The organism is Candidatus Tectomicrobia bacterium, from assembly GCA_016192135.1.
In the GTDB taxonomy this organism is placed as follows: Bacteria; UBA8248; UBA8248; order UBA8248; family UBA8248; genus 2-12-FULL-69-37.
This window is the reverse complement of sequence record JACPUR010000035.1, coordinates 112,838-224,707: the sequence shown is the minus strand read 5'-3', so window position 1 is coordinate 224,707 and position 111,870 is coordinate 112,838. Positions and strand designations below refer to the sequence as shown.

Here is a 111,870-nt window from a genome sequence, read left to right as displayed (position 1 = left end):
GCGCCCCCTGGTCCCGACCGCCGCCCATCAATCGGACGGCCTGGCGGAACTCGTCTGCTCCAATTCGCTGCGCTCCAACTCGCTGGAGAACGCCTCGGGGCTGCTGAAGGAGGAGATGCGGCGGCTCGACTCCCTCATCCTCCAGGCCGCGGACGCCACCCGGGTCCCGGCGGGCACCGCCCTGGCCGTGGACCGCGCCCAGTTCAGCAAGAAGGTGACCGAGGCGATCCAGGGAGAGCCCCGCATCCGCGTACACCGGGAGGAAGTGACCTCCCTCGATGGGGAGGCGCCGACCATCCTCGCCACCGGCCCCCTCACCAGCCCTGCGCTCGCGGCAGAGGTGGCGCGGCTGACCCAGGGAAAGTACCTCTACTTCTACGACGCCATCTCCCCTATTCTCTACGGCGAGAGCATCGACATGTCGGTGGCCTTCCAGGCCTCCCGCTACGGAAAGGACATGGCGGAGGAGAGCGAGGGGGATTACCTGAACATCGGCCTGAGCGAGGCGGACTACAACCGCTTCATCGACGCCGTCGTCGGAGGCGAGAAGATTCCGCTGAGGGACTTCGAGAAGGCCGTCTACTTCGAGGGCTGCCTGCCCATCGAGGAGATGGCGAGCCGGGGGCGCGACACCCTGGCCTTCGGACCGATGAAGCCGGTGGGGCTGGAGCATCCTGAGACGGGGCAGACCTACCACGCCGTGGTCCAGCTCCGGCGCGAGGACCTGACCGGGGAGTTCTTCTCCATGGTGGGGTTCCAGACCCGCCTCCGCTACCCGGAGCAGAAGCGCATCTTCTCCCAGCTCCCGGGGCTCGGGAACGCGCGCTTCCTCCGCTTCGGAAGCCTGCACCGAAACACCTACATCAACGCCCCCAAGCTCATGCGGGTCACCCTCCAGCTCAAGCGCCACCCTCACTTGTTCGTGGCGGGCCAGATCACCGGGGTCGAGGGCTATCTCGAATCCTCCGCCATCGGCCTCCTCGCGGGCCTGAACGCGGCGGCGCTCCTGCGGGGGGAGCCCATCGTCCCGCCTCCCCCCACCACGGCCCTGGGGGCGCTCAACCACTACATCGTGGAGGCGGACCCCAAGAACTTCCAGCCGATGAACGTCAACTTCGGACTCTTCCCGCCCCTGGAGAAGCGGGTCCCGCGCAAGGAGCGCAAGCGGCACGTCATCGAGCGCGCCTTGAGGGACCTCAAGCCATGGATCGAGCGGATGATGCCCCAGGTCGCCTGACCGGCGGCCTGGCCGGAGCCCGCCGCCGCTTCGAGGCTCACCTCCGCGAGGAGCGCAACGCCTCGGAGCACACGCTGCGGGCCTATGCCTCGGATCTGGCCGACTTCGACCGCTTCCTGCGGGAATGGGCGGGAGGGCCGGTTACCCCCGAGGAAGTGAACGCCCTGGCGGTGCGGGCCTACCTGGGCCACATGCACCGGCGCCGGGTGGACGCCTCCACGGTCAACCGCCACCTGTCGAGCCTGCGGACCTTCTTCCGCTTCCTCCGGCGCGAGGGGCTCGCGGCGGAGAACCCGGCCGAGGGAATCCCTTCCCCGAAGCAGTCCCGCAAGCTGCCGGCCTTCCTCCCGGTGGACGACGCCGACCGGCTCCTGAAGCTGCCCGACCCCGCCACCCCCGAGGGGCGGCGGGACCTGGCCATGCTGGAGATCCTTTACGGCTCCGGTCTCCGGGTGGGGGAGCTGGCGGCCCTGAACAATGAGGACGTGGACACGAAGGAGCGCCTCCTCCGGGTGCGCGGCAAGGGCCGGAAGGAGCGCATCGTCCCCATGACGAAGAAGGCGGCCCAGGCCGTCGAGCGCTTCCGGCCGGAGCGCCCTCCCCTGCCGGCCGGGGAAGCCGAGTGCGGGGCGTCGCCCTTCTTCCGCAGCGCGCGCGGCGGGCGGCTCACGACGGACCGGGCCCGAGACATCCTGCGGGGCTATGAACTCAAGGGTGGGTTCGGCTATCATTTCACTCCGCACGCGCTGCGCCACAGCGCGGCGACCCATCTCCTGGAGGACGGGGCGGACCTGCGGTCCATCCAGGAGCTGCTGGGCCACGCGAGCCTTTCCACCACCCAGCGCTACACCCAGGTGAATTTCGATCATCTCCGGGCCGTGTACGACGCCGCGCACCCCCGGGCCAAGGAGCGCGGCGCTCCAGGAAGGAAACGGGAAAAACGCCAATGACCGAACCCAATGCCAGGATCCGCTCCACCACCATCCTCGCCGTCCGCTACCGCGGCCAGACGGCCATGGGCGGGGACGGCCAGGTCACGATGGGCCAGACGGCCGTCAAGCTCGGCGCGGTCAAGATCCGCCGCCTGAGCGGGGGGAAGGTCCTCGCCGGCTTCGCGGGCTCCGCCTCGGACGCCATCGCCCTCTTCGAGCGCTTCGAGGGAAAGCTCGAGGAGTACCGCGGCAACCTCGCCCGGGCCGCCGTCGAGATGGGAAAAGACTGGCGCACGGACCGGGTGCTCCGGCGGCTGGAGGCCCTGCTCGCCGTCGCGAACCAGGAAACCTCCCTCATCCTCTCGGGCACCGGGGACATCATCGAGCCCGACGACGGAATCCTGGGCATCGGAAGCGGCGGTCCCATCGCCACGGCGGCGGCACGCGGGATCCTCAGCCTGGAGCCTGAACTGGCCGCCGCCGACGTCGTCCGCCGCGCCTTGGACATCACGGCGGATATCTGCATCTACACCAACCACAAGATCACGATCGAAAGCCTCTGATGGAACAGCTCATCCCCGCCCGCATCGTCGAAGAACTCGACCGCTATGTCATCGGCCAGGCGGAGGCGAAGCGCGCCGTCGCCATCGCGCTGCGCAACCGCTGGCGGCGCCAGCAGCTCCCCCCCGAGATCGGGGAGGACATCGCCCCCAAGAACATCATCATGATCGGCCCGACCGGTGTGGGGAAAACGGAGATCGCCCGCCGCCTCGCCCGCCTGGCCAAGAGCCCCTTCATCAAGGTGGAGGCGAGCAAGTTCACCGAGGTGGGCTACGTGGGCAGGGACGTGGAGAGCATCATCCGCGATCTCGTCGAGCTGGCCCGGAACATGGTCCGCGAGGAGATGCGCGAGGTCAACCGGGTGCGCGCGGAGAATCTGGCCGAGGAGCGCCTGCTGGACCTCCTCCTGCCCCGCCCCCCGGGCTTCGCCGCCATCGACGAGCGGGGCCAGCCGCGCGATCCCCTGGGCGAGGAAAGCTACAAGCGGACCCGGGAGAAGTTCCGCTCCCTCCTGGAGGAGGGCAGGCTGGACGACCGCGAGGTCGAGATGCAAGTGAGCGACAAGGGGCCGGAGATCCAGTTCCTGGGCGGGCCTGACCTCGAGCAGATGGGGCTGAACATCAAGGAGATCATGGGCGGCCTCTTTCCTCCGCGGAACCGCACCCGCCGCATGCGGGTGCCGGAGGCCTTCAAGCTCCTCTGCCAGGAGGAGGCCGACAAGCTCATCGATCCGGACAAGGCGAACTCCGAGGCCATTCACCGCACCGAGCAGTCGGGCATCGTGTTCCTCGACGAGATCGACAAGATCGCCACCAGCGGGGGCGGCCGCCACGGCCCCGACGTCTCACGGGAGGGGGTGCAGCGCGACCTCCTGCCCATCGTCGAGGGCTCGACCGTCCAGACAAAGCACGGGCCGGTCAAGACGGACCACATCCTCTTCATCGCGGCGGGCGCCTTCCACATGGCCAAGCCCTCGGACCTCCTGCCCGAGCTCCAGGGGCGCTTCCCCATCCGGGTGGAGCTCAAGCCCCTGGGCCGGGAGGACTTCGTGCGCATCCTCAAGGAGCCGGAGAACGCCCTCGTGCGGCAGTACCCGGCTCTCCTGGCCACCGAGGGCGTGAAGATCTCCTTCACCGACGACGCCATCCAGGAGGTGGCGGGCTTCGCCGCCCGGATCAACGAGCAGACGGAGAACATCGGCGCGCGCCGGCTCCACACCATCATGGAGCGCCTGCTGGAGGACATCTCCTTCTCCGCCCCGGACATGGCCGGACAGGAGATCTCCATCGACGCCGCCTACGTCCGCGATAAGCTCCAGGACATCGTCGAAAACCTCGACTTGAGCCGCTACATCCTCTGATTCCGCCCCGGGACCGGCCTTTCCTCCTCCCCTTGGCCCCGCCCTCCCCCCGGTGTATATTTCCCGCCCTGTTGGTAGCCCTTCCGGCACAGTGAGGAGCACCATGGACGCGAGAGAACGGGCGGCCACCCTGGTCGAGGCGCTTCCCTACATCCAGCGCTTCTCGGGGAAGACCGTGGTGATCAAGTACGGCGGGGCCGCTCAGGTGGAGAAGGGCCTGCAGTCGCCCTTCGCCCAGGACGTGGTGCTGCTCAAGTACGTGGGCATCAACGTCGTGGTCGTCCACGGGGGCGGGCCCCAGATCGGGGATCTCCTCAAGAAGATCGGCAAGGCGACCGAGTTCATCGAGGGCCTCCGGGTCACGGACGAAGAAACCGTCGGGGTGGTGGAGATGGTGCTCTCGGGCTCGACCAATAAGGGCATCGTCCGGCTCATCAACCGCCACGGAGGGGCCGCGGTGGGCCTCTCCGGATCGGACGCCGGGCTGACGCGCGCGCGGAAGCTCACCTTGAGCCGCAAGACCGCCGAGGGCGCGGACGAGATCGTCGACCTCGGCCATGTGGGCGAGGTGGTGAGGGTCGAGCCCGGCATCATCCACCACCTCACCCGGGCGCACTACATCCCGGTGATCGCCCCGCTGGGGGTGGACGACGACGGGAACGTCTACAACATCAACGCCGACTCCGCCGCCGGGGCCATCGCCGGCGCCCTGGCCGCGGAGAAGTTCATTCTCCTGACCGACGTCCCCGGAATTCAGGACAAGAAGGGAAACCTCATCAGCACCCTGAAGGCTCCCGACGCGCAGCGGCTGCGGGAAGAGGGCGTCATCCAGGGCGGCATGATCCCCAAGGTGGAGGCCTGCCTGGAAGCCCTGGCCTCCGGCGTGAAGAAGGCCCATATCGTGGACGGCCGAGTCCCCCACGCCGTCCTCCTGGAAGTGTTCACCGACGAAGGGGTGGGCACCCAGATCGTTCGCTGAGCCCCGGTTCAGAGAAAGGAACACCGCGATGTCCAACGCCGCGCTCGTCTCGCTCGCCGCCCAGCACGTGGCCCCCACCTACGGCCGCTACCCGGTGGCGCTGGTACGCGGGCAGGGCTGCCGCGTGTGGGATGCGGACGGGAAGGAGTACCTCGACTTCGTCTCGGGGCTGGCGGTGTGCAACCTGGGCCATTGCCATCCGGCGGTGGTGGCGGCGCTTCGGGAGCAGGCGGGCAGGCTCCTCCACGTGTCGAACCTCTACCACATCGAGCCGCAGATCCGCCTGGCCGAGCGCCTCACCCAGAACTCCTTCGGCCACAAGGTCTTTTTCTGCAACAGCGGCACCGAGGCCGTCGAGGCCGCGATCAAGCTGGCGCGCAAGTACTCCCACAAGAAGCACGGGGAGGGGCGGCACGAGATCCTGAGCTTCCAGGCGAGCTTCCACGGCCGGACCTTCGCCTCCATGACGGCGACGGGCCAGGAAAAGTTCCACAAGGGCTACCATCCTCTCGTGCCCGGCTTCCGCTATCTCCCCTTCGGGGATATCGAATCGGTGGCGGCCGCGGTGAGCGAGAAGACCTGCGCCATCCTGGTCGAGCCCATCCAAGGCGAGGGAGGGGTCAACGTCCCCCCCGAGGGCTTCCTCCAGGGGCTCCGGGACATCTGCGACGCCAACGACCTCCTGCTTCTCTTCGACGAGGTCCAGGTGGGGATGGGCCGCACCGGGAAGCTCTGGGCGCACGAGCACTACGGCGTGGCGCCCGACGCCATGAGCCTGGCCAAGGGCCTGGCCGGCGGCACCGCCATCGGCGCCCTGGTGGCGAGCGACAAGGCCATGGCCTTCGAGCCGGGGGACCACGCGGCCACCTTCGGGGGCAACCCGCTGGCCACGGCGGCGGGCTGCGCGGCCATGGATGCCACCCTGGCCCCGGGCTTCCTCGGGCGGGTGGAGGAGGTGTCGAATCACGCCCTGAAGCGCCTCCGGGAGCTGGCCTCGCGCCATCCCATCGTGAAGGACGTTCGCGGGAAGGGACTCCTCCTGGGAATGGAGGTGGACCGGGACGCGGCATCCATCGTGACGAAGGGCCTGGCGGCCGGCTTCCTCCTGAACGTGGCGGTGGGAAAAGTGATCCGGCTCATCCCGCCCCTGGTGGTGGAGCCCGCGATGATCGACAGGCTGGCGGACTTCCTGGACGGCGCGCTGAAGGACCTTGCGGCGTGATGAAGGACTACCTGGACGGCACCGAGCTCTCGGCCGAGAAGACGCGCGAGCTCCTGCGGGAGGCCCTCGACCGCAAGCGCCGGGGACGCTCCGCCCGGTCCGCTTCCCTGGCGGGGAAGACCCTGGCCCTGCTGTTCGAGAAGCATTCGACGCGCACGCGCGTCTCCTTCGAGGCGGGCGTGGCCCAGCTCGGCGGGAGGACCATCTTCCTCTCCCCGCAGGACACTCAGCTCGCCCGGGGCGAGACGCCCGCGGACAGCGCCCGCGTGCTAAGCGAGTACGTGGACGGGATCGTCGTCCGCACCTTCGGCCACGAGCGGGTGGAGGAGATCGCCCGCCACGCCTCGGTTCCGGTCATCAACGGATTGACGGACCTGCACCATCCCTGCCAGGCGCTGGCGGACTTCCTCACCCTCCTCGAGCGCTTCGGGCGCCTGGAGGGCCTCAAGCTCGCCTACCTGGGGGACGGGAACAATGTGGCCCACTCCCTCCTCCTCGTGGGCGCGTTGATTGGGGTGAGGGTGAGCGTCGCCTGCCCGCCCGAGCTTCAGCCCGATGCGGGGGTCGTGGCCCGGGCGCGGGAACTTGCGGCGGCCTCGGGCGCCATCATCCAGATAACGAACGAGATCCAGGCGGCGTGCGGGGGCGCTCACGCTCTTTACACCGACGTCTGGACCTCCATGGGCCAGGAGGGCGAGGAAGCCCTCCGCCACGAGCTGCTCACGCCCTACCGCGTGCACGGCGAGACTTTCCATTGGGCGGACAAGGACGCCGTCTTCATGCATTGCCTCCCGGCCCACCGGGGGGAAGAAGTCTCGGCCGAGGTCATCGACGGGCCGCGCAGCGTGGTGTTCCAGCAGGCGGGGAACCGCCTCCACGCGCAGAAGATCCTTCTGGAAGTCCTTCTCGGGGGAAATGATGGCCGCTAAGCCGCAAAAGGTGGTGCTCGCCTACTCCGGCGGGCTCGACACCTCGGTCATGCTGAAGTGGATCAAGGAGACCTACCGCTGCCCGGTCGTGGCCTACGCGGCGGACGTGGGCCAGGGAACGGGGGAGCTTGAGGGCCTCGAGAAGAAGGCGCTGGCGACGGGGGCGGACGAATGCCACGTCCTGGACCTCCGCGAAGAGTTCGCCCGGGACTTCGTCTTCCCCATGCTCCGGGCGGGGGCCGTGTACGAAGGCTCCTATCTCCTGGGTACCTCGATCGCCCGGCCCATCATCGCCAAGGGGCAGATGGAGGTGGTGCGCAAGACGGGGGCCGACGCCGTGGCCCACGGCGCGACGGGCAAGGGCAACGACCAGGTGCGCTTCGAGATGGGCTACGCGGCCTTCGACCCCTCGATCACCGTCATCGCCCCCTGGCGCACGTGGGACTTCGGCGGACGCTCCGAGCTCGTCGCCTATGCCCAGCGGCACGGCATTCCGGTGCCCGTCACGGCGGCGAAGCCCTACTCGATGGATCGCAACCTCCTCCACATCAGCTTCGAGGGAGGCATCCTGGAGGATCCCTGGGCCGAGCCTCCGGCGGACATGTTCGTCCTCACCGTCTCCCCCGAGAAGGCGCCGGACAAGCCCGCCTACGTGGAAGTCGGCTTCGAGAACGGCGACGCGGTTTCGCTGGACGGCGAGCGGCTCGCTCCGGTGGCCCTCATGGAGCGCCTGAATGCCTTGGCCGGGAGCCACGGCGTGGGCCGGGTGGACTTGGTCGAGAACCGTTTCGTCGGGATGAAGAGCCGGGGGGTGTACGAAACCCCGGCCGGCACCGTCCTCCACGCCGCCCGGCGCGGGGTCGAGTCCCTGACCCTCGACCGCGAGGTGCTCCACCTGCGGGACTCGCTCATTCCCCAGTATGCGCGGCTCGTCTACAACGGTTTCTGGTTCTCGCCCGAGCGGGAGTTCATCCAGGCGGCCGTGGACGAGGCGGCCCGCTCGGTCTGGGGCACCGCCCGGGTGAAGCTCTTCAAGGGGACCTGCCAAGTGGTGGGGAGGAGAGCCCCCAAGGAGAAGAACCTCTACCGGCCCGACCTCGCCACCTTCGAGGCCGACTCGGTCTACGCGCAAAAGGACGCCGATGGCTTCATCCGCCTGAACGCCCTCCGGCTCAAGGTCCGGGCCCAGCGGGGGAACTAATCCCGCGCGCATAAAAGGGCCGCCTTCGGGGCTTTTTCACGCCTAAACGCAAGATGACGCGGCGGAAACTTACGCCCGGGCGGCGGCCTTCTTGCTGCGCCTGGGCGCTGCGGCGCCCCCCGAGTAGCCGGGGAAGGCCACGAGGATGGGGCTGGCGACGTAGATGGAGGAATAGGTCCCAATGATGATTCCCACAATCAGGATAAAGGAGAAGTCCGCGATCACCTCCCCGCCTAGAAAGAAAAAGGCCAGAAGCGTGAGCAGCGTGGTGCCGCCGGTGAGAATGGTGCGGGAGAGAGTCTGGTTGATGGATGAGTTGATTACCTCGCCCAGTTCCGAGCGCCGCGAGAGGCGCGTGTTCTCCCGGATGCGGTCGAAGATGACGATGGTGTCGTTGATGGAGTAGCCGATGATGGTGAGCACGGCGGCCACAATGGGGAGGTTGAATTCCTTGCCGGTCAGGGACAGGATCCCCATCGTGATGATAACGTCATGGAGAAGGGCGACGATGGAGGCCGCCGCCGGCACGAACCGGAAGCGCAGCCCCACATAAATCAGAATGCCGATACAGGCGAAAATAAGGCTGCTCATCGCCTTCCGCTTCAGGTCCTCCCCCACCTGGGGCCCCACCGACTCCGTGCGCCGAATCTCCAAGGAACCTTTTCCGAAGGATTTTTCCAACGCTCCCGCGATCCGCTTGTCCACGCCCTCCACGTCGCTGCGGAACTCCTTCACCCGGATCAGGAATTCGCGATCCGAGCCGAACTCCTGGATGAGGGCGTCGCCCAGGTTCAGGGCCGAAACCGCCCCACGGATGTCGCCGATGGGCTTCTTCTCCTTGAAGGCCACCTGGACGATGGTCCCTCCCACGAAGTCGATGCCGTAGTTCAGCCCCCGCGTCGCGAGGAGAACGAAGGAGAGAAGGATCGCGGCGGCGGAGACACCCATGAACATCTTCCGCTTGCCTACGAAGTCGAAATTCAAGCCGGGCCGGAAGAATTCCATCAGATGCTCAGGCTCCTCACGTCGTGCCGGGAAAGCACGAAGTCATAGATCAAGCGAGTCACGAAGATGGCGGTGAACATGCTGACGATGATACCCACGCTCAAGGTAATGGCGAAACCCTTGATGGGGCCCGTCCCGAACTGGAGCAGCACCAGGGCGGCCACCAGGGTGGTTACGTTCGAGTCCAGGATGGTGAGGAAGGCCTTGTTGTAGCCGGCGTCCAGGGCGGAGCGGACCGTCTTCCCGAGGCGGAGTTCCTCTCGGATGCGCTCGAAGATGAGAACGTTCGCGTCAACGGCCATGCCGACCGTCAGGATGATTCCCGCGATTCCGGGCAGGGTCAGGGTGGCCTCGAAGAAGCCGAGGGCGCCCATCATAATCAGGAGGTTCAGCACCAGGGCCAGCACCGCGACGGAGCCGCTCAGCCTGTAGTAGAAACACATGAAAACCGCGGTGAGAAGAAAGCCCACGACGATACTGATGATGCCCTGGCGGATGGAGTCCGACCCAAGGGAAGGCCCCACCGTCCGCTCCTCCAGCACCTGGACCGGCGCCGGCAGCGCCCCCGCCCGCAGGGCGATGGCCAGGTCTCGCGCTTCCTCGATGGTGAAGCTGCCGGTGATCTGCGCCCTCCCCCCGCTGATCCGCTCCTGGATGACCGGAGCGCTGTACACCACCCCGTCCAGCACGATGGCCAGCCGCTTGCCCACGTTGGCCGCCGTGACGCGGTCGAAGGTCTGCGCGCCCAGGGAGTCGAAAGCCACGCTGACGTAGGGCTGATTGAAGCGGTCGCCGATCTCCACCCGGGCGTCCGTCAGGTTGTCGCCCGTCAGGAGGGCCTCCCGCTTCACGATCAGGGGCGTCTGGCGGACCGTCTGCCCCGTCGCCGGATCGCGCCTCGTCTCGAAGAGGAGCTGCGTCCCCTCGGGCGGCCCCGTCTGCTGGGCCTGGGCCGCGTTCGCGGAATCGTCCACCAGCTTGAACTCGAGCTGGGCCGTCTTGCCGATGAGGGCCTTGGCGCGTGCGGGGTCCTGCACGCCGGGGAGCTGGACGATGATCCGGCGCTCCCCCTGGCGTTGCAGCAAGGGCTCGCGCACGCCGAACTGGTCCACTCGGTTGCGAAGCGTCTCGATGGCCTGGGCCGCCGCCTGATCCATGATGCGGTTGGCCTGCTGGGCCGGCATCGCGTAGGCGAAGGTGGGGGGAGCGCCCTCGGTGCCCTGGAGGACGAGGTCCGGATAGCCCGCCATCAGGGAGAGGAGCTTGCCCCGGTCGCTTTCCCTGACCAAGCCGATGGTGACGCGGTTTCCCTCTCGCCGGAGGGTCTGGGTGCGGATGTCATCCTGGGTGAGACGGCTCTGGATCTCGGCGAAATAACGGTCGACCTTCGCCTCCACCGCCTTCTCGGCCTGGACTTCCAGCACGAGATGGATCCCGCCCTGCAGGTCCAGCCCGAGGTGGAGGCGCTCCTTCGGGGGAATCAGGAAAAAGACCGCGGCGCCGATCACGACGGCGACCACCGCGGCCCGCCATCCCATGCCTTTCATGTTTTCCTCTCACACTCCGGCCGAAGGGGGACCGCTCGGGCGGGCTTCCCTCCGTCGGATGCCGGAAGTCTCAGGAAGCGCCTTGCGGCTTATCGGCTTCCGCCGCCGTCTTGGAGGAGATGGCCGAACGATGGACGCGGATGCGCACGTTCTCGGCGATCTTCAGGGTGACCACGTCGTCCTTGATTTTCGCGATCTCGCCGAAGATGCCGCCGGCGATCACATTGTCGCCCGGCTTGAGGGCTTCAAGCATCGCCCGGTGCTCCTGCGACTTCTTCTGCTGGGGCCGGATCATCAGGAAGTAGATGATGACGAAGACCAGGAAAAACGGCGCCAACTGGATCAGGAAGCTCGGCTCTCCCCCGCCCCCGCCCGTCGCAGCGGCCGCCGCTTCGGGAACCAGCCCATCTATGAGCCGCTGCCACAGACCCGCGTGCATGTCCCCTCCCGTGAATTGGCAAAACCCGTTCTTGGTAGCAAAGGCCTGCCGCCTTGTCAATCGAAGGCTTTGAGAATCAGACCTTTATTCTTCGTCAGGAGAAACCGGGCCGAGGGGCTTCCCGGCCGGGCTCCGGCGAAGGCCCCGGCCCCTCGACGGGCCCTCGGGGTCCTGGCCGAGGGGGCCGCCCAACACCTTCTCCGCCCAGGCGGAGAAACGGCCGGAGCGGATCTCCTCCTGCATCCTCCCGACCAACTCCTGATAAAAGAACACGTTGTGGAGCGTCATGAGCCGCTGGCCGAGCGACTCCTCGGCCTGAAAGAGATGGCGCAGGTAGGCCCGGCTGAAGCCCCCCCGGCAGGCTGGGCAGCCGCACGCGGGATCGATGGGCGAGGCGTCCTCGGCGAATTCGTTCCGCTTGATGGAGAGCCGCCCTTCCCAGGTGAAGAGGTTGCCCCGCCGGGCGTGGCGCGTGGGCATGACGCAGTCGAACAGATCCGCCCCCAGCCGGACCGCCCGCACGAGATCTCCCGGGGTGCCCATCCCCATCACGTAGCGGGGCTTCTCCCGGGGGAGGACCTCCGCCGCCGCGGCCAGGAGGGCATCCGTCTCGCGCTTCCGCTCGCCCAGGCTGAGCCCGCCGATGGCGTAGCCGGGGAAATCGAGCGGCACGAGTTGCTCGGCGCTCCGGCGCCTCAGGTCCTCGAACGCGCCCCCCTGCACGATTCCGAACAACCCCTGATCCGGCCGCCTGTGGGCATCGAGCGCGCGCCGGGCCCACGCCGTCGTCCGGACGAGCGCCGCCTCGGCCTCCTCCCGCGTGTGCGGGAACCCGAGCGGCTCGTCCAGCACCATGGCGATGTCCGGCCCCAGCGCCTCCTGGATCTCCACCGCCCGCTCGGGGGTGAGCATGTGCCGGGCGCCGTCCAGGTGGCTCTGGAAGTCGATTCCCTCGTCCGTCACCCGGGCCAGGGGGGCCAGGCTGAAGAGCTGGTAGCCTCCGCTGTCGGTGAGGATGGGCCCGTCCCAGCCCATGAACCGATGGAGGCCTCCCAGGCGGGCGATGCGGTCCGCCCCGGGCCGCAGGGAAAGGTGGTAGGCGTTCGCGAGGAGAATCCGGCACCCGGCCTCGCGCAGGTCGCGCGGATCGAGGGTCTTAACGGTGGCCTGGGTCCCGACCGCCATGAAGGCGGGGGTTTCGAAGGCTCCGTGGGGAGTTTCGAGGAGGCCGCGCCTGGCCGCCTCTCCGGGTTCGCCGGCCGTGACTCGAAAACGGATGGGCGCGCTCACAGGACCTTGATCGGCCCCTCGGCGCTTCCGGAGAGGAACTGCCGCACCAGGGGGTCATCCATCGCCCGGAGCTCCTCCGGCGTCCCCTCGGCGGCGATGCATCCTTGGTGGAGCATGGCCACCCGATCCGCGAACTCGAGCGCCTTTTCCACATCGTGGCTGATCATGACGGAGGTGACGCCCAGCGTCTTCTGGGTGTGGACGATCAGGCGGTTGATCGAATCGGTCAGGATGGGGTCGAGGCCGGTGGTGGGCTCGTCGTAGAGGATAATCTCCGGCTCCCGCACGAGCGCCCGGGCGAGGCCCACCCGCTTCTTCATCCCGCCCGACAACTCGGAGGGCATGCGGTCCTCCACCCCCTCCAGGCCCACCAGGCGGAGCCTGTCCGTCACCCGCGCCATGATCTCCTCCGGAGACAGGCGCGAGTGCTCCCGCAGGGGAAACGCCACGTTCTCCGCCACGTTCATCGAGTCGAACAGGGCCGCCCCCTGGAAGAGCATGCCGAACTTTCCGCGGACGCGGTTGAGATCCCGGTCCCTCAGGCCGGTGATGTCCTCCCCGTCCACGAGGACCTGGCCCTTGTCGGGCCGGACCAGCCCGATCATGTGCTTCAGGAGGACGCTCTTCCCCTCCCCGCTCCGCCCGATGATGACGGTGATCTTGCCGGCGGGAATCCGGAAGCTCAGGCCGCGCAGGACGCGGTTCGCCCCGAAGGATTTCTCGAGACCGCGCAACTCGATCTTGGTCGCGCCGCTCACCGCTCCCCTTCCTCTCCGGCGGCCCCTCCGGCCATCCGGCCCCCCAGCACCCGAAACCCGACGCACCGCCCCTCGCGCATGTAGACGCGGGGGACGCGGGGGGAGATGCCGCATAAAATCTCGTACGGGATGGTTTCGGCCCGGGAGGCCAAGTCATCCATGGAGACGGCCTCCCCATCCCCGCCACCGAGGAGGACCGCCTCGTCCCCCATCCTTACTCCCTCGAGGCCGGTGACGTCCAGGGTCAGCATGTCCATCGAGACCCTTCCCGCGACGGGGACGCGCTTGCCGCGAAGGACGGCCTCCCCCCGGTTGGAGAGAAGGCGGGGGTAGCCGTCCGCGTAGCCGGCCGCCAGGACGGCGATGGCGCCCGCCGCCTTCCTCCGGTAGATGCCTCCGTACCCCACGGGCGCGCCGGCCGCAATGGGCTTGACCTGAATGATGGCCGCCTTCCACGTCACCGCGAGCCGGACCGGCGCCTTGCGCGCCGGCCCCAGGGGGCAGCCGTAAAGCGCGATCCCCGCCCGGACCAGCCCGCCCGGCGCCTCGGGAAAGAGAATCCCGCCGGCGCTGTTCGCGCAGTGAAGTATCGGCGGGAGCAGGCTCTCGGCCCGGAGCGCCTCCGCCACCGAGCGCACCACGGCGAACTGCCGCCGGGTTTCGTCCCCCCCCCATTCCTCGTCCGCGCGGGAGAGATGGCTCATCAGGCCCGCGGCCTCCACCCCGCGCAGGGCGGACACCCGGCGCAGGAAATCCGCCGCTTCGCCGGGGGCGATCCCCAGCCTCCCCATCCCCGCATCCACCTTGAGGTGGATCGCCGCCCGCCGCCCCAGGGCCTCGGAGGCCGCCGAGAGGGCCTCCGCCTGCGCCATGTCCCACACGGCCGCGTCGAGGCCCAGCGCGGCGATGCGGGGGGCACATCCGGGCAGGACGCCGCTCATCAGGAGAATACGGGCGCCCCGGGTGCCCCCCTCCCCCTCCTCCGCCCCGGGAGAGCGGAGCGCCTCCGCCTCCTCCACCGACGCCACGCACAGCCAGCGCGCCCCCGCCCGGCGGAACGCCCGGGCGGCCTCCACGCTCCCGTGCCCATACGCCTCGGCCTTGACCACGGCCATGACCTCGCGCCCGGCGGCCTCCGTCACTGTCCGGTAGTTCTGGGAGAGGACGTCGAGGTCCACGAAAAGGGCCGTGCGCATTCCCGGCCGCAGAGAGGCGCCCGCCGCCGGACCCCCGGCGAGGAAGGGCGCGCCCACGCCGCTCATGGCTCGAAAGCCTCACGGCTCCGCTGAGCCCGCCGACGTCCATGATCCCGAGCCCGCCCTTCGGCATGGCTCAGGCCGGTGAGCTTGCCGAACCGCCGAAGGGTCAAAACGGCGTCTCCTCCTCGCCGTAGGCGTCGGCCCCGGCCGGCGCGGGGGCCGCCGCAGAGGGGCTTTCATGGAAGGTGTCGAGGTTCGTGAATCGGGCGTAATCGGGGAAGAACCTGAGCTCCAGGTCTCCTATGGGGCCATTGCGCTGCTTGGCGACGATGATGGTGGCCACGCCCTTGTTCTCGGGGGTGGAACTATAATACTCCTCGCGGAAGAGAAGAGCCACGAGATCGGCGTCCTGCTCGATGGCCCCCGACTCGCGGAGGTCGGCGAGGGTGGGGCGCTTGCCCTCGCGCTGCTCGGCCTGGCGCGAGAGCTGGCTCAGCGCGACCACCGGGAGGTTGAGTTCCTTGGCTAGGCCCTTGAGGCCCCGCGAGATCTCGGAGATCTCCACCTGGCGGCTCTCACTGGAGCGCCCCCGGTGGGAGAGGAGCTGGAGGTAGTCCACCACAACGAGCCCCAATCCCTTGTCCGCCTGGAGGCGGCGGCATTTCGCACGGATATCGAAGACAGAGAGGTCGGTGGCGTCGTCGATGAAAATCGGCGCCTCGGAAAGCTCCCCCGCCGCGCGGATGAGGTCCGGCCACTTGCTGGAGGGCATGTAGCCGCTCTGGAGCTGGCGGGCGTTCACCATGGCCCGGCCGCACATCATGCGGATGGCCAGGGAGCGGGCGCTCATCTCGAGGCTGAAGATGGCGGCCGGGACCTTGGCGGCCACCGCCGCATACTCGGCGACGCAGAGCGCGAAAGCGCTCTTGCCCATGCTGGGCCGCCCGGCGATGATGCACAGTTCCCCGGGCTGAAGGCCGGCCGTGAGGCGGTCGAAGTCGGTGTAGCCGGTCGGGACACCGGTCACGAGCTCCTTGCGGTCGTAGAGCTCCTCCAGGTGCGGGAAGGTGATCTTGATGACATCCCGCATGCTCCCCATGCTCTGCTGGTAGCGGTCGGAGGAGACTTCGAGGATGGCGCGCTCGGCGTCGTCCACGATTCCGTCCACCTCTTCCTCGGCCGTGATGGCGCGCTCGGCGATGGCGTTGGACGCCTGGATCAGGCTGCGGAGGATGGCCGCATTGCGGATGAGCTTGGCGTGGGTCACCGCCCGGCGGGCGCTCGAGACGTCGTCCGCCAGGCGGGCGACGCTCTCGGAGCCCCCGGCCGTCTCGAGCTGGCCTTCCTTCTTGAGGGCGTCCACGACGGTCAGGATGTCGATGGGGTCGGAACGCTCGAACAGGCGGACCATCGCCTCGAAGATGACCCGGTGATTCCTCCGGTAGAAGTGCTCGGGGCGCAGCACCTCCATCACGGGCGCCACCATGCCGGGATCGAGAAGAAGGGCGCCCAGGACGCGCTCCTCGGCCTCGATGTTCTGGGGGGGCAGGCGGTCCCTGCCCTCGGACCTTTGGGCTTCGGGAGGGGTCAAGGAACGGCTCCGAGGATACGTGAAGCGACGAGCGAAACCGGGCGTGGACGACAGCCTACCGCAGTTCAGGCGTAAGCGGAAGCCCCGGCAATCCATTGAAAAAGGCCGCCTTGGGGCGGCCTTTTTCAAGCACTTGCTTCTACTGCGGCGGAAAAAAGCTCCCTACCCGGCGCTCTCCTCCGCCTTCTCGGGAGAGCCTTCCCCGCCTTCTCCGGACGCCGCCTCGGGCGCCCCCTCACCGGGAGCCTCCTCGGCGACGACGCGGACGCGCACCGTCGTCTTCACCTCGGGATGGAGCCGGATGGCGACATCATGATCCCCCACCCGGCGGATGGGTTCCTCGAGGAGGATGCGGCGGCGGTTCACCTCGAGCCCCTGGGCCGCCAGGGCCTCCTCGATCTGCCGGTTGGTGACCGCGCCGAAGAGGCGGCCGTCCTCGCCGGCCTTCATGGTAAGCTCCACCTCGATGCCCTTGAACTTGCCGGCGAAGTCCTCGGCGGAGCGCCGCGCCGACTGGATCTGCGCCTCCCGCACGCGCTGCTCGTGCTGGGTGGCGCGGACGGTGCTGGCCGTGGCGTGGAGAGCCAGCCCGCGGGGGATGAGATAGTTCAGGGCGTAGCCGTCCTTCACCTCGACGATGTCGCCGACCTCGCCAAGGTTCTCGACTTCCTTCCGCAGGATCACGCGAGCCATCTTCTCGTCTCCTCGTCCTAGCCGTGATCCACGGTATAGGGCATCAAGGCCATGTAGCGGGCCCGCTTGATGGCGACGGTGAGCTGCCGCTGGAAGCGGGCCGAGGTGCCGGTGACGCGGCGGGGAATGATCTTTCCGCGCTCGCTCACCATGTTCCGGAGGGTCTTCACGTCCTTGTAATCGATATACGCGATCCCCTCCGCCGTGAACCGGCAGATCTTCTTGCGCACATACCGCTTCTTCTTTTTCTTCTTCTTGTCGCCCGCCGGGCGAGGCATCATGATCATCTGCTTCCTCCAGGCCCTTCTCTCAAGCCTATGCGGCTAGAATGGAATGTCGTCGTCGGTCATGGGAGGCTCGTCCCCTCCCCGGGAGGCCCCGCCGCCCTGGTAGGCGCGGGAGCCCCCGCCCTCGCCGCCGTCTTCCCGGCGGGCGAGGATGTGGACCGTGTTGGCCACCACCTCGTGCTTGCTCCGCTTCTGGCCGTCCTGGCCCTCCCAGCTCCGGAAGCTGAGGCGGCCCTCCACGAGGATTGGGCTTCCCTTGCGGCACTGCTCGATGATCCAGTCCCCCTGCTTCCCGTAGACGACGATGTCGACGAAGCAGGTGTCCTCCTTCCACTCCTCGCCGCTGCGGTAGCGGCGGTTGACAGCCAGCCCGAAGTTCACGACCGACGACCCGGAGGGGAGGAAGCGCTTCTCGGGATCGCGCGTCATGTTCCCCCGCAGAAAAACGGCGTTCATCTGGGCCATGGCAGCCTCCCGCCCGGAACCGGGCTAGTCCTCATCCCTCCGGCCCCGGTCGCCGCGATCTCCCCGATCCCTATCGCCGCGATCCCTGTCGCCCCGGTCGCCGCGATCCCGTTCTCCCCGGTCGCGATCGCCGCGGTCGCGATCGCCCCGGTCGCGATCGCCCCGGTCGTCGTCGCCGCGCCGGCCCTCCTGCGCCATGGCGGCCTGCCGCTTCGCGTTCTGCTCGTTTCTCTCGAGCTTGCGGAGCAGGGCGGCGTCCATGCGGATCGTCATGTAGCGGTAGGTGTCCTCGTTGAGTCGCATGCCGCGCTCAATCTCCTGGACGACCGCCGGTTCGGACTTGTAGGTGACGATGTAGTAGAAGCCGTGCCGCTGGCGCTGGACGGGATAGGCGAGGCGCTTCTTGCCCCACCGATCCACCTTGAGGACTTCCCCGCCCCCCGCCGTCACTTGATTGCTGAAGTTCTGGACGCTTTCCTCGACCGCTTCATCGGTGAGGTTCGGGGACAGCAGGACCATCGTTTCATATTGAGGCATTCGAATCTCCCCATGGACTGAGCGGCCCCGGCCCTTTTGGCCGGAGCGAGGAGGAACATCAAGGGCTGGAGCCTAGCACAGATCCGGCCCCCCGGGCCACCCCGGCCCGGGCGCCCCCTGGAGGCGCGCTGCGGGCCGGGGGAAGCGTGAGATGGATTCAGGCTTCTTGTTTTTTCTTCTCCTAGAACAGCGGAGCTATCACCAGGGCCACGATGGACATGAGCTTGATGAGGATGTTCATCGAGGGCCCGGCCGTGTCCTTCATCGGATCGCCCACCGTGTCCCCGACGACGGCCGCCTTGTGGGCCTCCGAGCCCTTGCCGCCCAGCTTGCCGTCCTCGATCTCTTTCTTCGCGTTGTCCCAGGCGCCGCCGGCATTGGCCATGAGGAGTGCCAGGAGGACACCCGAAAGAAGGGCCCCGGCCAGCATTCCGCCCAGCGCCTCCTTGCCCATCAAGAAGCCAACAATGATGGGCATGAGGACGGCCAGGATGCCGGGAGCGACCATTTCCTTGAGGGCCGCCTGGGTGCTGATGTCGATGCATCGGGCGCTGTCTGGATCGGCCTTCCCCTCCATGATGCCCGGGATCTCGCGGAACTGGCGGCGGATCTCCTGGATCATCACGAAGGCGGCCCGGCCCACGGAGTTCATCGTGAGGGCGCCGATGACGAAGGGCACGGCGCCTCCGATGAGCATCCCGGCCACCACTTTGGCGTCCGTCAGGTCGATGGTCTGGAGCTTGGCCGCCTGGCTGTAGGCCGCGTAGAAGGCGAGGGCCGTGAGGGCCGCCGAGCCGATGGCGAAGCCCTTGCCGATGGCGGCGGTGGTGTTGCCCAGGGAGTCGAGGCTGTCGGTGATCTTGCGGGTCGCGGGCCCCAGGTGGCTCATCTGGGAGATGCCCCCGGCGTTGTCCGCGATGGGGCCGTAGGCGTCCACCGACATGGTGATGCCGATGGTGGCCAGCATCCCCACCGCGGCGATCGAGATGCCGTAGAGGCCGGCCATATTGCTGGACAACAGGGTCACCATCGCCAGCACCACCAGCGGAGCGGCCACGCTCTCGAGGCCCACGGAGAAGCCGCTGATGATGTTGGTGGCCACGCCGGTCTGGGAGGCCTCCACGATGCGGCCCACGGGCTTGCCGCCCGAGCCGGTGTAGAACTCGGTGAGCATGCCGATGGCGATTCCGCCGACGGCGCCCAGAAGGACGGAGCCGAAGACGCCCCCCTTGAAGCCCATGCCCGAGGTGAGGAAGAAGGAGAGGACGATGAAGGCGCCCGTGGCGATGATCGTCGCGCTTCGCAGGGCCAGGGCGGGGCTCTTGGAGGCGAGCACCTGCATCGAGGCGATGCCCACCACCGAGGACACGAGGCCGATCATCGCGAGAATCATCGGAAGGGACATGGCGGCCGCGGCGGTCGCGCCGAGGGCGGTACCGACGGTGGAGCCGATGAAAATCGTGGAGACGATGGCTCCGGCGTAGGACTCGAAGAGGTCCGCGCCCATCCCCGCGACGTCGCCCACGCAGTCGCCCACGTTGTCGGCGATGACGGCGGGGTTCCGGGCGTCATCCTCGGGGATGTTGGCCTCGACCTTCCCCACCAGGTCGGCGCCCACGTCGGCGGTCTTCGTGTAGATGCCCCCTCCCACGCGGGCGAACAGGGCGATGGAACTGGCCCCCATCGAGAAGCCGTTGATGATGGACGCATTGGCTGACATCTTGAGGACGTCGAAGTACCAGAACAGGAAGCCGATCCCCAGGAGCCCCAGGCTGGCCACGGAAAGTCCCATGACCGTCCCGCCGTAGAAGGCCATGGAGAGCGCGCCCGCCTGACCTCCCTCCCCGCTGGCGGCGGCGGCCGTCCGGACGTTGGCCTTGGTGGCGGCGTTCATCCCGAAGAAGCCCGCGAAGATGGAGCAGGCGGCGCCCACGACGAAGGCGAAGCCGGTGGAGAGGGAGATGGCCGCGGCAAGCAAGAGGAACACCACGACGACGAAAATGGCCAGGATCTTGTACTCGCGCTTGAGGAACACCATCGCGCCCTGGTGAATCTGGGCCGCCAACTTCCGCATGAGGTCGTTGCCGTCGGGCTGGCGCGAGATCCACTGATAAATGAAGCCGGCCAATGCCAAGCCGGCGAGTCCGAATACCGCCGCCCAATTGGAGAATGCGATCATCAGCTTCCTTTCCTCCTCCCTTTCCCGCTCCCGCGGCACGGGCGCGCCGGAGAAACCGGAGACTCCCTAGGAAAGGAGGCGCCAGCCCTAGGCGCCCCCTCTTGCCTCCTCCCTCACGAGCGCCACCGCGCGCTCGGCTGCCAGCGTCACCGATTCCTCGACTGCCTCGAGCTCGGATGCCCCGAACGGCGAGAGCAGCCAGTCCGACCGATCCCCCATGGCCACCGGCGGGCGCCCGAGGCCGATGCGCAGGCGCCGGAACTCCCGGCTGCCGAGCGCCTCGATGATGCTCCGAATCCCGTTATGGCCCCCATCCCCGCCGGTCGTGTTGAACTTCACCCGGCCCAGGAAGATGTCCATGTCATCGTGGAGAACGATGAGGCTCTCGGGCCCCAATCCTTCCGCCCGGAGGAGAGCCCGGACGGCCTTGCCGCTCAGGTTCATGTATGTCTGCGGCTTGGCGAGAACCACCCGCTGTCCGCCGATCGAGCCGGCGCCCATGAGCGAGTGGTGGCGCGGCGTGCGGATCGGAATCCGGTGCGCCTCGGAGATCCGGTCCAGCGCCCAGAAACCGACATTGTGGCGGGTGAGGGCGTATTCCGGCCCCGGATTCCCCAAACCCACCAGAACCAAAGGCGAGGCCATCGGTCCGGCCGAGACGCGCGGCCCTCCCCCCTACTTCTTCTCTTCCTTGCCAGACTCGGCCTTGGCCGCTTCGCCCGCGGGGGCCGCGGCAGCGCCCTCCGCCGGAAGAGCGCCCTCGGCCGCGACGGCGGCGGCCTCCTCGGCCGGCTTCTCTTCTTCCGGAGCCACCACCGTCAGGATGGGCTCCTCCGGATCGGTCATGAGGTCCACGCCCTCCGGGAGCGATATCTCGCGCACGTGGACGACGCCGTTCAGGTTGACGCCGGAAACGTCCACGACGATTTCCTCGGGGATGGCGATCGGGAGGCACTCCACCTCCAGCTCGCGGAGGAGTTGGGACAGCACGCCCCCCTGCTTGATGCCGGGGGCGTCACCCTTGAGGATGATGGGCACCTCGACCTTGATCTTGCGGTCCATGCGGATTTCGAGAAAATCCGCATGCAGGATTCTGCCCTTCATGGGGTCGCGCTGGAGGTCCTTGATCAGGACGGGACGCTCGCCCTGGGCATCGCCCGTAACGTTCAATTGAACGATGACGTTGACGCCCGCCCGGGTGCCGAGCACCCGGTCGAGCTCCTTGGGGCTGACCGCCACCGAGGCCGGGTCATGGATCCCGTACACCACCGCGGGGACCTTTCCCTCCCGGCGGAGGTGGCGCGCGGCGCTCTTGCCCTTCCCTGTGCGGCGCTCTACTTCCAGATTGACTCTGTCCATCTCGGTTTACTCCAACGGTTGGCCCGCCGGGCGGGCCTTCTCAGACGAAGAGGCTGCTGACCGACGCGCCCTCGTGGATGCGGCGGATCGCCTCGGCCAGGAGATGACCCACGCTCAGCACCGTGATCTTGCCGGAGCGCGTCCCCTCCTCGGACAACGGTATGGTGTCGGTGATCGCAACCTCCGCCAGGCACGAGCCATTGATTCGCTTGATGGCGGGGCCGGAGAGGACGGCGTGGGTGCAGCTCGCGAAGACCCGCCGGGCGCCCGCATCCATGAGCGCCTGAGCCCCCTGGGTCAGGGTGCCCGCCGTGTCCACGATGTCATCCACCATGAGAACGTCGCGGTCCTTCACGTCTCCGATGATGCGGACCACCTCCGCCACGTTCGCCCGCTCCCGGCGCTTGTCGATGATGCCGAGGCCGGCGTTCAGCCGCTTGGCGTAGGCCCGTGCCCGCTCCACCCCGCCGGCGTCGGGAGAAACCACGACGAGGTCCTGCAAGTTCTTTTGGCAGAAATAGTCGATCATGATGGGCGCGGCATATAGGTGATCCACGGGAATGTCGAAAAACCCTTGGATCTGGCCCGCATGCAGGTCCATCGTGATGACCCGGTCCGCGCCCGCCGCGGCGAGCAGATTCGCCACCAGCTTGGCCGTGATGGGCACGCGCGGCTGGACCTTCCGGTCCTGGCGGGCATAGCCGTAGTACGGGATGACCGCCGTGATCCGTTCGGCCGACGATCGCCGGAAGGCGTCCATCATGATGAGCATCTCCATCAGGTTGGCGTTTCCCGGATGGCAGATGCTCTGGATGGCGAAGACGTCGGCTCCCCGGATGTTCTCCTCGATCCGGACGAAGGTTTCCCCGTCGCTGAAGTCCTCGATTTCGATCATCCCCGGCTGGACGCCGAGCGCCTTCACAATCTCGGTGAACAGGTCGGGGTTCGACCGGCCCCCGAAGACCTTGAGCTCGTAGTCCCTCACTTCGTCCGTCTCCATGCGCGGGGGCCGAAGTCAAAGAGCGGTTCTAAGTACTCAAATTTCCTAATGGGGTCAAGTCGCGCCGCCAGTCGGGCGGAAATGCAAAAAAGATATAATTTCGCTATTCGTTCGTGTTTCTTCACGCGCGGCCGGGCATGTCGCCTCTCATTCTTTCCGGACGAGCCAAGCGGAAGCCGTCAGCGGCCGGGCGAGCCAGACCCTCCACCCCCGGCCCGGCCGGAATCCAGCCAGAGCCTTGAGCGCCTCTTCCTGGCTGGAGAATAAACCCCACAGCGCGGCCCCGCTGCCGCTCAGCATCGCCCGGGAGGCGCCCAGGCAGAGCATGCGATCGCGGGCCTTTTTCAGGCCAGGGTGGCGGGCGAACACCACTTTTTCCAGATCATTCCGATAGATGGGCGTTCTGTCGTTCGTCACAGGCTCTGCTGCCTCCTGACCGCTCCGGGCCCCCCGGATCCAGCCGTAAACCTCGGCTGTCGAGAGAGAGTAGCCAGGTTTGGCCAAGACGAACCACCCCCGCCGCAGGGGCGGCCGGGGCGTCACGCGCTCCCCCCTGCCTCGGCAGAGGGAGGCCGGTCCCGCCAGGAAGGAAGGCACGTCCGAGCCGAGAGAGGTCCCGACGCGGCGAAGGGCTGTCGGCGACAAGCCGAGGCGCCAGAGCCGGTTGAGGCCCCACAGCACTGCCGCGGCGTTTCCGCTCCCCCCGCCCAGGCCGGCGCCGGCGGGAATGTGCTTCTCAAGATGGATGCGGGCTCCCAGCGTCCGGTCCCCGGCCTCCCCCCTGAGGGCAGCGGCGGCCTGGTAGGCGAGATTTCCCCGCCCAGCGGGGACGCATTCTCCGGCCACCGTCAGATGAATGGAGGAGCATCGTTTTCCCAGCCAAATGCGGTCGGATAGGGACACTTGCTGGATCCAGGTGACAATCTCGTGATAGCCGTCGGGACGGCTCCCCAGCACGCGCAGCCCTAGATTCACCTTGGCGGGACTCGCCAGCCAGAAACCTTCAGGGGTGGTCACCGGAAGGCGCTTTCGTCGAGGGGGAGCACCCGGACGCCGGGCGGGGCGGCCAGGTCGAAAACGCCCTCCGGAAATTCCGCCGGGGAAGCGGAGGGCGGCAGTGTAACTTCCACCCGAAGCCGGCTGGCGCCCTTCGGGGCGGTCATCTCCACCCATTCCGGAAGATGCCCCCCGCCCCATTCGCGGAAGGGCCCGAAATGCACTTCCATCTCCGCACCGGGCTCGCCCAGCAGGGCCCGGCGGGGCCTCCAGGAATCCCGCTCCAGCCACACCACCTGCCGGCGATCCAGGCCCCCGCCCGGCGGAAGTTCCAGGCGGAAAGCGCTCGCTTCTTCATCCCAGCCGATCCGGCCTTGCTCCGCCTCCGCTCCCTCCGCCACCGGCAGCGCCCCCTGAAGTAGGCGGACGAGCAATCCGGTGCCGATCGGCACCCCGAACAGCCGAGCCATGGAAGAAGCATCCGCCCGCCCCTCGAAGAATCTCGCCCGCCCGGGCAGGTAAGCGCGCAGGGACTTCTCCCGGGCCACCACGACGGCGACAGGTGTCCCCAGCGGAGTCAGGGGCTCCAGCCGCAGGGAAGCCGGCGCGCGCCACAAGAGAATCGCCTTCCCTGCATAGGTACCCCCGAGGCCCAGTTCCCGGGCGAGGAGCCCTCCCGGCTCCTCGGCGCTGAACCGGAGCTGAAAATTGGCGAGCGTCCGCAGGGAGCGCGGGCGGGGGCGGTTGCGAATACGCGCAAGGACTTCGGAGACGGCCGGCGGAACGGGGGGCGGAGCGGTTTCCCTCGCGGCGCAACCGGAGAGGAACAGCGCCAGGATGCCTAGGACGAGACGCCGCATGCGCAATGGTTTGATGGCCGCCTACCGGGCTTTCCGCCCCGCCTCCTCATGGCGGCGAATCTTCTCCTGCACCTCGGAATTCTTCGGATCCGCCTTCAAGGACTTTCGCCACGCGTCCAGCGCCTTGGGAACATCGCCCAGCGAGAAATGAATGTCGCCGAGATGATCGAGCATGACGGCGTCGTCGGGCGTCTGGTTCAGGGCATGGATGATCTTCTCCAGGGCCTCCTTGTACCTACCCTGCCGGTAGTAAACCCAGGCCATGCTGTCGAGAAAAGCCGGGTTCGCCGGTTCGATGGCGAGCGCGCGGGTAAGGAGCTGCTCCGCCTCCGGGATGTTCTTGTTCTGCTCGGCGAACATGTAGCCCAGAAGGTTCAGGGCATTGGCGTGCTTCGGGTTGAGCCGGATGATTTCACGCGTCGCGGCCTCCACATCGCCCCAGCGCTTGAGCTCGTAAAAGGCCGACGCCAAGTTGAAACGGTACAGGGTGGATTTCGGATCGAGATTGACGGCGACCTGGAGGAACTCCACCGACTCGGCGTATTTCTTCTGCCGCATCAGGATGCCGCCCCGCGCGAAGGGGATGCGGGCATCCTTCGGATTGACGGCCGCGGCCTCGTCCAAGACGGAGGATGCCTTGTCCCATGCGTTGGTCTTGGCATAGAGGCGGGCGAGCTGGACCCGGCCCTCCACCGTCTGGGGAACGAGCCGGATCAGGTCCTTGAGCTCCTTCTCGGCCAGGCTGGCCTGATCGAGCTCCTCATAGATGGCGGCGACGAAGCGGCGGACGGGCTCGTCCTTGGGGTTTTTCGCCAGCACGAAGCGAAATTCCCGCAGCGCCTCCTGGAAGTTCCGGCGCTCGAAGCGCAGGAAGCCGAGGGTGCGGTGGACATCGAGGTTGCCGGGCTCATCCTGGACGAGCCGCTCGTACTCCTTGAGCGCCCCTTCCAGGTTCTCCTTGCGGATGTAAACCTGGCCCAGCCGGGCGCGGGCCTGCCGATTGTCCGGCTCATACACGAGGATCTTCTTGTAGACTTCCTCGGCCTTGCCGAACTCGCCGCGGGTCTCATGCAGGCCGCCCAGCATCAGGAGGCCGCGCGTGAACTGAGGCTGATGCTCGGTGAGGAACTTGAGCTCGCGCTCCGCCTCGTCGTACTTCTTCAGGCGGATGTAGCCCTGGGCCAGGTAGAACCGGGACAGTACGTCGCCTTGCTGGTCCTTGGCCAAGTTCTCCAGGATGTCGACCGCCTCTTGGTTCCGGCCGAGCTCCAGATAAGAGGTCGCCAGGAGAAGCCGCACCTCGTTCTCGTTGGGCTTGATCTTGAGCAGCTTCTCATAAATCGCGACGGCATCGGCCAGCTTGCCGCGCGCCGTATAGACCCCCCCGAGGATAAGATAGGCCTGCGTCTCCTTCCCGTTCAGGGCGACGGCTCTCCGCGCCAGCTCCTCGGCGCGGTCCATGTTCCCCTGGCGCACCATGAGGGACGCGAGCCGGGTCAGAAGGAAGGAAGATTTTGGGTCTCCCTGTACCGCCTGCGAGAGTTTCTCCCGCGCATCGTCCAGGCGGCTGTTCAATTCGTCCCGGTAGCCCAGGATAAAGTGGTAATAGGACTCCGCCGTGCCCGGAAGGCCGGTTTCGTCGGCCACATTGACTTCCACCTGCCCTTCCATGGACGACGCGCATCCCGCTCCCAGCCCGGCGAGCAGGCAAGCCCCCGCCAGCCAGAGCGTCTCTTTCCTCATTCCCCTTTCCCCCCATGCACGGCTTGCAACGGCCCGCCCGGCGGATTGCCGCGGCTCCGGGCCCGGTGAAGAAGGTGTTCGGCGCGTTCCCGAAGCTCGGGGTCGCCCAAGCCCTTGAGCGCAGCCTCGATCGCAGGCTCATCCTCCGCGGAGATGGAGGCGGGCGTGGGCCCGGGCGCCTCCGCCCGGGCCGCAAGCGCATCCGGCTCCCACTCCCCCAGCCGGAACGTCAGCGCCTTGAACTCCTCCGTCCCGAGCGCCGCATTGAGGCCGGCCAGCAAATCCTTCTCGCGGAGTTTCAGCTCCTGAAGCCACGCCGAATCGCTCACTTCCACGAAGAGCCGCGCGCCCCGCACGGCCGCCGGCCGGGCGACCCGGGCGAGCGACTTCCCCACGGCCCCCTCCCACACCTGGAAAACACGGTGGCGGAAGAGCTTCCGGCCCCAGGGCTCCTGGCGGCGCATGTCCCCCAGGAGACGGGCGAAATCGGCCGGCAGGGCGCGGGAAGCCATCACCCGGCCCCGCCTATGGACGCGGCCCGGGAGCGCGCTTTATCCTCGCCGAGAAGGTGCCCGATTGCGGCCATCACCTTGTCTACGATGGCCTGGCTCGATTCCTTCGCGTTCCCGATGGCCATTTCCTCCCCGAGCGGCACCGGCGGGCCGAACATCACCTCGACCGTGGCCCCCGGGCGGGGCAGCGTCTTCCCGAGAGGGACCACTTTCTCGGTCCCCCGGATAGCCACGGGGACCACCATGGGGCGGGCGTCGCGGATGATCCGCCCCACCATCCGGTTGCCTTGTCCGAGCGAACCGTCGCGGCTCCGCGTCCCTTCCGGATAGAGGACCACCTTGTCCCGCCGGACATATTCCTCCAGTCGGCGGAGCGAAGACAAATCGGCCGCCCCGCGCTTCACCGGGAATGCCCGCCACTGGGTGATGACCCACCCCACGACGGGAATCCGGAAGAGATCATCCTTCGAAACCTGGCGAATCACCTCTTGCGGAAATTTCTTGTAGATGCACCAGGGGATTACGAGGACATCCAGCGCCGAGCGGTGATTGCTGAGGAAAAGGACACCGCCGCCGGCGGGAATGTTCTCCCAGCCCGAAACTTTCAGCCGGAGGAACAGGCGGAAGAAAATCCCGAGCAGGACAACACCCGCCCAGATCATCCACCGTTCTTTCCAAGGACCCGGACCGCCCATCTGTTTTCCTGGATACTCCCTCGAAATCGGGCAGGGGACACGGCGGCCAAAGGATGAACCGAAACATTTCTCCCGTCGATGGATTATAGCGCTCCTTTTCAAGGATGGCATTCGCCATTCCGGCCCAAATGCCTCTGTCCCCCTTTCCAGGGAAACACCCTATTCCTTTTGTTCTTGCCGGGTCACTCGGCCAATGCAATAATTTGGCCCGCTGAACGGCCCAAATCGGCGCCCGCTTCTCACGGGAAGATGAAAACCATGGAAATGAATCCCCGCATTTTTCGCGAATATGACATCCGGGGGGTGGTAGGCCGCGATCTGACGCCGCCGGTGGTCCGGACCATCGGGCAGGCCATCGGGACCCACATGGGCGGAGCCAACGGGGCGCACGTGGCCCTGGGGCGGGACAACCGCCTCTCCTCCCCCGAGTTTTACCAGTACCTCCGGGAGGGCCTCTGCGCGGCCGGCTGCGCCGTCACCGGCGTGGGCATGGTCCCGACGCCTTGCCTTTCCTTTGCCACGCACCGGCTGGACGTCCGGGGGGGCGTTCAGATCACCGGAAGCCATAATCCGCCCGAATTCAACGGCTTCAAGATTACCAAGGACAAAGAGGCCATCCACGGGGAAGAAATCCAGGCGCTCTATCACCTCATCCGGGACAAGAAGCTCCACCAGGCGGCCCAGCCGGGTGATTTCCGGGAAATCGACCTCCAGCCCGACTACGTGGCGCGCGCGAGCCAGGGGCTCGAGCTCGAGCGTCCCGTGAAGGTGGTCATCGACGCCGGAAACGGCATCGCCGGCCCCCTGGCCACCCGGACCCTGAAGGCCATCGGAGCCGACGTGACGGGTATTTTCACCGAGCCCGACGGCACCTATCCCAACCACCATCCCGACCCCACCATCCCCCAAAACCTGCAGAGCCTCATCGCGAAGGTGAAGGAGACGGGCGCCGAGGTGGGCATCGGCTTTGACGGCGACGGCGACCGCCTGGGGGTGGTGGATTCCACCGGGCGGATCATCTGGGGGGATGAGCTTCTCATCCTCTACGCCGAACCCATCCTGGCCCGGCGGCCGGGCGAGGCCATCGTCTTCGACGTCAAGTGCTCCTCCCGGCTGGCCGAGGCCGTCCAAAAGATGAAGGGCCGCCCCGTCATGTCCGCGACGGGCCATTCCCTCATCCGGGCCCGCCTGGTGGCCGAAAAGGCCCCCCTTGGGGGAGAGCTTTCGGGCCACATCTTCTTCGTGGACGGCTACCTGGGCTACGACGACGCCATCTATGCCGCGGCCCGCCTCCTGCACCTGCTGGGCAGCGGCGGAAAGACGCTGGCCGAGCGGATGCGGGAAATCCCTCCGGCCATCGCCACCCCCGAGATGCGGGTCGACTGCACCGACGAGGACAAGTTCGCCATCGTGGAGGAGATCAAGGCCCATTTCCGCGGGAAATACGAAGTCATCGAGGTGGACGGGGCGCGAATCAATTTCGCCAAGGGCTGGGGCCTCGTGCGGGCCTCCAACACCCAGCCCGTGCTCGTCCTCCGCTTCGAGGCCCTGGATGAAAGCTCGCTCCGGGCCTACCAGCGGGAGGTGTTCGACCAGCTCAAGAAGTTCCCCTCCGTCCAGCTCCCGAATGCGTAGCGTCCGGCGCCTGTACGATTGGGTCCTGAGCTGGGCCCATTCCCACTATGGGACCACGGCCCTGGCCGGCCTCTCCTTCTCGGAATCCATCTTCTTCCCCGTCCCTCCCGACCCGCTTCTCATGGCCCTGTCGCTCTCCCGGCCCACGCGCGCCTTCTTCTACGCGGCCGTCTGCTCGGCGGCCTCCGTGGCCGGGGGCGTGGCAGGGTACCTCGTCGGGCTCTTCCTCTTCGAGACCGTCGGCAGGCCCATCCTCAGCGCCTACGGCGGGATGGAAAAGTACGCCCTGATCCAATCCTACTACGTCGCCTACGACGCCTGGGCGGTGGGCATCGCCGGCTTCACGCCCATCCCCTATAAGCTCTTCACCGTGACCGCGGGCGCATTCCACATCAGCTTCCTGGTCTTCCTGATCGCCTCCACCCTGAGCCGGAGCGCCCGGTTCTTTCTCGTGGCCTGGCTGATCCACCGGTTCGGCCACCCGATCCGCATCTTCATCGACCGCTACTTCAACACGCTCACGTTCGTTTTCTTTTTCCTGCTGGCCGGCGGCTTCGTCCTTCTCAAGTGGATCCTCTGATGGCTTCCAAGCAGACCCTGTGGGCAGTCGTGATGGCGGGCGGGAGCGGCACCCGCTTCTGGCCCGTGAGCCGATCCCGCCGCCCCAAGCAATTCCTTCCCCCGGGCGGCGGCAGCCCCTCCCGGGAGAGCCAGGCGCGCGATTCGCTGCTCGCCCTGACGGTCGGCCGCCTGAAGGGCCTCGTCCCGGCCGAGCGCACCCTGGTCGTGGGCTCCGCCGCCCACCGGCGCCTCATCCGCGAGGCCCTGCCGGACGTGCCGCCGAGCCGCGTCATCCTGGAGCCCGAGGGCCGGAACACCGCCCCCTGCCTCGGCCTGGCGGCCCATCTCATCGAGAGCTGGGAGCCCGGCTCCGTCATGGCCGCCTTTCCGGCGGATCATTACATCGGCCGGCCCGCCGTTCTCAGGCGGTTGGTCCGCGCCGGAGCGGAGATGGCCCGGGAGCGGGACGCCATCGTGACCCTGGGCATCCCGCCGCAGTGGCCAGCGACCGGCTACGGCTACATCGAGGCAGGGCGGAGGTTCCGGAGCCCGGGCGGGACGGAGGCCCGGGCCGTGCAGCGCTTCATCGAGAAGCCCCCGCTCGCCCAGGCGGAGCAGTACCTCGCGGCGGGCGGCTACTACTGGAACGCCGGCATCTTCATCTGCCGCCCCGAGCGCCTCATCGGCGAGATCAATCTCCACATCCCCGCGACCGGGCGGAGCCTGCGCCGCGCCGCCACCGCCCTCCGCCAGCGGCAGCGGGAGGCCTTCGAGCGCGCCTTCCGGAGCTGCGAGTCCATCAGCGTCGACTACGCCGTCATGGAGCGCGCGAACGGGGTGGTCGTCCTGCCGGCCGACATGGACTGGAACGACCTCGGGAGCTGGAGCGTGCTCCGGCGCGTGCTCCCGCTGGACGAGGCGGGCAACCTCTGGCTCATCCCCCGGAAGTCCCGGGCGGCGGCCGTGAACTCCCGCAATCTCATCGTGCGCTCCTCGAAGCCTCTCGTCGCGGCCCTGGGCGTGGAGAACCTGGTGCTGATCGAAACCGACGACGCCATCCTCGTCTGCGCGGGCGACCGCGACCAGACGGTGGGCGAACTGGTCAAGAAGCTCCTCGCCGAAGGGCAGGCTCGCTTCCTCTGACCAGGGGGATTTTCTAGGCGAGGCCATAACTTTCGGCCGTTTTGACCGATACGGCTTGGCGATTCGGCGAGTTACTTTTTCGAGGGATCATCCAGGAAATGGCGGAGATCAACGTTTTTTCATCGATTGTCCTGGGAATCATCGAGGGCTTTACGGAATTTCTCCCCATCTCATCCACGGCCCATCTCATTCTCACCGCCGAGCTGCTGGGCATCTCCCAATCGGAATTCACCAAGACCTTTGAGATATCCATTCAGAGCGGCGCGATTCTGGCCGTGGTCGTCCTTTACCGGCAAAGGTTCCTCCACTGGGAATCCCTCAAGAAAATTATCGTGGCGTTCATCCCGACGGGCATCCTGGGACTGGCGTTTTACAAGATCATCAAGACCATCCTGTTCCAGAGCATGCCGGTTGTGCTGGCCTCTCTCGCCGTTGGAGGCTTGATCCTCGTGATTTTCGAGTATGTCTTTACGGAGAGGGACGAGGCGCCCACCATCGAGGAAATCAGCTACACCAAGGCGCTGGGCATCGGGATTGCGCAATCCGTCGCCATGATACCGGGGGTCTCGCGCTCCGCCGCCACCATCGTCGGGGGGATGATCTTGGGCATCCGGCGGGAATTGATCGTGGAATTCTCGTTTCTCCTCGCCGTTCCCACCATGTTCGCCGCGACGGGCCTTGATCTGCTGAAGAATCTTCATGCCTTTTCGATCGCGGAGTTCCACCTCCTCGCGATCGGCTTCGCCGTTTCCTTTGTCATGGCGATCCTCAGCATCAAATTCTTCCTCAGTTATATCCAGCGGCACACATTCAGCGCTTTCGGCGTCTACCGGATTCTCTTGGTCGCGGTATTTCTGCTGATCATGCGGTGAGAGCGTCGCAACCTGCACATCTGCCGCTTCAGCCGTCCCCTGCCTGCTACCAAGCCGAAAAAAAGGCGCTCCCTCGCGAGGGAGCGCCCTTTTCGCTTTCCGGCCTAGTGCAGCGGCGAGAAAGAGGCCGGCATCCATATCTCCGTGTTCTGGGACATCAGGAACGGCCGCGAGCCCGGGGGCCAGTTGGGCAGCTTCTGGGAGGCCGTTCGGGTCTCGTTGCGGTGGTTGAGGTCCTTGTAGGGCCAGACGTGGATGAACTCGTTGAGGGGCCCCATGTCGGTCGTGAAGCAGGCGGCGAGGGGCGAGAGCGCCTCGCGGGCGGGCAGGTGCTGGGTCCAGCGGCTGAGGATCTCGCCCATCTTTCCGGGGATGACCGTGTAGGTGCGGAATTCGTAGACGCCGCCCAGCGCGCCCGAGCGCGGCTCGGGCCGGAAGGCAGGGCATGTCGCGATCTTGGAAATCTGCTTCTGGATGATCGATTCGTTGCCCTTCGGGGGCCACCAGGGCTGCTTCATGGTCTCGGCCCGCACCCGGGCCCGGTGCGCGAGGTCCTCGTACTCCCATATGTGCATGACGCGGTTGAGGTCGCCGATGTCGGAGTGGAAGAAGCCCACCAGCTTGGACATCTTCATCCGGTTCTCGACCACCGCGCCGAAGTTCTTCTCGAACTCGGCCACCCCGCCCACCGTTAGGGTGTATATCCGAATCTCATAGATCATCCGGCAGCCCCTCCTCGCAAGAAATGTACGGGAAACGCGCGGCAAGTGTAGGCCCGGAAGGGGAAACGGGCAAGACGCTACTCCCCCAGGTAGGCCTCCCGCACGGCCGCCGAGCGGCGCAACTCCTCCGGCGGGCCGTCCATCACGATCCGCCCCGTCTCCATGACGTAGGCCCAGTCCGCGAAGGCCAGCGCGGCGTGGGCGTTCTGCTCCACCAGGAAGATTCCCGTCCCCTGCCCGCGGATGCGCTCCAGGGCGCCGAAGATGACCTCCACCATCCGGGGAGCGAGTCCCAGCGAGGGCTCATCCAGCAGGAGGAGGCGCGGCCGCGCCATCAGGGCCCGGCCGATGGCCAGCATCTGTTGCTCCCCGCCGGAGAGAGTGCCTCCCCGCTGGCGGCGCCGCTCGTGGAGCACCGGGAAAAGCGAGAAGACGTAGTCCAGGTCGCGGCTCACCTCCTCCGCGTCCCGGCGCAGGTAGGCGCCCATCTCCAGGTTCTCCAGCACGGTCAGGAGGGAGAAGATGCGCCTGCCCTCGGGCGCCTGGCTGATTCCCAGGCGCACGATCCGCTCGGGCGGAAGCGCGTGGATGTCCTGGCCCTCGAAGCGGATGGCCCCGCGCGCGATGCGGTTCACCCCGCTGACGGCCATCAGGGCGGTGGACTTGCCCGCGCCGTTGCTCCCGATTAGGCACACCACCTTGCCGGAGGGAACCTGGAAGGAGACGCCCTGTAGGGCGTGGATGCGCCCGTAGTAGAAGTGGATGTCCGCGATCTCAAGCATGCGCGCTGCCCAGGTAGGCTTCCAGGACTTTCGGGTCCCGCCGCACCGCCTCGGGCGTCCCCTCGCAGATCTTGACGCCGTGGTCGAGGACGACGACGCGATCCGAGATGCCCATCACCACCCGCATGTCGTGCTCGATGAGAAGCACCGTCACCCCCCGATCGCGGATGGCCAGGATGAACTCGTTCAGCACTGTCTTCTCCCGGGGGTTCATGCCGGCGGCCGGCTCGTCGAGGAGGATGAGCCTCGGCTCGCTCGCCAGGGCGCGGGCGATCTCCACCCGGCGCTGATCCCCATAGGAGAGGCTGTCGGCCCGGGCCAGGGCGTGGCGATCGATGCCCGCGAAGCGGAGAAGCTCCATCGCGAAGTCCACCGCCGCCCGCTCCTCCTCCACCACCCGGCCGGAGCGGAGGATGGCCCCGAGCGGGCCCGTGCGCAGCCGCGCGTGGCGGCCCACGAGGACGTTCTCAAGGGAGCTCATCCCCCGGAAAAGGCGGATGCTCTGGAAGGTGCGCGCGATCCCCCGCCGGAGGACGGCGCTCGGCCGCAGGCCCACGACGCTTCGCCCCTCGAAGAGCACAAGCCCGGCCGTGGGCCGGTGGATTCCGGTAATGACGTTAAAGGCGGTGGTCTTCCCGGCCCCGTTCGGGCCGATGAGCCCGACCACCTCCCCCGGCCGCACCTCGAGGTGGAGCGAATCCAGCGCCGTCAGGCCGCCGAACCGCCGGGTGAGCCCACGGCACACCAGCAGGGAGGCGGTCACCGGCCCGTCCTCTCGGCCTTCTCGCGCATCTCGGGCGGAAGCGCCCCCTCGGCCAGGCGCAGCCCCCGCGCCTCGAGGAAGCCCTGCGGGCGGAGCGCCATCATCAGCACCAAGGCCCCGCCGAGCAGCATGGGCCGGAAAAAGGTGATCTCCCGGAGCATCTCGGGGAGGATGATGAGGATGAGCGCGCCCAGGATCACGCCCGGGACGCTCCCCATGCCCCCCAGGACCACCATGCAGAGGATGATGACGGACTCGAAGAAGGAGAAGCTCTCGGGCGAGACAAAGGTCTGCTTCGCCGCGAAGACGACCCCGGCGAGGCCCGCCCACGACGCGCCGAAGGCGAAGGCCGTCAGCTTCGCGTGGACGAGGTCCACCCCCATGCACTCGGCCGCGGATTCGTCCTCCCGCATCGCGGCCCAGGCGCGCCCGATGCGGCTGCGGTTCAGCCGGTTCACGATGAAGATCGTGAAAAGGCACAGGGCCAGGACGAGGTAGAAGAAGTGCATCGGCTGGGAGAGCCTGAACTCGCCGAGGAGGGGCCTCCCGATGCCCAGGATGCCGTTCGGGCCCCGGGTCACGTCGTCCCAGTTGTTGAGGACGATCCGGATGATCTCGCCGAAGCCGAGGGTCACGATGGCGAGATAGTCCCCCCTCAGGCGGAGCACGGGGATGCCGAGGAGAATTCCGAAGGCGGCGGAGAGCGCGGCACCTCCCAGCAAGGCGGGCCAGAAGGGAAGCCCCAGCCAGGTGTTCAAGAGGGCGTAGGAGTAGGCCCCCACGGCATAGAAGGCCACGTAGCCCAAGTCCAGCAGCCCGGCGAAGCCCACCACGACGTTCAAGCCGAGGGCGAGCATCACGTAGATGCCCGCGACGACCAGGACGTCCGTCTCGTAGCGCCCGAGCCACCAGGGCAGGGCCATGATGCCCAGCAGGACAAAGGGGGCCACCCGCTTGTCCCGCATCCCCCGCAGGAAGGACTCCCAGAGCTCCGCGACCGTCTCCCGCCCCTTCGCCACCCGCGGGGCGACCGCCTCGGCGCGCAGCGCCACCCCGGCGAGCCGCGCCGCCCCCACCACAAGGGCGCAGGCGAGGCCGATCCGGAGGCTCCCCTCCAGGCCCGAGAATGGGAGCGCCAGGAAGGCGAACCACAGTCCCCAGAGGGGCGCGGCGGCCAGGCTCCTCATGAGCGGTCGGTCTCCGCCGCCGAGCCGCCCAGGATGCCCTCGGGCCGGAAGATGAGGACGACGATGAGCACGGCGAAGGCGAAGACGTCCTTGTACACGGCGGAAACGTAGCCCGCCCAGAAGCTCTCCAGCAGGGCGAGCAGGAAGCCGCCCAGGAGCGCGCCCGTCACGTTGCCGATGCCGCCCAGGACGGCCGCGGTGAAAGCCTTGATGCCGGCCACGAAACCGATGTAGTGGTTCACCACCCCGTAGTACATCCCCACCATCACCCCCGCCACCGCGGCCAGGATCGACCCGATGGCGAACGTCATCGCGATGACGCGGTTCACGTCCACCCCGACCAGGGAGGCCATGGTCCGGTCCAGCGCGGTCGCCCGCATGGCGCGGCCGAGGCGGGTCTTGTGGATGAAAACCTGGAGCCCCGCCATCATGGCGAGGGCGGCCGCGAGGATGAAGACCTGGAGCCCGCTCACGTGGGCGCCCATCAGCTCGAAGCTGCCGAGGTGGAGGAGGTTCGGGAAAGCCCTCTCCCGGGCGCCCTGCGCCACCTGGACATAGTTCTGCAGAAAGATGCTCATCCCGATGGCGCTGATGAGGGGGGACAGGCGCGGGGCCCTGCGGAGGGGCCGGTAGGCCACGCGCTCGAGCGTCACCCCGTAGGCCGCGCAGTAGACCATCGGGACGAGGAAGACCAGGAGGATGGAGATGGCGAGGCTCTGCTCCGTCACCCCCATGGCGCCCAGGACGGCGAGGACGGCGATCCCCACGTAGGCGCCCATCATGTAGATCTCGCCGTGGGCGAAGTTGATGAGCTGGAGGATGCCGTACACCAGGGTGTAGCCCAGCGCGATCAGCGCGTACACCGAGCCGACGACGATCCCGTTCACGATCTGCTGGGTGAGCATCCCGCGCTCCCGGCCGCTTCCGGAAACCGCCTAAAAAAAGAGGGGAGGCAACGGCCTCCCCTCTCGTCCGCCTCCATTCATCCGAGCCGCATCAATTCACCTGGACGAACTTCCCCCCCTTCACCTGCCAGACCACGTAGGGGCTCTCGAGGACGTCGCCCTTGGCGTTGAACTGGATCTTGCCCAGGGCCGTGCTCCACGCCTTGCTCCGCAGATGGTTCGCGAGCCTCTGCCCCGCGGTGGTGTTCGTCTCCTGGATGGAGTTCAGGATGAGGTTCGCGGCCACGTAGGCATAGATGGTGTAGGCCCCCACTTCCTTGCCGAAGCGCTCCCGGTGCTTGGTGATGACTCCCTGGGCGGCCTGGATCTTCGCCTGGTCCGGCGTGAAAGTGACGTAGCTCCCCTCGGCCGCCTTGCCGGCGATCTTGAAGAACTCGTCCACGTACACGCCGTCCCCGGTCACGAAGGCCGCCTCCATCCCCAGCCGCTCGCGCATCTGCTTCACGAGGAGGATGGCCTCGGGATGGATACCCCCGAAGAAGACGACCTCCGGGTTCTTCTGCTTGGCCGCGGTGAGGACGGGGGTGAAATCCTTGTCGCCCTGGACGATGCCGCTGTAGAAGACCGGCTTGACCCCGAGCTGGCCCAGGAAGCGCTGGGTCTCGTCCGCGAGCCCCTGGCCGTAGGTCGTCTTGTCGTGAAGGATGGCGACGTTCTTCGCCTTCAGCTTGTTCACGATGAAGGCGGCCGCCACCTGCCCCTGCTGGTCGTCGCGCCCGCAGGCCCGGAACACCGTCTTGAAGCCCTGCTCCGTTAGCTTGGGATTGGTCGAGGCCGGGGTGATCTGAACGATGCCGGCCTCGGCATAGACAGTGGAGGCGGGGATGGAGACGGAACTGTTGAAATGCCCCACCACCCCGACGGCGCCCGAATTCACGAACTTATGCGCGATGGACACGCCCTCGCGCGGGTCGTGCCGGTCGTCCCCCCACAAGAGGTCCACCTTGACCTTCTTGCCCCTCAGGGTGACGCCCCCCTTGGCGTTCCATTCCTCCATGGCGAGGAGGGCGCCGTTCTTGAGCATCTCTCCGAAGGCGGCCTGATCCCCCGTCAGCGGGCCAGCCACGCCGATCTTGATCATCTCGGCCGCGCGCGCCGGAACCGAGAGCACGAGAGCCGCGCACAACGCAATCAGGAATAGGGTCCATTTCCGCATCACGCTTCTCCCCCGCATGGGCGCATCCAGGGAGGCATGCGGCCCGGGCCCAGGTCCGCTCCCCCGGTGCGTCCGCGGCCGAATGCCTCACCGTGCAGGATTTCCTGTTGGACCGCACGATGTCACAGGAGGGCGGGTTTTTCAACGGCCCCTCCCGGGCCCGTCAGGACTTGACGCGCTCGATGTATTCGCCCGTCCGGGTGTCGATCTTGAGGACGTCCCCCTCGTTCAGGAAGAGCGGCACGTTGACGACGGCCCCCGTCTCCAGCTCGGCCGGCTTCGTCCCGCCGGACGCGGTGTCGCCCCGCACGCCGGGCTCGGTCTTGCGGATGACCAGCTCCACGAAAGTCGGGAGCTCGAAGGAGATCGCCGCCCCCTTGTGGAAGAGGATATGGACCACCATCTCCTCCTTGAGCCACTTCACGCTTTCGCCCAGGTTCGCGCGCTGGAGCGGTATCTGCTCGAAGGTCGTGGTGTCCATGAAGGTCACGGCATCGGAGTCCTGGTAGAGGAACTGCATCTCACGCTGGTCGACGTCGGGGGAGTCCAGCGATTCCCCCGAGCGGAAGGTCCGGTCGATCACCCGGCCCGTGCGCAGGTTCTTCAGCTTCGTGCGCACGAAGGCGCCGCCCTTGCCGGGCTTCACGTGCTGGAACTCCACGATGACGAAGGGCTCTCCCTCCAGCTCGACCTTGAGCCCGTTCCGGAATTCATTCGTCGAAGGCATGCCTCTTCCGATCCTCCCTTCCGCCGCCGCTCAAAGAACCGCCAGGTCCTTCGAGATCGGCCTCGTGAGCACTTCCCTGCCCTTCCCGGTGACGAGGACCATGTCCTCGATTCGCACGCCGCCCCAGCCGGGGAGGTAAATGCCGGGCTCGATGGTCACCACCATGCCCGGCTTCAGGATATCACGCGAGCCCGGCGCCACCCGGGGACCCTCGTGGATGTCGAGCCCCACGCCGTGGCCCGTCCCGTGCCCGAAGGCCTCGCCGTAGCCCGCCTTCTGGATGATCTTCCGGGCCACGGCGTCCACCTCGGCGGCGGAGACGCCCGGCGCCACCGCCCCGACCGCGGCCATCTGCGCCTCCAGCACGATGTTGTAGATCTTCTCCCCCTTCCGCGAGGGCCTGCCGAGGCAGGCCACCCGCGTGGTGTCGGCGTGATAGCCTTCCACCACGGCGCCGAAGTCGATGGTGATCATATCCCCCCGCCGGACCTTCCGGTCCGAGGCCACCCCGTGCGGCAGCGCCGAGCGCGGGCCGGAGGCCACGATGGTGCCGAAGGAGGGGCCCGAGGCCCCGAGGTTGCGCATGGCGGTTTCGAGCGCGAGGGCGATCTCCCGCTCCCGGACTCCGGGGCGGATGGCGGCCAGCGCCTCGGCCAGCGCCCCGCCGTTGATTCCGGCGCCCTTGCGCAGGAGGCTGACCTCCGGCGCCTCCTTCTCGAGCCTGAGCTCTTCCACCAGGGCCGGCGCCGGGATGAGCTTCACCCCCCGCGCCAGCTTCCTGAGCCGCCGGTAGTCCCCGTAGGAGAGATGGTTCTCCTCGAAGGCCAAGCCCTTGAGCCTGAGCCGCTTGGCCTCCTCGGCCAGGCCGGGGAGGCCTCCCCGGTGCTCGGCATAGCGGAAGGCGGAATCCACCTGCCGCGCCGCCTGGGCGCGGTAGCGGAAGTCCGTGATGAAGACCGCCCCCCCGCCCGTCACGAGGCAAGCCCCGGCCGAGCCGGTGAAGCCGGTCAGGTAGCGCACGTTGCGGAGGTTGAGCACCGCCAGGGCGGGGATTTGATTCTCCCGCATCGCCCGGCGCAGGCGCGCCAGCCGGTGCCTCACGCCCGCTTCTCCAGCGGGAATGCCGCGCCCTTCACGTGGCGGTCGATAGCCGCCTGGAGCGCCAGCGAGTAGCCCTGGAGGCCCAGCCCGATGATGGAGCCGGCGGCCACCGGGCCGATCAGGGAGCGGTGCCGGAAGTCCTCACGATTCAGCACATTGGTGATGTGCACTTCATAAACAGGTAGACCCGTCCCGGCGATGGCATCCCGCAGGGCCACGCTGGTGTGTGTGTAGCCGCCGGGGTTGAAGACGCAGGCCGTGCATTTCCCGGCCGGGGCCCGGCCCAAGTCGAGAGGCTTCATCCCGGCCGCGCGCTGGAGGGCGTCCACCAGCTCTCCTTCGATGTTCGACTGGATGCAGTCGAGTTCCACCCCCTCGGCCTTCGCCTGGGCCCGGAGGGCCTCCTCCAGGCGCGCCAGGGGGATCTGGCCGTATTTCTCCGGCTCGCGGGCGCCCAGGAGGTTCAGGTTGGGTCCGTTCAGGAGCAGAATGCGCACGTGGCACCGTCCAGAGGGGGGTTAAGGGCGCGAATCCCGCGTCCGCCGCCGGAAAATCAAGGCCGGGATGGTAGGGCGAGCCCCTGCGGGCGTCAACGCGGCCCTGGAGGCTTCCCGCCCGATCAGGCCTTCACGTCCCGGCCGGCCAGGGCGGCCCGCCATCCCCGGGAGGGGAGCTCGCAGCCGCAGCGGACCTTCCCGATCCGCTCCAGGAGAACGAAGCGGGGCTTCCCCCTCCGCCGCTTCTTGTCGCTCGCGACCGCCCGCTCAAGCTGGGGCAGGGCGGGCGGGCGCGGCACGGCCGCCGGCAGGCCGAAGCGCTCCAGAAGAGCGGTGAGGCGCTCGACGTCCTTTTCCGTGCACATGCCCGCCGCGCGCGAGAGGCGCGCCGCCGCCGCCATCCCGATGGCCACGGCCTCCCCGTGCAGCAGGCGGCGCGAGTAGCCGGCCAGCGCCTCGATGGCGTGCCCCAGGGTGTGGCCGAAGTTGAGGGTCTGGCGAAGCCCCGTCTCCCGCTCGTCCTTCTCCACCACCCGCGCCTTGATGCGGCAGTTCTCTGCCACAATCCACTCGATCGCGCCCTTCTCCCGCGCCTCGATGCGCCCGGCGTTCCGCTCCAGATAGCCGAACAGCTCCGCGTCGGCGATGGCGGCGTGCTTCACCACCTCCGCCAGGCCCGAGCGGAATTCCCGCGCCGGAAGGGTATCGAGGCAGGAGATGTCGCTCAGGACGGCGGCCGGCTGATAGAAGGCGCCGATGAGGTTCTTGCCCAGGGGATGATCGACGGCCGTCTTGCCCCCGACCGAGCTGTCCACCTGGGCCAGGAGGGAGGTGGGGACCTGGAGGTAGGGGATCCCGCGCAGGTACACCGCCGCCGCCAGTCCCCCGAGGTCGCCGATCACCCCCCCGCCCAGGGCCACCAGGCCGCAGCCGCGGTCGAGCCTCAGGGCCGCCAGCCGGTCGAAGACCCGGGAGAGCTGGGCGAGGGATTTGCTCCGCTCCCCCGCCGGGACGGCCATGAGCTCCGCCGAAATCCCTCCCCTGCGGAGCGAGGCCACCGCCACCTTCCCATAGTGCCGGGCCACGTTGCGGTCGCTCAGCACCAGGGCCCGCCCGCCCGAGAAGAAGGCCCGGGCCGCCTCTCCCAGGCAGCCCAGCATCGAGGGCCCGATAGAGATGGCGTAGCTTCGTTCCCCGAAGGCCACGCGGACCTTCCTCATGATTCGCCGCTCTCCATCGCCCGGTAGGCCAATCCGGCCGCTACGGCAGCGACGGGGCCCAATGTTTCCACGTAGTTAAGGTCGAACACCTCCCCTGCCACTTGAACATGACGGAACGGCTGGAGGATCTCGGCCGGGATGTCCAGGGAGGTGGCCAGGAAGGCCGGAAGGCCATCGAGATGGACCCCGCCGCCGCACAGCACCAGGCGGGTGACGCGCTCCCCCGGGGCCATCTCCCCCAGGAGCTGGAACGTGCGCCCCAACTCGAGGCCCAGGCGCTCGGCCTCCCCGCGCACCGCCTCGGCGGCGGCGCGGGGGCTGGGGACCGGCTTCGCCCCCAGCTTCATCGCCTCGGCGTCGGCCGAGCTCACGTTGAGCCTTTTCGCGAGGGCCGCCGTCACCGCCGCTCCCCCGCGCGGGATCACCCGCGTCAGCAGGGTGCGCCCGCTCCGCAGGATGTGGACCAGCGTCTGGCCGGCGCCGATGTCCACCAGGGCGAGGCATCCCTCTCCCTCTTCGACTTCGGCGAGCTCGATCGCGCTCTCCAGGGCGAGGAGGGCCACGTCCACCACCTTCGGCTCGTACTCGAGATGGCGGAAAAGCTCCACCAGGTCCGCCAAAGGCTTCCGGCGCACCGCCACGAGGAGGAATTCCTCCATGCGCTGGCCGCCGGCCTCGACCCTCCCCATCCGGCTGTGGGTGAGGCGGGCCTCCTCCACCGGGAACGGAAGGATCTGCGCGGCCTCGGCCTCGATGGCCTCCTCCACCGGCAGGGACGGATCCGAGGGGACCCGCACCGGCCGGACAACGGCCGCCGAGCCCGAGAGGGCGACGACCACCTCGCGCTCCTTGGCCTTCTCGGCCGCGACCAGCTCCTCGAAGGCCCGCATCACCTCCTCCGGGTCGCGGATCACTCCCTCGGCCACGGCGCCGGGAGCCAAAGACGCCATCCCCAGCCGCTTGAGGGCGAGCTTTTTCTTCTTATGCTCGAACTGGACCAGCTTGATGGCATGGCTGCCGATGTCGACGGAGAGGGGAAAACGCGGTTTGCCGAACACGGCGCTCCTTCCGGGGCGAGGGCTACCCTAGGGAAGGTGGATCGGAACCCAGATGAAGGTCAAGGCCAGCAAGGCAAGGCACGCGAAACCGAGCCATTTCCTCCCGGCGGAGAGGGGCGTCCACTCGTCGAGGAGGGGGGGGTGGCTCCGGCTCAGGACGAGCACGATGGCCCCCCACAGGAGCCATCCCTCCCACCAAAAGGCCATGCCGAGGAGGATCACGCCGACCGCCAGGGTGATCGCGCGGTGCCACCGCCCGAAGAGGGTGTATACGACGTGGCCGCCGTCGAGCTGCCCCGCCGGGATCAGGTTCAGGGCGGTGACCAGGAAGCCGCACCATCCCGCGAAGGCGACGGGATGGAGCACCACGTCGTCCCTCGGCTCCAGCGGGCCCAGGATGGCCCGGGCCGCGAAATCGAAGAGCCAGGGAGTGCCCAGGCCGAGCCCCTGCGCCGCCTCCCCTTCCCCGCCGGTGACCACCCGGGAGAGCGAGAGCCCGATGAGGACGGCGGGAAGGGCCACCACCATGCCCGCCAGGGGGCCGGCGGCCGCCACGTCCAGCAGCGCGTTGCGGTTCAGGATCTTTCCCCGGATGCGGATGACCGCGCCGAAGGTCCCGAAGAGGGTGGGGGCGGGGATGAAATAGGGGGGCGACACGTCCACTCCCCACCTCCTCCCGGCGAGGTAATGGCCGCACTCGTGGGCGCCCAGGATCAGGAGCAAGGTCCCGGCGAAGGGCAGCCCCTGGAAGATGAGCAGCGGATGGGCGAGGATAGCCGTGGGGAAAAAGCCGCGCTGAAAAGCGCCCGCCAGCAAGGTGGTGAGCAGGGTCGTCAGAAGCAGCAGGGCTGGGATCAGCCAGCGCCTCGCCGCCTGGCCGGGCCGCCGCCCCGGGTCTTCGGGCTCATATCCCATGCCGGGATCGGGCTTCCACCAAGCGGAGGGCCAGGCCAAGTGATCCGGCTGGGAGGGACGCAGCGGGCTCGTCACGCGCATTTCCTCCGGCGGCGGCATATTCCTGAGCCTACCGCTCCCCTATCCGGCGTGCAAACCGGCCCCAAGAAATGCATCCTTGACACTCTTCTCCTCTCTACCTACCCTGTCGGTGCAGCTTCGTCCATTTCCTCTTTCCCGCAAGGCTTTTTCCGCATACGAGATGAGACGACACGCTTTCGCCCGAACCGCCTGTTTCATCGCCTGGATGCTGGCGCTCCCGCTCTGCGCGCAGGCGGCCAGCCCGTTTCCCGCTTTCCCCCCGCTGTCCGCGCCGCAGCCTGCCCCGCAGGAGCGGTGGATGGCGCCCGCCCCGGCCCGGCCGGAGCGCCCGGCCGAGGACCTCCTGGCGGTGCTGAGCCGGGATCCCCAGAGCGTCGCGGCCGAGGCGGCGCTCTTCGATCTCGCTCGCATCGCCTACGCCGAGGGGCACTACGCGGACGCCGCCGACCGCCTCAAGACGCTACAGAGCCGCTTCCCCCTCTCTCACTTCTACTCGGACAGCGAGTTCTGGCTCGGCCTCGCCCTTCAGGCGGCGGGCGACGCGGAAAACGCCTGGCTCCCCCTGCGCGGGAGCCTGAGCCGGGAGGGGAATGCCCTGCGGCGCGCCTATCTGCTGGCCGCGCTGGGGGACGTCTACGAGATCCGGAACGATCCCTTCGCCGCCCTCCTCTCCTACGCGGAAGCCCTGAACGCGAGCGATCAGCTCCCGCACCCCGAGCGCATCAAGGCCCGGCTGAGGCTCCTCGCCGAGGCGAAGGTGGCCCAGCACCAGCTTTTCTCCGCCGTGGAGAAGATCAAGCAGGCGCCGACGGGCCCCATCCTCCGGCTGGCCCTGGCGCGCCGCGCCGCCGACGAGGGGAGGCCCCAGGCGTCGCTCGCCGCCATCCGCCGCTTCCTCGAGGACTACCCCGATCATCCCGACCGGGAGGCGGCTCTCGAGCTGGAGAGCCGGCTGCGCGATCAGCTTTCGGTGAACCAGGGGCGGGTGGGGGTGCTCCTCCCCCTGTCCGGGCCCGCGGCCGCGGCGGGCGAGCGCGTCTATCAGGGCGTCCAGCTCGCCCTGCGCCATGCGCTGGAGCAGAACCCCAAGCTCCAAATCCAGATCGCGGTGCGGGACACCCGCGGCGCGGCCGGCTCCCCGGGCGACGCGGTCGCCAAGACGGAGGAGCTCATCCAGCAGGAGAAGGTCCTGGCCCTCGTGGGGCCCTTCCTGAGCTCGGCGGCCGAGGCCGCCGCCGCCGCGGCGGCCCGGTTCGAGACGCCCCTGCTCACGCCCTTCGCCATCCGCACCCAGATGGCGGGGCGCGGACCCTGGTTCTTCCGCAACACCCTCACCAACAAGCTCCAGGCCGAGGGCGCGGCGGCGTACGCCGTCAAGGCCCTCGGCCTGCGCCAGTTCGCCATCCTCTATCCCGACGACACCGACGGCCGCGAGCTCGCGCGCCACTTCGCCGAGAGCGTCCAGCGGCTGGGCGGGCAGGTGGCCAAGTCCATCCCCTTCCCGCACGACGCCAACGACTTCGGCCCCCAAATGCGCGCCCTGGGCGGGATGGACGACAACCAGCTCGCCCGCCAGAAGCGCGCGCTGGGCCTCAGGCCCAACGAGCCCTTCCGCCTGGCCCTGCCCTTCGAGGCGCTCTTCGTCCCCGCCTATCACGACAAGGCCGTGCTGATCGCCCCGCAGATCCCCTTCTACAACATGCACAGCGTCCGGCTGCTGGGAGGCCACGGCTGGAACAACGACGACCTCCTCCGCTTCGGCGAGCGCTACGTGGAGAGGGCGATCTTCGTGGACGGGTTCTTTCCCGATTCCGAGGACCCGCGCATCGCCCGGTTCACGAAGGAGTACACCCAGCTCTTCGGCCGGAAGCCGGACATCTTCTCCGCCATGGGCTACGACGCGGCGAAGATGGTCTTCGAGGGGCTCGCCAAGGGGGCCAAGACGAGGCGGGAGATGCGCGACTACCTGGCCACCCTGCGCGGCTTCGAGGGAATCATGGGCCTGACGGACATGGGGCCGGAGGGCGACGCATTGCGGCAGCTCTTCGTCCTCACCGTCCGGCGGAACAAGATCGTCCACCTGCAGATGATCACGCCCCACCGGGAGGGGCTGGCCCCCGCCCCCGCCCTCCCGCCGCCCGCCGCCGGAGGCCCCCGCTCCGCCCTTCCCTAGCCGGATGCGGCGGGGGCGGCTTCATCTCCCCTGATCGCCCCGGAAGGGATTGAAGCCGGGACCTTCAGCTTCCCCCGGCCCCGGCGGCCCGCCGCCCTGCTCCGCCAGGGAGAGTTCCTCCGGCTCGCGGGGGGCGGGCCCGGCCGCTTCGGGTTCCGCGGCGAAGGCCTTCAGATCGTCCGGCCGCACCTGGCGGGGCGCGAAGTCCGGCTCGCTCCCCGGGAGGTAGGCCTGCCACACCCCGCCCGGCTCTTCCCTGGGAAGGCGGGCGCCCGTGCGGGGGTTCACGTAGACCATCGAGACTTTTTGGGGCCGCTGGAAGTCCATGGCGGGCAGCCCCTCGTGCAGGGACGCCATCACTTCCATCCAGATCGGCAGGGCCGTCCGGCCCCCTGTCTCGTTGCGGCCCAGGGTGCTCTTGTCGTCCATGCCCACCCATACCCCCACCGCGAACAGGGGAGATATCCCGACGAACCAGGCGTCCTGATAGTCGTTCGTCGTGCCCGTCTTGCCGGCGAGCGGGCGCTTGAGCTCCCGGGCCCTGGAGGCCGTCCCCGCCTCGACCACCCGCTGGAGGAGGTCCACCATCACGTAGGCCTCCTCGGGGGGGACGGAGCGCCTCACCGCGGGCGAGACGCCCCAGATGGCGCGGCCGGCGGCATCCTCCACCCGCTGCAGGAGGTGGGGCTCCACGCGCACCCCTCCGTTGGCCAGGGTGCCGTAGGCCGAGGCCAGCTCCAGCAGGGTCACCCCGTTGGAGCCCAGGGCCAGCGAGAGGTTCGGCTTGAGGGGGGAGCGGATGCCCAGCTCGCGGGCCCGCCGGATGATCTTCCTCACCCCTATCGCGCTCGCCAGCTTCACCGTGACGACGTTGCGCGAATAGGTGATGGCGTCGAGCAGGGTGGTGGGGCCGAAGAAGCGCTCCTCGAAGTTGGTGGGCTTCCACTCCCCTCCCTCGGAGGGGAAAATCACAGGTGCGTCGAGGATGATGTCCGAGGGCGTCCACCCCTCGCGCAGGGACGCGAGGTAGACGAACGGCTTGAAGGCCGAGCCCGGCGGCCGGACGGCCTGGGTGGCCCGGTTGAAGCGGCTCCGCTCGAAGTCGTAGCCCCCCACCATGGCCCGGATGGCGCCGGTGCGGGGCTCCAGCACCACGACGGCTCCCTGCACCTGGGGCTCCTGGACCAGCCTCACCCGCGCGGGGGCGGCCTCGGGCTTGCCGTTCGCCGGGAGGCGCTCGGCCAGCACGACGTCCCCCGGCCGGAGCGCCTCCTCCAGGTTCGCGAGCTTGTCGCCGAGCCCGTTCCGGGAAGGGTCGAACGGGCGCGCCCACTCGGCGTCCTCGAGGAGGAGGAAACCCTCGGCGCCCCGCAGCTTCAGATCGGCCCTCCGCCGCGAAACCTTGGTCACCACCGCCGGCTCCCACCGCCCCGCGCGGAACTCCGGCCACTCCTCGCGCTGGGCGAGGAAGATGGCCACGAAGTTCCATATCCGGTCTTCGCTCCACCGGAGGCTGACGCGCCCGATGGGGCCGCGGTAGCCCCGCCGCCGATCCACCTCCTGCAGACCCTTGCGCAAGGCGCTCGTCGCCTCGCGCTGGATGTCCGAATGAATGGTGGTGTGAATCCGGAGCCCGTCCCGGTAGAACCGCTGGGTGCCCACCAGCCGCCCCGCCTGGCGCCGGGCCTCCTCGATGGCGTACTCGGCCTCCCCGCCGCTCGGCGGCACCTTCGCGAGCCGGACGAGCGCCCGGGCCGACAGATCGCGCTCCATGCCCGAGATGTAGCCCTCGGCGTACATCCGCCGCAGGACGTGGGCGCGGCGGCGCTTGGCCCGGTCGAGCGAGCGGAAGGGGCTGTAGGTATTGGGCGCCCGGGGGAGGCCGGCGAGGAGGGCGGCCTCCGGCAGGGTCAGGTCCTTCGCGCCCTTGCCGAAGTAGACGCGCGCGGCGGCCTCGATGCCGTAGGCGCCGTGGCCGTAGTAGATCTGGTTCAGGTAGAGGTTGAGTATCTCCCGCTTGCCGAAGCGGCTCTCGATGCGGAAGGCCAGCACCGCCTCCCTGAGCTTGCGGTCGAGGCTGCGCTCCGGCGTGAGGAAGAGGGTCTTCGCGAGCTGCTGGGTGATGGTGCTGCCGCCCTGGACGATCTCGCCCCCGGCGATGTTCCGCAGGGCCGCCCGGCCGATGCCGATGACGTCTACTCCCGGATGTTCCTCGAAGCGCGAATCCTCGGTGGCGATGGTGGCCTGGATCACGTTCCGGGGAATCTCCTCCAGCGGGAGCAGGAAGCGCCGCTCGACGAAGAACTCGCGCACCAGCCCGCCGTGCTGGTCGAACACCCGGGTGACGAGGCTGGGACGGTAGGTCCGGAGGAGCTCCACGTCCGGCAGCTCCCGCGCCACCTTGCGGTAGTAGGCGATCCCCCCCGCGGCGGCGGCGACCGCGGCGACGGTCGCGCCCAGGAGGACGAAGGCGAGGAAGCCCCGCATCGCACGGGGGAACCCGCCCCGCCGCCGGGCCGATGACGCCTTGCCGGATGTGGAGGAGGGAGACGCATCGCCGGCGGGGGGAGGCTTCGGCCGGGACCTGAGCCGCCTCCGCGCCCGGGCGCGCTCGCCCTCCACGGCCGGGCCCGTCAGCGCGGGCTCCCGCCGGAGGGATGGCGCGTTGAGCCGGCGCGGCCGTCGGGACATCGGGGACAACTCCAGGGCGGTACAGCGGCGGAGTGGAGGCTAGGCCTGCACGGCTCCGCAGGAGATCGTGTACGCCTCGCCGGTGACGCCGCGCGCGTCCTCGCTGGCGAGAAAGGCCGCCATCGCGGCCACCTCGGACGGATCGAGGAAGCGCTTCATGGGGATCTCCTCCCGGAATTTCCGGAGGACGTCCTCTCCGCCGTCGTTCCCGCCGAAGCGGATGAAGTCGTCCCTATTGTCGGAGATCATGCGGGTTTCCACAAAGCCCGGGCAGATGGCGTTGACCGTCACCCCCCGCTGGGCCACTTCGAGCGCGGCCGAGCGCACCAGGCCGATCACCCCGTGCTTGGCGGCGTGGTAGGCGCTGCGGTTGGCGCCGCCCACCTTCCCCGAAACCGAGCTCATGGCGATCACCCTCCCCCAGCCGCGCTCCACCATGCCCGGGAGCACGGCCCGAACCGCCCGGAACACGCTGGTGAGATTCACCCGGAGCACCTCGTCCCAGAGGGCGTCGGACGTGCCTTCCAGCGGGGCGTGGCGGAGCAGCCCGGCGTTCGCCACGAGGATGTCCACGCCTCCCCAGGCCTCCTCCACCGCCGCCACCGCCCTCTCGACCTCGCCCGGCGCACCCACGTCGCAGGGCAGCGCCAGCCCCCTTCGGCCCCGGGCCTCGATCTCGGCCTTGACGCCCTCGATCTCGGCGCGGGTGCGGGCGGCGACCGCCACGTCCGCCCCCTCGCCGGCGAAGGCGAGCGCGATGGCGCGGCCGATGCCCCGTCCCCCGCCCGTCACCAGGGCCCGCTTCCGCTCAAGCCGCATCCGGCCGCCTCGCACACGAGGGGGCCTCGCGCCCCGCCTCGTCGAAGAACGCCTCGACCGCCCCGGCGGCCTCCTCCAGGGATTCGAGCTGGTTCACCCGCTCCCGGAAGGCCGCGCCGCCCCGCATCCCCTTGGTGTAGGCCGCCAGGTGCTTGCGGGCGTGGAGGACGCCCATCCTCTCCCCCAGCTCCTCGCCCAGGCCGCGCAGGTGCGCGAGCGCCACGGCGCGGCGCTCTTCCAGGGAGGGCGGGGGCGGAAGCTCCCCCGTCCGGAGCCAGTGGGTGAGCCGGGAGAAGATCCACGGATTGCCGATGGCCCCCCGGCCGATCATCAGGCCGTCCACCCCGGTGCGCTCGATCATGCGCATCGCGTCGGCGGGGGTGAGGATGCTCCCGTTGCCGAGGACGGGGATGGAGACGGCCCGCTTGACCTGGGCGATGGCCTCGAGATCGACCGTCCCCCCGAACATGGCCTGGCGCGTCCGGCCGTGGACGGTGATGGCCGCGGCCCCCGCCTCCTCCACCGCCCGGGCGAACCGCTCCGCCTGCCGGGCGCCGATGGTGTCCCAGCCGGTGCGCATCTTGACGGTGACGGGCTTGCGGGCCGACCGGACCATGGCCGAGACGATCTCCCCCGCGCGGTCCGGATCGCAGAGAAGGGCGGAGCCGGCCTCGGTCTTGGTGATCTTCTTGACCGGGCAGCCGCAGTTGAGGTCGATGACGTCGGCCCCCGCCTCCTCGGCGATGGAGGCGGCCTCCCCCATCATCGCGGGGTCGGCGCCGAAGAGCTGGATGGAAACCGGCCGCTCCCCGGCCTCCATCCGCATGAGGGCGAAGGTCTTGGCGTGCCGGCGGACGAGCGCCTGGCAGCTCACCATCTCGGCCGCCACCATCCCCGCCCCCCGCGAGGCCACCAGCCGGCGGAAGGGAAGGTTCGTGTAGCCGGCCATGGGCGCCATCACGAGCCGGCTTTTCAGGCGGATATCCCCGATCTCCAGGGGCTCCAGGAACCCCGGGGGAGGCGGCGGCACGTCCGCCAGCGCTTCTTCGAGCTCGGGAGGGCCCGCTTCCTCGGCACGCATCCGTTCCCCTATCTCCGCGAATCGGCCGCGCCGGAGGGGTCCAGCTCCCAGGCCGGGTCCGCGTCGAGGGCCAGATAGTCCATCCCGGCCTCCTCCCGGCCCCTCAGGGCGAAGGCCCCCGCGCAGGCGATCATGGCTGCATTATCGGTGCAATAGCGCCGGGCGGGAAGATGGAGCGACCAGCCGGAGGCTTTGGCCCGCTCGGCCAGCCGGCCCCGCAGGTGGCGGTTGGCCGCCACCCCCCCGCTCACCGAGACGGCCCTCAGCCCCTGCGCTCGGGCCGCCCGGGCCGCCTTCTCGACGAGCACGTCCACCGCCGCCTCCTGGAATCCGGCCGCCAGCGCACGGGCGTCCGCCTCGGGCATCCCGCTCGGGCGGGCCCAGGGGGCGAGGGTGGGATCGTCATGGTAGAAACCTCTCTCCCGCAAGAATGTCAAGGCCGCGGTTTTCAATCCACTAAAGCTGAAGCTGTAAAGCTTGTCCTCAAGATAAGGGCGCGGCAGGGGGACAGCCTCCCGGGATGGATTTTCCGCCCGGAAGGCGGCATGCAGCCGATCCACCATCGGCCCGCCGGGATAGCCCAGCCCCATGGAGGCGGCCACCTTGTCGTAGGCCTCCCCCACCGCGTCGTCCAGCGTACCCCCCAGGTGCGCCTCCCGGCCCGGGGCATCGACCCGGTAAAAGTCGGTGTGGCCCCCCGAGACAACGAGCGCCAGGTGCGGGAAGGGGGGCGGCCCTCCCGCCGCGCCGGAGGCCTGCTCCTCCCCCGGGGCGGGATTATCGAGGAAGAGGGAGTAGATGTGCCCCGCCAGGTGGTGGACCCCCACCAGCGGGATTCCACGGCTCCAGGCGATGGCCTTCGCGGCCGAAAGCCCGACCAGGAGGGCGATGACCAGGCCCGGCCCGCGGGTCACCGCCACCGCCCCCACCTCGTCCAGGGAGACGCCCGCGTCCTCCAGGGCCGCCCGGAGGACCGGATCGGCCATCTCGACGTGGCGGCGCGAGGCCAGCTCCGGCACCACACCGCCGAAGCGGCCGTGAAGATCATGCTGGCTGGCCACCACGTTGGAGAGCACGCGAGGGGGGGCAAGGCCTTCATCCCAATCCTCAACCTGAAGCACCGAAGCCGCTGTTTCATCGCAGCTTGTCTCGATCCCCAGGATGAGCCTGTGCCCTCCGCTCATGAGTCCGCCTCGCCCCTTGGAACGCCGCCGGCCCCCCCGGGGATCAAAAGTTCGGCCCCCCCGGGACCATCCGGCGGGGCCGAACCGACAACCTCGCACCCATCGGGAGAGCGGCCGGAGGCATCCGGACCGGCCGCCCCTGTTGCAAGAGTCCCCTATCCCTTCTTGGCCTTGTCCAGCACTTCCCTCTTCAGGTACTCCACGGCCGCATCCAGCTGGCCGTCCTTCTCGTCCCCGGCTGGCATCTGCGGAGGGCGAACCTGGGGGACCGGGGGCGCGGACTGGGACTTGCCCCCGCTCCGCTCGGACAGGCTGGGCAGATGGCCCGGCAGGTCCTTTTCCCGCAGGTGATTCGCGACCTGGCCTTCCGCCGAGAGCTTGACGTCGGGCTCGATGCCCTCGCCCTGGATGAGCCGGCCCTTCGGCGTGTAGTAGAGCGCCGTCGTCAGCCGCAGGCCCGAGCCGTCCGAAAGCGGCACGATGGTCTGGACCGAGCCCTTCCCGAAAGTCTTCTCGCCCAGCACCGGCGCCCGCTTCAGGTCCTGGAGGGCCCCGGCCACGATCTCCGAGGCGCTGGCGCTGCCCGCGTTCACGAGCACCACCATCGGGATTTCGGCCCCGATGCCGCGCTGGGAGGAGGAGAAGCGCTGCTGCTGGCTCTCGAGCCTCCCCTTCGTGTAGACGACCAGCTTGCCCGGCTCCAGGAAGATGTCCGACACCTCCACGGCCTGGGAGAGCAGCCCGCCCGGGTTATTGCGGAGATCGAACACCAGCCCGCGGGCCTTCTGAGCCATGAGCTTGGAGAGGGCGTCGCGCACCTCGGCGCCCGTGTTGCCCTGGAAGCTCCGGAGGCGGATGTAGCCGATGCCCTCGGGCAGCAGTTGGCTCCGCACGCTCTTGATGCGGATGATCTCGCGCTCGATGGTGAAGTCGAGGAGCTTATCGATGCCCTTCCGGCGCACGGTGATTTTCACCTTGCTGCCCGGCTCGCCGCGCAGGCGCCTCACGGCGTCCTGGAGGTTCATGTCCTTGGTGCTCTCGCCCTCGACGGCCATGATCTGGTCCCCGGCCTTGACTCCCACGCGGAAGGCGGGCGTGTCCTCGATGGGGGTCACCACCGTCAGGATGTCGTCGCGGATGCTGATCTCGATGCCCAGCCCGCCGAACCGCCCCGTGGTCTCGACCTGCATCTCCTTGTAGAACTCGGGAGTCAGGTAGCTCGTGTGGGGGTCCAGGGTCCGGAGCATGCCGTGGATGGCGCCACGGACGAGCTTCTGCTGCTCAATCGGGTTGACGTAGTTCTCCTCGACCAGGCTCAGCACTTCGGTGAAGGTCCGCAGCTCCGAGTACGCGGACTCCTCCCGGGCGGCGGTGCTGCCCATGGGGCTCATCGCCAGGCCCGCGGCGAGCACCGTCACCGCGAGCACCCACGTTGCCCAACCGCCCACAACGCCTTTCTTCATCATGCTTGCTTCTCCTTGGGGGAAGCCCAGGCCGGGCCTCCTCCCTTCACTAACGCCGCGGTGAGAGCCACCGCAGCGGATCCAGCGGAACGGCGCCTTTCCGAATCTCGAAATAGAGCGCTGCGCCTCCCAGCGCCTCCGTCGTGCCGACGCGGGCGATGATCCTGCCGGCGGCCACCTTATCGCCCCGGCCGACGAACACGTCTCCCGCCCCCCCGTATACGCTGTACATCCCCCCCGCATGCCGGAGCACGAGGAGATGGCCGTAGCCCCGCACCCAATCCGCGTACACGATCTCGCCCGGGGCCACGGGCCGGATCGGAGCCCCCTGCGGGGCCTGGATCCGGAGGCTGCGCCCCTCCTTCTTCGCGCCGCCGGGCGGGAGCGGCACGCCCGCGACCGGCCAGGGCAACGCGCCTTCCCGCAACGGCCCGCCCTCGGCCTCTCCGGCGCCCTCCGGCGCGAGGAGCCGCGAGATGGAGTCGCGCAGGCTGTTCCGCGAGGCCTCCAGCTCCTCCATGAGCCGCCGGCGCTTCTCCCTGTCCTTCTCCAGCTCGTCGAGCTGAGCGGAGCGGCTGGTATAGAGCCCGGCCGCGCGCTTCTTGGCCTCGGCCTGGCGCGCGAGAAGGGCCGCCCGCTCCCGGACCTCCTTCCGGACCTCCTCCTCGAGCGCCGCCAGCGTCTCCTCACTCCTGCGGAAGCTCTCGATCAGCCGCGCGTCGTGGCGCGAGAGGACCCCCGCCAGCGACCAGCGGTCCAGCATGTCCTCCACCGAGCGCGACATGACGAGAAGCCGCAGAGTCCCCGCCGGCCCCCCCATGTACAACTCCCGGAGGCGCTCCTTGAGCCGCGCCCGGAGGGATTCCCGCTCCTCCCGCATGGCCCGGGCCCGGCCCTGCACCTCCTCCAGCCGGAGTTCCGAGAGCTGGAGCCGCTCCGCGAGGATCCGGAGCCGCTCGTCCTCGGCGGCCAGCCGCGCCGCCGCGGCGTCCAGCGTCTCCAGGACGGATTCCGTCTGACGCCGCCGCCGGGCCTCGCGGGCCTGCTCCTGCGCCAAAAGCTGCTCCATGGCGCGCAGGCGCTCTTCCCGACGGCGGATTTCCTGCTCCGCCCGCGCCTCGGCCCCCCCGTCCGGGGCGGCCGCCGAACCTTCCGGCGGGGCCAAGCCCAGGGACGTAAGAACGGCCAAAATCCATCCTACCGCGAAGGGAGCCCGGCCAGCAATTCGGCGCGCGCGGAATTCGGAGAAAACCCTCGTTTTCCCGTGCCGGAGGCCCATCACCGGCTCCCCCGCAGGAAGTGGCGCACCGAGACGAAGCTCCCGATGAGGCCCAGGGCCATGCCCGAGCCCACCAGCCCCAGGGCCAGCCTCCAGCCGCCCGCGTGGACGGCGAAATCCGCTCCTGTCGCCCCCCCCGCGATGGGCTGGAACAGCCCGTGGAACACCCCCCACAGCACCCCGAAGGCCAGGAGCCCCCCCGCCGCCCCGCACAGCGCCCCCTCGGTCACGTAGGGCGTCTTGATGAACAGGTCGGTCGCCCCGACGAGATGCATGATGGCGATGTCCTCCCGCCGGGCGAACAGCGTGAGGCGGATGGTGTTCCCGATGATGAACACGACGCCCAGGCCCAGCAGGAAGGTGAGCGTCCACACGGCCACCGTGACGATGCGGATGAGGCCCTCCAGGCGGCGGAGCCACAGGATGTCGTTGCGCGTCCGCTCCACCCCGGGCATCGTCCGCACCTGGGCCATCAGGCGCTCGACGTGGGCGAGATCGCGCCGGCCCGGCCGGAAGATCACCCGGTAGGACGGCGGGAGGAACGAGCGGTCCAGCCCCCGGAGCAGGTCCGCGTCCTGGCCGAGCCAGCCCTGCATCTCGCGGAAGGCCTCCTCCGGGTTCACCTCCTCGATCCGCTCCACCCCCGGGGCGGCCAGCACCGTCTTGCGGAGCGCCCCCCGCTGCTCGGGGGTGGACTGGCCGCCGAGGAAGATGGTGAGCTGGAAGCGCTCCCGCCAGGCGTCCACCAGCCCCGCGACGTTCAGCTGCACGATCCAGAGCGCCCCGAGCAGGATGAGGCTGATCGTCGTCGTCCCGAGGGCGATGGCGGCGCCGCCCGCGTTCTCCCGCAGGTCCTTGAACGCCTCGCGCAGGAAATAGGGGAAGCTCTGCAGCCAGCGGATCACCTGGCGCCGTCCCCGATCCGGCCGTTGTCCAGCCGCATGGCCCGCTTCCCCATGTACTCGACGAGGGCGCTGTCGTGCGTGGCGACCACCACGGTCGTCGCCATCCGGTTGATCGCCCGGAATAGATCCATCACCTCGCGGGCCATTGCCTGGTCGAGGTTGCCCGTGGGCTCGTCCGCGATGAGGAGCGGCGGGCGGTTGACCAGCGCCCGGGCGATGGCCACCCGCTGCTGCTCCCCGCCCGAGAGGAAGCGCGGGAAGGCGTTGCGCTTCGACGCGAGCCCCACCAGCTTGAGCACCGCGTACACCCGCCGCCGGGCCTCGGAGGCCGAGACGCCGATGACCCGCTGGCAGAAGGCGATGTTGTCGAACACGGTCCGCCGGGGGAGCAGCTTGAAGTCCTGGAACACCACCCCGATGCCCCGCCTGAGGTGGGGGAGATCCTTCCGCCGCAGCCGGGTGATGTTGCGGCCCGCGATGAAGATCTGGCCCCGGTCGACGGACTCCGCCCCGTAGATGAGGGAGAGGAGGGTGGTCTTGCCGGCGCCGCTCGGCCCGGTGATGAAGACGAATTCCCCGCGGGGGACGTGAAGGCTCATCTCCTGGAGGGCGAAGCCGCCCTCCTCGTAGCGCTTCCAGACTCCCGTCAAGCGAATCATACGTCCGGCTGCCAGGCGGCGGTTCGCGGGCGCGCGCCGCCCCCGGGGCGGCTTGAAATCATGGGAGGCGCGTCTCCCGCAATTCGGCGGAGCGGCCCATTCGCGGGCGGAGACCGGGATCAGCGGCCCAGCAGCCGCTTAGCCCGCTCCACCACGTTCTCCACCGTGAAACCGAAGCGCTTGAAGTTCTCCTTCGCCGGCGCGCTCGCGCCGAAGCGGTCGATCCCCAGGACGCCGCCCGCCTCACCCACCCATTCGCGCCAGCCGAAGGTGGAGCCCGCCTCCACCGCCAGCCGCGCCTTGACCGCGGGCGGGAGCACCTCCTCGCGGTAGGACTGCGGCTGCTGCCGGAAGAGCTCCCAGCTCGGCATGCTGACCACCCGCGCGTCCACCCCTTCCCGGGCCAGGGCGGCCTGCGCCTCGAGGGTGAGCGCCACCTCCGAGCCCGTGCCGATGAGGACGAGGCCGGGGGCGCCTCCCCTCTCCGGGGAGAGCACGTAGGCGCCGAGGTGGAGGCCCTCCGCCGCCGCGAGCCGGGAGCGGTCCAGCACCGGGAGCGCCTGCCGCGTCAGGACGAGCATGGTGGGCCCGTCCAGCCGCTGGAGGGCGGCCTTCCAGGCGGCCACGGCCTCGTTCGCGTCGGCGGGCCGGATGACGCAGAGCCCCGGCATGGCCCTGAGCGAGGCCAGGTGCTCGATGGGCTGGTGGGTGGGGCCGTCCTCCCCCAGGCCGATGGAGTCGTGGGTCATGATGTAGATGACCGGAAGCCCCATCAGCGCCGCCAGGCGGATGGAGGGGCGCGCGTAATCGGTGAAGACGAAGAAGGTCGCCGCGTAGGGCCGCACCCCGCCGTGCAGCGCCATCCCGTTGCAGGCCCCGCACATGGCGTGCTCGCGGACCCCCCAGTGGATGTTCCGCTCGCCGTGGCGCCCCCGCAGGAAGTTGCCCGAGCCCTGGATGATGGAATTGTTCGAGGGGGCGAGGTCGGCGCTCCCGCCGATGAGGGCCCCCACTTTCGAGGCGAGCGCGTTGAGCGCCTTGCCCGAGGCCGCGCGGGTGGCCAGGGGGCCGTCCTCGGGCTTGAAGGCGGGAAGGCCCCGATCCCAGCCGGCGGGGAGCTTTCCGGAGATGGCCTCCTCGAGCGCAGCGGCCTCCTGCGGGTGGGCGCGCCGGTAGGCCTCTAGCTTCTCCCTCCAGGCCCGCTCCAGCGCCTCGCCTCTCTCGACGGCCTTGCCCATGTGGGCGGCGGCGCGGGCGGGGACGAGGAACTGGGCGTCCTCGGGCCAGCCGTAGGCGGCCTTCGTTCGCTTGACCTCTTCCTCGCCCAGCGCCTCCCCGTGCGCCTTGGACTTGCCCTCCGCGTTCGGGGAGCCGTAGCCGATGCGGGAGCGGACGATGACGAGCGAGGGCCGGCCCGTCTCGGCGGCGGCGCGGTCCAGGGCCTGGGAGAGGGCGCCGAGGTCCTCGGCCTTCTCGCCCAGGTTGAGGACGTGCCAGCCGTAGGCGGCGAAGCGGGCCGCGGCGTCGTCCGAGCAGGCGAGATCGGTGCTCCCGTCGATGGTGATCTGGTTGTCGTCGTAGACGGCGACGAGCTTGCCCAGGCCCAGGTGGCCGGCCAGGGAGGCGGCCTCGTGCGAGGCGCCCTCCATCAGGTCCCCGTCGCTCACGAGGACGAAGGTCCGGTGGTTCACCACCTCGTGCCCGGGCCGGTTGTAGCGGGCCGCCAGGTGCGCCTCGGCCATCGCCATGCCGACCGCGTTCATGAAGCCCTGGCCGAGGGGGCCGGTGGTGGTCTCGACGCCCGGGGTGTGGCCGTACTCGGGGTGGCCGGGGGTGAGGCTCCCCCACTGGCGGAAGCGCCTGATCTCCTCGAGCGGGAGGTCGTAGCCCGTCAGGTGGAGCACCGAGTACAGGAGCATCGAGGCGTGGCCGCACGAGAGCACGAAGCGGTCCCGGTCGAACCACCCGGGGTTGCGGGGGTTGTGCCGGAGGAAGCGCGTCCAGAGCACGTAGGCCAGCGGGGCGAGGGACATCGGCGCGCCCGGATGGCCGGAGACGGCCTTCTGGACGGCGTCCATGGAAAGGGTTCGGATGGTGTGGACGCAGAGGGCATCCAGGGGCAGTTCGGCGAGCCGCTCCTCCTCGGGGGCGCTGGAAACCGCCGGGCCGGCCTTGACGGGTGGCGTCATCTGCAAGGCGCTCCTTCGCGAAAATTCATATCTTCCGGGCCTCTCCCCGGCCCGCCGCGCTCTTCGGCCTATTGGCTCGCGGGCATCCTCGCCTTGCGGCGCTGAAGAGCCCGGAGCCAGTCTTCCAGGCGTTCGACCACTTCGGCGGGAGACAAGGAGCGGACCCCCCCCTCCTTATCCCCTTTGGGGCCTTCCCGCAACCCTTCCGCCAGCCGGCCCTCGATCTCTTGCATCCGCCCCGCGAGCCAAGCCGGGGGCGGGCCCAGGGCCAGCGCCTTGCGGCACAGGTCGAGCGCCTGGGGGAGGTTCCCCTCCTCGACGTAGAGCCCGATGAGGTTCCGGAGGAAGGGATCCATCTCGGCGCCATTGGCCGGGGCGGCCTCGGGCACCCGGGATTCGCGCGGGGCTTCGGCGGGAGCCGCTTCTTCCCCGGGGAGGATGTCTCCCGCCTCCTCCGCCCCGCCCGGCTCCGCCTGGAGGCTCAGGTCCTCCTCCAGCAGCTCCGCTTCCAGGTCGAGGTCGAGGACGGCCGCATCCTCCCCCTCCGGCCGGGCCCGCGGGGCGGCGGGCGCGGCCTCGTCCTCCTCCGGCGCGAAGAGGCCCGCCAGCTCCTCATCCGGGATCGCCTCGCCGTCCGCGGCCCCCAGGGAAGCGGAAGCCGCCTGCGCCGGGGCGTCCTCGTCTTCCTCTTCCTCGAACAACGCTCCGAGGTCCAGCTCATCGGGTTCCCCGGCCGGGAGCGCCGCCTCGGCGGGAGCGGAAGGCTTCGCCCCCGCTTCCTCTTCCTCCAGCAAATCGAAATCCAACTCTTCGGTTGGCGCGGCCGCCGGCGGGGCCGCTTGGGCCTGGGGAGGCGCGGGGACGGATTCCCCCTCCTCGTCCTCGAGGAACAGACTCTCCAGCTCCTCGCCGGACACCGCCTCGGGGACAGGCGCCATCCTGCCCGGCGCCGGAGGCCCAGACACCGGAGGAGCCGCCGCCGGGGCGCCCTCCTCCTCGGCCGCGAACAGCGCGTCCAGGTCCAGATCGTCCTCCGCGCCCGCCGTGGGAAGCGCCGCTTGAGGAGGTTTTGGAGAAGGAGCGGCGTCAGGCTCCTCCTCCGCCCCCGCGAACAGGCCTTCCAGATCGTCGAGCTCCCCGCCGGGCGCGGCCCCCTTCGGACCGGAGGCCGCGGGAGGCGCAGGGGCCGCTCCGGCCGGCTCATCCTCCATCTCGAGGAAAGCCTCCAGATCGTCCTCCAGGGCGGCCTCTCCCGCGGGGGCGCCGGGTGCCGCCCCGCCGGCCTTCGGCTCCTCCGCGATCTCGAGCGCCAGATCGCCGTCTTCCTGATCGAGGGCCGGGAGCGCCGCCTGGGCCCGGTCCGCCTCGCCCAGCAGGGCATCCAGGTCGTCGTCGAGGGCGGGGGCCGGCGCGGGGGATTTTTCTTCCCCGCTCCGCGCCCCGGGCGCGATCTCTTCCTCGAGATCAAAATCGAGGTCCGGGACCGCGGAGGCGGGGGGCCCGGGCGGGGAGGCGCCGGGGGCGAGGCGCTCCTCCAGGAGGCCGAGCTTCTTCTTCCACTCGGCGTTCCCCGGCTCCTTCCGGAGAAGCTGGCGGTACACCTCGGCGGCCTGGGCGTGGTGGCCCTGGGACGTGTAGAGCTCCGCGAGCGACGGAGTGGCGACGGGGGCGGGCGCCTCCTCCCCGGCCTCCGGACGCGCGCGCTTCGCCTCCGGAGCCGGCCTCGGAGCCTCCTCGAGCAGGGCCCGCGCCCCGGCGTCGGAGGAGTCGAACATGGCGGCGATGCGAAGCGCCTTGCGCTCCCCCGCCTCGTCGCCCGCGCGGTGGAGACAGTCGGCGAGCAGGCGCTGGCCCTGGAGGTTCCACGGCGAAACTTGGACGGCGGCCGCCAATTCTTCAGCGGCCTCCTCCGGGCGATCCATCGCCAGCAGGATCTCCCCCAGCAGGACCCGGGCGGCGGAATACGCGGGGTGCGCCTCGAGGCCGGCGCGCAGGAACTTCTCCGCGCGGGGGGCGTCCCCCTGCTGCCAGAGGAGCGAGGCCAGCGGGAAAAAGGCCGGAGAGGACGGGACTTTCTCCATCCGCTGGCCGAGGGCCTCGATTCGAGCCTTGGGATCCCTGGGTCGGCGCGCCATGTCGTCTACGGATGGAGGGAAAGGGGGCGGAAGCGCATCACTTCTCCAATGCTATCAAAGCGTTGCGGGTATGACAAGCCATTGTTTTCCGCCGCCCTCCGAAACCGCCGCCCGGCTTAGCCGACGACGGCGACGGCGTTGATCTCCACGAGGCACCTCGGGTCGGTGGCCAGCCGCACCACCTGGACGGTCGTGGTGGCGGGCCGGGCGTCGCCGAAATAATCCGCCCAGGCCCGGTTCAGGGCGTCCTGCTCGGAGAGATCGGTCACGTATCGGCTGGCGGTCACCACGTCGGCGAAGGTGGCGCCCACGGCCTCCAGGCCGCGCTTCAGGTTCTCCAGCGCGGCCCGCGCCTGGCCCTCCATGCCGGGCGGCATGGAATCGAACTCCTCGGGGCGGTGGGGGTGGTGATGGTAGACGGGGGCGGCCGTCACCCCGGCCAGGTAGACGGTGCTGCCCCCCGTGACGCGGATGGCCGGCGCGTAAGGCATCCACATGTCCGGGGCGCCGGGCCAGTGAAGGTGCTCGATCTTCTTCGGCATCGCGTTTCCTCCAGACTCGACACTCCCCAAGCTTCGGACACTTCCGCGATACGCCGGATTAACGAACGATTCTCCGTCCTTTCACGCCGGGACGATGGGAACCTCTCCTCGAAATGAAGGAATGATTAAATTGTGACCTTCTTCTCGGATCGGCAAAAACGGACTTAAGGAAACCCTTCCCCCGCCGATAAAGCAAGAGTACAAGATGAGGCCGTCCGCCGAGGCGATCACCTCAGGTTCCCGTGCGGGTTTTTCCGCGCGTGCGGCTGGTTTGGTACGCAAGGTGCAAGGAATGCCGCCCATGAAGTACCCGAAGCGCGTTCTGATCGTGGACGACGATACGCGGTTCCGCCTTCTCCTCAAGACGATGGCGGAATCGCTCGGCTACGAGGTGGAGGACGCCCGCGACGGCTTCGAGGCGCTGGCCAAGGTGCGCCTGGGCTGCGATCTCGTCCTCCTCGACGTGGTGATGCCCGGCATCGACGGCTTCGAGGTGGTGCGGCAGCTGCGCGCCGACGAGGAGACGGCGGACCTGCCCGTCCTCATGGTCACCGGGCACGGCGGCAAGGACGACCGCATCCGCGCGATCCGCGTCGGGGCCCACGATTTCATCTCCAAGCCCGTCGATTTCACCGAGCTCTCGGTGCGCATGTCCTTCCTCCTCAAGATGAAGGAGGCGCAGGACGAGATCAAGAAGACGCGCTCCGAGCTCGAGGACATGCTGGAGAAGCGCACCGCCACCCTCCGCAAGGCGCTGGCCGACATGGTCCAGGCCCAGCGGCTCGCCCACGATGCCCACCTAGAGACCATCCACCGGCTGGCCGTCGCGGCCGAGTACAAGGACAAGGAGACCGGCGCCCACGTCAAGCGCATGAGCCGCTACGCGGCGCTCATCGCCCGGGGCTGCGGGCTGCCCCCCAGCGAGGTGGAAACGGTCTTCCACGCCTGCGCCATGCACGACGTGGGCAAGCTGGGCATCCCGGACAAGAACCTGCTCAAGCCCGGCAAGCTCGACTCGGACGAGTGGCGGATCATGCAGCAGCACACCGTCATCGGCGGCCGCATCCTGGGCAGCTCCTCCTCGGAGCTCCTCCGGGCCGGCGAGAAGGTCGCCCTCTCCCATCACGAGCGGTGGGACGGCGAGGGCTACCCGAACGGCCTCGGCGGGGAGGAAATCCCGCTGTGGGGCCGCATCTGCTCGGTGGCCGACGTCTACGACGCCCTCACGAGCCAGCGCCCCTACAAGGAGGCCTTCCCCCGCGACCACGCGCTGGAGATCCTCCGGGAGGGCCGGGGGACCCAGTTCGACCCGCAGGTGCTGGACGTGTTCTTCGAACGCCTGGACGAGGTCCAGGAAATCCAGAAGCGCTATCAGACGGAAGAAACGCTGGCCTCTTAACACGCACGGAGGAAGACGGAAATGCCCGCCGCCTGGAGCAAGCGATGCTGCTATTGCCATGACGTCATCGAAGAGCCGCTGGAGGAGGCGGCGCCGGGGAATCCCCCCCAGGCGCACACCGGCCTCTGGCTCCTTCCCTCGTCCCAGGCGGCGGAGCGGGTGTCGCACGGCATCTGCGGCCTCTGCTTCCAGGCCCGGATGGCCGTCCTCAAGGAGGAGGCGGGCACCCTGCCGGCGGCCGCCACCCTGCACGATCTCCGCCGGAGCAGCTAGCGGAAAGGCAGCGCGCCGCTCGGCTCCCCTCTACGGGGCTCCCCGCCCCGGTTGACGCCCCGCCGTCCCCCTGGCGGATAATGCCTCCATTCCATCTTTCCGCTTTGTACGCCTCGTGGAGGTATGCATGCCAAGAATGCTGGAAGGGAAGCGCGCGGTCGTCACCGGGGCCTCGTCCGGCATGGGGGCCGCCATCGCCATCCGGTTCGCCGCCGAGGGCGCGGCCGTATGGTCCGGGGGCGGAAGCGACGCCGAGGGCCTCCGCCGGACCATCGAGGGGTGCGCCGGGCACGGCGTGCGGGCCGGCGGCAAGGGATACAACTTCGCCCGCTCCCAGGACGCCGCGCGGCTCGTCCGCGACGGCGCGGAGTTCCTCGGCGGGCTCGACATCCTCGTCAACTGCGCCGGCACCCGCAGCTTCAAGCTGATCACGGAGGTCGAGGACGACGAGATCGACCTCCTCTTCCAGGTGAACGCGAAGGCGGCCTACATCGCCTCCCGCGAGGCCGCCCGCATCATGGTTCCGCAGAAGAGCGGGCGCATCCTCATGCTGGGCTCCGAGGCGGCCGAGCACGGCACCCCCAACTTCAGCCTCTACTCCTGCACCAAGGCGGTGATGCACAACCTGACCAAGTGCCTGGCCCTGGAGCTGGGGCCCTCCGGCATCCGGGTGAACTGCCTGGCGCCGGGGGTGGTCGAGAGCGGCCGGGTGAAGGAGCGCCTGGCCAACGATCCCGAGTTCGCCGAGAACCGCCGGAACAAGATCCCCATCCGCCAGTTCGGGAAGCCGGAGAACATGGCCGCCACGGCGCTGTTCCTGGTTTCCCCGGAAAACGAGTTCATGAACGGCTCGATCGTGCTGGCCGACGGAGGAACCACGGCGGCGTAACTTCCGCGGATCATCCTTCACGCGCGGGCTCCGCCCGCCCCACCGCAGGAGGGGGGATGCCTGGGTCGTCCTGGCCGCTCTGGCTGGGCCTCTGCCTGGCCCTCCCCATCCTGGGGGCTCCCCTGCTCCCGGGCGCGGCCGAGATCGGCGACCTGACCGGCCCGCCCTCGACCCACCGCCTGCTGCGCCTCGCCGTCCCGGGAGGGACGCCCCGCTGGCTCATCGCGACCCCCCCGCGCCGCCCGCGCGAGAGGGCCCAGGGCCTACTGGTGCTGACGGCGGAGGGGAAATTCCACGCCCCCCGGCTGGGCGCCGAGAGCATCCGGGCGCCCCTCCGCTGGGAGCGCAACCCCATCCCCTCCGACCTGACGGCCGAGGTGCCCCCGGCCGACCTGGGCGGGGGGCGCCTGGGGGGCCCGGGGCGGGACGGCTTCTTCGTCATCGTCAACACGGTGGCCCGGGAGTGGCGCTTCGTGCGCCCGAGCGAGCCCCTCTCGGCCCTCTCCCGCCCCGCCGCGCTGAGCCGGACCGCCGCGGCCGCCGTGGGCGAGGACGGCTCGCTCCTCCTCTTCCGGGAGAGCGGGAGCGGCTGGCGCGAGGCGCACCGCCTCGCGCCCGGGAGCCCCGGGCTGCCCTCGCCCGTGCTGAAGGACGCCCTCCTCGCCGCCGCCGACCTGGACGGGGACGGAAACCTGGAGCTCGTCGCGCCGGCCGCGCCCACCGACCGCCGCCGCCACGGGGTGCTGGGGGATGCCGTCGAGCCCACCGAGCTCCGCATCTTCCGCCTCGAGGGAGACCGCCTGCGCCCCATGGGCCGCTACGCGGCGGGGGCGGGCGCGGTGTTCGAGGCGCTCGGGGCCCTGGCGGCGGACATCGACGGGGACGGGCGGGAGGAGATCCTGGTGACGCGCAGCGACGCCCGCGGCACGGCCCACCTCCTGCTCGGCCTGGAGAAGGGCGAGCTGAGGGTGAAGGCCCGTGGGGCGAGCGCCGGGAGCCGGTGGTCGCACGTCCTGGGCGCGTTCGACGTGGACCATTCGGGGATCAAGGTGCTGGCGGTGGAGGCCCCCCACATGGCGGGCTCGCTGCTGGCGCTCCGGATCCACCAGGGGGACCTGAGGGAACGGGCCCGGCGGCCGGGCTTCACCACCCATGCGGCCGGCTCGCGCAACATGTGGCAGTTCGCCCTGCTCCGGCGCGGAGGATTCGTGGAGGTGGTCCTCCAGGAACGGGGCCGGAAGCGCCTGGCCGCCCTGGCGCTCGTGGGCAACCGCTGGAAGCTGCGCTGGACCCTCGAGCTCACCTCGCCGGCGGCCTCCAACATCGTGGCGGGGGACTTCGACGGCGACGGCCGGGACGACCTCGCCCTGGCCGACGCCGCCGGAAATCTGCTCCTCCTCCTCTCCCGGGGATGAGGATTTCCGCCTCTCCCGGGCCGCCCTCGGCAGCCTTCCGCCGGACTTGAGCCCGAAATCCGCCGCTTTTGCGAAAAACCCCGCTCAACCCTCCCGGCCGCCGGCCGATACATCAGGTATCGGCGCAAGGCGTACCGCCGGAGAGAGAGGAGACTGGCCGTGGCGATTCAGTGCTGGATGTGCTCGGAGATCCTGGTGGAGGGCAAGGAGCTCGCCTCGGCCCGGACCGAGGTGCCGAAGGGCCGGTCCATCCCCGTCCTCTCCGGCTGCTGCCCCGATTGCATGGGCATCGTGACCGAAGGCGCGCTCCGGTCGATGTCGGCCCGGAACGAGCTCACCGCCGCCTAAGAACCACAGCTCGGGGAATCTCCGCCAGTCGCAGGGAAGCGCGCCCCGCGAGCTGTAGGCGCCGCCGGTGCGGCCGGCCGCACCGGCGGCGTCGAAGGTGACGCTAGCGCCTCGCCTTCGGGCCGGCCGCCTTCCCCGCCTTCTTGATGCTGAAGAACGCCCCCATCCCCGGGTAGACGGCGGACTCCCCCAGCTCCTCCGCGATGCGCAGGAGCTGGTTGTACTTGGCCAGCCGGTCCGTGCGGCTCGCGGAGCCCGTCTTGATCTGGCCGGCGTTCGAGGCGACGGCGAGGTCGGCGATGGTGGTGTCCTCCGTCTCGCCCGAGCGGTGGGAGATGACGGAGGTGTAGCCGGCCCGCGTGGCCATCTGGATGGCCTCCAGGGTTTCGCTCAGCGTCCCGATCTGGTTCATCTTGATCAGGATGCTGTTGGCCACCCCCTCCGCGATCCCCTTCGCCAGGATCTCGGTGTTCGTGACGAAGACGTCGTCCCCCACGAGCTGCACCTTGCCCCCCAGCGCCTGGGTCAGGGCGGCCCAGCCGGCCCAGTCGTCCTCCGCGCAGCCGTCCTCGATGCTGACGATGGGGTACTGGCGCGCCCAGTTCTCCAGGAACTTCACCATCTCGTCGGAGCTCTTCTTGCTCTTGTCCGACCAGCGGAAGACGTACTTGCCGCCCTCGTAGAGCTCGCTCGAGGCGGGGTCGAGGGCGATCATGGCGTCCTGCCCCGGCTTGTAGCCCGCCTGCACGATAGCCTCGAGGATGGTCTCGACGGCCTCGTCGTTGCTCTTGAGGTCGGGGGCGAAGCCCCCCTCGTCCCCCACGGCGGTGCTGTAGCCGCGCTTCTTGAGGACGGTCTTCAGGTTGTGGAAGACCTCCACGCCCATCCGCAGAGCGTCTGGAAAATTCTTGGCCCCGGCGGGCATCACCATGAACTCCTGGAAGTCCACCCGGTTGTCGGAATGGGCGCCCCCGTTCACGATGTTCATCATGGGCACGGGCAGGGTGCAGGCCCCCGCCCCGCCCAGATAGCGGTAGAGCGGCAGGTCGTGGGCGTCGGCCGCCGCCTTGGCCGCCGCCATCGAAACCGCCAGGACGGCGTTCGCCCCGAGGCGGCCCTTGTTCTTGGTCCCGTCCAGCTCGCGCATCCGCTGGTCGAGCGAGCGCTGGTCGGCCGCGTCCATCCCGATCAGGGCCGGGGCCAGCACCTTGTGGACGTTCTCGACCGCTTTGGTCACGCCCTTGCCCAGGAAGTAGGCCTTCCGGCCGTCCCGGAGCTCGACCGCCTCGCGCTTGCCCGTGCTCGCCCCGCTGGGCACGGCCGCCCGGCCGAAGCCCCCACCGGCCAGGAGGACGTCCGCCTCGACGGTGGGGTTCCCGCGGGAATCGAGAATCTCCCTCGCCGCTATCTGTACGATGGTGGTCATCTCTCCCCCCTTGATCTGGATGAAGCCCCGCGACCCGATCCCCGGAACCGCCGGCCCGCCCCGGCAGGAAAAAATACGCAGAAAAGACAGGGTAGCCCATCTCCGCGCCGGGCGGAAAGGCGCGGCGGGGGAAGAGCCGGCAGTGGTCAATTTGATCTTCTTTCCATGTCATCATCATTCCCTCACCCCCTCCCCTCTCCCAAGGGGAGAGGGGCGCCGGGGCCGCCAAAGCTGTCGGCGTATGAAATGGTCATTCCTCCCTCTCCCTCTGGGAGAGGGCCGGGGTGAGGGGAAGGTCCCAGCGGAGGCGGGAGGCGAAGGGGCTCCCGCACACGGGCGCGGCCTCTGCCGCCCTAAAGATTGATCTTTCCCCGCCCGGATGCTACGGCTGGGGCCGTTCGCGCCCGTACCGCATCTTATTTCGGAGGACTCCCGATGCCGCTCTCCGGCGTGCGGGTGCTCGACCTGACCCGGCTCCTTCCCGGCGGGCAATGCACCCTCATGCTCGCCCACCTCGGGGCCGACGTCGTGAAGGTGGAGGACCCCGTCCGGGGCGACTACGGGCGCATGGCGGCCCCCCTGGACGTCCGGGGCGCCTCCGCCTTCCACCTCTACTGCAACCTCAACAAGCGCAGCCTGGCCCTCGACCTCAAGCGCCCGGAGGGGGTGGACGCCCTCTTCCGCCTGGTGAAGGGAGCCCATGTCCTCGTCGAGAGCTTCCGGCCCGGAGTCCTCGACCGCCTGGGGGTGGGCTACGCCCGGCTCTCCCGGGAGAACCCCCGGCTCGTCTATTGCGCCATCACCGGCTACGGCCAGGACGGCCCCCTCGCCCAGGCGCCCGGGCACGACCTGAACTTCGAGGCGATGGGAGGGACGGTCGGGCTCACCGGCCCCGCGGGGGGGCCGCCCTACATCCCGGGCACCCCCTTCGCCGACCTCGGCTCGGGGATGTGGGCCGCCTTCTCCGTCGTGGCGGCCCTGCGCCAGGCGGAGCGGACCGGGCGGGGGCAGTTCATCGACGTGGCCATGCTGGACACGGCGGTGGGCTTCCTGGCCCACCACGCCCAGTACTTCCTCTCGTGCGGCACCCCGGGAGGGAGAGAGACCACGCGCCACAACGGCCGCCGCCCCGGCTACCGCCTCTACCCCACGGCGGACGGCCGCTGGCTCGCCCTCGCCTGCTCGGAGCCCAAGTTCTGGAAGAACCTCTGCCGCCTCATCGGCCGGGAGGAGTTCGAGGGGGATCTCTCGGCGAGGGGGGAGCGCCGGCGGGGGGTGATCGCCGCCCTGGAGGACACCTTCCGGAAGCGGGCCCTGGAGGAGTGGCTCGCCCTCTTCGAGGGCGAGGAGGTGTGCGTCAGCCCGGTGCTGGAGGTGGAGGAGGTTTTCAGCCACCCCCAGGTGCAAGCCCGCGACCTGGTGATCGAGCCCCCTCACCCGGCCGGCGGGACCCACCCCGCGCTCAGGCTCCCCGCCCGGTTCCCGGGCGCCGGGCCCAGGCGGCTCCGGCCCGCGCCCGGGCTGGGCCAGCATTCGAGGGAGGTGCTGGAGGAGGCCGGCTTCTCGCCGGAGGAGATCGGGCGCCTCTTCGCCTCGGGCGCGTCCCACGAAGGCCGCGAGCCCGAGGGCGAGACGCTCAGCGAATGAGGCTCCCCCCGGGAAAGGGGGGGATGAAGCTCAGGCCTGGCGCTCTTTCTTGCCCGTGAGGCGCTGGAGCTCTTCCTCGAAGTCCCGCACGGCGCCGAAGGAGCGGTAGACCGAGGCGAAGCGCACGTAGGCGACCTGATCGGTCTCGCGCAGCTCCTCCATCACCTTCTCCCCGATGGCGGAGGTCGTGACCTCCTTCTCGCCGGCGTCCAGGATGAAGCGCTCCACCCGGTCCACGATGGCCTCCTGCTCCTCGGCCGGGACCGGGCGCTTCTCCAGGGCCTTCGCGATCCCGGCGCGGATCTTCTCGCGCTCGTAGGGGACGCGGCTGCCATCCTTTTTGATGATCAGGGGAAACGAGACTTCGGGGCGCTCGTAGGTGGTGAAGCGGTGGCCGCAGGACTCGCACTCTCTCCTGCGGCGGATGGCGTTGCCTTCCTTCGTCATCCTGCTGTCGACGACCCGGCTATCCGGATGCGAGCAGATCGGGCATTTCATGCGGAACCGTCCGGGGCGGTCGGTTCAGGGCTTGGCTTCGTGACAGCGCTCCAAGTCGGCGATCTTCGCGACGCGGCGCGAATGGCGCCCGCCCTCGAAGGGCGTGTCCAGCCAGAGACGGACCATCTGCTGGACCGCCTCCGCGCCGAGGACGCGGCCCCCCAGGGCCAGCACGTTCGCGTCGTTGTGCATGCGGCTCATCCGGGCGCACCACTCGTCGTGGCAGGCCGCGGCCCGCACGCCGGGGAACTTGTTGGCGACCATGGCCATCCCGGTGCCGGACCCGCAGGCGAGGATGGCCCGCTCCGACTCCCCCTCGCTCACCGCCCGGGCCGCCTGGGCGGCGAAGTCGGGATAGTCGCAAGAGTCCTCGCTGTGCGTGCCGTAGTCGCGGAAGGGGATGCCCAGCTCGCGCAGGACCGCCTTCACGGCTTCCTTGGCCTGGAAGCCGGCATGGTCCGACGCGAGGGCGATGGGCTTCATCTCGAGGGCTCCCGCGGGGGGCGGATCGTCCCGCGCCGGAGGATGGGCAGCGTGTGGCGGATACCCTATTCGGGACGCCCCGCAAAGTCAAGCACAGCGCGCGCTTGGCCTACCGGATGGGCGTCTCCGGCAGGCGAGGCTCGCACTGGAACTCCTGGCCGCACACCCTCAGGCAGGCGCCGTAGGCCACCGCGGCGCGCTGGGCCGCGGCGGAGCCCGGCGCCTGCGACTCCGCGAGATGCTTGCGGCCGCACGCCTCCTCGCAGCCCCACCGGGCGAGCCCGCAGTCGGCCTGAGCGCCCGGAATCCGGCGCGGGGCCTGAGGCGCGCCCGGCGCGGCGGGAGCCCCCGGGGACTCCGGCGCGGCGGGCGCCGGCGGCGGCTCGGCCGGAGGAAGCGGCGCAGGGCCCGCCTCACGGGTGTCGAGGGAGTCCTCCCGCTCGCACCTCACGGCGCCCGTGGCCACGTCCTCGACGGCGGTCGTGCCGCGGGGGCATTCCGGCCGGGCCGAGAGGGCGTCCCCGCCCATGCCGCCCACCAGAAGGGCTGCCAGCAGGAGCGCGCCCACGAGGACGGACCCGGCCTCCCTCCGGCCCAAGACCCCCTGGGCGCCTCTCACGCGAAGCCCCTCGGGGCGACGGCCTCGAACCGCTTGACGATGGCACCCGAGGGCGTCTCGCCCAGCAGGAACCATCCCGCCTCCTGGGCCACCCGCCGGAAGTCGTTCTCGGCGGCCAGCCGGTCGCCCGCCTCGAGCTTGGCGCGCGCCTCCATCAGCCGGACCGCCAGGCCCAGCCAGCCGGTCTCCCCCCCCGCCGCGGCGGGGATGCAGGCGGCCGCCTCCTCGAGCCAGCGGACGGCCTCGCCCGTCCGGCCCGCCTCCATCAGAAGGGCGGAGGCCATCATCCAGGGGGCCGGGTCGCCGCACCGGGAATCGGCCATGGAAACGAGATGGGAGGCGGCCTGGCGCAGGGCGCTCTCCGAATCCAGCGGGGCGTGGGCCCCCACGATCCGGCGGAGGAACTCGACACCCTTCACCTCCCGGTAACCCGCCTCCCAGGCCCGGACCGCCCGCTTGGGCTTGCCCGCCGCCAGGTAGGCGTCCCCGAGGCGCAGGCGCGGCTCGCGCGAGGCCGGGCACCGCCGGACCGCCTCCTCCAGCAGGGAGACGGCCCCCCAGGCGTCCGGCCGGGCGAGCCTGCCCTCCGCCGCGGCGAGGTAGATTTCCGCGGTCCGCCGGGCGTCCTCCTCGCTGGCCTTCCCCTCCATGCGGTAGAGCCTCTCCGCGGCCTGAACCGCCTCCTCCCACCGGCCCGACTCGGCGAGGAGGTCGCGCAGCCTGCGGACGACGGCCGGATGGCCCTTCCCGTTCCCCTCCGAGCGGGTCAGCATCCGCTCCGCCTCCGCCTTCCGGCCCAGGGCCTCCAGGTTCTCCGAGAGCCGGAGGGCGGCGTCCGGCGAGTCCGGCCACAGGGCCTGCAGCCGGGAGTTCCAGCGGATGGCCTCGTCCAGGTTCCCGGACTCGGCGGCCAGGTCCGCGGCCAGGGCGAGCGCCGAGGGAAGGCGCGGGTCCAGGCGGATGGCCCTGCGGGCCAGCCGCAGCGCCCGCCGGCGCCTGCCCCGGCTCCGGTGGGCCTGGGCCCGCGCGAGGGCTTCCCGGGCGCGCTCCTTCCGCCGGGTCTCGCGGCGCTCCCGCCACGCCGAGACCGCCTTGACGGCCGCAGCGCCCCATCCGAGCACGGCGGCGACGAGCGCCCCGATGAGGGCGGAGCCGAGGAGCAGCATCGCCAGGGGGAGCCGGACGGAGAATTGGTCGGAGAAGCGGAGGACGGCGAACTCGCGGTTGTAGTGGAGGAGGTAGAGCGCCAGCAGGAGGGGGATCGCGAGGGCGACGAACTGGCGCAGCTTCATGGGCTCCCCCGGCCGGGGCTCATGCCCCCTTGCTCCGGCGCTCGATCTCGTTCTGGGCCGTGACCGTGTAGCGCGTGTACGGGATGGCCTCCAGCCGCGAGAAGGGGATGGGCTCGTCCGTCTCCTCGCAGAGGCCGTAGCTCCCGTCATCGATCCGCTTGAAGGCGGCGTCCACCTCGCGCAGGCGCTCGCGCTCGCGCTCGCCGAGGTCCATCAGCACTTGGCGGGAGTAGGTGTCGGCGGCCATGTCGGCGATGTCCTGCGTCCCGTCGTCGCCGGTCTCCTTGCTGTGGCGCTTGCTCTTCTCGACATCCCCCAGAATCTCGCGGCGGACCTCCAGGAGCCTCCGCTTGAGAATCTCGATCTGCTCTTTCGTCAGGTGCTTCACATGTGCCTCCCGTTTCGGCAGGGCTTCATCCGCCGGACGCGGCCATCTCCAGGAGCGGCGCGTGGGACCAGAGTTCCTCGAGCCGGTAGAACCGCCGCGTTTTCTCCTGGAAGATGTGGATGGCCACGTCGCCGCAGTCGATGAGGACCCAGCTGGCCTCGTTCATGCCCTCGATGAAAAACGACTCCCCCATCTCTCTCAGCCTATCTTCCACCGCCTCGGCGATCGCCTTCACGTGCCGGGGGTTGGTCCCGTGGCAGATGAGAAACGCGTCCACCTCGGCCGCCTGGGCTCGCAGGTCGATGGCAACCACGTCACGGGCCAACTTGGACTCGGCGGATTCGGACATCCGCCGGAGGCGGTGGGTCAAGGAATCGATGGGGGCAACCCCTCTTTCGGCATCACCGGGCGTCAAGTATCCCCCCGTACAGCTGGCGGCGAATTATAAAAAGTTCCACTTCCCGAGGCAATAAATACCGCACGGACCTTCCGGATCGAATTAGGCGCCGGATCTGGGTCGCGGAGATGTCCAGGTTGGAAATCTGAACGAAGTGGATAACATGCCTAGAATCAGATACTTTTGCCTGGTTATCTCCAATGAACTCGAAGCTCAGGTCCGGGTCCAGCGGCCGCATCTCCCGCTCCACCGCCCGGAGCACCTCCTCCGCCCGCTGCTCCCCCCGGAGGGTCACGGCCAGATGGGTCATCCGCAGGAACCGGGAGGGGCGGCTCCAGGTGTGGACCTCGCGGAAGGCGTCGGCCCCGATGATGAAGACCGTCTCGTGGCCCCGGCAGGGCCCCTCGGCCAGGGCCTCGAGCGTGTCCACGGTGTAGGAGGGGCCTCCCCGCTCCGCCTCCAGGGGGTCGCAGACGAAGCCGGGGTGCCCCTCGACCGCCAGGCGCACCATCTCCAGCCGGTCCCGGGCGGGGGCCATCTCCTCGCCGGCCTTGTGGGGCGGCTGGGCGGAAGGGATGAAGCGGATTTGATCCAGGCCGAGGGCTTCGCGGACCTCCTCCGCCGACCGGAGATGGCCGCAGTGGATGGGATTGAAGGTGCCTCCCTGGATGCCGATCCGCAATTGCCCTCCGCTGGCGGCGGGCCGCCCTCAGTCCAAGAGTACCAGATTGTTGCGGTGGATCACCTCGTCGTAGTGCTTGCCGCCGAGGATCTCCGCGATCTCGCCCGTGTGCCTGCCCGCGATGCGGGCCACCTCCTCGGCGCCATAGTTGGACAGCCCCCGGGCCACGGCCCTCCCCTTGGGATCGCGCAGCTCGACCACGTCGCCGAACCGGAAGTCCCCCCCCACGCCGGCGATGCCCTTGGGCAGGAGGCTCCGGCCCCCCTCGGCGATGGCCTTGACCGCCCCGGCGTCCAGCCCGATCCACCCGCGCGGGATGACGGCCGTCCCGATCCAGCCCTTCCGGGCCTTCAGCGGGGCGCCGTTCGGGACGAAGAGGGTGCCCTCCTCCCCCCGCTCGAGGGCGCGGAGGAGGATGTTGGGAGCCCTCCCCCGCACGATGAGGGTGGCGATGCCCATCCGGTTCAGCACCTTCACGGCCCGGACCTTGGTGAGCATCCCCCCGTGGGCCAGGGGGTTGGCGCTGACGCCCGCCTTCTCGGCCACCTCGGGGGGCAGCCCCTCCACCCGGCGGATGAGCCGGGCCGAGGGATCGCGCCGGGGGTCGGCGTCGTAGAGGCCCTCGACGTCCGAGAGGATGACCACCAGCCCCGCCCGCATCATCTGGGCGACGAGAGCGGCGAGGGTGTCGTTGTCCCCGAAGCGGATCTCCTCGACCGAGACCGTGTCGTTCTCGTTCACGATGGGGAGCACCCCCCGGGCCAGGAGCGCCTCGAAGGTGTTGCAGGCGTTCAGGAAGCGGGACCGCGCGTCGAGGTCGGCGTGGGTGAGGAGGAGCTGGGCCGTCTCGAGCCCCAGGCGCCGGAAGGCCCGCCCGTAGGCCTCCATCAGGATGGGCTGGCCGACCGCGGCGGCCGCCTGGCGCTGGGGCATCCCCTTGGGGGCGCCCTGGATGCCCAGGCGCTTCGAGCCGGCCGCGATGGCGCCGGAGGAAACCAGCACCACTTCCCGCCCGGCGCGGCGGAGCGCGGCCACCTGGGAGGCGATGCGCCCGAGCACGCGGCGGTTCACGCCCTCCTCGTCCGGGGCCGTGAGGACGGAGCTCCCGACCTTGATCACCACCCGGCGGCTGGCCAGGGCGGGCTCGGTTCGCTTGCCCGGTGGAGTCGTGTTCAAAGCGGCTCAGCCCTCCGATAACGGATCAACCCGGCAATTCCGCCGTCGTTCCGAGCGCGGCGTTCCCTCCAGGAGAGCAACCGCGTTTTCCCCCCTCCCTCCGAGAGGGGGGCAGGGGGGAGGGAGAATGAAAGCCGCCGCGAGCCTTTTCCCCCCTCCCTACCCTCCCTCGGAGGGGGAGGGAAAAACAGCTAGGCATACGGTTCCTTGACGCACAAGGGCCGGCAGAGGAGGCGCGGGGTGAAGGGCAAGCCGGCCCACCATCAGCCCTCCGCGGCGGCCCCGCCGGCCGCTCGTTTCCACCTGCCCGGCAAGAGCTCCGAGAGCTTCCGGGAGAGGAGGCCCAGGAGCTCGCGGAGCCCCTCCCCCGCCGCGGCGGAGACGGCGAGGCACTCGAAGCCCCGCTCCCCGATCCCCGCCCGCAGCGCCCCCTCGTGCGCCCTCGCCTCGGTCACGTCGAGCTTGGTCAGCACCGCGGCGCGCGGCTTGGCCGCCAGCTCGGGCGAGAAGAGCTCCAGCTCCCGCCCGATGGCGTCGAACTCCTCCAGCCCCTGGGCGGGGGGCAGGGAAGCGTCCACCAGGTGGAGGAGCATGGAGCAGCGGTCCACGTGGCGCAGGAAGCGGTCCCCCAGGCCCTTGCCCTCGTGGGCGCCCGGGATGAGGCCCGGGATGTCGGCCACGACGCAGGAGCGGTAGCCGCCCAGGTCCACCACCCCCAGGTTGGGCGCCAGGGTGGTGAAGGGATAGTCCGCGATCTTGGGCCGGCTCGAGGAGATGCGCGAGATGAGGGTGGACTTCCCGGCGTTGGGCATCCCGATCAGCCCCACGTCGGCCAGGAGCTTGAGCTCCAGCTCGAGGAGGCGCTCCTCGCCGGGCTTGCCCTTGGTCGTCTTGCGGGGAGCCTGGTTGGTGGAGCTCTTGAAGTGGTCGTTGCCCAGGCCGCCCCGGCCGCCCCGGGCCGCGACGAACTCCTGGCCGGGCTCCGAGAGGTCGGCGAGGAGCTCCCCCGTCCCGGCCTCCCTCACCAGGGTGCCCACCGGAACGGGGACGCGCAGGTCCCCGCCATCCGCTCCGTGCATGCGCTTCCCCATCCCGTTCCCCCCCTTGGGGGCGCGCAGGAGGGGCTCATACCGGAAGTGAAGAAGGGTGTTGACCGAAGGATCGGACTGGAAGATGACGTGACCCCCGCGCCCGCCGTCGCCCCCGTCCGGACCGCCCCGGGGGATGTACTTCTCCCGCCGGAAGCTCAGGCAGCCGTTGCCCCCCTTGCCGGCCTGGACGCGGACGCGCGCGGTGTCGACGAACATGGCGAGGCGGGCGGGGCCACCATGGCTGCGGGGGCCTACTCGCCCGGAATCACGCTGACCGTGCGGCGGCCCCCGGCCTTGTGGGCGAACTTCACCACGCCCGTCACCTTGGCGAAGAGGGTGTGGTCGTTGCCGAGGCCCACGTTCTCGCCGGGGTGGAACACCGTGCCGCGCTGGCGGACAAGGATGGTGCCCGCGTGGACGTTCTCGCCGGCGAAGCGCTTGACGCCGAGCCGCCGGCCGGCGCTGTCGCGGCCGTTGGAGGAGCTGCCGCCTGCTTTCTTATGAGCCATGGATCACTCCCGCCCCCTAGGAACCGAGTATCTCCGTCACCTGGATCTGGGTGAAGGGCTGCCGGTGGCCGCGCTTCACGCGGATGTTCTTGCGCTTCTTGTACCGGAAGGCGATCACCTTGCGGTCCCGCCCGTGGCCCTTGATGACGGCCCGGACCTTCGCCGTCTTGAGGGAGCCGGGGTCGGCCACGATGCGGCCGCCGTCCACGATGAGGTGGACCCGGTCCAGGTCCACCGTCTCACCCACCTCGCCGACCAGGCGCTCGACCGTGAGGAGGTCGCCCGCCTGGACCCGCACCTGCTTGCCGCCGGTCTCTACAACCGCATACATAACAAGGCTCTCCCGCCCGTTGCGCCGTTGGCCCCGGGCCGTCCTGGGTCCCCGGGAAAGGGGAGTCTTCTACCAACCCATTGGAAAATTGTCAATTGCCGGTCAGCTTACAAGACAGACAACGATGCCTTCGATTGCGCCCCCGCCCCCGGCTCTCCCTCACCCCGGCCCTCTCCCGGAGGGAGAGGGAGAAGCGGCCCCTTCATCCGGGGCATCGGCTTTTGCGGCATCGGCGCCCCTCTCCCCGTCTTTTCGGGTCCCCGAACCGGCCTGCCGGTTCGAGAGGGCGGAGAGGGGATGGGGGTGAGGGAAACGTGGCCGCGCGAAACGGGGAAAAGGCCAAATTGACCCACTGCTCAATTGCCGGCGGGCCCCCGCTGGGGCTGCTGGCGGATGAGCTTGAGCTGGATGGACTCGGTCTTGTAGTCCACCTCCCGGCGGAGGGGGAGGTAGCCCTCCTTCTGCACCACGACCACGAAGCCCTTCATGAAGTCGCCGACGCTGACCCGGTAGGTCAGGGTCAGGGGGGTCTTCCCCTGCGGGACGTTGTTCACGTACACGTCGGCGTCCGGCGGGTCGGTGACGATGAGGAGGCGCCGGGTCATGAAGTTGTCGACCCTCTTGCCCACGTTCTTGTCCCACCAGGCGCAGCCGGCGAGCGCCCCCGGCAGGAGGGCCAGCGCGAGGGCCAGGGCGGTGGCCCTGAGGCGGCGCCCGCCGCGGAATCTCCGCTCCATCAGCTTCCATCTCCTTCCATGACGGCCGCTACTCCTTTCCCGGGCCGCGCCCGGCCCAGGACTCGATGATCTCCAGCAGGTGCGCCTGATCGGCGTCGAAGCCGTACTGGGAGACGCCCAGCGCGTACATCTGCCGCACGTGGTTCAGCAGGAAGAGCACGGTCCCCGCCTCCTTGGCCAGATCGCTGGCCATGGAGAGGTCCTTGTGCATGAGGCCCATGCTGAACCCGGTGGTGAAGGACCGCTTGAGGAGGAACCTGGGCCACTTGTCGCGGGTGCCCGTGTTCATGCCGGTGCTGTTGTTCACGACGTCGAGCGCCGTCCGCGCGTCCAGCCCCAGCTTTTGGGCGAGGGTCATGGCCTCCATCGAGGAGAGCATGTTGGTGGCGGAGAGGAAGTTGTTCACGCACTTCATCGCGTGGCCGGACTCCACCGCCTCGCTGACGTGAGTGATGGACTTGCCCAGCGCCTTGAAGATGGGCATGGCCGCCTCGACCGCCGCCTTGGGCCCGCCGGGCATGATGGCGAGCGTGGCCGCCTCGGCGCCCGTCACCCCGCCGCTCACCGGCGCCCCGATGAGCTGGATGCCCTTTTGGGCGAGGGCCTCGGCGAGCGCCCGGGTGCGGGGCGGGTAGGAGGAGCTCATGTCGATGATGAGCTTGCCCGGCGCCAGGTGCTCCGCCAGCCCCCCGGGGCCCAGCACCACCTTCTCCACGATGGCGCTGTCCGGGAGCATGGTGATGACCACCCCCGCCCGGGCGGCCAGCTCGGCCAGGTCCCGCGCGGGCTGGACGCCGTCCCCCCGGACCGTCTCCAGGGCCTCGGGGCGGGTGTCGTAGGCCACCACGGCGAAGTCCCCCCGCCGGAGGTTCCGGGACATGGGGACGCCCATCTTGCCGATCCCGACGAAGCCGACGGTGGTGCGGCCCGGGGCGAAGGTTTCCATGCCTCTCCTTTCCAGGCGCTCAGGGAGCGAGAGCCAGACGCCCGGGGAGCGGGAGCGCCCCGGCCAGCGCGGACGTGGACGCCATGTTTTTAACCCAGAGAGGCCTTTTGTCAACGGCATGGGAGGTGGTAGACTGCCGCCCGCACGCCCGGAATCCGCCCCCAGCGAAACAGGCCCCGAGGAGAGAGGCGATGTCGCCGGCCGCGGCGGAGGACGTCATCCGGTTTCTGGAAGAGAACCCCCGCTTCTTCATCGAGCATCCCGAGCTGCTGCGCGCGAGCGGGCTCCTGGGCGAGAACTCCGCCTCCGCCAGGGTGCTCAACCTCCGGCAGCGCCTCTTCGACCGGCTCAAGGGGGAGCGCGAGGACCTCATCCGCCTGCTGGACGAGATCATCGAGATCGTCCGCCGCAACGAGCAGATCGAGGAAGACTTCGCCGCCCTCGACCGGCTCCTGTTCGAGATGCCCCTCTCGGCCGCCAACCTCACCCGCATCGCCCTCGACATGGAGCGGCGCTTCGGGCTCGACTACGCGGGCTTCCTCCTGTGCGCGCCCGACCTCCCGGGCGGCGAGGAGCCGCCGCGCCTCCGGGCCCTGGGAGAGGAGGAGAGCCCCCACCTCCCGCCGGACGGGGCGATCGTCCTCCAGGGGGAGCTGGCCGAAGGGGGCCCCCTCTTCCCCGGGGAGGCCCGCGCCAAAATCCGATCCTCGGCCGTCGTCCCGCTCCGGACGGAAGGGAGGCTCCTCGGGGCGCTCCTCATCGGCTCGGGCGACCCCGCCCGCTACCGGGCCGGGATGGGCACCCAGCTCATCGAGCGCCTGGCCGGCCGCCTCGCCCTGGGCATCGCCCTCCTCGAGCAGGCCGGCGCGGCGCGCTAGGCCTCAGACCCTCGTCCCCTCGGCCGAGGCGGCGAGCTCCGTCACCTCGGTGATGCTCGCCAGGCGCTCCAGCCCCCGGACGCGCTCGACCAGCAGGCGGCGCGCCGCCGCGTCGAGCACCGGCCCCGCCATGTCGTGGAAGCGCTCGATGAGTTCCTCCCACGAGAGCGGATTCCGCGGGTCCCCCTTCGGGTGCTCCACATGAGCCTCGAAGGGGCCCCGCGCGGTGTCGATGCGCACCCGGGCCTGCCACTTGCCGGGGAACGCCTTCTCCAGCTCCGCGTCCCCGAGGCAGCGGATCTTGCCGATGACCGAGCGGTGGACCTGGGAGCGCAGGAAATCGTCCTGGTACTCCTCCAGCCCCGCCCGCCGCCTGAGGAGGGCCACCGCCACCGCGTATTGCAGGCTGAACTGCGCGTCCACCACGTTCTGGGGGGCCGTCTTGAGCGCCTCGGGCTCGACCACGAGCATCACGCACGTCTCGGGCACCCGCACCTCCACTCCCCTCACCTCCTCGGGCCGGATGTCGTGCGCCTTGCAGAGCCCGATCACGGCGTCCACGGGGGCGTGGTTGTAGCGGCAGCAGGCGTGGGGCTTGATGGCCGAGAGGCAGATCTCCCAGTACTCGCCCAGGTGCTCCAGGACGTATTCCGGATGGGCGTCGTCGCTGTAGCCGTGGAGGAAGCCCGAGGGCCCGCCGAGGATGTCTTCCGGGCCCGTGAAGCCCTCCTGGGCCAGGTAGGCGGCGATGATGCCGCTGTGGGCCGCCCAGCCGGGGTGGAAGCGCTTGGTCCAGGCGCCGTTGTCGAGGTACTGCATCGAGCCGGCCGCCTGGCTGCCGGCGATGCCGAAGGCGCTGGCGGCGGCCTCGGGCGAGAGCCCGAGCATCTTCGAGGCCGTGACGGAGGCGGCGAAGGCGCCGCACGTCCCCGTCGGGTGGAAGCCGCGCTTGTAGTGGCTCGTGGGGTTGACGGCGTTCCCCACCCGGTTCGTCACCTCGTAGCCCGCCACGATGGCGGCGATGACCCTCTTGGGGTCGGGCCGATGGGCCTCGGCCACCGCGAGAGTGCTGGGCATCACGCTCACCGCCGGGTGGAGGCTCGACCGCGTGGTCACGTCGTCCATCTCGAGGGCGTGGGCGATGCCCCCGTTGGCGAGGGCGGCGTAAGGGGCGTCCGTCCGGAGGGGGGAGCCGATCACGGTGCAGGGGCCGTCCTGGGGCGTCCGCTTGCGGATGAAGGAGCGCAGCACGCGCGAGCTCGCCGCCTCCCCGCCCCGCAGCGCGACCCCCAGGAAGTCCAGGAGGAAGTACTTGGCCCGGTCCCGGGCCTCCTCCGGCAGGGTTTCGTAGCGGATGGCGTGCACATGCTCGACGAGCGCGCGGCTGAGGTTCATGTCCCCCCTCCTTCCCGGCTTCGCCTAAGGCGGCTCCCGCACGGCGAAACGAAAGCTCGGCCTATCGGAATAGGGATTCGATGCATGCAGGATTGTCACATCCTCATGCCCCGCGCAACCGGCGCCCGAAAGCGCCCGGGGCCCGAGGGGCGGCTTCCTTGTCATCCCGGCCCCGGAGGCCTAAGATACCTCCGTCTCCCGGTGGACTCCCCCCAGCCAGAGGCAAGCATGCAGGACTGCATCTTCTGCAAGATCGCCGCGGGCCAGGTCCCCTCCAAGAAGGTCTACGAGGACAAGCGCCTCTTCGCCTTTGAGGACATCAACCCCCAGGCCCCCGTCCACGTCGTCATCATCCCCAAGCAGCACCTCGAAACCCTGCTCGAAATCGGCGACGCCCACAACGAGCTCCTGGGCTCCATCGTCACCGCCTCGAGCAAGATCGCCCGCAAGCAGGGCATCGCCCAGAGCGGCTTCCGCCTCGTGGCCAACTGCAACAAGGACGCCGGCCAGAGCGTCTTCCACATCCACTTCCACCTGCTCGGCGGCCGCCCCATGGCCTGGCCCCCCGGGTAGGCGGCCCCGAAACCCGCTCACGCATCCCCCACCTCGCGGAGGAAGCCGAGGCAGATGCGCCCGAAAGCCTCCGGCCGCTCGAGGAGGGCGACGTGCCCCGTCCCCTCCATGATGACGAGCCGGGAGCCCGGGATGCGCCGGTGGATCTCCTCCGCCTCGTGGGTCCCCACGATCAAGTCGTGCGTCGAGGCGGTGATCAGGGTGGGCACCCGGATCCCGCCCAGCCGCTCCAGGGTGTCGCCCGCGAGGCAGGCCTCGAGCTGGCCGATCCAGCCCGCGTCCGCCGGCGACGCCTCGATCAGCCACTTCCTCTTCTTCTCCATCTCGGCGGGGTGGGCGTCCCAGTACTCGTGCGAATAGAGCCCGAGGAGGCTCATCTCGACGAGCGCCTCCCGCTCCCCCCGCCCGGCGAGGCGCTTGCGGGCCGCCTGGAAGGACCGCAGGCGGGCGCAGTTCCGGCTCCAGGTGTGGTGCAGCCCCAGGCTGCGCACCCGGCCGGGATGGCGGAGGCAGAGCTCCTGGGAGATGTGGCCTCCCATGGAGAAGCCCATGACGTGGGCGCGCCCGGCGCCCGCGGCGTCCAGCACGCGGGCCGCGTCGTCGGCCATGTCGGCCAGGGCGTAGCCCGGCGGGGGCACGCCGCTCCTCCCCACCCCCCGGTTGTCGAAGACGATGACGCGGAACCCGGGCTCGAAGAGGGGAAACTGGCCCGACCAGAAGGTGTGATCGTGGCCCGTCCCGCTCACGAGGAGAAGGGGCGGGCCCTCGCCGCGCACCTCGTAGTGGATGTCCGGCCCGCCTGGGACCCGCGCTATGGGCATGAAGTTTTTCTCCCCTCTCGGCCGGCGGGAGGACCCTCGGTCCCCCGCCCGGCCCCGCCGCCCGCGGGGGCATATGGCAATACGCGCGGCCCCGCTTTTCTCCCTCTCCCTATGGGAGAGGGCTGGGGTGAGGGAAGCACCTCCGTGGATTTTCCCCTCACCCTACCCTCCCCCGGAGGGGGAGGGAACCTAAATCCTGGCAGGCGAGGATTCCTCACTCCCCCGCCACCCATCCCCCGCCCTGGAGCACCTCCCCCTCGTAGAAGACGGCCGCCTGGCCCGGGGCCACCGCGCCCAGGGCCGGAGGGTCCTCGGGCACGACCTCGGCCGCCCGCCCCGGCCGGGGCCGCACGAGGCAGGGGACGGGCCGCTGCCGGTGGCGCACCTGGACGAGGAGCCGCCGCCCCTCCCGCCCGATGGGCAGCGACCACCGCACCCTCTCCACGAGGAAGCGCTCCCGGTGGAGCTCCTCCCGCCGCCCGGCCACCACCGTCGCCGTGTCCGAATCGAGCCGCACCACGAAGCGCGGCTCCCCGCCCCCGAGCCCGAGCCCCCGCCGCTGGCCCACCGTGAACTCGGCGACGCCCTCGTGCGCGCCGAGCACGTTCCCGTCGCCGTCCACGATGCGCCCCGCCCGGCGCCAGCCCGGCCGCTCCCGGTCCAGGAAGCGCCGGTAGTCCCCCTCCGGCACGAAGCAGATCTCCTGGCTCTCGGGCTTCTCCGCGTTCGGGAGGCCCAGCCGCCGCGCCGCCTCCCGCACCTGGCGCTTCTCCATATCCCCCAGCGGGAACATCGCGAGGGCGAGCTGGGCCTGGGTCAGCCCGAAGAGGAAATACGTCTGGTCCTTCGCCCGGTCCGCGCTCCGGGCCAGGGTGAGCCGCCCCCCGGCCGTGACCCGCCGGGCGTAGTGGCCCGTCGCCAGCCGCCCCGCCCCCAGCGCCCGCGCCCGCTCCGCCAGGTGGTGGAACTTCACCTCCTGGTTGCAGTCCACGCAGGGGTTCGGGGTGCGGCCCCGGAGGTAGGCCTCCGCGAAGCCCTCCACCACCGCCCCCCGGAAGGCCTCCCGCGCGTCCATCGCGTAGAAGGGGAAGCCCAGCCGCGCCGCCACCGCCCGCGCGTCGGCCAGGTCGCGCGGGGCGCAGCAGCCCCGGTGGAAGGACTCCGCCTCCCCCGGCAGCCGGTCCGCCAGGCGCAGCCCCACCCCCACCACCTCGTAGCCCCGCTCCACCAGCAGGGCGGCCGCCACCGAGCTGTCCACCCCCCCGCTCATCGCCACCACCACCCGCTCGCGCATCCGGACCTCGAAGAAAAAACGGGGAGCATCCCCCGGCGGGGGGATTCTATCCCCCCGCGAACCATTCTACACATTTTGCGGGTGGTTCTCGTCCTCCGCCCATTCCAGGGGATTGTGCAGGACGTATTCCCGCGCGCGGTCCCATTCCGCCTCGTCCCGGAGGATGTGCTCGTAGAAATTGCGCTGCCAGAACCTGCCGGAGAAGGGCGGCCAGCCTTGTTCTTTCACGTCAGCGGCGTAGCGCCGCGTCACCGTGGACTTGAACGCCTGCACGATACGGCCAATTGTCCACGGCAACGTTCCGTAGGGGCGAACCTTGTGTTCGCCCTCATGCAAAGGCGAAGACCCGCCCGCTTCCAGGGGGCGAATACGAGATTCGCCCCTACGGACTTTCAAAACCAATATCCCATGAAGGTGATTCGGCATCACCACGAACGCATCCAATCCCACGTTCGGAAACCGGAGGGGCAATTCCTCCCATGTCCGGTGGACCATCGCGCCGGCTTCGCTCAATCGCATCTTCCCGCCCGCGATCTCCCCCAGACGGCATTCGCGGCCTTGCACGCATATCGTGATGAAATACGCCCCGCGCGAGGCGTAATCCCATCCCTTCAACCGCACCGACCGGCGGCGGCGGGCGTCGGGGTTGAATGGCATCCCCCTGCCCCTACCCCAGCATCTCCGCGAGCTTCCCCACGTCCCCCGCCCCCTCGACCTCCCACCAGGCGTCCCAGGCGGCCTGGGCCTTTTGGGGCGGGAGGGCGAGGGCGGCGCATTCGAGGAATTTGGCGCGGAGCTCGCCCTCGGGGACGGGGCGCTCGGCGTGGCCCCGGGGGAGGGTCTCGGCGCGGCGGGCCTCGCGGCCGTCCTTGAGGCGCACCCAGACCTCGGCGCGGTGGCTCTCGGGGTCGAGGGCGGGGTCGAGGCCGAAGCTCGCGCGCCGCTGGAGGTCCTGGACGAGGGGCCTTTGGACGCCTTGGTCCTCGAACTGGGGGAGGCCGACCCGGCCGTCGGCCAGGGCGGAGGCGAGGCAGAACTGCATGGAGAACTTGCCCTCGAGGCCGTTCGAGGCCGTGGAGTAGCGCAGGATCTTCTGGGCCATGGCGGAGGACTTGGCGCCCAGGCTCTCGACCTCCCCGGGGCGGATGCCCTCGGTCTCGCGCAGGGCGAGCATGGCGTCGATGGCGGTGTGGGTCATGGCGCAGCAGGGGTGGAGCTTGACGCTGACGCCGCCCTCGATGTCCCAGGGGGGGCCCCAGGAACGCAGCGCGCCCTCCCAGTCCGCGAAGCGCTCGACGCCGGGCCCGATGCCCTCGGCGGCCAGGGCGGCGGTGAAGCCGGTCTCGAGGGCGTCGGGGCCCGAGGTGAAGCCCGCCTCGGCCAGGAGGGCGGCCAAGAGCCCGGCGCGGGAGGCCTGGCCGGCGTGGAAGGGCTTGGTCATGGTGCCGAAGTTGCACCCGAGGCCCGCGGCCTGGCTCGCGGCGAGGGAGAGGGCGTGGCGCGTCCGCTCCTCGCCGAGGCGCAGGAGGTGGGCGCAGGCCGCGGCGGCCCCGACCGTCCCGAGGGTGGCGGTGGCGTGGAAGCCCCGGCGGTAGTGCCGGGGGTTGAGGGCCCGGCCCAGGGCGCGCAGGGTCTCGAAGCCCACGGCGTAGGCGGCGAGGAGATGGGCGCCGTCCCTCCCGCGCTCCCCGGCCAGGGCGATGAGGGCGGGGGCGAGCACCACGCTCGGGTGGCCGAGCAGGATGAAGTCGGTGTCGTCGAAGTCGAGGGCGTGGCCGGCGGTGCCGTTCGCGAAGGCGGCCCAGGTGAGGCTGGTGCGGCCTCCCCCGCCCCACAGCGCGGCCTTGGGGGCGCCCCCCTCGCGCGCGGCGAGCTCCCGGGCGAGGCGGGCGCACTCCTCCCGCGAGCCGGCCAGGGCGACGCCCAGGGTGTCCACGACGGCCTCGCGGGCCTTGGCCCGGGCGGGGGGGTCCACGTCCTCCACCCTTGCCTGGGCGATGCGGCGGGCGAGCTCGGCCGTGGCGGGATAGGGGCGGTCGTCGGGCATGGCGGGGCCTCCGGGAAAGGGCGGCACTTCACGCGGAATGCGCGGTTGAATCCGTCCGTTGGTCCTTCCCCCTCTCCCCTTGGGAGAGGGCCGGGGTGAGGGAATGCCCCCGTCCGCGCCCTCACCCTACCCTCTCCCGGAGGGAGAGGGAAAAACGTAGGGCGCCCATGCCCTGCCTCGCTGGCACAAAAACGGGGCCGAATTTGGAAAAAACGCGCCGTTTTCCCCCAAATTCACGCAAAAAATGAGCATTTTTTTGAGCTTTTGTGCACTCCATTATCCGTCATTCGGGGGCCGGGCGCATCCCTTTTCACCCAGCACCACCCCCCCAATACCTCCCCCCCTCCTCCCAAACCGGCAGGCCGGTTTGGGGACCCGGGAAAACAGGGGGCGGAGGATGCGCCGCCCCCCTTGGGGGAAGGGCCGGGTCCGCCTGGACCCGGCAAAGGCGCGATGGGGGGTATCGAAAAACCCCCCATGCATGAAGGTGCGCGAAATTGGCGCGATTTGCGGTAACGGGCTTTCTCCCGGTGGAGCCTAGATTCGGGATTGGGCAGGGGGAAGGCGCCCCGGGGCGGGGGCTGTAAACCGCTCGCCCCCCTTTACCTCCCCCTCCTGCTACCCCCCCTGCCCCCCTTGGCAAGGGGGGGTGTTCCAAAGGGGGGGGACAAGGAGGCCGGCCGTGGGAGAGAGGGGCCTTCCGGCCCGTTCCGGGAAATTATGGGGAATTACGCCTTTTTTTTACGAAGCGAGGGGGCGCGCGGCGGGGCGGGGGCGTGCCGGACAGTCGCGGATAATACCGGATACTTCCCCATTTTTCGGGGCGCGCGCGAGGGGACGGTTCAACGCGATTCAACGATAAAAAACGGTGATGACGGGTTCGCGCGGGAGGCCCTACAACCCGAGGTAGAACTTCTTGACGAGCTCGTGGCCGGAGAGCTCGCCCGCGTCCTTGCCCTCGAACTCGATCTGGCCGTGGACGATGATGTAGCCACGGTCGGCGATCTTGACGGCCTGGTTGAAGTTCTGCTCGGCCATCAGGACGGTGAGGTGGTAGCGCTCCTTGAGCTCCTTGATCTTGGCGATCACGCGGCTGACTAAGATGGGGGCGAGGCCCACGGAGGGCTCGTCCACCAGGAGGATGCGCGGGGCCGACATGAGGGCCCGGGCCACGGCGAGCATCTGCTGCTCGCCCCCGCTCATGCTCCCGGCGAGCTGGCGCTTGCGCTGCTCCAGGATGGGGAAGGCCTCGTAGCAGAAGGCGAGGTTGCCGCCGATCTCGCGCCGCGCCTCGGCGCGGTAGGCGCCGAGGAGGAGGTTCTCCTCGACCGTGAGCTTGGGGAAGAGCCGCCTCCCCTCGGGGACGAGGGTGATGCCGAGGTTCACCACCTCCTCCGGCGCTTTCCCGATGAGGTCGATGCGCCGGCCGTCGCGCTCGAGGTAGATCTCCCCGGCATCCGGCCGCACCATGCCCATGATGCACTTAATGAGGGTGCTCTTCCCGTTGCCGTTCGTGCCGAGGAGCACGACCGTCTCGCCCTCGGCGACCTCCACCGAGACGCCGTGGAGGACCTGGACGGACCCGTAGCCCGCCCGCACGTCCTTGAGGACCAGCCTATTCGCCAAGGTAGGCCTTCTCCACGTCCTTGTTGTTCACGATCTCCCCGGGCGTGCCCTCCGCTATCTTGTCCCCCGCGTCGAGCACCACGATTCGCTCGGAGAAGCTCATGACCGCCCGCATGATGTGCTCGATCATGATGACGGTGATTCCCTGGGCGTTGAGGCGGCCGAGGAGGGCGAGGATCTCGTCCACCTCGGCGCTGGAGAGCCCCGCCATGGCCTCGTCCGAGATGAGGAGGCTGGGCCGGGCCGCCATGGCGCGGGCGAGCTCGAGCTTGCGCAGCTCGATCTGGGTGAGGCCGCCGGTCGGCGCGTCCGCCTTGGATTCGAGCCCGATGCGCCGGAGGATCTCCCGCGCCTCGCCGGGAGCGTCCGCGTCGCGGACGCCGGCGGCGTACTCGAGCGGGATGCAGAGGTTCTCCGCCACCGTCATGCTGGAGAATGGCCGGGGGATCTGGAAGCTCCGCGCGATCCCCAGCCGGGTCCGCCGGTACGCGGGTGTCCTGGTGATGTCGATCCCGCGGAAGAGGATCCGCCCGTCGTCGTTGCGGAGCGCCCCCGAGATGCAGTTGATGAGGGTGGTCTTGCCCGATCCGTTCGGCCCGATGAGGCCGAAGCGCTCGCCCTCCCTCACCTCGAAGGAGACGCCGTTCAGGGCGGTGAAGCCCCCGAAGCGCTTGACCACGCCTTGGACTTCCAGCAGGGCTTCCGCCATCAGGAAAGCTTCCTCCTCCTGAGCCGCTGCACAAGGCCGACGATTCCCTCAGGCGCCAACACGACGAAGGCCACGAGAATCACCCCCACCAGAAGAAGGTTCAAATGCGAGGAAATGGTCACCGTGGCCAGCTGCTGGGCCGTCCCCAAGAGGACCGCCCCGATCACGGGCCCGATCCAGGTCGTCGTCCCGCCGATCATGGGCATGGCCAGGCTGTTCACGGCGTAGTCCAGGTTGAAGGCCGAGGAAGGCTCCAGGTAGGTGATGTAGTAGGGGAAGGGGGCCCCCGCAACGCCCATGAGAATCCCGCTCACGGTGGTGGCGAAGAGTTTGAGCTTGAGGATGGGAACTCCCATGCACTCGGCCGCCTCCTCGTTGTCCCGGATCGCGGCGAGCCCCCGTCCGACCCAGGAATTCTCGATCCACCAGGCCACCCCGACGGAAACCAAGGAGAGGAGCACCATCATGATGAAGAGAAACTCCACGTAATGCCCGAAGAAGGGAGCTTCCTTCGGCCGCAGAACATAGATCCCCCGCGCTCCTCCGACATAATCCCAATTGATGATGGCCGTCTGCAAAACGACGGCGAGGGCCAAGGTGGCGATCGAGAAAAACACCCCTCTCAGGCGGAGCGTCAGGTATCCGATGCCCAGCCCCAGGAGCCCGGAGATCAGCCCTCCCGCGACGACGAGGGCCAGGAAGTGGGAAACGCCCAGCTTGTTGATCAGAATCGCCGCCGAGTAGGCACCCAGGGCGAAGAAGGCCGACGTCCCGAAATTCACATAGCCGGTGTAGCCGCCCAATATGTTCCAGGCGGTGGCGAGGATAACGTATTGCAGAATGACGTAGCCCGCGAAGAAGAAATACTGATTCCGGATGAACCTTTGCGACAGCAAGGTCGCCAGCATGAGTGCTGTCGCTACCAAAACAGGCCAAACCCAGCGCTTCAAGGCTATCTTCCGAAGAGGCCGGAAGGCCTCACCGCCAGGGCAAGCAGAAGCAGCGCGAAAGAGACGGCCTCCGACCAAGCGGGCCCCACGAAGATGGAGGTCAAGCTCTCCGCCACACCGACGATGATGGCGGCGACCAAGGTCCCCCCCACGCTCCCCATCCCCCCCAAAACGACGACGGCGAACACCCGCCCGATGTACACCCTTCCCACAGAAGGCTCGACGGGGCCGATTATGATGAGCAGGGCGCCGGCCAGGCTCGTTGTGGCGATGCTCAGGCCGAAGGCGATGGTCTTGATCTTGACGGGGTCAGCCCCCATGAGCTGAAGGGCGAAACGGTCCTGAGAGACCCCCATGATGGCCTTTCCGTAGAAGGTCCTGGTGAGGAACAGGAAAAGAGCCAGCGTCAGCAGGGAACCCGCGAGGAAGGGGACGAGCAGGCGATAGGCGAAGCTCAAGCCCCCCAAATCCAAGGATCGCCCGATGTAACCCGCGCTCACCAGCCGGTAGTCCACCCCGTAGGTGATGATGAGGCTCACCTCGATGAGAAACAGAATACCGAAGAAGAACACCAGCCCCCGCAGGGACTCCTCGCCCCTCCTCTCGAAGCTCCTGTAGTAGACGCGGTAGACCGCCACCCCGAGCCAATAGAAGAGAGGAGCGGGCAAGAGGCCCGCAAGAAGAGGGTCAACCCCCCAAGTCGAGTTCAGAACGTAGGCGATGTAAGAACCCAGAATAATGAATATCGGATGCGCGATGTTGACCACATCCAGGAGGCCAAAGGAGATCGTAAGCCCCACGCTGATAGCGCCGTAAAAACCCCCCAGCAGCAACCCATCCTTGACGGCGTTCAGCAACAATTCCATGAATTTCGAGCCCATCCTTTCTCAACAAAGGACAAGGGCGCGCACCTCAGGAAGGCACGGCCCTTGTCCCTTGCCGCGAAGGAAAAGCTACTTCCAGCCCTGGAACGGATAGATCAGCTTCCCGGACTTGAACTCCTCGGGAGAAAGCACCACCATCTTGCCCGGCTTGCTGAACTCCTCCAAATCGCCGCTCTTGATGTTTTGGAACTGGGTCATGAGCATGCGGGATTTCGCCCACTCGCCGTTGGTGGCGAACTTAATCTTGCCCGCGATCGTGCTGAACTCGGTCTTGCGGATGTACTCCCCGACCATCTTCTGATCCAGGCTCTTCGTGGCCTCGATGGCCTGGGCCAGAACCTCCAGGTAGGCGTAGGCCAACGGCGGAAGATAGTAGCCTAAAGGATCGAGCTTCTCGGCGACAGCCCTGGGCTTGTACTTCTTGAAGAAATCTCCGATGCCGGGAAACATCAGGGTCGGCTCGGGCACCCAGGTGTGGTAGTTCACTATCCCGTTCAGCGCAACCCCGAGATTCTGCTGAATGGGGGTGAACTGAAGCCCCACCATGCCCCCTCCAAAGATCTTGGGCTTGAGGTTGACCTCTTTGGAGGCCTTGATCATGCCCACCGTATCGGGGGGATAGGAGGCTACGTAGACGATGTCCGGGTTGACCGCCTTGATGGCGCGGGCGATGGGGGTGTAGTCCGTCGTGGCCGGGGGATAACGCTTGTCATAGACGATCCGGAAGCCATGCTTCTGGATGTTCTTCCGGGCGCCAGTGAGGGCGTTCACAGGATACTCGGCGTCCGCGCCGACGAGGGCGACCGTCCGGGGCTTGGGGTTCTGCGCGGCAGCGACTTCAAAGAAACCCGTGGACCAGTCATCGTAAGGTTTCGGGCCCGTCGGCATGCTTCCGAAATAATAGGGGTAGTTGAACTTCTCATTGATGGCGAGGGCGAAGAGGGATATGAACGTAAGCTTGCGCTCCATCACGATGGGCATGGCCGGAGCGGTCATGTTGGTGCCATAGGGTGAAACCACGAAATCCACCTTGTCCACGTCGAGGAGCTTCGTGTAGATCGTGGGCACGTTCGCGGGCTTGGTCTGGTCATCGTAGAACACCAACTCAACGGGCCGCCCCAGCAGCCCGCCCTTCTTGTTCACGTCTTCGGCCCAAATCTGCATGGCCAGAAGGGCCGCCTTCCCCCCCGCGGCGAGGCCGCCAGTCAGCGCCATGCTGAAGCCGATCTTGATGGGCTTCTCGGCGGCCTGGGCGGCCGTCGGGAAACCCGCCAGGAGAGAGGCGGCGGCGAACCAGACGGCCAGCGCCCATCCTCCGAACCAGAATTTTCCGGTGTGCTTCATGCTTTGCCCCTCCCTCGATTTGGCAACGTGGGCCACCGCCCGGGAAAAAACGGCGGAGTTCGGGAAAAGCCGCGCAGGAAAGGCCCCCCGGGGAAAGAGCGCCTCCCTTCGTTTGCACAAAGAAACGACTAATGGATGCAATTAACCACAATTGGCGACGAAAGGCAACGAGAAAGGGATACGCTACGGCCCAGCGGGCATCCGCGCGGCGCAGGAAAAAAAGCGGGGCCCCGAAGGGCCCCGCCCGCGACTCGCGCCTTGCGCGTCAGATGCCTTTCAGTTCCTCCTTCGCGCGGCCGTTCTTCTTCTTCCTGCCCTTCCCCTTCGGGCCGTTCTGCTTCAGGCTCTGGGTGAGGCGGTGCTTGTTCACGGCGTTGAGGAAGGCCTTGGCCCCCGCCTCGACGGTGTCGGGGCTCGCCGCGTGGCCCGCGAGCTGAATCCCGTCTTCGAACTCCACCGTCAGGTTCGCCTCGGCCATGGCGTCGCGCCCCCGGGTGACGGAGTGCACCGCGAAGTCCGTGAGCCGGCACTTGGCCCCCGTGATGCGCAGGATGGCGTAGACCGCCGCGTCCACGGGGCCGTTCCCTCGGCCCACTTCGGAGTGCACCGTGTCGCCCTCCCGGATGCGGACCATGGCCGTCGCCGCCGGCTGGGTGCCCGTGGAGCTCGTCACCTGGAGGAACTCGAGTTGGTAGGAGCTGCCGGCCTGGCCCGCCCGCTCCTCCTGCAGGAGGGCGATGAGGTCCTCGTCGTAGACCTCGCGCTTCTTGTCCGCCAGGTCGATGAAGCGCGGGTAGATGGCCGAGACCTCGTCCTTCGTCATCTTGAAGCCGAGCTGCGCGTAGCGGTTGCGCAGCCCGGCCCGGCCCGAGTGCTTCCCGAGCACGAGCGAGTTGGAGGGCCGGCCCACCGACTTGGGCGTCATGATCTCGTAGGTGATGGCCTTGGAGAGGACGCCGTGCTGGTGGATGCCCGCCTCGTGGGCGAAGGCGTTCTTGCCCACGACGGCCTTGTTCGGCTGGACGGGGATGCCCGTCATCGAGGTGAGGAGGCGGCTCGCCGGGTAGATCTCCCGCGTGCGGATGTTCGTGGTGAAGGGCAGCGCGTCCTCGCGCGTGTGGAGCGCCATCACGACCTCCTCGAGCGAGGCGTTCCCGGCCCGCTCCCCGATGCCGTTGACGGTGCACTCGACCTGGCGCACGCCGCACTCCACGGCCATCAGGCTGTTGGCCACGGCCAGGCCCAGGTCGTTGTGGCAGTGGGCGCTGAAGACGACGTCCTCGTAGGCCGGGACCTTCTCGAAGATGTGCTCCCAGAAGCGGCGGAACTCGCTCGGGACGATGTAGCCCACCGTGTCGGGCAGATTGATGGTCGTGGCGCCCTCGGCGATGGCGACCTTGACGGCCTCGGCGAGGAAGTCCCAGTCCGACCGGGTGGCGTCCTCGGCGCTCCACTCGATGTCGCGGCAGAGCTTCCGGGCGTACCGCACCGAGGCGGCGATCTCCTTCAGGAGGTCCTGCCGCGTCATCTTGAGCTTGTACTTGAGGTGGATGTCGGAGGTGGCGATGAAGGTGTGGATGCGCGGCCGCCGCGCGTGGCGGACGGCGTCCCAGCACCGGTCGATGTCCCCGCGAGAGGAGCGGGAGAGGCCGGCCACGATGGGCCGCTTGACCGCCTTGGCCACGTCCCGCACGGCCTCGAACTCATCGTTCGACGCGATGGGGAAGCCGGCCTCGATGATGTCCACCCCCAGCTTCTCGAGCTGGAGAGCCATCTGGACCTTCTGGAAGCGGTCCATGCTGCAGCCGGGGGACTGCTCGCCGTCCCGGAGGGTGGTGTCGAAGATGCGTACGCGGGGAATCGAGGCGGCCGGGCCTTTCGGGGCCGCTTGAGAGACGACAGTGCGCTTCGGCATGAATCACGGGCTCCTAGGGAGAGAATCCACTGTTGGCCCGCCCGGCGCCGCCTCCCTCGCTGCGAGGCTTTTCCGCCCGGCTGGCGCTCACCTGCGCTGGCGCCTAGGGAGCCAGCGACGGTCGGGGCGTCTTGGCCGCGCCCCTGGCCCTCCCTCGGACTGGATTCCACCGATGCATGGCCGATCGGCCTCCTGCCAGAAAAAGAAGCCCGCGGCGGGCAAATCCCGGCCGCGACCCCCCATCTTATCGTCCAAACCTCGCCCGAAATCAAGTGCCGCCCGGAAAAACGGCGGATACTCCAGCGCCGCTTGAACGAGCCAGGCCCAGGCGCCGGGGGTCTGGCGAATCCGCGAGAGGAGCGGAATTATTGGACCGCGGATGGGGGCGGACAAGAGAATGACATGGCACAAAAAGGATCGTAGTGTCCGATTCAAGCGGGATCGCGGGGACATGATCCCATTGCGCTGGGAACGCTCTTACCGGACACGCTCAACGGCAGGAATCCTGCCGGCCCATACCGGAGGAATGGCAACATGGACATGCGGCTTTCGGACGAGCAAATCAGGCTGCGAGAGCTGGCCCGCGACTTCGCCATGAGGAAGATCAAGCCCGTCGTGGCCGAGCTCGACCGGCTGGCGGACCCCGCCGAAGTGCACCGGCGCTTCCCCTGGCACGTCATCGAGGAAGGATCGAGGGCCGGGCTCCGCACGGCGGCCCTCCCCAAGGAATACGGCGGCGGCGGCATCGGCATCCTCACCCATCTTCTCATGCTGGAGGAGCTCTGCCAGGCGGATTCGGGTTTCGCCACCCATTTCCACCAGGCCTGGAAAATGGCCAAGCTCCTCGTCCAGAAGTGCTCGAGGGAGCAGCGGGACCACTTTCTCCCCAAGTTCACGGATGACGACCGGGCGCTCCTGGCCGTCGCGATGACCGAGCCCGATTCCGGCTGCGACACCCTCATGCCCTACGACGGGCCGGACGGCGGCGTTCGCACCACCGCGGTGCGGGACGGGGACGGCTGGGTGATCAACGGCACCAAGCACTTCATCGCCTGCGCCTCGGTCGCCAAGCTCTTCTTCATCGCGACCCGCACGGACAAGTCGGTGGGCGTCACCCGGGGCCTGACCGTGTTCCTCATCGAGAGGGGGACGCCGGGGTTCCGCGTCGGGCGCATCCACGACAAGCTCGGGAACCGCCTGATGATGAACGCCGAGCTCATCTTCGAGAACTGCCGGGTGCCCGACTTCAACCGGGTGAGCGAGGTGAACCAGGGGCTTCGCTACCTCGCCTCGTTCGGGGCGCGGCACGTGCCGACGACGGGGGCCTTCGGCCTCGCCCTGGGGCGCGCGGCCTTCGAGTACGCCGTCGAATACGCGAAAACCCGGGTCCAGGGAGGAAAGCCCGTCATCGAGCATCCCACCGTCGCCCTCCGGCTCGGGGAGATGGCGGCCCAGCTCGAGGCCGCCCGCGCCGTATGCGTCCAGGCGGCATGGATGGCGGACCAGCCCGACTACGACGCCAAGCACGGCATCCTCGCCTCCATCTTCTCCTCGGACGTGGGCCCCAAGGTGTGCGACATGGCGCTCCAGCTCATGGGGGGCTACGGGTACATGCGCGACTACCCGGTCGAGAAAATCCTGCGGGACGCGCTCATGTGCTACCATATCGACGGCACGTCGGACGTTCACCGGATCAAAATCGGCGAGATGCTGCGCGGCGTCGCGCGGACGGGCTACATCGCGGAGTGAGCCCAATGGCCCCGTTCGTCCGGGCGCAAGACGTCCAGAAGATCGCCGTGGTGGGCGGCGGCTACGTGGGGCACGGCGTCGCCCAGCAGTTCGCCCAGGCCGGCTTCGCCGTGGCGATGTACAACCGCACGGAGGAGAGCTCGGCCCGCGCGATGGAGGCCATCGGGAAGGGGCTCGCCCTCCTGGCCGGGGCGGGCGCGCTCTCCCGCGGGGAGGCCGAAGCGGCCCGCGCCCGAGTGCGCCCCACCACCGACCTCGCCGGCTGCGTGGCGGAGGCCGGGTTCGTCGTCGAGGCCGTCGCCGAGCAGCTTCCGGTCAAGCAGGAGCTTTTCCGGCGCCTGGAGTCCCTCGCATCCGAGAGCGCCATCTTCGCCAGCGAAACCTCGGGCCTGCGCATCAGCGACATCGCCCGCGGCACGAGGCGCCCCGAGCGCTGCATCGCCACCCACAACTACACCCCCCCGCCCCTCATCCCGGTGGTGGAGGTGGTGCCCGGGGACCGGACGGCCCCGGAGGTGATCGAGGCCACGTGCGCCCTCTTGCGCCGGGCGGGCAAGGAGCCCGTCATTTGCCGGGAGGTCCCCGGCCACATCGGCACCCGCCTGACCACCGCCCTGCGCCGGGAGGCCTACTACATCGTCGAACAGGGCTACGCCACCCCCGAGGCCGTGGACGCGGTCCTGCGCTCGGTGGGCCGGCTCATCCCCGTGCTCGGCATCCTGGCCATGACGGATTTCTCGGGCATCGATGTCCTTCGCGACGTCCACAGGAACATCCAGCCCCACCTGGATCACCGGCCGGACCCCTCGCCCATGCTCGACCGCCTGATCGAGGAGGGGCGCCTCGGCATCAAGAGCGGCCGGGGGTTCTACCGCTGGACTCCGGAGAAGATTCAGGAGCTGTTCGAGGCGCGGGGGCTCGAGCTCATCCGGGGAATGCGCCAGTCCCCGCCCCCCCTCCCTCCTGCCCTCTGAGGAACCAAACGTGCGCGCGATGGTCCTCCGGGAATGGGGCGGCGGGCTCTCCCTTGAAACAGTGCCCGATCCCGTCCCCGGTCCGGGGGAGGTGGTGCTGCGTGTGCACGCCTGCGCCCCGGATCAGTTCGACGTGACCATCCGAGCCGGGCGCGCGGCGGGAAAGCTCCCCCTCGTGATGGGCCACGAGATCGCGGGGGAGGTCGCGGCCCTGGGCGTGGGCGTCGAGGGCTGGCGGGAGGGGGACCGCGCCGTCCTCCACGCCTATCTGACCTGCGGCTCCTGCCGGTTCTGCCAAGTGGGGCGGGACACGCTCTGCCGGAACTTCCGGGGCTACCTCGGGGTCCACGCCGACGGGGGCTACGCCGAATACGTCCGCTCCCCGGCGCGCAACCTCTGCCGTATTCCCGATGGGGTGGGGTACGCCGAGGCCACCGTCATCGTGAGCCCGGTGGCGACTCCCCTCAAGGCCATCAAGACCCGCGCGGGGGTCCGTCCCGGGGATGATCTGGTGATCGTCGGGGCGTGCGGGGGGGTGGGCATCCACGCCGTGCAGATCGGCAAGCGCTTCGGCGCGCGGGTGGTCGCCGTGGACATCGACGATGGCCGCCTCGCCCGGGCGAGGGCCCTCGGCGCGGACCACGCCGTGAACAGCCGCCGGGAGGATTTCGCCGCGGCGGTGGCCGAGATCACGAAGGGCAAAGGGGCCGAAGCCGTGCTGGAGTTCGTGGGGACGGAGGAGACCCTCTCCAAGAGTTTCGCCTCCCTCGCCGCGGCGGGGACGCTCGTCGTGGTGGGCTTCCAGCCTGGCGCGGTCTTCGCGAGCGACCCGACCCGCTTCGTCTCGGATGAGATTGTCGTGACGGGCTCGCGCTATGTGAACCGGGCGGAACTGGCCGAGGCGGCCCGGTGGGTGGGGGAAGGCTGGGTGAAGCCGATCATCTCGGCGACCTACCCCCTGGCCGAGGCCGAGGGCGCGCTCGCCGACCTCGCCGCGAACCGCGTCTTCGGCCGGGCGCCCCTCCTCCCGTAGGCCCAGTGGCGGCGCTTCTGGACGGGGCGCCCGAATTCACCGCCCAAAATCACTCAAAAAACCCTATTGGGCGCTCTGGCCCCCGTCCACCGTAAGGACGGCCCCCGTCACGAAGCTCGATGCCTCGCTCGCGAGGAACACGACGGCCCCCGCCAGCTCGGACGGCTGGCCCACCCGGCCCATCGGGATGTGATTTCGGATCATCCGCTCGCCCGCCTCGGAGGTGAAGAGCCCGCGGTTGAGGTCCGTCAGGAAATAGCCCGGCGCGAGAGCGTTCACCCGCACCCCGTAGCGGGCCCATTCGAGTGCGAGGGTGCGGGTGAGCTGGATGAGGCCCCCCTTGCTCGCCGAGTATGCCGCGAGCATCCGGATGCCCACCATGCCGGCGACCGAGGCGACATTGATAATCGCGCCGCCCTTGCGCTCGATCATCCCCCGCCCCGCCGCCTGACACATCAGGAAGGCGCCGCGGAGGTTGGTGGCCATCACCTGCTCCCAGCGCTCGAGCGGGAGCTCCGCCGCCCAGCCCTCCCCGCTGATGCCGCTGTTGTTCACTAGAACGTTCAGGGGTCCGAGAGCGGCCTCGGCCTCGGCGACGGCCCGGGCGGCCGACGCGGAATCGGTCACGTCCAGCTCGATCGCGGCGGCGCGCCGCCCCAGGGAGCGGATCTCGGCCGCCGCCTCCTCCAGTTTCTCCCGCCGCCGGGCGGCGACCGCCACGTCGGCCCCTGCCTCCGCCAGGGCGCGGGCCATTGCCCGGCCCAGGCCGGTTCCTCCTCCGGTGACGAGAGCGGTCCTGCCTGTCAAATCAAAGCGCTGGAGCAACCTTCCTTTCCTCCGGAAAATCCCCGGGTATCCAGGTCAGGTATCTTCCCCACAGAAATAGTGGACAAGATGTGGATAACTCTGTGGCTGGCCCCGCTAACATCCCCAAAATACGCCACTTAAGTTATCCTGCCTTAATCCGGGGCAAAACATATTTTCCTCTTAAAATCAATGAGTTGCGAAAAATTTTCGCCTATCCGCGCCTTGAGCTTTCGTCTTCCCCCCTGATTTTTCACAAGTTCGGTGGAAAGTATGTAACATTCGGAGGCGAGAGAGAAAATTCGTCAGGCCCCCCGCCCTTCCCTCACCCTCAAAAAACAGAGCCGCGTGTCCCCATACCTCGATTGCCGGATGAGCTCCGCGCCCGCGGGAGCCATAAATTCCTCCCCCCTCGGGACCTCGACCGCCGCCTCCCGGCAGAGCGCGGACGGCTCGAAGAGAAGGTCCGCCAGTTCGCGCCGCAGGGCGGTTTCCCGCCACGGCGGGTCGACGAACGCCAGGTCGAACGGCGGCGCCCCCGATTGCCGGAGGCGGGCCAACTCCCGCCTCGCGTCGCCGCGGACGACCTTGAGACCCGCCGAGAGGCCCAGGCGCCCGGCCTCCTCCTCTAGGCGCCGGCAGAGGCCCGGGTCGACCTCGAGCGCCACCGCCTCGGCGGCGCCTCGGCTCAAGGCCTCCAAGGAGATGGCCCCGCTCCCGGCGCAGACGTCGAGGAGCCGGACCCCCTCGAGGTTCTGGCCCCAGATGTTGAAGAGGGCCTCACGGACTCGATCCCCGGTGGGCCGGACCGTCTCCCCCCGGGGGGAGGCGAGGCGGCGGCCCCGGGCGCGGCCGCCGATGATGCGCACCTCCGTCCCCTACAAGCGCTCGAAGTGGGCGAGGTCACTGAACTCTCCGTACCGGGCGTGGACCTCCGCCGCCGTCAGGGTGCGCATCCGGTCGTAGCTGAACGACTCCACGTTGAAGGAGGCCATCACGCTTCCGTAGATGACGGCCCGGCGGAAGCCGGCCTGGGTCATGTCGCCCGTGGAGGCCAGGTAGCCCATGAAGCCTCCGGCGAAGGAGTCGCCCGCGCCGGTGGGGTCGTAGATGTGCTCGAGGGGCAGGCCGGGGGCCGAAAATATATGCTCATTCTGGAAAAGGAGGGCCCCGTACTCCCCGCGCTTGATGACCACTGTCTCGGGCCCCATCGCCAGGACCTTGCGGGCGGCGCGGACGATGTTGGACTCCCCGGCCAGCTCGCGCGCCTCGGCCTCGTTGATTACCACCGCGTCCACCCGGCGGAGGGTCTCCAGGAGCTCCTCGCGCTTGCCCGAGATCCAGAAGTTCATGGTGTCGCAAGCGGTGAAGCGCGGGGATTTCACCTGGTCCAGCACCGATGCCTGGAGCCCCGGGTCGATGTTGGCCAGGAAGAGATACTCGCTCTCCTTGTAGGCGGGCGGCACCTGGGGCCGGAACGACTGGAACACGTTCAGGCGGGTTTCCAGGGTATGCGCGGTGTTGAGGTCATAGCCATACTCCCCTTTCCAGCGGAAGGTCTGCCCGTCGCTGCGCTCGAGGCCGGCCAGGTCCACCCCCCGCGCGCGGAGGAAGTTGAGCGTATCCTCCGGGAAATCTCGCCCCACGACGGCCAGGAGACGGATCTTGGCGAAAAAGCTCGCGGCGATGGAGAAGTAGGTGGCCGAGCCGCCCACGGCCTCGTCGCGCTCGCCGAAGGGGGTCTTGACGGAGTCGATGGCCATGGAGCCTACAACCAGGAGATTGGACATCGTTCCTTCCCGATGGCCCCCGAGGGGGGGGTGCGCAATTCACGTGCGGGCGTCCGGGGGCGACTCTACCCTAGACGGGCCGGGGAGAAAAGCCTGGGTAGGACGCTCCGGTATTGGCCTTCCTTCCCGCCATCTTCTTTTTTCTGGTATATGAATGGGGGGAAGTCCTACCGCAGCTCGCAGCCACGCACATAGGGATGGCGCCATGCGGGCCAAAATCCAGAACGCCGCGAGCGAGCCGGTCCGGAGCGAGGAGCTCGCCGGGCTGGACTTCTTTCGCGACCTCGCGGACCGCTACCTCTCCATCGAGGGCCTGGAGGCGCGCTGGGTCCCCATCCAGCGCGAGGACCTGAGGCCCGGGAAACCGGACGCCCTCCGCCTCCACCACCTCCTCTCCCTGACCCGCGCCGTCGAGGAGACGCTCGACTCCGCCTTCCGCTCCGGGCACGTCCCGGGCACCGCCTTCTTCAGCCGGGGCAACGAGGCGGCCGGCGTGGGGAGCGCCTCCTGCCTGCGGGAGGAGGAATGGCTCGTCCCGATGCACCGCAACTGCGGGGCCCACCTCGCCAAGGGCCACCCCCCCGTCAGCATCATGGCCCATTTCTTCGGCCGGGCCGGCGGGCCCTCCGAAGGCCGCGACGGCAACTTCCACATGGGCTACCGGCCCAAGAAGATCACCCAGCTCATCAGCCACATCGGCACCATGGTCCCCATCGCGGCGGGCATCGCCTGGGCGGCCAAGCTCCAGCGGAATGGGCAGGCCGTCCTCACCTACATCGGGGACGGCGGCACCAGCTCGGGGGACTTCCACGAGGCCATGAACTTCGCGGCGGTGCGGAAGTTCCCCCTCGCCGTCGTGATCGACAACAACCAGTACGCCTACAAGACCCCCCTCTCGGACCAGTACGCCTGCCCCGCCCTGGCCCTCCGGGCGTCCGGCTACGGGGTGCCCGGCTTCCTCATCGACGGCACGGACGTGCTCCTGGTCCGCGAGGTCGTCTCCCGGGCCCTCGAGCGCGCCCGCCGGGGCGGGGGCCCCACCCTCATCGAGAGCGTCACCATGCGGCTGGGCGGGCACTCGGTCTACGACCGCTTCACCGACTACGTGGACATGGAGAAGTTCAAGCTCTGGCAGGAGAAGCGCGACCCGATCAAGCGCTTCGACCAGTACCTGATCGAGTACGAGGTGCTGACGCCCGAGGAGATCGCCGCCTCCCACGCCCGGGCCCGCCGGGAGGCGGAGGAGGCACGGGACACCGCCCTCAAGCTCCCCTTCCCCGATCCCGCCAAGGTGGCGGAGGGAGTGTTCGCCGAATGAGCCTCATCACCTACCGGGAGGCCTTGAGCGCCGCGCTCTGGGAGGAGATGGAGCGCGACGAGCGGGTATTCCTCGTCGGGGAGGACATCGGCCTGGGCGGGGGCGCCTTCTACATCACCAAGGGATTCCAGCAGCACTTCGGGCGCGACCGGGTGGTGGACGCCCCCTTGAGCGAGGCCGGCTTCACCGGCGCCGCCATCGGCGCCGCCCTGGCGGGGATGCGGCCCGTGGTGGAGTACCAGTTCGCGGACTTCGTGACCGAGGCCTTCAAGATGATCGTGGACTTCGCCGCCGGGAACCACTACCGGCGGATGGGCCCCGTCCCCATCGTCCTGCGCCTCCCCTCGGCGGCTCTCGTGAGCGGGGGCCCTTACCACAGCGTGAATCCCGAGAGCTGGTTCTTCGGCACGCCCGGCTTGAAGATAGTCGCCCCGGCCACCGCCTACGACGCCAAGGGGATGCTCAAGCAGGCCATCCGGGACGACAATCCCGTCATCTTCATGGAGTACAAGAAGTTCTACAACTACCGGCCGGCGGATCTCCCTCCCCAGCTCCAGATCGACGTTCCGGAGGGCGACTACACCGTGCCCTTCGGCCAGGCGCGCACCCTGCGCGAGGGCGAAGATCTGACCCTCCTCACCTTCGGGACCAGCGTCCTCGAGGCCCTCGAGGCCGCCCAGGTGCTGGAGAGGGAGGGCGTCTCGGCCGAGGTCATCGACCTTCGCACCCTCGTCCCCATGGACAAGGAGGCCATCCTCCGGAGCGTGAAGAAGACGGGCAAGCTCCTCATCCTCCACGAGGCCCGCAAGAGGGGCGGGGTCGGCGGAGAGATCGCCGCGCTCATCGCGGAGGAGGTGTTCGAGCACCTGGACGCCCCCATCCGCCGCGTCGGCGCGCCGGACTGCCCCGTGCCCCTCAGCCCGCCGCTCGAGAAGGCGTATCTCCCCGGCACCGCCCAGGTCGTCGGGGCGCTCCGGGAACTGGCCGCGTTCTAGCGGCGCATGGCCGGGCGGCGGGCAAACGGGCGCACGCGAGGCGCGAGGCGCTTTTCGGAGGGGCGGTTCGCGAACCGCCCCTGCGGGAAATCGGCGGATGCACCCCTGCGAGTAAGGCGCCCCGGCGCGCCGGAGGCAGTCTCCCTCGGCCCTATCGCCCGATTTGCGAAAAGGTGGAGCCCCCCATGCCCATCGCCCGCATCCGCATGCCGCGCATGGGCACGAGCGTTCACGAGAGCACCGTGGTCGAGTGGAAGAAGGCGGCGGGAGATCGCGTGGCGAAGGGAGAGCCTCTCCTCTCCGCCGAGAGCGATAAGGTGGAGTTCGAGGTCGAGAGCCCGGCGGACGGGGTGCTGAAGGAGGTCCTGGTCGCTCCGGACGCCACCGTCCCGGTGGGCGAGGTGCTCGCCCTGCTGGAAACGGAAGAAGAGATCCCCGACGCGCCTCCCGAGACCTCCCCCGCGCCGAAGGCCCCGGCCGGAGGCGCCGCACCGAAAGCCTCCGGCCCCCCCAAGCAGCCGGAGGGGGACTGGGTGGCCCCCGTGGCCCCGCTCCCGCCGCGCCAAGCCCCCGCCGTGTCCCCCGCCCCGTCGAGGCCCGCCGCTCCCCAAGCGCGGCAAGCGGCGCCCGATAGCCAAGGAAAATGGCTCTCCCCCCGCGTGCAGCGCCTCGCGGCGGAGCACGGCATCCCGCTGGGGACGATCCTCGGCCTCCCCGGCACGGGGGCGGGGGGCCGGGTGACGGCGCGGGACGTGGAGCGCTTCATCGAGGCGGGGGGCTCCGCCGCGCCCTCGGTGAGGCTCCTCTTCCGCCCCCTGGCGGAGGAAGGGAAGCCCCGTGAGCGGCGGGAGCCCCTGACCCGCCTCCGCCGGCGCATCGCCGAGAACCTCTCGCGCTCGGCGGCTATCCCCCAGGCGAGCCTGTGGATGGACGTGGACATGAGCCGCATCGCCGCCTGGCGCGAGGCCCACAAGGAGCGCTTCCGGGAGGGGCACGGGGCCTCGCTCAGCTACACGCCCTTCCTCGCCCTGGCCATCGTCCACGCCCTGCGCGACCCCGCCCACGCGCGGCTGAACGCCCGCTTCGAGGGGGACGAGCTGCACGTGGCGCGCTACGTCAACCTCGGGATCGCCGTGGACACGCCCGAGGGGCTCGTGGTACCCGTCCTGCGGGAGATCGACCGGATGGGCTTCGTGGACCTCGTCCGGGCGGTCGACGGCCTGGGCGCCCGCGCCCGCTCGGGGGGGCTCACCCCCGACGACATGGGGGGCGGCACTCTCACCCTCACCAACTTCGGCGCCTCGGGGGCCCGGGGGGGCATCCCCCTCCTCAACCCGCCCGAGGCGGCCATCATCGGGACGGGCCTGATCGCGCCGCGCGCGGCGGCCCTGCCCGGCGGAGGGATCGGCCTCCTTCCCCTGATGACGCTCTCGTTGTCGTTCGACCACCGGGCGAACGACGGCATGGCGGCGGGCCGCTTCGCCGCCGCCGTCCGCAGCGCGCTCGAAGGGATGGATCTCTCTCATTTGGAGTCTTAATCCTCATGGCACGACCCCTCGTCACCACGCCGCTCCGCTCCATGCTCTTCACCCCCGGCAGCAACGAGAAGATGGTCGCCAAGGCCCCCTCCTCGGGCGCCGACGGGGCCCTCTACGACCTGGAGGACTCGGTCGCCCCGGCCCAGAAGCAGAAGGCCCGCGAGCTCGTGGCCCAGGCCATCCCCGGGCTCAAGAAGGCCCCCGGCGCCCCCCTCACCACCCTGGTGCGGGTGAACGCGGTCGAAACCGGAATGCTGGAGAAGGACCTGGAGGCCGTCGCCGTCGCGGGCCTGGACGCCATCTTCCTCCCCAAGCCCGAGAGCGCGGCCGACGCCCGGACGGCGGACGCCATCCTCACCCGGTTGGAGAAGGACCGGAGCCTCGAGGCGGGGGGCATCGGGATTATCCTCCAGATCGAGAGCGCCAAGGGAGTGGTCAACTGCTACGAGATGTGCACGGCCGTCCCGCGCGTGGTGGGCATCAACTTCGGCAGCGCCGAGGACGCCGACCTCTGCCGGGACCTGGGCGCCACCTGGTCCCCGGACGGCGTCACCCTCCTCTACGCCCGCAGCAAGGCCCTGACGGACGCCCGCGCGGCGGGGATGCCCCACCCCACGGACGGCGTCTACATGCGGCTCGACGACGAGGCGGGCTGCCGGGCCGACGCCGCCCTCGCCAGGCAGTTGGGCTACACCGGCAAGGCGGCCATCCACCCCAAGCAGATCGCCATCTTCAACGAGGTCTTCTCCCCCAGCCCGGCCGAGGTGGACTACTACGAGGGGATGATGCAGGCCCTCGGGGAAGGCACGAAGGCGGGCCTGGGCGCCGTGACCTACAAGGGGAAGATGGTGGACGTGGCCATGGCCAAGCACGCCGAGAGGGTGCTGGCAAGGGCGCGGACGATCAAGGGGAGGTAATTTTTCAACAATGGCACCATGTCATTCCGAGGGAGCGCAGCGACGAAGGAATCTTCGCGAGTGGCGTGAAACGTAGATCCCGCGCTTCGTTCGGAATGACAAGCATCGGGCAAGCGAAAGAAGTAGGGGCGGTTCACGAACCGCCCCTACAGGAAATCAATGGCTCTTCACGTCTGTAGGGGCGACCGGCCGGTCGCCCCTACATTTTTCCCCCCTCACGTCCCGAAGGCCTTGCCCTTCTGCTTGGGGAGGCTGGTCCAGGTGCGGGCGAGCTCGGCCAGGAGCCGCACCCCCACCCCGGTGCCCCCGGCGGGGCGGTAGGGCTCCTCCTTCGAGGTGTGGGCCGGGCCCGCGATGTCGAGGTGGACCCAGGGGGTGCCCTCGGCGAAATGCTGGAGGAAGGCCGCCGCCGTGTTCGCCCCGCCGTAGCGCCCTCCGGAGATGTTGCAGAGATCGGCGAGCTTTCCCTTCATCATGTCGCCGAACTCGGGGTAGAGGGGCATGTGCCACAGCCTATCCCCCGTCTCCTCCCCGAGCCGCATCATGCGCTCCCGCATCTCGTCGTGGGTGGCGTAGAGCCCCGTGAGCTTTTCGCCCAGGGCCACGACGCAGGCCCCGGTCAGGGTGGCGAGGTCGATCATGCACTGGGGCTTAAAGCGCGTCTTGGTGTAGTGGAGGGCGTCGGCCAGGACGAGCCTCCCCTCGGCGTCGGTGTTGTGGATCTCGACGGTGGTGCCGCTCATGGCGCGCACGATGTCGCCGGGGCGGGTGGCGTCCGCGCCCAGCATGTTCTCGACCAGGGCCCCCACTCCGACGACGGGCACCCGGGGCTTGAGGCGCGCGACGCAGACCATGGCCCCCACCACGGCGGCCGCTCCGCTCATGTCGGTGGTCATGAGCTCGAGGCCCGAGCTGGGCTTGATGGAGATGCCCCCCGTGTCGAAGGTGACGCCCTTCCCCACGAACGCGATGGGCCTGGACGAGCTCCGGCCGGGCCGGTATTCCAGGACGAACACGCGGGCCGGGGCGGAGCTCCCGCGCGCGACGGCCAGGAGGGCCCCCATCTTGAGCCTGGCGAGCTGGCGGCCGTCCAGGACGGTGCACCTGAGCCCCGCCTTGCGCGCGATGCGCCGCACCTCGGCGGCGAGGTCGGGCGGGCGCTTCTCGTTGCTCGGGGTGTTCACCAGGTCGCGCGCCACGGCCGTGCCCTCGGCCAGGATCTGCCCGAGCCGCATCCCCCGGCTCATGGCGGACCGGGAGATGCCCCTTCCGCCGCAGAGGACGGCCCGCTCCATGCGCTCCTTGGCGAGCTTCTCCCGGCTCTTCGCGCCCTTGAAGCGCTCCATCCGGTAGAGGCCGAGCGCCAGCCCCTCCGCCGCCGCCCGGGCGGCCTCCTCCGCCCCCAGACCTCCGCCCACCGCGCCGTCCAGGGAAACGGCCACGCTCCGGGCACCCTCGCTCCGGGCGCGCCTGCCGGCCGAGCCCAGGGCGCGGCGGACCGTCTCCTGCGTCGCCTCCCCGGCCTTCCCCAGTCCGGCCAGCACCGCCACCTCGGGCCCGCGCCTGCCCCCGCGCGAGGGGACCCGCAGGGCGTGCACCTGGCCGGCCTTGCCCTCGAACACGCCGCGCCGGGCCAGCGCGGAGAGCGCGCCGCCGAGCGCCTTGTCGAGGCGGTCGTTCTTCGCCTTCTCGGCGATGGGAAGGATGATCGCGTCGGTGCCCTGGGACCATCCGTCGCCCGACGCAACGGAAAATCGCATGCGGACTCTCCTCTGGGGATTCGGGCAGGCAAGCGCCGCTCTCGCGGGCCGGGGCGGCAGTCTAGCGGAAGCAGGGGCGGGCCGCCACCGGCGGGCCTTCCTTCGCGGGCCGGTTTGTGGAAGAGTAGAGGAGCTTTCCGCGCGCGCCCGAGACGGAGGAAGACGGTGGGATACATCGGCGCCCTCATCCTGGCCGGGCTCCTGCTGGCCGCGCCCGCCGGGTGCGGCGGCGCCGGCCTCCTGGCCCGCGACAACGTCCGCCTCGAGCCCATGCCGCCCCTGGACGAGCAGCTCTACCGCGACCGCCTCTTCTACGCGGAGTATCTGCTCGAAACCCGGGAGACGACCGAGCGCGTGGCCGTCCTCGCCGAGGACCTCGCCGAGCCCCTCCACCTGCTCCTGAACCCGGCCCGCTACGTCTCGGGGGAGACGGGCGCGGAGCGGCTGCCCGTGCTGGCCAGGCGCCTCGCTCCGATGCGGCTCTACGCCGTCCTGGGAGCGGATGGCCGCCGGCTGGGATACGCCTTCCTCCCCCCCGGGCGCTCCCTCCGGCCCCACCAGTACACCCGGGGCATCCACACCCTCGAGCTGACGCCCGAATAGGATTTCCCGCTTCCGCATCGCGGAAAACGCGAGCGGCGCTTTTCTTCCTCCGGGGAGTGGGGCTATCATCGCCCCCTCTTAAGCCGCTCCCGAGCGGATTTCCGCAAGCAAGGAGGAATTGGAATGGCGTTCTACAACTGGGACCTACTTCCCCTCTCCCATGACCGTCCCGGGGCGGCCCACCGCCGCATCTTCGGCGACAACATGCAGATGCAGCACCTCATCATGGAGCCGGGCGGCACGCCCACGAAGCCCCACAACCATCCCGACCACGAGGAGTTCTTCTACATCCAGGCGGGGGAGTGGGAGTTCACGCTCGAGGGCGACACGCGCATCCTGCGCCCGGGCGACGTGGTGCACGTCCCCAAGGGCGCGATGCACATGCTCCGGATGACGACCCACGAGCCGGGCATGCTGCTCGAGGTCTTCTGCCCCGTCTTCAACACCGATCTGGCCAAGGACCGGCATCTCTACACCACCGACGCCATCCGGCAGCGGACGGCGGAGGCCCAGAAGGGCCACTAGGCGCCGCGCAAGCGATCGCCCAAAAAAGAAGCGGCGCCTCGCGGCGCCGCTTTTTTTCTTTTCGTGGGTCCGGAGCTTCGCCGGACTCCCAGGCCGGATGCCCGGCCTCTCGTCTCATCTTAGCGACACGCCCTCTCGAGCGACACTCGGAAGGCGGCCGTCCTTCCCGCTGACTTTTCCGGCGGCCCACAGTGCGGCCAGCGACCGCGCACCAGGGCCCTTACTCCGGATTCTTGAGGACCCTCTTCCGCCCGAAAGGCGCCTTCAGCACCTTTCGCACTATCTTCATCGTTGGAGCCATCATCATGCCATTGGCCATGAAGATCCTCCTCTTGTCGCGCGCATGACGATGTCCGTGCTTCCAATACCAATATAAAAATTCGGAGGCGGGGAGTCAAGGTTTTTCGGCGGCGCCCCGCGACGGCAAACGAATTCAAATCAATCGCTTACCCTATCCCAGGTATTTTTCCCATCTCAAGCAGAAATAGCCCAGGACCAGGAGAAAACCCGACAGAGGAAGGACGAGGAAGAAGCGGTGCAGGACGCCGGGAAGTTGGGAAATGTCGAAGTAGAGGAACATCTCGACGCCTTCCGGAGTGACGAAGGGCAGCATTCCCATCAGCGTCCCGATGAGGCGCATGAAGCCTTCCAGGAGGATGCCCAGAGGGAAGGCCGTCCAGATGCCCTGCTGTCTCCACTGCACAACCTGAAAGACGAGCAGGCCCGCCCCTCCGACAAGAGCCAGCCGTCCGATGGTTTTCCGCAGCGTGGTCAGCACCGCCGTCCCCTCCGCCCCCGAGCCGGAAAGATCGGGCCTGTATATATTATCGTCACCCGAAAGCGAAAGGAAAATCCGGCCGCCAGTGGCTTCCCTCACATCGGCTCCTGTGGCCCTCTTCACACCCGGCCTCGCCCTTTTTCGGACCGGTTGTGCCAGGGCCGGACTTGGGGCAAATTATCCCCGTTGACACGATCAAATCCACTCGCATCCTCCCGCGGCCGGGAGGATGCGGCCCTCGCCCCGGCCCCGGATGCGGGAAGGAGTTTTCACCCATGTCCGAAGCATTCGACGGAATCTTGATCGGCGGCGGGCACAACAGCCTCGTCTGCGGCGCCTACCTGGCGAAGGCGGGGATGAAGGTGGCCGTGCTGGAGCGCGCCAGCGTCATCGGCGGGGGCTGCTCGACCCGCGAGGTGACGCTCCCCGGCTTCAAGCACAACCTCCACTCGAACTACTACGTCGGACTGGACCGCTCCCCCATCCTCGACGACCTGGAACTGCACAAGTACGGCCTCGCCCTCGTCTATCCCGAGCAGCAGCAGGGGTGCGTCTTCCGCGACGGCACGGGCTTCGTCATCCACCGCGACGTGGAGAAGACGGTCAAGTCCATCGCCCGCCTCAACAAGAAGGACGCGAAAACCTACCGCGAGCTCCACGTCAAGTTCACCGAGGGCATGCTCGACATCATCACCTCGTTCATGTACTGCGCGCCCCTCCCGCCGGACGAGATGGCCGAACGCTTCTCGGGCCCGCTGGGCCGCGAGTTCTGGGCGTACAACGACCTCAGCATGTACGAGGCGGTGGACCAGCACTTCGAGGACGAGCGGCTGCGGGTGCTCTTCAAGCTCTTCCTGGGCTCCTTCACCCTGGAGAATACGCCCAAGACGGGGATCTTCTTTCCTCGCATCTTCTCGCGCATCGCCAACTTCGGGCTGCCGGTGGGCGGCAGCGCCAACTTCGCCCGCGCCCTGGAGCGCGTCATCGTCCAGGGCGGAGGCAAGGTCTTCACGGACGCCGCAGTCAGGGAGATCGCGGTCCGCGGCGGCGAGGCCACCGGCGTGGCGCTGGACGACGGCACGAGACTCCAGGCCGGGAAGTTCGTCGCGAGCGGGGTGAACTGGCCCCTGACCGTCCAGCTCGCGGGGGAGAGCCACCTCGGCAAGGAGCTCTCGGCCGCTGCCAAGAAATATAAGTGGGCCTCCCACGCCCTGTGCACCATCCACCTCGCCCTCAAGAAGGCTCCGGACTTCAAGGCGGCCAAGTTCGAACCCGACATCAACAGGACCTTCAACATCTTCTGGGGCGCGGACACGACCGAAGAGATCGACGAGTGCTTCGAGGACATCCACAGGAACGATCTGCCCCGCCTCATGGGGAACGGCGGCAGCAACAGCCTCTTCGAGCCAAGCTACGCCCCCGAGGGCGCCCACGTGGGCTTCTGGTGGCCCTTCGCCCCCTACGAGCTGAACGGCGAGGGGGCCAAGGGATGGGACAGGCACCGCAAGGAGCTCACCCAGGAGTTCATCAAGGCGTGGCAGGCCTACGCCCCGAACGTCAACAAGAGCAACATCCTGGGCAGCTACCTCTACACCCCCTACGACATCGCCAAGGGCAACGCCAACATGCCGCGGGCCAGCCACCACGTCGGGGCCTACATCCCCGAGCAGCTCGGCTTCAACCGGCCCCACCCCAAGGTGAGCCAATTCCGCACCCCGGTGAAGGGCCTCTACCTGTGCGGGTCGAGCTCCCACGTGGGCGGGGCCGTCACCGGCGCGCCCGGCTACAACTGCGCCAACGCCATCGCGGAGGATTTGAAGCTCAAGCGGACGTGGAAGCCGGTTTCGGCGCCCAGGATTTGAGGCCCGCCGGGCGGCCGCGCGGCGAATCCCGGTTCCGGCCGCATGCGAGGGCGTTTTGAAGATCTGTCCCGCGCAGGGGCGGTTCGCGAACCGCCCCTGCGGATGAAAGGCGACCCCCCGTCACATCCGCACTGTTCAATTTTAAGGAGAAGAATTGTGGAGCTGATCGACCTCGCCCAGACCATCGCCCCCGGAGGCTACGCCCGGCCCTTCCACCCCACCCCCGAAATCGCGCCGATGATGACGCACGAGGAGTCCTCGAAGCGCTTCAAGGGCAAGTTCTCCTTCATGGCGATGTCCTTCAAGCTCTCCGATCACAGTTCGACCCACGTGGACGCCATCAACCACTTCAACCCGGCGCCCGGCTCCCCCTCCATCGACCAGCTCCCCCTCGCCCGCTTCGTGACGGGGGGCCTGTGCGTGGACTTCTCCAATATCCCCGCGCGCACCTTCATCGAGCCCGAGCACATCGAGGCCGAGCTCAAGCGCCACGGCTTGAAGATCGAGAAGGGCGACACCTTCCTCTACCACTCGGGGCACTATGAGAAGTGGTTCCACGACAAGGACAAGTGGTGGACCGAGTTCGCCGGCCTGAGCCGCAAGGGGGCCGAGTACTTGGCCGACCATGGCGTGGGGAACGTGGGCTGCGAGCCCTTTACCATCGAGAACCCGGTCACCATGACGCCGGACGCGGACGAGCCCTACCCCGCCCACCAGGTGTGCAGGGAGCGCAACATGCTCAACACCGAGAACCTCGTCATCCCCAAGCGCCTCGTGGGCAAGCGCTTCACCTTCATCGGCCTGCCCTTGAAGCTCAAGGGCGGCACCGGCTCCCCCATCCGCGCCGTCGCGATGCTGGACTGAGGCAAGCCAAGCGAAAAAAGAGGCGGGTCGGCCAGACGACCGCCCCGCTTCTTTCTCTGCTCATTCCTGCATTCCGACTACTTATCCCAACCGAAATCCGGGTTGGGCGGGGAGAAGATGTCGATGTACTCCGCCTCCTCGAGCACCTCGCCCCCGTGCGGGGTGCCGGCCGGGAGCACCAGCACGTCCCCGGCCTGGACGATGCGGGGCTCCTCCCCCTCGATCTGCCAGAGGAACTTCCCGCGCAGCAGATGGGTGATCTGGTCGAAGGGGTGGGTGTGGGTCTTGACCTTCCCCCCCTGGGGGGCGGTGATGCGGCAGGCCATGACGTTCTTGGTCTGGACGATGCGCCCCCGCACGATGTTGTTGAGCTGCTTCTCCGGCACGTCCTTCCAGCTGTACACAGGCATGACCGTCCGCTCCTTTAGGAAGATTCCGCTTGCGCGCGCTGCGCCCCGCCCGGCTTGCGGACGAGGAAGAGATAGCGGTTGAGGCTGAAAAAGTACCCCCCTCGTTCGCCCAGAGCCTTGAGGTCCTCGGCCCAGGCCTTGGCCTCCTCCTTGGTGACGCCCCGGCGGCCGATGACGAAGGGGACGATGAGGCCGATCATCCCTGCGCTGTAAGTGCCCGGATTGTACTCGGGGTTGAGGATGGGCACCGCCTCCCGGCGGAGGATATCGAACCCCGCCCTTCTCAGCCGGCCCGAGAGGGTGCGCGGCAGGTGGGGGTCGGCCAGGTGCTCGTCCCAGGCCTCCATGACGCGGCGCGCCCGCTCGCCGTCCCGCGCTCGCCAGACGAGGGAGCCCCAGTCCGTGTCCAGGATGGCCGCCCGGCCCCCTGGGCCCAGCACCCGGAAAAGCTCGGCGAGCGCCCGATCGATCTCCTTCACGTACTCATACACCTGGATGGCCGCCGCGGCGTCGAACTCCTCATCGCCGAATGGCAGGTGAAGAGCGTCCCCCTCCCGCAGGGAGGCGCACGGCAAGCCCTCCAGCCGCGCCCGGGCCAGCTCCAGCATGGCGGGGCTCACGTCCACTCCCTCGACCGAGCCCCCGGGCCCCACGGCCCCGGCCATCTCCCGGGCCAGGAAACCCGGGCCCACCCCCACGTCCAGGACGCGCTCCCCGGGCCTGAGCCCCAGCGCCTCCAGGACGAGGGCCCGCTGGCCGGCCACGTCCGGCGTGGTGTAGACCGCCTCGACGCGGCGGGCGGCTTTCTCATCGAAGCGCGGCGGCTGGGCCACGTAGCCTCCCGAAACCGGACATCCCGCTCCGGAGGATACCAGGAAAGGAGGGGCCCGAAACCCGGCCGGGGCTTCCGTTCCTGTCTTCGCAGGGGCGCACGGCCGTGCGCCCCCCACGGAAAAACCGGCGGTGGGTTCCACCCCGGCGCAAAGTATCCCACCGGCGTTGACGCGCGCCGGGCCCCCGACGACAATGCCGCCTCTCGCAGTGCCCGAGGCCGAATCGCGGATGGACGCCAAAAAGAAATTCAACCTGTTCGCCCTCTCCGCCAGCCATGGCCTCAACTCCTTTTACATGTACCTCCTCATCCCCGTGCTCCCGCTCATCGTGAAGGAGTACGATCTCAGCTACGTCGAGGCGGGCATCCTTGTTTCGGCCTATTCACTCTCGAACAGCCTCTTCCAGTTTCCCTTCTCTTTCCTCGCCGACTATACCGGCCGCTGGCGCACCGTTTTGGCTCTCTCCCATCTCATCCAGGCCCTGCCCGTCCTCTTCTACGCCTACGCGGGGAGCTACCGACTGCTGCTCCTGCTCGGCTTCATCAGCGGCCTGGGGAGCGCCGCCTACCATCCTCCCGCCGTCTCGCTGATCACGCGGGAGCTTCCGGGCCGCCGGGGCTTCACCATGGCCATCTTCAACGGCGGGGGCGATGTCGGGCACATCGTCACCCCGGCCCTGGTGGGATGGCTCACCGCCTACCTGATGAGCTGGCAGGCGGCCGTCCAGGTGCTCGTCCTTCCAGGCCTCGTCTGGGCCGCCCTCATCTGGCTCCGCTTCCGGGACCAGGGTTCTCAGGGGCAGGCCATGCGGCAGGCGGCCCGCTCCACCATCGGCGCCCTGTTCCGGAACCGGCGCCTCATGCTGCTGGTGACGCTCTCGACCTTCCGCATCACCGGCTTCCGGGGGCTGATGACCTTCCTCCCCCTCCTCCTGACCCAGTCCTTCGGCTACGACGTCCGGCAGGCGGGATGGATCCTGAGCGGCTATTTCGTGCTGGGCACGGTGGCCACCCTCTTCGTGGGCCAATGGTCGGACCGGCTCGGCGGGAACCGCACCATCTTCATCGTGGTCATGACCTTCATGACGGCGGCGGCCCTGTCGAGCCTGTCGTGGGTCAACTCGGTGCCGGCGCTGCTCCTCGCCGTGGCCTCCGTCGGCGTCCTGCTCACGCCGGTGCCGAGCCTGGTGCTGGCCGTGGGGACGGAGCTGGTGGAGGAGCGCCAGCGCTCAAGCTCGGTGGGCCTCATCTATGGTATGAATGAGGGCGCGAGCACGCTCTCGCCCATCATCGGAGGCCTCGTGGCCCAGTCGTTCGGGCTCCGCCTCGTTTTCCTGTTCTACGCGCTGATGTTCGCGGCGGGAGGGGTCGTGGCCATTCTCCTGCACCGCGAGCGGCTGCGCCCCCAGGCGAAGCTGGCCGGAGAGACGGCATGACCCAGGCGAACCTCGTAGGCGTCTCCCCCGCCGGGCCCGCCCCCGCCGCCGAGTCCTTTCCCTGGGCGGCGATGGCCATCCTGGTCTTTGCGCACTTCGTGGTGGACAGCCTCGTCAGCATGCTCTCGCCGCTGCTTCCTCTCCTCCGCGAGAAGTTCCAGCTCTCCCTGAGCCAGGCGGGGCTGCTCGTCACCACTCTCTCGCTGAGCAACGCATTCGCCCAGCCCCTCACCGCCGTAGTGGTGGACCGCTGGCCCCGCCTCCCCTGGCTCGTCGTGGGGCTGGGCGGGAGCGCCTTCGCCATGACCGCCATCGGCTGGGCGCCGAGCTACACCCTCGTGGGCGTGGCCGTCCTCTTCGGGGGCTGCATGGCGGGCCTCTGCCATCCCGACATGTCCCTGCGGGCGAGCAACCTGAGCCAGCGGTACAAGGGGCTGGCCGTGAGCGCCTTCGTGACGGGAGGGCGGCTCGGCTTCTCCTTCGGCCCCCTTGTGGCCATCGGGGTGGCGGGGACGTTCGGGATGGAGTGGCTTTGGGTCTATGCGCTGATCGCCGTGGGCGCCGCGCTGGCGGTGCGCTGGGGTCTGCCCGACCCGCCTGCGGCCGTTCAAATTGGGGC

The 111,870-nt window shown here is 69.1% G+C and carries 109 protein-coding genes (2 of these 109 only partly in view); 34 read left to right on the top strand and 75 right to left on the bottom strand.

What is annotated here, in order from left to right; all coding sequences use genetic code 11:
- The 8 genes from trmFO to HYZ11_14800 all read left to right on the top strand — a co-directional run.
- Positions 1–1,237 carry the 3' portion of a methylenetetrahydrofolate--tRNA-(uracil(54)-C(5))-methyltransferase (FADH(2)-oxidizing) TrmFO gene (gene trmFO, locus HYZ11_14835; GenBank protein ID MBI3128879.1) on the top strand. It extends 98 nt beyond the left edge of the window, so the window shows 1,237 of its 1,335 coding nt (coding positions 99–1,335); its start codon lies off the left edge, out of view; the stop codon is at positions 1,235–1,237.
- Entirely contained in the window at positions 1,204–2,187 is a 984-nt protein-coding gene (locus tag HYZ11_14830; GenBank protein MBI3128878.1) for a tyrosine recombinase XerC, read from the top strand. The genes trmFO and HYZ11_14830 overlap by 34 nt, the downstream gene beginning before the upstream one ends.
- A complete protein-coding gene (gene hslV, locus HYZ11_14825) occupies positions 2,184–2,732 on the top strand; it encodes an ATP-dependent protease subunit HslV (protein ID MBI3128877.1) in 549 nt (182 codons plus the stop codon). Before HYZ11_14830 ends, hslV begins: the two co-directional genes overlap by 4 nt.
- Positions 2,732–4,090 (top strand): ATP-dependent protease ATPase subunit HslU, encoded by a 1,359-nt coding sequence (hslU, locus tag HYZ11_14820; protein ID MBI3128876.1) that lies wholly within the window; start codon positions 2,732–2,734, stop codon positions 4,088–4,090. The genes hslV and hslU overlap by 1 nt, the downstream gene beginning before the upstream one ends.
- 103 nt (positions 4,091–4,193) lie before the next feature.
- Positions 4,194–5,069 carry an acetylglutamate kinase gene (gene argB, locus HYZ11_14815; GenBank protein MBI3128875.1) on the top strand — a complete coding sequence of 292 codons (876 nt, stop codon included), beginning with the start codon at positions 4,194–4,196 and terminating at the stop codon, positions 5,067–5,069.
- 28 nt (positions 5,070–5,097) lie between these two features.
- Positions 5,098–6,291, top strand: a complete 1,194-nt coding sequence (locus tag HYZ11_14810; protein MBI3128874.1) for an aspartate aminotransferase family protein — start codon at positions 5,098–5,100, stop codon at positions 6,289–6,291.
- Positions 6,291–7,220: an ornithine carbamoyltransferase gene (argF, locus tag HYZ11_14805; protein ID MBI3128873.1), complete on the top strand. Its 930-nt coding sequence runs from the start codon at positions 6,291–6,293 to the stop codon at positions 7,218–7,220. Before HYZ11_14810 ends, argF begins: the two co-directional genes overlap by 1 nt.
- The gene (locus tag HYZ11_14800) at positions 7,210–8,421 is read left to right on the top strand and encodes an argininosuccinate synthase (GenBank protein ID MBI3128872.1); all 1,212 of its coding nucleotides are present in this window, start codon (positions 7,210–7,212) and stop codon (positions 8,419–8,421) included. Before argF ends, HYZ11_14800 begins: the two co-directional genes overlap by 11 nt.
- 69 nt (positions 8,422–8,490) lie before the next feature.
- On the opposite strand, the gene secF is transcribed toward HYZ11_14800, so the two are convergent.
- The 20 genes from secF to HYZ11_14700 form a co-directional block, all read right to left on the bottom strand.
- A complete protein-coding gene (gene secF / locus HYZ11_14795) occupies positions 8,491–9,426 on the bottom strand; it encodes a protein translocase subunit SecF (protein ID MBI3128871.1) in 936 nt (311 codons plus the stop codon).
- The gene (secD, locus tag HYZ11_14790) at positions 9,426–10,973 is read right to left on the bottom strand and encodes a protein translocase subunit SecD (protein MBI3128870.1); all 1,548 of its coding nucleotides are present in this window, start codon (positions 10,971–10,973) and stop codon (positions 9,426–9,428) included. Before secD ends, secF begins: the two co-directional genes overlap by 1 nt.
- 70 nt (positions 10,974–11,043) lie before the next feature.
- Positions 11,044–11,412 carry a preprotein translocase subunit YajC gene (gene yajC, locus HYZ11_14785; GenBank protein ID MBI3128869.1) on the bottom strand — a complete coding sequence of 123 codons (369 nt, stop codon included), beginning with the start codon at positions 11,410–11,412 and terminating at the stop codon, positions 11,044–11,046.
- An 84-nt stretch (positions 11,413–11,496) separates the two neighbouring features.
- A complete protein-coding gene (tgt, locus tag HYZ11_14780) occupies positions 11,497–12,690 on the bottom strand; it encodes a tRNA guanosine(34) transglycosylase Tgt (GenBank protein ID MBI3128868.1) in 1,194 nt (397 codons plus the stop codon).
- Between the two features lie 8 nt (positions 12,691–12,698).
- Complete coding sequence (locus HYZ11_14775; GenBank protein ID MBI3128867.1) at positions 12,699–13,574, bottom strand: ABC transporter ATP-binding protein; 876 nt, start codon at positions 13,572–13,574, stop codon at positions 12,699–12,701.
- A complete protein-coding gene (alr, locus tag HYZ11_14770) occupies positions 13,457–14,722 on the bottom strand; it encodes an alanine racemase (GenBank protein ID MBI3128866.1) in 1,266 nt (421 codons plus the stop codon). The genes HYZ11_14775 and alr overlap by 118 nt, the downstream gene beginning before the upstream one ends.
- Before the next feature lie 103 nt (positions 14,723–14,825).
- Complete coding sequence (gene dnaB, locus HYZ11_14765; protein MBI3128865.1) at positions 14,826–16,346, bottom strand: replicative DNA helicase; 1,521 nt, start codon at positions 16,344–16,346, stop codon at positions 14,826–14,828.
- A 66-nt stretch (positions 16,347–16,412) separates the two neighbouring features.
- The gene (locus HYZ11_14760; GenBank protein ID MBI3128864.1) at positions 16,413–16,943 is read right to left on the bottom strand and encodes a 50S ribosomal protein L9; all 531 of its coding nucleotides are present in this window, start codon (positions 16,941–16,943) and stop codon (positions 16,413–16,415) included.
- Between the two features lie 17 nt (positions 16,944–16,960).
- Entirely contained in the window at positions 16,961–17,221 is a 261-nt protein-coding gene (gene rpsR / locus HYZ11_14755) for a 30S ribosomal protein S18 (protein MBI3128863.1), read from the bottom strand.
- Between the two features lie 45 nt (positions 17,222–17,266).
- Positions 17,267–17,695, bottom strand: a complete 429-nt coding sequence (gene ssb, locus HYZ11_14750; protein ID MBI3128862.1) for a single-stranded DNA-binding protein — start codon at positions 17,693–17,695, stop codon at positions 17,267–17,269.
- Between the two features lie 24 nt (positions 17,696–17,719).
- On the bottom strand, positions 17,720–18,232 hold the full coding sequence (gene rpsF / locus HYZ11_14745; protein ID MBI3128861.1) for a 30S ribosomal protein S6: 513 nt from the start codon (positions 18,230–18,232) through the stop codon (positions 17,720–17,722).
- A 181-nt stretch (positions 18,233–18,413) separates the two neighbouring features.
- Positions 18,414–20,411: a sodium-translocating pyrophosphatase gene (locus HYZ11_14740; protein MBI3128860.1), complete on the bottom strand. Its 1,998-nt coding sequence runs from the start codon at positions 20,409–20,411 to the stop codon at positions 18,414–18,416.
- 87 nt (positions 20,412–20,498) lie between these two features.
- Positions 20,499–21,056, bottom strand: a complete 558-nt coding sequence (locus HYZ11_14735; protein ID MBI3128859.1) for an aminoacyl-tRNA hydrolase — start codon at positions 21,054–21,056, stop codon at positions 20,499–20,501.
- 30 nt (positions 21,057–21,086) lie between these two features.
- Positions 21,087–21,770, bottom strand: a complete 684-nt coding sequence (locus tag HYZ11_14730; GenBank protein ID MBI3128858.1) for a 50S ribosomal protein L25 — start codon at positions 21,768–21,770, stop codon at positions 21,087–21,089.
- A 40-nt stretch (positions 21,771–21,810) separates the two neighbouring features.
- On the bottom strand, positions 21,811–22,770 hold the full coding sequence (locus tag HYZ11_14725; GenBank protein MBI3128857.1) for a ribose-phosphate pyrophosphokinase: 960 nt from the start codon (positions 22,768–22,770) through the stop codon (positions 21,811–21,813).
- A gap of 147 nt (positions 22,771–22,917) precedes the next feature.
- Complete coding sequence (gene ispE, locus HYZ11_14720) at positions 22,918–23,787, bottom strand: 4-(cytidine 5'-diphospho)-2-C-methyl-D-erythritol kinase (protein MBI3128856.1); 870 nt, start codon at positions 23,785–23,787, stop codon at positions 22,918–22,920.
- A complete protein-coding gene (locus HYZ11_14715) occupies positions 23,784–24,632 on the bottom strand; it encodes a DUF4292 domain-containing protein (protein ID MBI3128855.1) in 849 nt (282 codons plus the stop codon). Before HYZ11_14715 ends, ispE begins: the two co-directional genes overlap by 4 nt.
- Before the next feature lie 15 nt (positions 24,633–24,647).
- The gene (locus HYZ11_14710) at positions 24,648–26,369 is read right to left on the bottom strand and encodes a tetratricopeptide repeat protein (protein MBI3128854.1); all 1,722 of its coding nucleotides are present in this window, start codon (positions 26,367–26,369) and stop codon (positions 24,648–24,650) included.
- Positions 26,366–26,881, bottom strand: a complete 516-nt coding sequence (locus HYZ11_14705; GenBank protein ID MBI3128853.1) for a DUF721 domain-containing protein — start codon at positions 26,879–26,881, stop codon at positions 26,366–26,368. The genes HYZ11_14710 and HYZ11_14705 overlap by 4 nt, the downstream gene beginning before the upstream one ends.
- Positions 26,881–27,543 carry a 1-acyl-sn-glycerol-3-phosphate acyltransferase gene (locus HYZ11_14700; protein MBI3128852.1) on the bottom strand — a complete coding sequence of 221 codons (663 nt, stop codon included), beginning with the start codon at positions 27,541–27,543 and terminating at the stop codon, positions 26,881–26,883. The genes HYZ11_14705 and HYZ11_14700 overlap by 1 nt, the downstream gene beginning before the upstream one ends.
- 297 nt (positions 27,544–27,840) lie before the next feature.
- On the opposite strand from HYZ11_14700, the gene HYZ11_14695 reads away from it, so the two are divergent.
- The 4 genes from HYZ11_14695 to HYZ11_14680 all read left to right on the top strand — a co-directional run bounded on the left by HYZ11_14695 (position 27,841) and on the right by HYZ11_14680 (position 31,787).
- Positions 27,841–29,211, top strand: coding sequence for a phosphomannomutase/phosphoglucomutase (locus HYZ11_14695; protein ID MBI3128851.1), 1,371 nt, complete (start codon positions 27,841–27,843; stop codon positions 29,209–29,211).
- On the top strand, positions 29,204–29,791 hold the full coding sequence (locus HYZ11_14690) for a DedA family protein (GenBank protein MBI3128850.1): 588 nt from the start codon (positions 29,204–29,206) through the stop codon (positions 29,789–29,791). The genes HYZ11_14695 and HYZ11_14690 overlap by 8 nt, the downstream gene beginning before the upstream one ends.
- The gene (locus HYZ11_14685) at positions 29,791–30,915 is read left to right on the top strand and encodes a mannose-1-phosphate guanylyltransferase (GenBank protein MBI3128849.1); all 1,125 of its coding nucleotides are present in this window, start codon (positions 29,791–29,793) and stop codon (positions 30,913–30,915) included. Before HYZ11_14690 ends, HYZ11_14685 begins: the two co-directional genes overlap by 1 nt.
- A 107-nt stretch (positions 30,916–31,022) precedes the next feature.
- Positions 31,023–31,787: an undecaprenyl-diphosphate phosphatase gene (locus HYZ11_14680; protein ID MBI3128848.1), complete on the top strand. Its 765-nt coding sequence runs from the start codon at positions 31,023–31,025 to the stop codon at positions 31,785–31,787.
- Between the two features lie 104 nt (positions 31,788–31,891).
- Here the strand turns inward: HYZ11_14680 and HYZ11_14675 are convergent, their stop codons facing one another.
- The 12 genes from HYZ11_14675 to HYZ11_14620 all read right to left on the bottom strand — a co-directional run bounded on the left by HYZ11_14675 (position 31,892) and on the right by HYZ11_14620 (position 42,955).
- Positions 31,892–32,509 (bottom strand): NIPSNAP family protein, encoded by a 618-nt coding sequence (locus HYZ11_14675; protein ID MBI3128847.1) that lies wholly within the window; start codon positions 32,507–32,509, stop codon positions 31,892–31,894.
- Positions 32,510–32,586: 77 nt separating this feature from the next.
- Entirely contained in the window at positions 32,587–33,291 is a 705-nt protein-coding gene (locus HYZ11_14670; GenBank protein ID MBI3128846.1) for an ABC transporter ATP-binding protein, read from the bottom strand.
- Positions 33,284–34,054 (bottom strand): ABC transporter ATP-binding protein, encoded by a 771-nt coding sequence (locus HYZ11_14665; GenBank protein MBI3128845.1) that lies wholly within the window; start codon positions 34,052–34,054, stop codon positions 33,284–33,286. The genes HYZ11_14670 and HYZ11_14665 overlap by 8 nt, the downstream gene beginning before the upstream one ends.
- Positions 34,051–35,241, bottom strand: coding sequence for a branched-chain amino acid ABC transporter permease (locus tag HYZ11_14660; GenBank protein ID MBI3128844.1), 1,191 nt, complete (start codon positions 35,239–35,241; stop codon positions 34,051–34,053). The genes HYZ11_14665 and HYZ11_14660 overlap by 4 nt, the downstream gene beginning before the upstream one ends.
- Positions 35,238–36,146 (bottom strand): branched-chain amino acid ABC transporter permease, encoded by a 909-nt coding sequence (locus HYZ11_14655; GenBank protein MBI3128843.1) that lies wholly within the window; start codon positions 36,144–36,146, stop codon positions 35,238–35,240. The genes HYZ11_14660 and HYZ11_14655 overlap by 4 nt, the downstream gene beginning before the upstream one ends.
- A gap of 91 nt (positions 36,147–36,237) precedes the next feature.
- Positions 36,238–37,362, bottom strand: coding sequence for a branched-chain amino acid ABC transporter substrate-binding protein (locus HYZ11_14650; GenBank protein MBI3128842.1), 1,125 nt, complete (start codon positions 37,360–37,362; stop codon positions 36,238–36,240).
- 163 nt (positions 37,363–37,525) lie between these two features.
- Entirely contained in the window at positions 37,526–38,089 is a 564-nt protein-coding gene (efp, locus tag HYZ11_14645) for an elongation factor P (protein ID MBI3128841.1), read from the bottom strand.
- Between the two features lie 30 nt (positions 38,090–38,119).
- The gene (locus HYZ11_14640) at positions 38,120–39,190 is read right to left on the bottom strand and encodes an aminopeptidase P family protein (protein MBI3128840.1); all 1,071 of its coding nucleotides are present in this window, start codon (positions 39,188–39,190) and stop codon (positions 38,120–38,122) included.
- A complete protein-coding gene (locus HYZ11_14635) occupies positions 39,187–39,687 on the bottom strand; it encodes a 3-dehydroquinate dehydratase (GenBank protein ID MBI3128839.1) in 501 nt (166 codons plus the stop codon). The genes HYZ11_14640 and HYZ11_14635 overlap by 4 nt, the downstream gene beginning before the upstream one ends.
- 122 nt (positions 39,688–39,809) lie before the next feature.
- On the bottom strand, positions 39,810–40,907 hold the full coding sequence (aroB, locus tag HYZ11_14630; GenBank protein MBI3128838.1) for a 3-dehydroquinate synthase: 1,098 nt from the start codon (positions 40,905–40,907) through the stop codon (positions 39,810–39,812).
- A complete protein-coding gene (gene pilM, locus HYZ11_14625) occupies positions 40,904–41,965 on the bottom strand; it encodes a type IV pilus assembly protein PilM (protein MBI3128837.1) in 1,062 nt (353 codons plus the stop codon). Before pilM ends, aroB begins: the two co-directional genes overlap by 4 nt.
- Before the next feature lie 27 nt (positions 41,966–41,992).
- Positions 41,993–42,955, bottom strand: coding sequence for a site-2 protease family protein (locus HYZ11_14620; GenBank protein MBI3128836.1), 963 nt, complete (start codon positions 42,953–42,955; stop codon positions 41,993–41,995).
- A gap of 304 nt (positions 42,956–43,259) precedes the next feature.
- Here HYZ11_14620 and HYZ11_14615 point away from each other — a divergent pair, with 304 nt between their 5' ends.
- Positions 43,260–45,134, top strand: coding sequence for a penicillin-binding protein activator (locus HYZ11_14615; GenBank protein ID MBI3128835.1), 1,875 nt, complete (start codon positions 43,260–43,262; stop codon positions 45,132–45,134).
- Positions 45,135–45,155: 21 nt separating this feature from the next.
- Here the strand turns inward: HYZ11_14615 and HYZ11_14610 are convergent, their stop codons facing one another.
- The 11 genes from HYZ11_14610 to HYZ11_14560 form a co-directional block, all read right to left on the bottom strand.
- Positions 45,156–47,825: a PBP1A family penicillin-binding protein gene (locus tag HYZ11_14610; GenBank protein MBI3128834.1), complete on the bottom strand. Its 2,670-nt coding sequence runs from the start codon at positions 47,823–47,825 to the stop codon at positions 45,156–45,158.
- A gap of 39 nt (positions 47,826–47,864) precedes the next feature.
- Positions 47,865–48,644: an SDR family oxidoreductase gene (locus tag HYZ11_14605; protein ID MBI3128833.1), complete on the bottom strand. Its 780-nt coding sequence runs from the start codon at positions 48,642–48,644 to the stop codon at positions 47,865–47,867.
- Positions 48,634–49,725 carry a tRNA dihydrouridine synthase DusB gene (dusB, locus tag HYZ11_14600; GenBank protein ID MBI3128832.1) on the bottom strand — a complete coding sequence of 364 codons (1,092 nt, stop codon included), beginning with the start codon at positions 49,723–49,725 and terminating at the stop codon, positions 48,634–48,636. Before dusB ends, HYZ11_14605 begins: the two co-directional genes overlap by 11 nt.
- A gap of 8 nt (positions 49,726–49,733) precedes the next feature.
- Positions 49,734–50,909: a tRNA (adenosine(37)-N6)-threonylcarbamoyltransferase complex transferase subunit TsaD gene (tsaD, locus tag HYZ11_14595; protein ID MBI3128831.1), complete on the bottom strand. Its 1,176-nt coding sequence runs from the start codon at positions 50,907–50,909 to the stop codon at positions 49,734–49,736.
- A 155-nt stretch (positions 50,910–51,064) separates the two neighbouring features.
- Positions 51,065–52,372 carry a S41 family peptidase gene (locus tag HYZ11_14590; GenBank protein ID MBI3128830.1) on the bottom strand — a complete coding sequence of 436 codons (1,308 nt, stop codon included), beginning with the start codon at positions 52,370–52,372 and terminating at the stop codon, positions 51,065–51,067.
- A gap of 49 nt (positions 52,373–52,421) precedes the next feature.
- Positions 52,422–53,561 (bottom strand): peptidoglycan DD-metalloendopeptidase family protein, encoded by a 1,140-nt coding sequence (locus HYZ11_14585; GenBank protein ID MBI3128829.1) that lies wholly within the window; start codon positions 53,559–53,561, stop codon positions 52,422–52,424.
- Positions 53,562–53,650: 89 nt separating this feature from the next.
- Entirely contained in the window at positions 53,651–54,556 is a 906-nt protein-coding gene (locus tag HYZ11_14580; protein MBI3128828.1) for an ABC transporter permease, read from the bottom strand.
- On the bottom strand, positions 54,553–55,215 hold the full coding sequence (gene ftsE / locus HYZ11_14575; GenBank protein MBI3128827.1) for a cell division ATP-binding protein FtsE: 663 nt from the start codon (positions 55,213–55,215) through the stop codon (positions 54,553–54,555). Before ftsE ends, HYZ11_14580 begins: the two co-directional genes overlap by 4 nt.
- 119 nt (positions 55,216–55,334) lie before the next feature.
- Complete coding sequence (gene tkt / locus HYZ11_14570; GenBank protein ID MBI3128826.1) at positions 55,335–57,404, bottom strand: transketolase; 2,070 nt, start codon at positions 57,402–57,404, stop codon at positions 55,335–55,337.
- Between the two features lie 68 nt (positions 57,405–57,472).
- Positions 57,473–59,539 carry a tetratricopeptide repeat protein gene (locus tag HYZ11_14565; protein ID MBI3128825.1) on the bottom strand — a complete coding sequence of 689 codons (2,067 nt, stop codon included), beginning with the start codon at positions 59,537–59,539 and terminating at the stop codon, positions 57,473–57,475.
- A gap of 116 nt (positions 59,540–59,655) precedes the next feature.
- Complete coding sequence (locus HYZ11_14560; protein MBI3128824.1) at positions 59,656–60,081, bottom strand: RidA family protein; 426 nt, start codon at positions 60,079–60,081, stop codon at positions 59,656–59,658.
- Between the two features lie 301 nt (positions 60,082–60,382).
- Between HYZ11_14560 and HYZ11_14555 the strand changes: the two genes are divergently transcribed.
- The 5 genes from HYZ11_14555 (at position 60,383) to HYZ11_14535 (ending at position 64,405) form a co-directional block, all read left to right on the top strand.
- Positions 60,383–61,480, top strand: a complete 1,098-nt coding sequence (locus HYZ11_14555) for a response regulator (protein ID MBI3128823.1) — start codon at positions 60,383–60,385, stop codon at positions 61,478–61,480.
- Positions 61,481–61,501: 21 nt separating this feature from the next.
- Positions 61,502–61,753, top strand: a complete 252-nt coding sequence (locus HYZ11_14550; protein ID MBI3128822.1) for a hypothetical protein — start codon at positions 61,502–61,504, stop codon at positions 61,751–61,753.
- Between the two features lie 127 nt (positions 61,754–61,880).
- Positions 61,881–62,642 carry an SDR family oxidoreductase gene (locus tag HYZ11_14545; protein ID MBI3128821.1) on the top strand — a complete coding sequence of 254 codons (762 nt, stop codon included), beginning with the start codon at positions 61,881–61,883 and terminating at the stop codon, positions 62,640–62,642.
- A 56-nt stretch (positions 62,643–62,698) separates the two neighbouring features.
- Positions 62,699–64,057 carry a VCBS repeat-containing protein gene (locus HYZ11_14540; GenBank protein MBI3128820.1) on the top strand — a complete coding sequence of 453 codons (1,359 nt, stop codon included), beginning with the start codon at positions 62,699–62,701 and terminating at the stop codon, positions 64,055–64,057.
- A gap of 159 nt (positions 64,058–64,216) precedes the next feature.
- The gene (locus HYZ11_14535) at positions 64,217–64,405 is read left to right on the top strand and encodes a hypothetical protein (protein MBI3128819.1); all 189 of its coding nucleotides are present in this window, start codon (positions 64,217–64,219) and stop codon (positions 64,403–64,405) included.
- Between the two features lie 103 nt (positions 64,406–64,508).
- Here HYZ11_14535 and eno read toward each other — a convergent pair whose 3' ends face one another.
- Positions 64,509–65,831 carry a phosphopyruvate hydratase gene (gene eno / locus HYZ11_14530; GenBank protein ID MBI3128818.1) on the bottom strand — a complete coding sequence of 441 codons (1,323 nt, stop codon included), beginning with the start codon at positions 65,829–65,831 and terminating at the stop codon, positions 64,509–64,511.
- 435 nt (positions 65,832–66,266) lie between these two features.
- On the opposite strand from eno, the gene HYZ11_14525 reads away from it, so the two are divergent.
- Entirely contained in the window at positions 66,267–67,478 is a 1,212-nt protein-coding gene (locus HYZ11_14525) for a CoA transferase (protein MBI3128817.1), read from the top strand.
- A gap of 30 nt (positions 67,479–67,508) precedes the next feature.
- Here the strand turns inward: HYZ11_14525 and nrdR are convergent, their stop codons facing one another.
- From nrdR to HYZ11_14460, 13 genes are all read right to left on the bottom strand, one after another.
- Positions 67,509–67,976, bottom strand: coding sequence for a transcriptional repressor NrdR (gene nrdR, locus HYZ11_14520; protein ID MBI3128816.1), 468 nt, complete (start codon positions 67,974–67,976; stop codon positions 67,509–67,511).
- A 24-nt stretch (positions 67,977–68,000) separates the two neighbouring features.
- Positions 68,001–68,459: a ribose 5-phosphate isomerase B gene (gene rpiB, locus HYZ11_14515; GenBank protein MBI3128815.1), complete on the bottom strand. Its 459-nt coding sequence runs from the start codon at positions 68,457–68,459 to the stop codon at positions 68,001–68,003.
- 109 nt (positions 68,460–68,568) lie between these two features.
- Entirely contained in the window at positions 68,569–69,078 is a 510-nt protein-coding gene (locus HYZ11_14510) for a hypothetical protein (GenBank protein ID MBI3128814.1), read from the bottom strand.
- Positions 69,075–70,370 carry a DUF1049 domain-containing protein gene (locus HYZ11_14505; GenBank protein ID MBI3128813.1) on the bottom strand — a complete coding sequence of 432 codons (1,296 nt, stop codon included), beginning with the start codon at positions 70,368–70,370 and terminating at the stop codon, positions 69,075–69,077. The genes HYZ11_14510 and HYZ11_14505 overlap by 4 nt, the downstream gene beginning before the upstream one ends.
- Positions 70,371–70,389: 19 nt before the next feature.
- Positions 70,390–70,758, bottom strand: coding sequence for a TraR/DksA family transcriptional regulator (locus tag HYZ11_14500; protein MBI3128812.1), 369 nt, complete (start codon positions 70,756–70,758; stop codon positions 70,390–70,392).
- Positions 70,759–70,783: 25 nt separating this feature from the next.
- Positions 70,784–71,173 carry a ribosome silencing factor gene (gene rsfS, locus HYZ11_14495; GenBank protein ID MBI3128811.1) on the bottom strand — a complete coding sequence of 130 codons (390 nt, stop codon included), beginning with the start codon at positions 71,171–71,173 and terminating at the stop codon, positions 70,784–70,786.
- Positions 71,160–71,837, bottom strand: coding sequence for a nicotinate (nicotinamide) nucleotide adenylyltransferase (gene nadD, locus HYZ11_14490; protein ID MBI3128810.1), 678 nt, complete (start codon positions 71,835–71,837; stop codon positions 71,160–71,162). Before nadD ends, rsfS begins: the two co-directional genes overlap by 14 nt.
- Positions 71,838–71,864: 27 nt before the next feature.
- Positions 71,865–73,013, bottom strand: a complete 1,149-nt coding sequence (proB, locus tag HYZ11_14485; protein ID MBI3128809.1) for a glutamate 5-kinase — start codon at positions 73,011–73,013, stop codon at positions 71,865–71,867.
- A 263-nt stretch (positions 73,014–73,276) separates the two neighbouring features.
- Positions 73,277–74,320: a GTPase ObgE gene (gene obgE, locus HYZ11_14480; GenBank protein MBI3128808.1), complete on the bottom strand. Its 1,044-nt coding sequence runs from the start codon at positions 74,318–74,320 to the stop codon at positions 73,277–73,279.
- A gap of 35 nt (positions 74,321–74,355) precedes the next feature.
- The gene (gene rpmA / locus HYZ11_14475) at positions 74,356–74,613 is read right to left on the bottom strand and encodes a 50S ribosomal protein L27 (GenBank protein ID MBI3128807.1); all 258 of its coding nucleotides are present in this window, start codon (positions 74,611–74,613) and stop codon (positions 74,356–74,358) included.
- A 16-nt stretch (positions 74,614–74,629) separates the two neighbouring features.
- Complete coding sequence (rplU, locus tag HYZ11_14470) at positions 74,630–74,944, bottom strand: 50S ribosomal protein L21 (GenBank protein MBI3128806.1); 315 nt, start codon at positions 74,942–74,944, stop codon at positions 74,630–74,632.
- Between the two features lie 356 nt (positions 74,945–75,300).
- A complete protein-coding gene (locus tag HYZ11_14465; GenBank protein ID MBI3128805.1) occupies positions 75,301–75,681 on the bottom strand; it encodes a PEGA domain-containing protein in 381 nt (126 codons plus the stop codon).
- Positions 75,682–75,709: 28 nt separating this feature from the next.
- Positions 75,710–76,627, bottom strand: a complete 918-nt coding sequence (locus HYZ11_14460) for an NAD(P)-dependent oxidoreductase (protein MBI3128804.1) — start codon at positions 76,625–76,627, stop codon at positions 75,710–75,712.
- A 191-nt stretch (positions 76,628–76,818) separates the two neighbouring features.
- Between HYZ11_14460 and HYZ11_14455 the strand changes: the two genes are divergently transcribed.
- Positions 76,819–77,505 (top strand): DUF484 family protein, encoded by a 687-nt coding sequence (locus HYZ11_14455; protein ID MBI3128803.1) that lies wholly within the window; start codon positions 76,819–76,821, stop codon positions 77,503–77,505.
- A 3-nt stretch (positions 77,506–77,508) separates the two neighbouring features.
- Here HYZ11_14455 and HYZ11_14450 read toward each other — a convergent pair whose 3' ends face one another.
- A complete protein-coding gene (locus tag HYZ11_14450; GenBank protein ID MBI3128802.1) occupies positions 77,509–78,900 on the bottom strand; it encodes an MmgE/PrpD family protein in 1,392 nt (463 codons plus the stop codon).
- Positions 78,901–79,128: 228 nt separating this feature from the next.
- On the opposite strand from HYZ11_14450, the gene HYZ11_14445 reads away from it, so the two are divergent.
- Positions 79,129–79,473, top strand: a complete 345-nt coding sequence (locus HYZ11_14445) for a histidine triad nucleotide-binding protein (protein ID MBI3128801.1) — start codon at positions 79,129–79,131, stop codon at positions 79,471–79,473.
- A gap of 17 nt (positions 79,474–79,490) precedes the next feature.
- Here the strand turns inward: HYZ11_14445 and HYZ11_14440 are convergent, their stop codons facing one another.
- The 10 genes from HYZ11_14440 to HYZ11_14395 all read right to left on the bottom strand — a co-directional run bounded on the left by HYZ11_14440 (position 79,491) and on the right by HYZ11_14395 (position 91,063).
- On the bottom strand, positions 79,491–80,294 hold the full coding sequence (locus HYZ11_14440) for an alpha/beta fold hydrolase (protein MBI3128800.1): 804 nt from the start codon (positions 80,292–80,294) through the stop codon (positions 79,491–79,493).
- 214 nt (positions 80,295–80,508) lie between these two features.
- Positions 80,509–81,588 carry a tRNA 2-thiouridine(34) synthase MnmA gene (gene mnmA, locus HYZ11_14435; protein MBI3128799.1) on the bottom strand — a complete coding sequence of 360 codons (1,080 nt, stop codon included), beginning with the start codon at positions 81,586–81,588 and terminating at the stop codon, positions 80,509–80,511.
- Between the two features lie 66 nt (positions 81,589–81,654).
- The gene (locus HYZ11_14430; GenBank protein MBI3128798.1) at positions 81,655–82,245 is read right to left on the bottom strand and encodes a transposase; all 591 of its coding nucleotides are present in this window, start codon (positions 82,243–82,245) and stop codon (positions 81,655–81,657) included.
- 10 nt (positions 82,246–82,255) lie between these two features.
- Complete coding sequence (locus tag HYZ11_14425; protein MBI3128797.1) at positions 82,256–83,635, bottom strand: MmgE/PrpD family protein; 1,380 nt, start codon at positions 83,633–83,635, stop codon at positions 82,256–82,258.
- Positions 83,636–84,529: 894 nt separating this feature from the next.
- Positions 84,530–85,261: an ABC transporter ATP-binding protein gene (locus tag HYZ11_14420; protein ID MBI3128796.1), complete on the bottom strand. Its 732-nt coding sequence runs from the start codon at positions 85,259–85,261 to the stop codon at positions 84,530–84,532.
- Positions 85,251–85,970, bottom strand: a complete 720-nt coding sequence (locus HYZ11_14415) for an ABC transporter ATP-binding protein (GenBank protein MBI3128795.1) — start codon at positions 85,968–85,970, stop codon at positions 85,251–85,253. The genes HYZ11_14420 and HYZ11_14415 overlap by 11 nt, the downstream gene beginning before the upstream one ends.
- On the bottom strand, positions 85,970–86,878 hold the full coding sequence (locus tag HYZ11_14410) for a branched-chain amino acid ABC transporter permease (protein ID MBI3128794.1): 909 nt from the start codon (positions 86,876–86,878) through the stop codon (positions 85,970–85,972). The genes HYZ11_14415 and HYZ11_14410 overlap by 1 nt, the downstream gene beginning before the upstream one ends.
- Positions 86,879–86,922: 44 nt before the next feature.
- Complete coding sequence (locus tag HYZ11_14405; protein MBI3128793.1) at positions 86,923–87,786, bottom strand: branched-chain amino acid ABC transporter permease; 864 nt, start codon at positions 87,784–87,786, stop codon at positions 86,923–86,925.
- An 87-nt stretch (positions 87,787–87,873) separates the two neighbouring features.
- Positions 87,874–89,148, bottom strand: coding sequence for an amino acid ABC transporter substrate-binding protein (locus HYZ11_14400; GenBank protein ID MBI3128792.1), 1,275 nt, complete (start codon positions 89,146–89,148; stop codon positions 87,874–87,876).
- A gap of 265 nt (positions 89,149–89,413) precedes the next feature.
- The gene (locus HYZ11_14395) at positions 89,414–91,063 is read right to left on the bottom strand and encodes a 2-isopropylmalate synthase (GenBank protein ID MBI3128791.1); all 1,650 of its coding nucleotides are present in this window, start codon (positions 91,061–91,063) and stop codon (positions 89,414–89,416) included.
- A gap of 534 nt (positions 91,064–91,597) precedes the next feature.
- Between HYZ11_14395 and HYZ11_14390 the strand changes: the two genes are divergently transcribed.
- From HYZ11_14390 to HYZ11_14380, 3 genes are read left to right on the top strand one after another with little or no spacing between them, the layout of a single operon-like run.
- The gene (locus tag HYZ11_14390) at positions 91,598–92,812 is read left to right on the top strand and encodes an acyl-CoA/acyl-ACP dehydrogenase (GenBank protein ID MBI3128790.1); all 1,215 of its coding nucleotides are present in this window, start codon (positions 91,598–91,600) and stop codon (positions 92,810–92,812) included.
- 5 nt (positions 92,813–92,817) lie between these two features.
- Complete coding sequence (locus HYZ11_14385; GenBank protein ID MBI3128789.1) at positions 92,818–93,786, top strand: 3-hydroxyacyl-CoA dehydrogenase family protein; 969 nt, start codon at positions 92,818–92,820, stop codon at positions 93,784–93,786.
- A 10-nt stretch (positions 93,787–93,796) separates the two neighbouring features.
- Entirely contained in the window at positions 93,797–94,819 is a 1,023-nt protein-coding gene (locus HYZ11_14380; GenBank protein ID MBI3128788.1) for a zinc-binding dehydrogenase, read from the top strand.
- 63 nt (positions 94,820–94,882) lie between these two features.
- Here HYZ11_14380 and HYZ11_14375 read toward each other — a convergent pair whose 3' ends face one another.
- The 3 genes from HYZ11_14375 to HYZ11_14365 all read right to left on the bottom strand — a co-directional run bounded on the left by HYZ11_14375 (position 94,883) and on the right by HYZ11_14365 (position 97,413).
- A complete protein-coding gene (locus HYZ11_14375; GenBank protein ID MBI3128787.1) occupies positions 94,883–95,644 on the bottom strand; it encodes a glucose 1-dehydrogenase in 762 nt (253 codons plus the stop codon).
- A gap of 284 nt (positions 95,645–95,928) precedes the next feature.
- Complete coding sequence (gene rsmD, locus HYZ11_14370) at positions 95,929–96,492, bottom strand: 16S rRNA (guanine(966)-N(2))-methyltransferase RsmD (protein MBI3128786.1); 564 nt, start codon at positions 96,490–96,492, stop codon at positions 95,929–95,931.
- A 9-nt stretch (positions 96,493–96,501) separates the two neighbouring features.
- Entirely contained in the window at positions 96,502–97,413 is a 912-nt protein-coding gene (locus HYZ11_14365) for a sugar kinase (protein MBI3128785.1), read from the bottom strand.
- A 205-nt stretch (positions 97,414–97,618) separates the two neighbouring features.
- Between HYZ11_14365 and HYZ11_14360 the strand changes: the two genes are divergently transcribed.
- From HYZ11_14360 to HYZ11_14345, 4 genes are all read left to right on the top strand, one after another.
- Positions 97,619–98,731, top strand: coding sequence for a thiamine pyrophosphate-dependent dehydrogenase E1 component subunit alpha (locus HYZ11_14360; protein ID MBI3128784.1), 1,113 nt, complete (start codon positions 97,619–97,621; stop codon positions 98,729–98,731).
- On the top strand, positions 98,728–99,726 hold the full coding sequence (locus tag HYZ11_14355) for an alpha-ketoacid dehydrogenase subunit beta (GenBank protein MBI3128783.1): 999 nt from the start codon (positions 98,728–98,730) through the stop codon (positions 99,724–99,726). The genes HYZ11_14360 and HYZ11_14355 overlap by 4 nt, the downstream gene beginning before the upstream one ends.
- A 185-nt stretch (positions 99,727–99,911) precedes the next feature.
- Positions 99,912–101,264, top strand: coding sequence for a 2-oxo acid dehydrogenase subunit E2 (locus HYZ11_14350; protein ID MBI3128782.1), 1,353 nt, complete (start codon positions 99,912–99,914; stop codon positions 101,262–101,264).
- Positions 101,265–101,269: 5 nt separating this feature from the next.
- Positions 101,270–102,181 carry a CoA ester lyase gene (locus HYZ11_14345; GenBank protein MBI3128781.1) on the top strand — a complete coding sequence of 304 codons (912 nt, stop codon included), beginning with the start codon at positions 101,270–101,272 and terminating at the stop codon, positions 102,179–102,181.
- A gap of 215 nt (positions 102,182–102,396) precedes the next feature.
- Here HYZ11_14345 and HYZ11_14340 read toward each other — a convergent pair whose 3' ends face one another.
- Complete coding sequence (locus tag HYZ11_14340) at positions 102,397–103,941, bottom strand: leucyl aminopeptidase (GenBank protein ID MBI3128780.1); 1,545 nt, start codon at positions 103,939–103,941, stop codon at positions 102,397–102,399.
- 165 nt (positions 103,942–104,106) lie between these two features.
- Here HYZ11_14340 and HYZ11_14335 point away from each other — a divergent pair, with 165 nt between their 5' ends.
- Complete coding sequence (locus tag HYZ11_14335) at positions 104,107–104,544, top strand: hypothetical protein (GenBank protein ID MBI3128779.1); 438 nt, start codon at positions 104,107–104,109, stop codon at positions 104,542–104,544.
- A 123-nt stretch (positions 104,545–104,667) separates the two neighbouring features.
- Positions 104,668–105,069, top strand: a complete 402-nt coding sequence (locus HYZ11_14330) for a cupin domain-containing protein (protein MBI3128778.1) — start codon at positions 104,668–104,670, stop codon at positions 105,067–105,069.
- Between the two features lie 451 nt (positions 105,070–105,520).
- Here HYZ11_14330 and HYZ11_14325 read toward each other — a convergent pair whose 3' ends face one another.
- Positions 105,521–105,847, bottom strand: a complete 327-nt coding sequence (locus tag HYZ11_14325) for a hypothetical protein (protein MBI3128777.1) — start codon at positions 105,845–105,847, stop codon at positions 105,521–105,523.
- A gap of 275 nt (positions 105,848–106,122) precedes the next feature.
- On the opposite strand from HYZ11_14325, the gene HYZ11_14320 reads away from it, so the two are divergent.
- Both HYZ11_14320 and HYZ11_14315 read left to right on the top strand, forming a co-directional pair.
- Positions 106,123–107,709: an NAD(P)/FAD-dependent oxidoreductase gene (locus tag HYZ11_14320; protein MBI3128776.1), complete on the top strand. Its 1,587-nt coding sequence runs from the start codon at positions 106,123–106,125 to the stop codon at positions 107,707–107,709.
- A 156-nt stretch (positions 107,710–107,865) separates the two neighbouring features.
- Entirely contained in the window at positions 107,866–108,573 is a 708-nt protein-coding gene (locus HYZ11_14315) for a cyclase family protein (GenBank protein MBI3128775.1), read from the top strand.
- Positions 108,574–108,650: 77 nt separating this feature from the next.
- On the opposite strand, the gene HYZ11_14310 is transcribed toward HYZ11_14315, so the two are convergent.
- On the bottom strand, positions 108,651–108,983 hold the full coding sequence (locus HYZ11_14310) for a cupin domain-containing protein (GenBank protein MBI3128774.1): 333 nt from the start codon (positions 108,981–108,983) through the stop codon (positions 108,651–108,653).
- Between the two features lie 14 nt (positions 108,984–108,997).
- A complete protein-coding gene (locus HYZ11_14305) occupies positions 108,998–109,816 on the bottom strand; it encodes a methyltransferase domain-containing protein (GenBank protein ID MBI3128773.1) in 819 nt (272 codons plus the stop codon).
- Positions 109,817–110,045: 229 nt separating this feature from the next.
- Here HYZ11_14305 and HYZ11_14300 point away from each other — a divergent pair, with 229 nt between their 5' ends.
- The gene (locus HYZ11_14300) at positions 110,046–111,251 is read left to right on the top strand and encodes an MFS transporter (GenBank protein ID MBI3128772.1); all 1,206 of its coding nucleotides are present in this window, start codon (positions 110,046–110,048) and stop codon (positions 111,249–111,251) included.
- Positions 111,248–111,870, top strand: the 5' portion of a protein-coding gene (locus HYZ11_14295; protein ID MBI3128771.1) for an MFS transporter. The gene runs 613 nt beyond the window's last position; the window shows 623 of its 1,236 coding nt (coding positions 1–623); its start codon is at positions 111,248–111,250; the stop codon falls past the right edge of the window. Before HYZ11_14300 ends, HYZ11_14295 begins: the two co-directional genes overlap by 4 nt.

Bases quoted from the DNA above. Each gene is read 5' to 3' on its own strand.
- HYZ11_14395 (MBI3128791.1), bottom strand. From the start codon at position 91,063: ATGCCGAAGCGCACTGTCGTCTCTCAAGCGGCCCCGAAAGGCCCGGCC.
- HYZ11_14465 (MBI3128805.1), bottom strand. From the start codon at position 75,681: ATGGAGCGGAGATTCCGCGGCGGGCGCCGCCTCAGGGCCACCGCCCTG.
- HYZ11_14350 (MBI3128782.1), top strand. From the start codon at position 99,912: ATGCCCATCGCCCGCATCCGCATGCCGCGCATGGGCACGAGCGTTCAC.
- HYZ11_14560 (MBI3128824.1), bottom strand. From the start codon at position 60,081: ATGCCGAAGAAGATCGAGCACCTTCACTGGCCCGGCGCCCCGGACATG.
- HYZ11_14430 (MBI3128798.1), bottom strand. From the start codon at position 82,245: ATGCCATTCAACCCCGACGCCCGCCGCCGCCGGTCGGTGCGGTTGAAG.
- alr (MBI3128866.1), bottom strand. From the start codon at position 14,722: ATGAGCGGCGTGGGCGCGCCCTTCCTCGCCGGGGGTCCGGCGGCGGGC.
- HYZ11_14590 (MBI3128830.1), bottom strand. From the start codon at position 52,372: ATGAAGAAAGGCGTTGTGGGCGGTTGGGCAACGTGGGTGCTCGCGGTG.
- HYZ11_14550 (MBI3128822.1), top strand. From the start codon at position 61,502: ATGCCCGCCGCCTGGAGCAAGCGATGCTGCTATTGCCATGACGTCATC.
- HYZ11_14555 (MBI3128823.1), top strand. From the start codon at position 60,383: ATGAAGTACCCGAAGCGCGTTCTGATCGTGGACGACGATACGCGGTTC.
- HYZ11_14660 (MBI3128844.1), bottom strand. From the start codon at position 35,241: ATGAGGAGCCTGGCCGCCGCGCCCCTCTGGGGACTGTGGTTCGCCTTC.
- HYZ11_14685 (MBI3128849.1), top strand. From the start codon at position 29,791: ATGGCTTCCAAGCAGACCCTGTGGGCAGTCGTGATGGCGGGCGGGAGC.
- hslU (MBI3128876.1), top strand. From the start codon at position 2,732: ATGGAACAGCTCATCCCCGCCCGCATCGTCGAAGAACTCGACCGCTAT.
- dusB (MBI3128832.1), bottom strand. From the start codon at position 49,725: ATGCGTGCCGAGGAAGCGGGCCCTCCCGAGCTCGAAGAAGCGCTGGCG.
- HYZ11_14700 (MBI3128852.1), bottom strand. From the start codon at position 27,543: ATGATCTGGGCGGGTGTTGTCCTGCTCGGGATTTTCTTCCGCCTGTTC.
- HYZ11_14705 (MBI3128853.1), bottom strand. From the start codon at position 26,881: ATGGCTTCCCGCGCCCTGCCGGCCGATTTCGCCCGTCTCCTGGGGGAC.
- HYZ11_14615 (MBI3128835.1), top strand. From the start codon at position 43,260: ATGGCGCCCGCCCCGGCCCGGCCGGAGCGCCCGGCCGAGGACCTCCTG.
- HYZ11_14425 (MBI3128797.1), bottom strand. From the start codon at position 83,635: ATGCCCGACGACCGCCCCTATCCCGCCACGGCCGAGCTCGCCCGCCGC.
- HYZ11_14385 (MBI3128789.1), top strand. From the start codon at position 92,818: ATGGCCCCGTTCGTCCGGGCGCAAGACGTCCAGAAGATCGCCGTGGTG.
- rpmA (MBI3128807.1), bottom strand. From the start codon at position 74,613: ATGGCTCATAAGAAAGCAGGCGGCAGCTCCTCCAACGGCCGCGACAGC.
- HYZ11_14540 (MBI3128820.1), top strand. From the start codon at position 62,699: ATGCCTGGGTCGTCCTGGCCGCTCTGGCTGGGCCTCTGCCTGGCCCTC.
- HYZ11_14725 (MBI3128857.1), bottom strand. From the start codon at position 22,770: ATGGAGACGGACGAAGTGAGGGACTACGAGCTCAAGGTCTTCGGGGGC.
- HYZ11_14415 (MBI3128795.1), bottom strand. From the start codon at position 85,970: ATGGCGGAAGCCCTGCTGGAAGTCCAAGGCGTGGTCAAGCGCTTCGGG.
- HYZ11_14300 (MBI3128772.1), top strand. From the start codon at position 110,046: ATGGACGCCAAAAAGAAATTCAACCTGTTCGCCCTCTCCGCCAGCCAT.
- ftsE (MBI3128827.1), bottom strand. From the start codon at position 55,215: ATGATTCGCTTGACGGGAGTCTGGAAGCGCTACGAGGAGGGCGGCTTC.
- eno (MBI3128818.1), bottom strand. From the start codon at position 65,831: ATGACCACCATCGTACAGATAGCGGCGAGGGAGATTCTCGATTCCCGC.
- mnmA (MBI3128799.1), bottom strand. From the start codon at position 81,588: ATGCGCGAGCGGGTGGTGGTGGCGATGAGCGGGGGGGTGGACAGCTCG.
- HYZ11_14440 (MBI3128800.1), bottom strand. From the start codon at position 80,294: ATGCCCATAGCGCGGGTCCCAGGCGGGCCGGACATCCACTACGAGGTG.
- secD (MBI3128870.1), bottom strand. From the start codon at position 10,973: ATGAAAGGCATGGGATGGCGGGCCGCGGTGGTCGCCGTCGTGATCGGC.
- aroB (MBI3128838.1), bottom strand. From the start codon at position 40,907: ATGAGGAAGGTCCGCGTGGCCTTCGGGGAACGAAGCTACGCCATCTCT.
- HYZ11_14650 (MBI3128842.1), bottom strand. From the start codon at position 37,362: ATGCGGAAATGGACCCTATTCCTGATTGCGTTGTGCGCGGCTCTCGTG.
- rpiB (MBI3128815.1), bottom strand. From the start codon at position 68,459: ATGAAGCCCATCGCCCTCGCGTCGGACCATGCCGGCTTCCAGGCCAAG.
- tsaD (MBI3128831.1), bottom strand. From the start codon at position 50,909: ATGAGCGGAGGGCACAGGCTCATCCTGGGGATCGAGACAAGCTGCGAT.
- hslV (MBI3128877.1), top strand. From the start codon at position 2,184: ATGACCGAACCCAATGCCAGGATCCGCTCCACCACCATCCTCGCCGTC.
- HYZ11_14340 (MBI3128780.1), bottom strand. From the start codon at position 103,941: ATGCGATTTTCCGTTGCGTCGGGCGACGGATGGTCCCAGGGCACCGAC.
- HYZ11_14695 (MBI3128851.1), top strand. From the start codon at position 27,841: ATGAATCCCCGCATTTTTCGCGAATATGACATCCGGGGGGTGGTAGGC.
- HYZ11_14400 (MBI3128792.1), bottom strand. From the start codon at position 89,148: ATGAAGCACACCGGAAAATTCTGGTTCGGAGGATGGGCGCTGGCCGTC.
- HYZ11_14655 (MBI3128843.1), bottom strand. From the start codon at position 36,146: ATGCTCACCCAGCAGATCGTGAACGGGATCGTCGTCGGCTCGGTGTAC.
- HYZ11_14800 (MBI3128872.1), top strand. From the start codon at position 7,210: ATGGCCGCTAAGCCGCAAAAGGTGGTGCTCGCCTACTCCGGCGGGCTC.
- HYZ11_14365 (MBI3128785.1), bottom strand. From the start codon at position 97,413: ATGTCCAATCTCCTGGTTGTAGGCTCCATGGCCATCGACTCCGTCAAG.
- HYZ11_14445 (MBI3128801.1), top strand. From the start codon at position 79,129: ATGCAGGACTGCATCTTCTGCAAGATCGCCGCGGGCCAGGTCCCCTCC.
- HYZ11_14310 (MBI3128774.1), bottom strand. From the start codon at position 108,983: ATGCCTGTGTACAGCTGGAAGGACGTGCCGGAGAAGCAGCTCAACAAC.
- rpsR (MBI3128863.1), bottom strand. From the start codon at position 17,221: ATGCCTCGCCCGGCGGGCGACAAGAAGAAGAAAAAGAAGAAGCGGTAT.
- HYZ11_14810 (MBI3128874.1), top strand. From the start codon at position 5,098: ATGTCCAACGCCGCGCTCGTCTCGCTCGCCGCCCAGCACGTGGCCCCC.
- HYZ11_14330 (MBI3128778.1), top strand. From the start codon at position 104,668: ATGGCGTTCTACAACTGGGACCTACTTCCCCTCTCCCATGACCGTCCC.
- ssb (MBI3128862.1), bottom strand. From the start codon at position 17,695: ATGGCCCAGATGAACGCCGTTTTTCTGCGGGGGAACATGACGCGCGAT.
- secF (MBI3128871.1), bottom strand. From the start codon at position 9,426: ATGGAATTCTTCCGGCCCGGCTTGAATTTCGACTTCGTAGGCAAGCGG.
- HYZ11_14455 (MBI3128803.1), top strand. From the start codon at position 76,819: ATGTCGCCGGCCGCGGCGGAGGACGTCATCCGGTTTCTGGAAGAGAAC.
- HYZ11_14830 (MBI3128878.1), top strand. From the start codon at position 1,204: ATGGATCGAGCGGATGATGCCCCAGGTCGCCTGACCGGCGGCCTGGCC.
- HYZ11_14710 (MBI3128854.1), bottom strand. From the start codon at position 26,369: ATGAGGAAAGAGACGCTCTGGCTGGCGGGGGCTTGCCTGCTCGCCGGG.
- rpsF (MBI3128861.1), bottom strand. From the start codon at position 18,232: ATGCCTCAATATGAAACGATGGTCCTGCTGTCCCCGAACCTCACCGAT.
- HYZ11_14505 (MBI3128813.1), bottom strand. From the start codon at position 70,370: ATGAAGCTGCGCCAGTTCGTCGCCCTCGCGATCCCCCTCCTGCTGGCG.
- HYZ11_14610 (MBI3128834.1), bottom strand. From the start codon at position 47,825: ATGTCCCGACGGCCGCGCCGGCTCAACGCGCCATCCCTCCGGCGGGAG.
- efp (MBI3128841.1), bottom strand. From the start codon at position 38,089: ATGCCTTCGACGAATGAATTCCGGAACGGGCTCAAGGTCGAGCTGGAG.
- HYZ11_14405 (MBI3128793.1), bottom strand. From the start codon at position 87,786: ATGGAATTGTTGCTGAACGCCGTCAAGGATGGGTTGCTGCTGGGGGGT.
- HYZ11_14525 (MBI3128817.1), top strand. From the start codon at position 66,267: ATGCCGCTCTCCGGCGTGCGGGTGCTCGACCTGACCCGGCTCCTTCCC.
- obgE (MBI3128808.1), bottom strand. From the start codon at position 74,320: ATGTTCGTCGACACCGCGCGCGTCCGCGTCCAGGCCGGCAAGGGGGGC.
- HYZ11_14735 (MBI3128859.1), bottom strand. From the start codon at position 21,056: ATGGCCTCGCCTTTGGTTCTGGTGGGTTTGGGGAATCCGGGGCCGGAA.
- HYZ11_14545 (MBI3128821.1), top strand. From the start codon at position 61,881: ATGCCAAGAATGCTGGAAGGGAAGCGCGCGGTCGTCACCGGGGCCTCG.
- nrdR (MBI3128816.1), bottom strand. From the start codon at position 67,976: ATGAAATGCCCGATCTGCTCGCATCCGGATAGCCGGGTCGTCGACAGC.
- HYZ11_14345 (MBI3128781.1), top strand. From the start codon at position 101,270: ATGGCACGACCCCTCGTCACCACGCCGCTCCGCTCCATGCTCTTCACC.
- yajC (MBI3128869.1), bottom strand. From the start codon at position 11,412: ATGCACGCGGGTCTGTGGCAGCGGCTCATAGATGGGCTGGTTCCCGAA.
- HYZ11_14565 (MBI3128825.1), bottom strand. From the start codon at position 59,539: ATGGCGCGCCGACCCAGGGATCCCAAGGCTCGAATCGAGGCCCTCGGC.
- HYZ11_14730 (MBI3128858.1), bottom strand. From the start codon at position 21,770: ATGGACAGAGTCAATCTGGAAGTAGAGCGCCGCACAGGGAAGGGCAAG.
- HYZ11_14460 (MBI3128804.1), bottom strand. From the start codon at position 76,627: ATGGAAACCTTCGCCCCGGGCCGCACCACCGTCGGCTTCGTCGGGATC.
- HYZ11_14360 (MBI3128784.1), top strand. From the start codon at position 97,619: ATGCGGGCCAAAATCCAGAACGCCGCGAGCGAGCCGGTCCGGAGCGAG.
- argB (MBI3128875.1), top strand. From the start codon at position 4,194: ATGGACGCGAGAGAACGGGCGGCCACCCTGGTCGAGGCGCTTCCCTAC.
- HYZ11_14675 (MBI3128847.1), bottom strand. From the start codon at position 32,509: ATGATCTATGAGATTCGGATATACACCCTAACGGTGGGCGGGGTGGCC.
- HYZ11_14740 (MBI3128860.1), bottom strand. From the start codon at position 20,411: ATGATCGCATTCTCCAATTGGGCGGCGGTATTCGGACTCGCCGGCTTG.
- HYZ11_14390 (MBI3128790.1), top strand. From the start codon at position 91,598: ATGGACATGCGGCTTTCGGACGAGCAAATCAGGCTGCGAGAGCTGGCC.
- HYZ11_14355 (MBI3128783.1), top strand. From the start codon at position 98,728: ATGAGCCTCATCACCTACCGGGAGGCCTTGAGCGCCGCGCTCTGGGAG.
- HYZ11_14760 (MBI3128864.1), bottom strand. From the start codon at position 16,943: ATGGCTCGCGTGATCCTGCGGAAGGAAGTCGAGAACCTTGGCGAGGTC.
- HYZ11_14775 (MBI3128867.1), bottom strand. From the start codon at position 13,574: ATGCGGCATCTCCCCCCGCGTCCCCCGCGTCTACATGCGCGAGGGGCG.
- HYZ11_14410 (MBI3128794.1), bottom strand. From the start codon at position 86,878: ATGCTGGCGACCTTGCTGTCGCAAAGGTTCATCCGGAATCAGTATTTC.
- rplU (MBI3128806.1), bottom strand. From the start codon at position 74,944: ATGTATGCGGTTGTAGAGACCGGCGGCAAGCAGGTGCGGGTCCAGGCG.
- HYZ11_14450 (MBI3128802.1), bottom strand. From the start codon at position 78,900: ATGAACCTCAGCCGCGCGCTCGTCGAGCATGTGCACGCCATCCGCTAC.
- HYZ11_14320 (MBI3128776.1), top strand. From the start codon at position 106,123: ATGTCCGAAGCATTCGACGGAATCTTGATCGGCGGCGGGCACAACAGC.
- argF (MBI3128873.1), top strand. From the start codon at position 6,291: ATGAAGGACTACCTGGACGGCACCGAGCTCTCGGCCGAGAAGACGCGC.
- HYZ11_14690 (MBI3128850.1), top strand. From the start codon at position 29,204: ATGCGTAGCGTCCGGCGCCTGTACGATTGGGTCCTGAGCTGGGCCCAT.
- HYZ11_14670 (MBI3128846.1), bottom strand. From the start codon at position 33,291: ATGCTTGAGATCGCGGACATCCACTTCTACTACGGGCGCATCCACGCC.
- HYZ11_14605 (MBI3128833.1), bottom strand. From the start codon at position 48,644: ATGCGGCTTGAGCGGAAGCGGGCCCTGGTGACGGGCGGGGGACGGGGC.
- tkt (MBI3128826.1), bottom strand. From the start codon at position 57,404: ATGACGCCACCCGTCAAGGCCGGCCCGGCGGTTTCCAGCGCCCCCGAG.
- dnaB (MBI3128865.1), bottom strand. From the start codon at position 16,346: ATGGATTGCCGGGGCTTCCGCTTACGCCTGAACTGCGGTAGGCTGTCG.